We start from the raw sequence: 114692 nt of genomic DNA, 5'->3' as shown, positions 1-114692 counted from the left end.
TCTGCGCGGCTTCGGTGAGACGCCGGTGGATCAGCAGGTTCGCCCGATCATCGGTCAGCCATCGGTGCAGCCGCGGCCAGGCCCGGATGAGCGCCTCATGGGCCACCTGCACGGTGCCGTCGCCCATGACCACCAGACGGGATTCGGCCAGCTGGTCCAGAACTCGGGCGGTGACCGCCTCATCGGCGATGCCGTCGAGCTCGGTACGCATGATGGGCCGCCGGGTGTCCTCGGTACCGTCGCCCAATGCGGTGAGCCGCAGGAAGACCCGGCGAGCGGCTTGTCGCTCGGCTGCCCCGAAGTCGCCATAGGCCCGCTCGGCGGTCTGGGCGATCGCCCCGCGCACGCCGCCGCTCGCCTGATAGGCCGACAGAGTGAGGGTTTCCCCGCTTCGTCGTTGCCACGTCTCGAGGAGCGCATGCGAGACGAGCGGCAGAGCGCCCGGCTCGTCGGCGGCATCGGCGAGCACCGTACTGACCAGGTCGGCTTCGACGCCCATGCCGACCTGGGCGGCGGGCCGAATGATGATCTCCCGCAGGTCGGTGGCGCTCACCGGCCGCACCAGGAGGTGCGCCTCGTCCTCCAGCGCGACGGCCAGGTCCGGATATTGCATGAGGTGGGCGAGGAAGTCGGCGCGTACCCCGAGTACCACAGTCGTGCGGCGATCGGCCCCCTGCGCGGCGTCCAGCAGCGCCTCGATGAACCGGCGGCGTTCCGCCTTGTCGGGGCAGAGCGTGAACACCTCCTCGAACTGATCCACCACCAGCAGCGCGCGGGTCTGCGGGGGGCCGCCTGCCAGTGCGCTCCGCACCGCGATGTCGAGCGCGGCGGCATCCGCCGCCAGCTCCTTCCGGATCTCTGGGGCGTCCTGGCCGGTCAACTTCGCGATCTCGGCGGCCAACGCCTCCAGCGGGTGTTCGGTCGGCGTCAACAACATCGTCCGCCACCGCTGGGCGAGCCCACGGTCGGCGGTGATGGCTCCCAGCAGACCGGCCCGCAGCAACGAGGACTTGCCGCTTCCGGAAGACCCGACGACCGCGGTCAGGCACCGCCGATCGGCCCGTGCCAGCAGCCGTTCGACCAGCTCCGTACGGCCGAAGAACAGCTCCGCCTGCTCGGGCTGGAACGCCGTCAGCCCCTGATACGGGCAGCGTTGCGCGATGGTCTCGGCGGTGCTGGAGGGGACCGCCGCTTCGGCGATGGCCGACCACCGTGCCCGCCATTCGGCCGGGTCGCCGCCGCAGGCCTGAACGTACGCGAGCGTCACCTCCAGCGTCGGCAGCCGGTCACCCTTCGCCGCGTCCGCCAACGTGCTTGCCGAGTAGTGCGCGCGCCGAGCCAGGAGCCGATAGCTCGGGTTGCCCGCGTGCTCCCGCAACTGTCGTAGCTGCCACGCCAACCGTTGCACCGGGCCCGCCGCCGGGTCCACTGGCTTCTCCGGACGGCCCAATACCCACCTCCGCATACTGGGCCGCAACTCTGGCCGCGCGACCATGGCGAGCTTCGGCACGGGCGCCCATCGGATCGGGCCAGAAGAAGTATCCAGTTGTGGCGATGCGGTTGCGGCCCGGGGCTCGGTCCGCGCCGCCAGGCAGCAGGTAACGACTGTCCCAATGGAGCGGGGGGACACGCGGTTGGGCTTGGCGTTGCGCTACCGTCAAGGCGCGCGCCCCGGCGTCGATCAGTCCGCGTCCGCCGGCCGTCGGCCGTCGATGGCCCGCAGGACCCCACCAATCCAAGGAGACCCGATGCCGGAGCCTGAGCCCGCCCAGGACGCCGACGCGGCGGCAGCCGACACCTCAACAACGGCCGAGACCGAGGGTGAGACCGATCCGCCTGCCGTTCCCGCGAATCGGGCTGCCCGACGCGCGAAGGGCAAGGTCGCCTCACCCCAACCGTTCGGAAAGGGTCAGAACCCCACCGGCCGGGGCTCGGTCCAGAACCCTCGCCAGTGGGGTAACCGCCGTAGCGGTTGATCCGCGACAGGCGCTCTGTCACCGCACACATGATCAGCGCGGTGGTCGGCATCACGCCGATGCCGGTCGTGAGCGCCGTGGGGCGTCCCCGCCACGGCGCTCACGACCTTGCGCGCATCCGGGTGCTCGCCCCGGCATCGGCGCGGGCGGCGATCGCTTCGACCCGTCCGCGCCTCCGCGCCGGTCCAGGACCGGTGTCGCTCGTGGTGCGGGCCAAGCCGACCGAGCAGAGTGGAATCCGGCAGCCGGCGTACGTCGGCTTTGTCGGCGACCACGGGTACGGTTTCGGTGCTCGGCACGTTTGGGCATCGGCGACCCGTCGTCGGGGCGGTAGCGGCCAGCCCGGTGGCGACGGACCGTGGGAGGGAGCGACGGTGGCGCAGCGGAGAGCACTGGTGGTTCGGGGCGGTTGGGAGGGGCACCAGCCGGTCAAGGCGACGGAGTTGTTCCTCCCCTTCCTCGAACGAAGCGGCTATGCCGTACGGGTCGAGGAGTCGACGGAGATCTACGCCGACACCGCCGAAATGGCCGAGACCGACCTCGTCGTGCAGTGCATGACGATGTCGCAGATCACGGCGGACCAGGTGGCGGGCCTCAGCGCGGCGGTCATCGCCGGCACGGGCTTCACCGGCTGGCACGGCGGCATCGTCGACTCGTTCCGCGCGTCAGCCGAATATCTGCACCTGGTGGGCGGCCAGTTCGCGACCCACCCGGGCCTCGAGCCGTGTGAGCGTCACGGTGGCCCGGAGGACAACTTCCTGCCGCACACGGTGCGCGTCACCGACCTCGGCCGGGAGCACCCGATCACTGCGGGCATCGAGGACTTCGACCTGGTCACCGAACAGTACTGGGTGCTGCACGATGACCTGATCGACGTACTGGCCGTGACCACCCACCCGACGCAGGCGTGGCATCCGTGGCATCGGCCGGTCACCTCACCGGCGATCTGGACCCGGCAGTGGGGTGCCGGGCGCGTCGTCGTGACGACCCCCGGGCACAGCCTCGACGTGCTGGAGCACGCGGATGTCCGTACCGTGATCGAGAGGGGGATGGTGTGGGCGACCCGCACCGCGTCGGCGTCATAGGTCTCGGGGTCATCTCCCGCGCATACCTGGACACTCTCGCGGACCATCCCGAGATCGACATCGTCGCGGTGGCCGACCTCGACGCCTCCCGGTCGGCCGAGGTCGCGGCCACGATTCCTGGAGCCGAGGCGATGAGCGTCGAGCGGCTGCTCGCCCGCCCGGACGTGCAGACCGTGCTCAACCTGACCATCCCCGCAGCCCATGCCGACATCTCGCTGGACACGATCGACGCCGGCAAGAACGTCTATGTGGAGAAGCCGCTCGCCGTGACGTTCCCGGACGGCCGCTCGATCATCGAACGGGCCGCTTCGGCCGGCGTCCGCGTCGGGTGCGCGCCGGACACCGTCCTGGGTACGGGCACGCAGACGGCGCGGGCGGCGATCGACGGCGGGCTCATCGGCCGCCCGATGTCCGCGTCGGCCGTCATGGTCACGCCGGGGCACGAACGCTGGCATCCCAATCCCGACTTCTACTACGCCCCGGGCGGCGGCCCGATGCTGGACATGGGGCCGTACTACATCTCGGCGCTCATCCATCTGCTCGGGCCGGTCCGGTCGGTGACCGGCGCCGCCAGCCGCCTGCGCGCCGAGCGCGTCATCGGCTCGGGCCCCCGCACCGGCCAGCGGATTCCGGTGGGGGTGGACACCCACCTCACCGGCGTGCTCGAGCACGCCAACGGTGCGCTCTCTACCATCACGACGAGCTTCGACGGCGTCCGGACGACGGCCGCACCGATCGAGGTGCACGGCGAGGCCGGCACGCTCGCCGTGCCCGACCCGAACTACTTCGACGGTGAGGTCCGCCTCTTCGCGCTCGGCGACACCGACTGGCGCGCTCTCGAACCGCAGGCCGGTTACGCCAAGGCTTCCCGGGGCATCGGCCTGATCGACCTGGTCAGGGCCGACGATCAGCGTGCCCCGCGCGCTGACGGCGAGGTCGCACTGCACGTACTCGAAACCATGACCAGCCTGCTCCGGTCGGCGACCGAAGGCCAGCGGATCGAGCTGACGACGACGGCACAGCGGCCCGTGCCGGTTCCGCTCACTCCGCTCGAGGACTGGAAGGCGTACGACGCAGAGACACGCTGAAGAGAGCCGGCCCGAAATGGGTTCGTGGTCATCGTGGAAGGCCGAAGTAATGGGCGAGCGAGGCGCGCAGCGTGGCGGCGTCCCCGGCGGACCAGGCGATGAAGCAGTCGGGGCGTACGAGCAACGCGGCCGCTGTCGTGCCCTCCAGTGGGCCGGTGACCACGTCGACCCGGTCTCGCCATGGTGCGGCGATCCCGGCGTAGGCACCCGTGGAGTCCAGCAGCAGCGGCCGGGCGGTGCGGGTCAGCTCGGCGAGGCGTGTCGCACCGTGCTCGGTGTGCACGACCACGTCGGGCGCGCAGCGGCCGGCCAGAGGGTCGGCGGGATCGGCGGGGTAGCGGGTGTCCGCGCCGGACATCAGCGCCGCGATGTGCCCGGTCACCTGCGGCTTGCGCAGCAGTTCGGCGAAGAGTTCCCGCAAGCCGCTGATCTCGTCGCCAGGGCCGATGAGCGCCGACTGCGCCTGGGTGGACATGACGACCCGTTCGGCGACGGGGCGACGCTCGCTTTCGTAGGTGTCGAGCAGGCCCTTCGGTGCCCAGCCGCGCACCGTGGCGGCGAGCTTCCAACCCAGGTTGACCGCGTCCTGTAGGCCCAGGTTGAGGCCGGGGCCGCCCATCGCGGGGTGCACGTGCGCGGCGTCGCCGACCAGCAGCACCCGGTCGGCGCGGTAGCGGGCGGCGATGCGGGTGTTGCGGCCGGTCAAGCGCCGCAGCAGGCCGGGGCCGTCAGGCGCGCCGAAGGGGATGTCGGCACCGAGCACCCGGGCGACGCTGGCGCGGAGTTCCGCCAGGCTCATCGGGGTTTCGTCGTTCGTTGGCAGGTCGGGCCACTCCGTCGTGCTCAGGATCGCCGGGCGGCCGGGGAACGGGGCCCAGGCGATCAGGCCACGCGCAGTGCGGGTGTGCTGGAACGGCGGGACGACACCGTAACCGGGGACGCGCAGGCCGCCCGTCTCACTGTCGAGGGACGACGCAGGCACTGTCACCGTCGCGGTGCGGGAGATCGACCGGTCGTTGGTGACACCGGGGAAGTCGATACCGGCGAGGCGGCGCACCACGCTGCGGCCGCCGTCGGCACCAACGACGAAGCGACTGGTGAGCTGCGTACCGTCGGCGAGGTGGACCTCGACCGCGTCGAGGCGTTGGCGGAGGTCGACGACCTCGTGGCCGCGGCGCAGGTCGACTCCGAGCTCGGCGGCTCGGACGGCGAGACCGGCCTCGAGCTGGGCCTGCGGCACTCCGAGCACGTAGTGCGGGTTCTCCGCGAGCGTTGTGAGATCCAGCGGGAACGCGCCGAAGGTGAAGGCCGGTTGAGGGGCCGGCGGGGTGCTATCACCGCTGAGCCGCGCGTAGAGGCCCCGTCGGTCGAGCAGGCGGACGACCTGTCCCACGAGGCCGTTGGCTCGGGGCTCGCCGGTGGGCGCGGGGTGGCGTTCGAGGACGACGGGGTGCACGCCGGCGAGGGCCAGTTCGCAGGCGAGCATGAGGCCGTTTGGGCCGGCTCCGACGATGGCGACATCGATCATGGTCGTGATCCCTTCGGGGTGTGCGTCATCGCCACGGCAGGCGCGGCACGTGGCCGGCCCGCCGCGGGACTGTGCTGCGGCTGGAGAGGTGGGTGAGGTGGTGCCTGCGTGAGGGCGGAGCTTCAGCGGGGTGGGGCCGGGAGGCCGGCGGCGACCTGGGTGAAGGCGTCGGTGATGAGGCGTTCGATCGGGGCGGGTGGGTCGGCGCTGTCGAGATAGTGCTGCATGGCGACGACGACGGCGGCGCTGGCGGCGGCCGCGACGAGCCTCGGATACATGTCGGAGGCGAGGTCGGTGCCGGTGCGCTCGGCGACCGCCGCGGCAAGCTCGGCCTCGGCGAGGGCGGTGGCGCGCAGCCGCTCGCCCTGTAGCGCGGGCTCGGCGAGCATGGTGCGTACGCCGGCCACCCACCGGGCGTGGTCGGGGGAGGGCATCGCCTCGACCTCGGGGCCGCGCGTGAACTGATCCAGCGCGGCCTGGGTGAGCGCCACCCAGAGCGGCTCGTCGGCGGGACGTTCGCGCAGCGCGGCGGCGGTGCGCAGGCTGCGGTCGAGGTGGCGGGAGGCGATCGCCTCGGCCTTGCTGGAGAAGTAGTTGTTGAAGGTACGCGGGGAGACGCCGGCAGCCTCGGCGATGTCCTCGACGCGGACGTTGTCGTAGCCACGCTCCGCGGTGAGGTGGATCGCAGCCCAACCAAGCGCCGCCCGCGTCTCGGCCTTCTTGCGCTCCCGCAGCCCCGTCATGCCGCCACGCTAGCACTAATTGCGTGACACGCAAATATGCGTGCCACGCAAAAAGTTACTGACTGTGGGTTCGGCCGCGTGAGGCGATCGCGTCGGCAGGCGGGAGGGCCGGCCTGCGCCGACAATGGGGGAGTGGCACCCGCCTTCGTCCTGCACCACCACCGCAAACCACGACCGCACTTCGACCTGCGGCTTGAGGAGGATGGTGTGCTGCGCTCGTGGGCGGTGCCTCGCGGTCTACCGGACAGCCCCAGCGACAACCGGCTCGCGATCGCCGTGCCCGACCACGACCTCGCTCACCTCACCTACGAGGACGTCGACAAGTCGATCGCCGACATCGGCACCTGGGAAGAGCATGATCGCACCGACCGCCGGATGCTGTTCACGTTGCACGGCCGCACCGGTCGCCGGCGATACGCGCTCATCCGCACCGGCGAGGGGTGGCTGCTCCACCTGACGAAGGAGCAACTCCCGGACGATCGCGGACGGTAGTGCGGTAGGCGGCTACGACGGTCAGCGAGACGTGGGCACAGGCCCTAGCATCGCGGCATGGCGACGCGGCTTGTGCAGATCAACATGAAGGCTCGGAACGACTCCGCGCTGGGCGGTTTCTGGGCGCAGGCGCTCGGTTGGGAAATCTCCAGTGAGGGACCCGGCGTGACCAACCTCGAACCCGAGGGCTTCGTCTACCCGGACCCGGTCGCTGTCTGTATCGACCTCATCGTCTCGTCTGAGCCCAAGACGGTGAAGAACCGCGTGCACGTGGACCTCGCCACCACCTCGGCGGCCCACCAGGAGCAGGTGGTGGCCCGTCTGACGGAGCTCGGCGCGACCGCCGCCGACGTGGGCCAGGGTGACGTGCCGTGGACGGTCATGGCCGACCCGGAGGGCAACGAGTTCTGCGTGCTGGAGCCCAGGGCGGTCTACCGGGACACGGGACCGATCGCCGCCGTGGTGGTCGACTGCGCCGACCCGCGAGCCATGGCCCGGTTCTGGAGCGAGGCCACGGACTGGACCCTGCACGAGGTGAACGATCAGGGTGCGAGACTGCGCTCCGCCAAGGGCGTCGGCCCCTACCTGGAGTTCGTCCGAACCCCAGACGTGAAGAGCGGGTGGAACCGCGTCCACCTCGACGTCCGTCCGTACCCCGGTGACGACCCGGAGGTCGAGGCGGCCCGGCTGCGGAGTCTCGGCGCGACCCCCATCGAGCTGGGGCAGGACGTCCCGTGGCGGGTGCTCGCCGACCCTGAGGGCAACGAGTTCTGCCTCCTCACCCCGAGCTGACAACCGGTCAACAGTGAGCATCATTGAACGTTGGCATTAGGGCAACGCCACTCTATGGTTGGGGCATGCCGCCGGTGACCTTCCGCTCGCCCGCCGCCACCGAGGTGGCGGTGGGCGGTGCTGTGCGGGTGCCGACGGCCACACGCCCCGAGGCCGACATGCGGGTGCCGGTTGTCCGCGCGCCGCACACCGTGTCCGCGCACACACCGTCGTGCCCGATGCGAACCGGCCGAGGCCCACCTGCGGAGTCGTTTCATACCCAGAACGACCGCCAGGGCGAAGCTATCCAAGCTTCGGCCCTTTTTGTTTTTCCCACCCGTTTTTTCTGAAAGGCGGATCATGAGCGTCGATCATCGTCCTACTCTCGACCAGAGTTGGCTGGCTGACCTACGAGCGTCCCTGGCGGACGACTTCGCCACCCAGACGGCTCGGCTGCGGGAGTTGACCGAGCTCAACGCGGACACCGGCGACCCCGGCGAGGCCCACAACCAGGCCGCGCTGCTGGTGGCCACCCGCCAGAACATCGAGCAGATCACCGGTGCGCTGAACCGGATCAGCGACGGCACCTACGGCGCCTGCCAGAGGTGCGGCCGGAGCATCCCGGCCGAGCGGCTCGAAATCCTCCCGCACGCCCGCTTCTGCGTGCCGTGCCAGGAGAAGCAGAGCAGGTGACGCCCGGGTGTGGCTGCCGTGCCGCCGGTACGGCAGCCACACCCCTCAGGCGCGAGTGTCGACCTTTCACTCAGTGAAAGCTCTGGTTCCTGGGAGGAGACTCCGCACGGGACGATCCGGATCCATCGACGTCCGTCTGCGTGGAGGTCCGGTCGCATGGTGTTCGCGCGTAACCAGTGGTATGTGGCGGCCTACGGCAGTGAGGTGGGGCGGAACCTGCTCGCCCGCACGGTGCTCGGTGAGCCGATGGTGCTGTACCGCACCGGTGCCGGGAAGGCGGTGGCGCTCGCCGACCGGTGCGTGCACCGGCGCTTCCCACTGTCGGAGAGCCGGCTCGACGGCGACACCATCGTCTGCGGTTATCACGGCTTCACCTACGACCCGACCGGCGCGTGCGTCTTCGTACCCGGTCAACAGCGCATCCCGCGAACCGCGCGGGTGGTCTCGTTCCCGGTGGTGGAACAGGACTCCTTCATCTGGGTCTGGATCGGCGACCCGGACCGGGTCGACCCGGCCGCGATTCCCCGCGCGCCGTGGCTCGCCGACCCGCGCTACGCGGTGGTGCGGGGCATGGCGCCGCTGAACGCGCGGTACGGCCTGCTGGTGGACAACCTCCTGGACCTGTCCCACGAGACCTACCTGCATGGCGGTTACATCGGCACTCCGGAGGTGGCGAACACCCCGATCACCACCGAGGTGGACGAGGACCGGGGGATCGTCTACGTCAGCCGGCACATGGACGACGCCGAGTGCCCGCCGTTCTACGCGCGCTCGACCGGGATCCAGGGCCGGATCACCCGGTGGCAGGACATCGAGTACCACCCGCCCTGCCTCTACCTCCTGCACAGCCGGATCGCGCCGCAGGGTGTCTATCCGCCCGCCGAGGGCGAGGACCACGAAGCGTTCCACGCCGAGATCGTGTACGCCATCACCCCGTCGACCGAGCACGCCACCTACGACTTCTGGGCCGTGGCGCGCGACTTCGCGATCGACGACGAGTCGGTCAGCGAGTACCTGCACCACAGCAACCACACAGTGGTCATGCAGGACGTGAAAGCGCTCAACATCCTGGAGCAGGTGATCGCGACCGAGCCCGACCGGTATCAGGAGCTGAGCATCAACATCGACACCGGCGGCCTGGCCGCCCGGCGGCTGCTGGCCCGGATGGTCGGGTCGGGGACGGTGGGAGCGGCGCGGTGAGTTCCCGAGCAGGCACCCTCAGCGGGGACCGGGTCTACCGGATCCACTGGGTGCCGGGCACCGACACGCTGCGCGGGATCTGTCACTGTGGGGCCGAGCGTCTCGCCGAGGAGCCGGTCGAGTTGTGGGACTGGCTGCTCGCCCACCCGCAGGGGCACCAGGGCGTCGCCGTGCCGGTGCCCGGGCAGCCGAGACGGCTGGCGATGCGCGAGTGACAGGGGACGTTCTGACCGGTGCGGAGCTGGTGGTTGCCGCCCGGGAACAGGTGGCCGCCGAGGTCGTGGCCATCTGTCTGCGCCGCGCGGACGGCGGTGACCTGCCCGGTTGGACGCCGGGCGCGCACATCGACCTGGAGTTGAGCGCCGGGCTGGCCCGCCAGTACTCCCTCTGCGGCGACCCGGCTAACCGCTCCGTACTGCGGATCGCGGTGCGGCGCGAACCCAACGGACGTGGCGGCTCACGACTGGTGCACGAGCGGCTCACCGTCGGCGCGACCGTCCGGGTGAGCGGACCGCGCAACACCTTCCCGTTGGTCGCGGCGCGGCGCTACCTCTTCATTGCCGGTGGCATCGGTATCACCCCCATCGCACCGATGGTCGCCGCCGCCGACGCCGCGGGCGCCGACTGGCTGCTGGTGTACGGGGGCCGCAGCCGTGCCAGCATGGCCTTCGCCACCACCCTGCGGGAGAGGTACGGCGACCGGGTCAGCCTGCACCCGCAGGACGAGACCGGGTTGCTCGACCTGGTCGGTCTGCTGGGCCACCCCGGCACCGGACTCGTCTACTGCTGCGGCCCGGAAGCGCTGATCAGCGCGGTGGAGGAGCACTGCCGGGGCTGGCCACCCGGCTGCCTGCACGTCGAGCGTTTCACCTCCCTGGGCGACACCGGGGCGCCGGAGACGACGATCGAGGTCGAACTCGCGATCTCCGGGCGGACGGTGACCGTCCCGCCGGGCACGCCGATCCTGCAGGCGGTGGAGGAAGCCGGCGTGCCGGTTCTCTCGTCCTGCCGGGAGGGCACCTGCGGCACCTGCGAGACCCCGGTGCTCGACGGCGTGCCGGAGCATCGCGACAGCCTGCTCACCGAGCAGGAGCGGGCCGCCGGGGACACCATGATGATCTGTGTCTCCCGGGCCCGTACGCCCCGACTCGTGCTGGAGCTGTGACCGTCCGGCGCGGGCGGGGATGATGACGGGGTGCGCGCAGAGCCGGGACGGTCGGTGACGAGCAAGGTGCTGGCGCTGCTCGACGCGTTCAGCCCGGCCACCCCGGCGTTGACATTGAGCGAGATGGCCCGCCGCACCGGGCTGCCCCTGCCCACCGTGCACCGTCGGGCCGCCGAACTTCTCGCGTGGGGGGCGCTGGAACGTGGCGACGACGGGCGGTACCGGATCGGTCTGCGGCTGTGGGAGGTGGGCTCGCTCGCCCCGAGGGGCCTGGGGTTGCGGGAGCTGGCCCTGCCGGTCATGGAGGACCTGTACGAGGTGACCCACGAGAACGTCCAACTCGCCGTCCGGCAGGACCTCGAACTCGTCTTCATCGAACGGATCGCCGGGCGTCACGCGGTGCCGGTGCTCACCCGGGTGGGGGGTCGTTTCGCGCTGCACGCCACCGGCGTCGGGCTGGTCCTGCTCGCCCATGCGCCCGCCGAGGTTCAGGAGCAGGTGCTGGCCGCGCCGCTGGAGCGGTACACCGACATGACCATCACCGACCCGAGACGGCTGCGTAGCTGCCTCGCGGAGGTGCGCCGGATCGGGTACGCGGTCAGCGACCGCCAGGTCACGATGGACGCCCTCTCGGTGGCCGCACCGATCCGCGTACCGGAGGGTGTGGTGGCGGCGATCTCGCTGGTGGTCGCCCAGGACCGGGCGGACCCGGTGGCGTTGGCCCCGCTGGTCCAGGCCGCCGGCCGGGTGGTCTCCCGGGCGCTGAACAACTCCGTCTGATGTAGACATACTGCAAATCGTTGACGCCCGATCAAAATCTGCATTACGTTGCCCGTGCGCGTGTCACTCCCCACCTTCGTGCGCGGATCGGCATCGACGAAAGCGAGCACCCATGTCACTGGACAGCAAGGTTGCCATCGTCACCGGAGCCGGGCGGGGCCTCGGCCTGGCCTACGCCCAGGAGCTGGCGCGGCGGGGCGCCTCGATAGTGGTCAACGACGTCGACGCCGGAGCTGCCGCCGACGCGGTGGCGGCGATCCAGTCATCCGGCGGTCGGGCCGTCGCGGTGGTGGCACCGGTCGGTCCGACCGAGACCGCCAAGGAGCTCGTCAGCACGGCGGTCGAGCACTTCGGACGGCTGGACATCCTCGTCACCAACGCCGGCGTCCTGCGCGACACGGTGCTGTGGAAGATGAGCGACGACGACTTCGACACCGTCATCAACGTGCACCTGCGCGGCACGTTCACCACGGTGCGCGAGGCGGTGCAGCACATGCGGCAGGCCGGCGAGGGCGGCCGGATCATCTGCGTCGGGTCACCCACCGGACAGCGGGGTACCTTCGGCCAGACCAACTACGCGGCCGCCAAGGCGGGCATCGTCGGCATGGTCCGTACCTGGGCGCTCGAGCTCAAGCGGGCCGGCATCACCGCCAACACCGTTGTTCCGGTCGCCGCGACCGCGATGACCGCCACCGTCCCCTACTTCGCCGCGGCGGTACGGGCCGAGGCGAACGGCGAGCCGATGCCCGCGTTCTTCCGACACGGCCTGGGGTTCGGCACGGCGGACGACGCGGCCGGGCTCGTCGCGTTCCTCGGCTCCGACGCGGCGGCCTCGGTGACCGGGCAGGTGATCGGTGTGGGAGGGGACCGCCTCCAGATCTGGACCCATCCGGAGGCGGCGCTGACCGCCCACCGCGAGGGCGGCTGGACGTACGAGGCGCTCGTGGACGCCTGGCCGACGACGTTCGTCGGCGCCGAGCAGAGCGTCGGCGAACGCTTCCCGGAACTCCCCGAGGAGTTCGAGCCAGCGACGTCCTGACCCGCCCCGACGAAGGTTGGCCCCATGTACCAGCCCGCGATCGACCTCGACACCGTCACGGCGATCGACATGCACGTGCACATCGAGGTCGACGACCACTGTCACACCTCACTACCCGAACCGCTGGTGGCGGCGGCGTCGGCGTACTTCAAGACGGACGGCCCACGGCCGGCGGTCGGCGCGGTGGCCCAGTACTACCGCGAGCGGAGCATGGCGGCCGTCGTCTTCACTGTGGACGCGCGTACCCAACTGAAGCACCAGCCACTGTCGAGCGCCGACATCGCCCGTGCGGCGGCAGAGCACGCCGACGTGCTGATCCCGTTCGGGTCTGTCGACCCGCGCACAGGCCCGGCCGCCCTCGACCTCGCCGCCCGACTGATCGAGGAGGAAGGCGTACGAGGCTTCAAGTTCCACCCCACAGTGCAGGGCTTCGACCCCAGCCACGACGAGTACGCGCCGATGTGGGGCCTGCTTGAGCGGGCCGGCGTCCCGGCGCTCTTCCACACCGGGCAGACCGGCATCGGCGCCGGCACCCCGGGCGGTTACGGCCTGCGGCTCGGCCTGTCGAATCCGATCCTGCTCGACCCGATCGCGGCCGACTTCCCCGACCTTCAGATCATCATGGCCCACCCGTCGGTGCCCTGGCAGGACGAGGCGTTGTCGGTGGCCACGCACAAGCACAACACCTGGATCGACCTGTCCGGCTGGAGCCCGAAGTACTTCCCGGCCGAGTTGGTGCGTCACGCCAACTCGGTGCTGAAGCGACGGGTGCTCTTCGGCACCGACTACCCCCTGCTCACCCCCGACCGGTGGCTGCGCGACGTGCAAGCGACCGATCTCAAGCCGGACGTGCTCCCGGGCATCCTCAAGGACAACGCGGCCCGCCTGCTGGGCCTTGCCCGGTGACGACGAGAGGAAGCGCCATGACGACGACCATCACCTACGAGCGGCTGGGCGACCTCGCCGGCACCGATCTCGGCTACACCGGGTACCGCACTGTCACCCAGGACCAGGTCGACCTGTTCGCGGACGCGACGGACGACCACCAGTGGATCCACGTCGACCCCGAACGGGCGAGGACCGGGCCGTTCGGCGCGCCGATCGCGCACGGCTTCCTCACCCTCTCCCTGGCCGTTCCGTTCTGGACCGAGCTGCTTGAGGTCAAGGGTGTGACCACGAAGGTCAACTACGGCCTCGACAAGGTGCGCTTCCCCGCGCCGGTCGTGGTCGGGGCGCGGGTACGCATGCGGGCCACAGTCGTCGAGGTCGTCGAGGTGCGCGGCGGCTACCAGATCGCCGTCGACCAGACGATCGAGATCGAGGGCGGCGCCAAGCCGGCGGTCGTCGCGCGAGGGTTGTACCGCTTCTACGCCTGAGGCCCGGGGGCATCCGACGAGCCGGGCGAGCACACCACCTCCACCCCCCGGGAGAATGATGATGCAGCAGCACGGAATTGGCGCCTGGGTGACCAAGCGCCGGCTGAAGTCCCCGGACCAGGTCGCGATCATCCACGGCGACCGGCCGCCCATGACGTACGGACAGTTCGCCGACGCCGCGGACCGGATCGCGGCGGTGCTGCGGGAGCGAGGCGTCGGTAGGGGTGAGTGCGTCGCCTACCTGGGCGAGAACAGCCCCGAGCTCCTCCTGGTGATGTTCGGGGCGGCGCAGGTCGGGGCCGTCTTCGTGCCGATCAACACCCGGCTCGCCGCACCCGAGATCGTGGCCGTCCTCGCCGACTGCGGCGCGCGGGTGCTGATCCACGACCCGGACTTCGCGGCGCTGGTGGCCTCCGCCGCGCCGACCGCCCGGACCCCGTACGTCATCGTCAACGGTGAGGGCACCGCGGACCGGCACGGGCTTGCCCGCCTGGCGCGGGCCGCCGTCTCCCCGTTCACCGGCCGGGTCGACACCGCCCACGAGGACCCGGCGGCGATCGTCTACACCTCGGGCACGACCGGCCGGGCCAAGGGTGCCGTGCTGACCCACGGCAACCTCACCTGGGTGGCGCTCAACTGTGTGGTCGACTACGACGTCGTCTCCACTGACGTCGCGCTCATGATCTCGCCGCTGTTCCACGTCGCGTCGCTCGGGATGGGTGCCCTGCCCGTCATCCTCAAGGGCGCCACGATGGTGATCGAGAAGGGCTTCGAGCCGGGCCGCGCGCTCGCGCAGATCGAGCGGCACGGGGTGACCATGCTCAGCGGCGTGCCGACCACGTACCAGCTCATGGCCGACCATCCCGCCTGGGCGTCGACCGACCTGTCCACGCTGACGAAGCTCACCTGCGGAGGTTCGGCGGTGCCGGCCCGCATCCTCAACGCGTACGAGGCGCGGGGCCTGTCGTTCTCGCAGGGTTACGGCATGACCGAGGCCGCGCCGGGCGCGACCGCGTTGCCGCCGACGATGACCCGCGTCAAGCAGGGCAGTGTCGGTCTGCCGCACTTCTTCACCGATGTGCGGATCACCGATGCGGCCGGTGCGGTGGTGCCCACCGGCGCTGTCGGTGAGATCGAGGTGGCCGGGCCCAACGTCTTCCCCGGCTATCACGGCCTTGCGCAGGCGACCGCCGAGGCGTTCACGGCCGACGGGTGGTTCCGCTCCGGCGACCTCGGACACCTGGACGCCGACGGCTACCTCTACATCTCCGGCCGACTCAAGGACATGATCATCTCGGGGGGCGAGAACATCTACCCGCTCGAACTCGAACAGCTGCTCACCGAGGTCGACGGGGTGACCTCGGCGGCGGTCATCGGCGTGCCGGACGAGCGTTGGGGTGAGGTGCCGTGGGCGATCGTGACCGTACGGGAGGGGGCGTCGGTGGACACCGCCACCGTCCGGGCGTGCCTGGACGGCAGGATCGCCCGCTACAAGCTCCCGAAGAACGTGGTCATCGTGGATGAGCTGCCGCGGACGGCGTCGGGGAAGGTGCGGAAGGCCGATCTGAGGACCCGATTCGGCTCCTAGCGGCGGGCCGGGCCGCGACGAGTTCGGCGAACTCCGCCGCTGACGCCTCGGCCAGCTTCTCGTGCGTCCGGCGGTAGGTTTCCACCGATCTCGTGGCGGGCCATTCGTCGTCCATGAACTCGGCCGGCAGCCTCGGGTCGGTGCGCAGCAGCGCGAGCCAGTCCGCCACCAGCATCGTCCGTACGGTGAGGGCGCTCGGTGCCATCGCCGTCGCGGACGGGGCGTCCCACACGTCGATGAAGGCCAGGTGGGCGCGCCGGATCGCCTCGATGTCCCACGCGGCGCGTACGCTCTCGCCGATCGGGAACCCGGCGAGTTCGCGGGCGTGAAAGGCGACCACGGTATTGGGCGCGAGGTCCTGCCGCAGCGGCTCCAACGAGCCGGCGAGGTCGACCTCGCCAGGCGCGAGCCAGAGCCCGTCCCGGATCGGCGCGAAGCCCTCCCAGATGAGGGTTGAGCGCAGTCGGTGCCGCAGCATCCGCTGGCCCTCCGGGATCGAGAAGGTGACAAGGGTCCACCCGTTGCCCTGTGGGTCGAACGGCCGCGGCCCGCGAACGCGGTACGTCGCCTCGCGCAACACCGCGACCCCGTGCTCGGTCAGCGAGAACAGCGTCTCCCGGCCGCTCCTGCTGCGGGCGAGGATGCCGCTGTGCACGAGTCGGTCCAGGGTCGCGCGGGTGGCCGGCGCGGCGACGTCGGCGCCCTCCAGCACGTTGATCAGGACGCTCGCCCGGATCGGTCCCGTGTCACCGTCGACGACGTGCTCCCCGAAGAACGCGAGCAACAACTGCTTCGGCTGACGACTACCCACAGCCCTTCCCTTCGGCGAACTCGTTGGTTGGCCGCCGATCACCGCGCGGATCGCGGGGCCACTGCCTGCCCGCGCTTGGCCCGCTGGATCTGGTCGTAGACGTGCGTCCGCAGTTCCGTGAAACGGGGCAGAGCGCGGGTCGTGATCTGATCGCGCTCCGGCGGCAGGTCGATCGCGAGGTCCTCCTGGACCCAGGTCGGCGACGTGGACAATACTAGAACCCGCTGACCGAGATACACCGACTCGTCGATGTCGTGGGTGACGAAGACAACCGAGATGGTCCGGCTGGCGTGCAGCTCGCGGACCAGGTCCTCCAGGTCGGCCCGGGTCTGCGCGTCCACGGCGGCGAACGGTTCGTCCATGATCAGGACGTCGGGCTGGTAGGCGATGGCCCGCGCGATCGCCACGCGCTGTTGCATCCCCCCGGAGAGCTGCCACGGGTGGCTCAGCGCGGCGTGCCCGAGACCCACCGCCTCAAGAGCGTCGACGACCAGCTTGTTTCGGGCATCGCGGTTGAGCCTCTTGTGCCGCAGTGGAAGCTCGACGTTTCCGCGCACCGTCAGCCAGGGGTAGAGGCTGCGACCGTACTCCTGGAACACGACCGCCATGGCCGGGCTGGGCCCGGTCACCGCAGAGCCGTCCATCTCGACCAGGCCGCTGGTGGGCCGCAGCAGGCCGGCGAGGCATTTCAGCAGGGTGGTCTTGCCGCAACCGGACGGCCCGACGATGCAGACGAGCTCACCGGCGTCCATCGTGAAGCTGATGTCCCCGATCGCCTCGACGTTGCCCGTGGTGGACTCGTAGACCTTCCGCAGGTGCTCCACCAGCAGCAGACTGCTCCGATCAGGCACGGTTGACCTCCCTGACTCCGTGGTACCAGCGCAGAACGCGCTGTTCGACGAGACCGAAAGCTACGGCGAGGAGAACGCCGACGAGACCGAGGAGGAGGATGCCGCTCCACATCTCGGCGATCAGGTAGTTGCGCTGGAAGTAGGCGATCCGGTAGCCGAGGCCGGAGGAGGAGGCGAACATCTCGGAGATGACCATCAGGATCAGCGCGACCGAGAGGGCCTGACGAACCCCGGCCATGATCCGTGGGCTGGCAGCTGGGAGTACGAGGAACCAGAGCCGCTCCCACCAGGAGACCTGGAACGACTCCGCGGTCTCCTTCATGACGCTGTCGGTTCCCCGGACACCCTCGATCGTGTTCAACAGGATCGGCCAGACCGCGCCGGAGACGATCACGACCACCTTCATGGTGTCGGTGATTCCGAGCAGGAGCATCACCACCGGAATCAGCACCGGCGGCGGGATGGCCCGGAGGAACTCCAGTAGCGGTTCGAGGAGTTCCCGCAACCAGGGGGTCAGCCCGATGACGGTGCCGGCGCCGATGCCGAGCACTATCGACGCGGCGACACCGAGGCCGAGGCGGGCGAGGCTCGGCAGGACGTCCTCGACGAAGGCCGGACCGACCCAGGTCTCCCGAAAGGCTCTGGCGATCGCCAACGGGTCGGGGAAGAACCGGTTCGTCGCCCTCGTCGCCGCCAGGCCCCAGACCACCAGCAGCATCGTCGGCAGGCCCAGTGGGTAGAGGATGCTCGCCGCGATCCGGGTTCCGACCGTCCGGCTGCGTGCCGTGGTGGCGATCCGCCCGGGGTACGTGGTCACAGCGCCTCCTCTCCTCGTACGGACTGGTGCCAGGACAGCACCCGACGCTCGATGAACCGGAAGACGATGTTCACCATGAGCCCGAGCAGGCCGGTGACCACGACCAGCGCGTACAGGCCGGCGGCGTCTCCGGCGGACCGGGACAGCTCGATCATGCGCCCGAGACCGGGGTTGCCGATCACCATCTCCGCGGTGATGGCGAGGATGAGCGCGACCGCCGCCGCGAGCCGCAGGCCGGTCATGAGGTACGGCAGGGTGGTCGGCAGGACGAGGTGCGACAACTGTTCCCGCCGACTCAGACCGAAACTGCGGGCGGTGTCGCGAGCCACCGAGTCGACGTCGGCGACGCCGTAGATGACCTGCACGAACACCTGCCAGAACGACGCGTAGATGATGATGACGAGGGCGGCCTGCCGCTGGATGCCGAACATCAGCACGGCGAGCGGGATGAGGGCGACCGACGGGATCGGTCGCAGGAACTCGACCATGGTGTGGGTCGCGCGCCGTAGGAACGGCACCAGCCCGACGACCGTGCCGAGGACGACGGCGGCGACCGTCGCCACCGTCAGGCCGATCGCCCAGGACGTCATGGTGCTGCCCAGCCGCCGCCAGAACGCGAGGTCGACGAGTTGCTCGACAAGCCGCGCCAGCACGTCGGTCACGTACGGCAGGTAGAGCGGGTTGATCAGGCCCAGCGTCGGGATCAGCTGCCAGACGACGAGGAACGCGGTCAGGCCGACGACGCCCAGCATCGCTTTGCGTAACGCGCGTAGGCGTCGGGTGGGAAACACGCGCATGTCACTCCCGTCGTCAGGCGGGCGACGAGGCCCTCCCCGCTGGGGCCAGGGAGGGCGGGATCGCGCCGGCTACTGCTGCTGGATGAGACGGTCGAGGTTGGGTTGCCTGTCGAGCACCTTGTACTTCTGCGCGAGCTCGGCGAGCGTCTGGAGGCTCGACCGGTCGACCTCCCAACCGAAGGCCGGTAGCCGCACCGACTCGGCCACCGGTGGGGGCAGCTGAAGGTTGTCCTTGATGGCCTGCCGAAGCGCCGCCTCGTTGGCGGGGGCCTTGGCCCACTCCAACGTCTTCTTCATCGCCGCCGTGAAGTCCTCGACCAGCTTGGCGTCCTTCTCCGTGCGTTCCCTGGTGGTGATGGTGGTGAGCGTGGTCAGGCCGGGCACCACCGCCTGGTAGGGGGCGACGATGAAGGTGTCGCCGCGGGTCTTCAACTGGGTGACGAAGGGCTCCGGCACCCAGGCGGCGTCGATGTTGCCGGATTCGAGTTGGGCCGGGGCGTCCGGAAAGGCGACCTCGACGAACTTGATTCTCGACGGGTCGCCACCGTCCTTCTCGACCGCCGCCATGATCGTCACATCGCCGGCGGCGCCCAGGCTGTTGACCGAGACCCGCTTGCCCGCGAGGTCGGCCGGCCGCTTGATGCCTGACTTCGCCGAGGCCACCACGGCGTTGATGTCGTCGCCGTCGGCGTACGAGGAGGCGTAGTTGCCGATGATGACGACGCCGAGATCCCGCAGGTCGGCCCGGAACGGCCCGAAGGGCTGGCCGATGGCGAAGTCGATGTCGCCGTTCAGGAGCGCGGGAATGGCCTGCGCGCCGCCCTGGGCGGGCAGCACCTCGACCTGGAGGCCGCGCTCGGCGAAGACGCCGGCCTTGATGCCGCCCCACAGCGCGGCGGTCTCGGTGATGGGCAGCGCCGCGACCCGGACCTTGCGCAGGTCGCCCGAGGTCTGTTCGGACGGGTTGGAGGCGTCGGAGTCGGTGCATCCGGTGAGGGCGATCGCGGTGACGGCGATCAGCCCGAGAGCCATGACCTTCTTCATGGACGAGGCCCTTCCTGGGCGGGGGTGGTGGGTGCCTCGGATTTTCAGGTGACCAACGGCGGCGCGGGGGCGCACTTCGCTGTGTTGGCCATGGTCAGTCACCCCGGCATTGAAAGTCAATAATTTCTGACGCCCGTCAGAAATAAGTTGAACAACGCTCTGCTGTGGTGACGTCTCGCACGCTCGCGTTCAGACCTCGGGCAGGCCCACGTAGTTCTCGGACAGGCTCGCGGCGTACGTCTCAGAGGTGGCGACGTACCTCAGCGTGGCGGTCTGGAGCTTCGTCTCGTACGGGTCGTCGCGCTCCAGCCGGTGCAGCATTGAGGTCATCCACCAGGAGAAGTGCTGGGCCCGCCAGACCCGACGTAACGCCGTGGCCGAGTAGGCCTCCAGCAGATCTGTGCTGCCCCTGTCGTACCAGGCGGCGAAGGCATCCCCCAGCAGCGCGACGTCAGCGAGGGCGAGGTTCATCCCCTTCGCGCCGGTCGGTGGGACGATGTGCACGGCGTCCCCGGCCAGGAACAGCCGCTCCCACTGCATCGGCTCGACAACGAAACTGCGCATCGGGGTGATGGACTTCTCCAGGATCGGTCCCTCGTTGAGCGACCATCCCGGCACCGTCTCCAACCGTGCCCGCAGCTCCGTCCAGATCCGCTCGTCCGGCCATGCGGCGATGTCCTCGTCGGGCGCGACCTGTAGGTACAGCCGAGAGATCTCGGGGGAGCGCATGCTGTAGAGGGCGAAGCCACGCTCGTGGTTGGCGTAGATGAGTTCGTCCACCGCCGGCGGTGCGGCGGCGAGGACGCCCAACCAGGCAAACGGGTACACCCGCTCGTAGGTGGTCAGCACCCCTTCGGGCACCGCGCCGCGGCTCACCCCGTGGAACCCGTCGCAGCCCGCCACGAAGTCGCAGCGCAGCTCCTGGACCTTCCCGTCGCGTCGAAAGTGGACAACCGGGGAGTCCGAGTCCAGCCGGTCCAGGCGTACCGCCTCGGTCTCGAAGAGGATCGAGCCACCGGCCGCGAGCCGGGCGGCGATCAGGTCCTTGACCACCTCCTGCTGTCCGTAGACGGTGATCGCCCGCCCGGTCAGGTCTGCCATCGGCACCCGGTGCGACTCCCCGGCGAAGCGCAGCTCGATGCCCTCGTGGCGCAGTCCCTCCCGTTGCAGCCGCTCGCCGACGCCGTTGCGGCAGAGCAGGTCGACCGAGCCCTGTTCGAGGACGCCCGCCCGGAGCCGGTGCTCGACGTGGTCGCGGCTGCGGCTCTCCAGCACCACGGACTCGATTCCGCGCAGGTGCAACAGGTGCGACAGCATGAGCCCCGCCGGCCCGGCGCCGACGATGCCGACCTGGGTACACAATCCCGGCATGCCCGATCCTCCCGGTGTCAGAACGGGTACCGCGTGATGGCGCCGCGCACGGTGAGCCACTGGGTCTCGGTGAACGCCTCGACGTTCGCCGCGGGCCCGCCGAACCGGGAGCCGGTACCGGACGCTCCCACCCCACCGAACGGCGCCACCGCCTCGTCGTTCACCGTCTGGTCGTTGATGTGCACGATGCCGCTGGGGATCCGGTCGGCGAGGGCCATCGCCCTCATCACGTCTCGGCTCAAGATGCCCAGCGACAGGCCGTACTCGGTCTGGCGGGCCAACTCGACGGCCTCGTCCTGGTCGGCAAAGGTGATCACCGGGGCGACCGGGCCGAAGACCTCCTGGGCGTACGCCGGGGTCGCGGGGGTGACGTCAGTGAGCACCGTCGGCCGGTAGAACAGTCCCTCGTACGTGCCCCCGGCGGCCAGCCGGGCACCGGCGTCGACGCTCGCGGTGACCAGTGCGTGGATCTTGTCGCGCTGGTGCTCGTCGATGATCGGCCCGAGCGCCACCTGCTCCTTCGCCGGGTCGCCGACCGGCAGGTGGTTCGCCTTCTCCGCCAGCCGCTCGACGTAGCGCTCGGACAGACTCTCGTGGACCAGGTGTCGGCCGGTGGTCATGCAGATCTGACCCTGGTGCAGGAAGGACCCCCACGCGCCGGCGGAGACAGCGAGGTCCAGGTCGGCGTCGTCGAGGACGATCAGCGCCGAGTTGCCACCGAGTTCGAGGTGCGAACGTTTGAGGTGGCGTGCCGCCGCCTCACCGACCTTGCGGCCGGCAGCGGTCGAGCCGGTGAAGCTGATCACCCGTACGTTCGGGTCGGCCACCAGCGCCTCGCCGGCCTCCACCCCGCCGGGAAGGACGTGCAGCAACCCTTCGGGCAGGCCGGCCTCCTCGAAGACCCGGGCGATCGCGACGCCACCGCAGACTGCGGTGCGCGGGTCGGGCTTGAGCACCACGGCGTTGCCCAGCGCCAGGGCCGGGGCCACTGAACGGGTGGCCAGGATGAGCGGGAAGTTGAACGGCGCGATGACCCCGACGACGCCGACGGGCAACCGGCGGGCCAGGCTGAGCCGCGGTTGCGCGCTCGGGATGATCTCGCCCAGCGGGTGCGAGGCCAGCGCCGACGCCTCGTAGCATTCCTGCGCGGCGGCGGCGATCTCGACGCGGGCCTTGGATGGGATGGACCCGGACTCCCGCACGATCCAGTCGGCGATCTCGGTGGCGTGCCGCTCGAACAGTTGCCCGGCCCGGCGCAGCACCGCGGCCCGCACGGCGTAGCCGGTGGCGGCCCAGGCGCGTTGGGCGGTGGCGGCGCGGGCGCAGGCGCGCGTCACGTCCTCGGCGTTCGCCACGCCGACCTGGCCGATCTCCTCCCCGGTGGCGGGGGATCGCACGGGCGCCGTGCCGCCGGCGGGTTTCACCCAGCCGTCGCTGTGCAGGGTGCCCTGCCAGGTCGTGGCGTCCAGCAGTGTCATGGCGGTCCTCCTCGGAGGCGTTCGCGTACCGAACGGCCGTTCTCTGCTTGAACGTTGGCACGTGGCCCGGCTCGCGTCAACGCATCGGCCGACGTGACTGCCGAACACAGTGGACGGCCCCGGTCGTGCCCGGCCAACCTGTCGTTGACGGATGTCGTCCTCCGTCGTACGTTCGATATGAGTACGGCAGTCCGCATGGCGAACAGCTGGCGGCAGCGCGGATGTCGCAGGATGCGGGGAGGCCCATGGCGAAGCTCGTCTCGCTTGCCGACGGCGTGGCGCACCTGGTCCGCGACGGTGACGTGGTGGCCCTGGAAGGGTTCACGCACCTCATCCCGTTCGCCGCGGGTCACGAGATGATCCGCCAGGGACGGCAGGAGCTGACCCTCGTGCGGATGACCCCCGACGTCATCTACGACCAGCTCATCGGCGCGGGTTGCGCCCGCCGCCTGGTCTTCTCCTGGGGCGGCAACCCGGGCGTCGGGTCGCTGCACCGCTTCCGGGACGCCGTGCAGCACGCCTGGCCGCGTCCGCTCGAGCTGGAGGAGCACAGCCACGCGGGCATGGCGAACCGGTACGTCGCCGGGGCGTCCGGGCTGCCGTTCGCCGTCCTGCGCGGCTACACAGGCACCGACCTGCCCGGGCACACGACGAACATCAGGCCCATCACCTGCCCCTTCACCGGCGAGACGCTCACCGCCGTCCCCGCCCTGCGTCCCGACGTGACTGTGGTGCACGCCCAGCGCGCCGACCGTGACGGCAACGTGCAGATGTGGGGCATCACCGGGGTGCAGAAGGAAGCCGTGCTCGCCGCCCACCGGTCCCTGGTCACCGTCGAGGAGATCGTGGACGAGTTGGAACCCGTACCCGGGCAGGTGGTCCTGCCTGGTTGGGCGGTCACCGCGGTGGCCGAGGTGCCCGGCGGCGCGCACCCCTCCTACGCCCACGGCTACTCGGTACGGGACAACGACTTCTACCGGGACTGGGACGCCGTCAGCCGGCACCGCGACACCTTCCGCGCCTGGCTGGACGAGCACGTGCACACGGCCGGGGCGGCGGCATGAGTCAGCGCGGCGAGCGGGGGGAACGCGATGGCTGACTGGACCGCCGACGAGATGATGATTGTCGCCGCCGCCCGCCAACTGCGCGACGGCACCGCCTGCTTCGTGGGGATCGGGTTGCCCAGCACCGCGGCGAATCTCGCCCGGGTGACCCACGCCCCGAACCTGGTGCTCATCTACGAATCGGGGTGCCTCGGCGCGAAGCCAGACCGGCTACCGCTCTCCATCGGGGACGCGGTCCTCGCCGAATCGGCTGACGCTGTGGTGTCGGTGCCCGAGGTGTTCAACTACTGGCTCCAGCCGGGCCGGATCGACGTGGGCTTCCTCGGGGCGGCGCAGCTCGACCGGTACGGCAACATCAACACCACTGTCGTCGGCGGTGACTACGCCGCCCCGAAGGTCCGGCTGCCCGGCGCCGGTGGCGCCCCGGAGATCGCCGCCTCCTGCGGGGAGGTCGTGGTGATCGTCCGGCAGGACCTCCGGACGTTCACCGAACGGGTCGACTTCGTCACCTCGGTCGGCTACGGAACCGGCCCGGGCGACCGGGAGCGACTCGGCCTGCGTGGCGCCGGCCCCCGCGTGGTGATCACCGATCTCGGCGTCCTCGAACCCGACCCGGTGACCTGCGAGCTCACGCTGACCCGCCTGCACCCCGGCGTGACCCGGGAGCAGGCGCGGGCGGCCACCGGCTGGGACCTCGCCGTCGCCGACGGGCTGACCACCGGTGAACCCCCGACGGCGCGGGAGCTCGTGGCGCTGCGGGCACTGGAGGCGACGAAGTCCGACGGGAGACGACGATGACCACACAGGACGCCGGGGCAGACAGGCGCCTCGTGCTACCGCGGTACCGGCGCGACGACGTCGACGTCCACCCACCACTGCTCAGCCCCGGCTACGGGTCGACAGTGACGCGGGCGCCGCGACACCCGCTGATCCACCTGCCGCAGCGGCTGACCGAGGTCACCGGACCGCTACTGGGGGAGGGACGGCTCGGGGCGCTCGACCACGACCTGACCCGCCAGCACGACGGCGAGCCGCAGGGACAACGGATCATCGTGCACGGGCGTGTTCGTGACGGTGACGGTCGACCCGTGCCGCGCACGCTTGTCGAGATCTGGCAGGCCAACGCCGCCGGCCGGTACCGCGACGCCCGGGACACCTGGCCGGCCCCGCTCGACCCGTACTTCGAGGGGGTGGGCCGGGCGCTCACCGACGACCAGGGGCGGTACCGGTTCATCACAGTGCGGCCCGGCGCCTACCCCTGGCGCAACCACGACAACGCCTGGCGGCCGGCGCACATCCACTTCTCCCTCTTCGGCCGCGCGTTCACCCAGCGGCTGGTCACGCAGATGTACTTCCCGGGCGACCCGCTCTTCTTCCAGGACCCGATCTTCAACTCGGTCCCTGACCCGAAGGCACGGGAACGGATGATCGCCCGGTACGACCACGCGACCACCGCACCGGAGTGGGCACTGGCGTACGAGTTCGACATCGTGCTGCGCGGTCGGGAAGGCACCCCCTTCGAGGACGAGGACGACGATGACTGAGCAGTTGGGCGTCATGCCCGCGCAGACCGTCGGGCCGTACCTGCACATCGGCCTCCGCTGGCCCGACGGCCCGTACGTCGTACCCGAGGGCACGCCGGGCGCGTTCTGGATCAGGGGGCGGGTCTTCGACGGCACCGGAACGCCGGTGGTCGACGCGATGGTGGAGAGCTGGCAGGCCGACCCGGACGGCTGGTTCGACCATCCGGACGACCCACGGGGTGCCCGGCCGCCCGCGCTCCCGGGCTTCCGCGGATTCGGTCGGAGCGAGACCGACGGGCAGGGGTGGTACCGGCTGTTGACCGTCAAGCCGGGTTCGCTGCCCGAGCCGGACGGCGGCACCGAGGCCCCCCACCTGACCCTGTCGGTCTTCGGGCGTGGGCTGCTGCACCGCCTCGTCACGCGGCTCTACTTCCCCGACGAGCCGGCGGCGAACGCCGCCGACCCCGTGCTGCGCATCGTCGACGCCGACCGCCTCGACACCCTGCTGGCGAGTCCCGCCCCGGACGGGTTCCGGTTCGACATCCACCTGCAGGGCGACCATGAGACCGTCTTCTTCGCCGTCTGACGGTCTGCTCGGCGGCCTCTCCGGCGTTCCGGACGTCGACGCGGAACTCAGCGACCCGTCAGTGCTTCAGGCGATGCTCGACGTGGAGGCTGCACTCGCCCGGGCTGCGGCGGACGCCGGCATCCTGCCCCCGCCGGCGGCCACGGCGATCGTCGAGCAGTGCCGCGCCGAGCGGTACGACCCGGGAGCGCTCGGCCGGGCGGCCGACGCCACGGGCAACCCGGTCGTCCCACTGGTGGGTGAGCTGACCGCCGCCGTGCCGAAGGAGGCCCGAGCCTGGGTGCACTTCGGAGCGACCAGCCAGGATGTCCTGGACACCGCGCTGGTCCTGGTGGCCGTGCGGGCGCTCGGGCCGCTGCTGCGTCACCTCGACGCCGCCGTGGACGCCGCCGCCCAGCTGGCCGACGCGCACCGGGACACCGTTATGGTCGCCCGGACCCTCGGGCAGCAGGCGGCGCCCACCACGTTCGGGCTCAAGGCCGCCGGCTGGTTGACCGGGCTGGTCGAGACCCGGGACCGACTGCGTCAGACCCGCACCGCACAGCCTGCGCAACTTGGTGGCGCGGTCGGCACCCTGGCCGCGTACGGGCCGGCCGGCGCCGAGGTCGCCGAGCGGTTCGCGGCGCACCTGGGCCTCCCACCGAGCCCGCTGCCCTGGCACACCCGTCGCCAGCCCTGGCTCGACCTGGCCGCCGCCCTCGGCGGGTTGCTCGTCGCCGCCGGTAAGGTCGCCCTCGACGTCGGGTTGCTTGCCCAGAACGAGGTGGGCGAGGTCGCCGAAGGCGGTGCCGGACGCGGCGGTTCCTCGGCAATGCCGCACAAGCGCAACCCCGTGGACTCGGTGCTCCTCACCGCCGCGGCGCGACGCGGCCCGGGTCTCGTCGCCACCCTGTTCGCCACGGCGGTGCAGGAGCACGAGCGGGCCGCGGGCGCGTGGCACGCCGAGTGGGAGCCCCTGCTGGAGCTGCTGCACGTGGCCGGCGGTGCCTCCGCCCGGTGCGCCCGGACGCTGCACGGCCTACAGGTCCGTCCGAACAGGATGCGGGAGAACCTCGACGCTACCGGCGGCCTGCTGCTCGCCGAGGCCGTGGCCGCGCGACTGGCGCCCGCTGTCGGTCGCGGCGTCGCACACGACCTCGTGGCCCGCGCTGCCTCCAAGCCCTCGTTCCGCGCCGCGCTGCTCGCCGACCCCGAGGTGCGCGCCCACCTGTCCGACACGGAGATAGCCGAGGCGCTCGACCCGCGCCGCTGGCTCGGCTCGGCTGGCCGGTTCGTCGACAATGCGCTGGCCGCCGCCCGAGGAGTGGGCCGATGACGTCCCGATTGCATCTCACAGTCGACGGCCCGGCCGCCGCGCCGGTGCTGCTGCTCGGCAGTTCCCTGGGCACCGCCGCCGCCCTGTGGGAACCCCAGGTCCCGGCGCTCGCCCAACGGTTCCGAGTCATCCGGTACGACCACCTCGGCCACGGGCGTTCCGCCGTGCCGCCCGGGCCGTACACGCTGGACCTGCTGGGCCGGGAACTGCTGCGGACGCTGGACGACCTCGACGTGCAGTGGGTCCACTACGCGGGGCTGTCCCTCGGCGGCATGGTGGGCATGTGGCTCGCCGCGTACGCGCCGGACCGGGTGCGGCGGCTGGCGCTGCTCTGCACGTCGGCGTCGCTCGGCCCACCGGAGCAGTGGCGGGAGCGAGCCGCCACGGTACTCACCGGCGGGATGTCGGCGATCGCCGACGCGGTGGTGGCCCGCTGGTTCACCCCGGCCTTCGCCACGGCCCGGCCGGAGGTGGTCGCCACCCACCGCGCCATGCTGACCGCGAACGCGCCGACCGGATACGCCGCCTGCTGCGAGGCGATCGCCAGCATGGACCTCCGACCTGACCTCGGCCGGGTCGTCGCGCCGACGCTCGTCATCGCGGGAGCGGACGACACGGCCACCCCGGTGGCGCACGCCCGCGAGATCGTCGAGCGCATCCCGCGGGCCCGGCTGGCCGTGGTCGACGCGGCGGCGCACCTGGCCAACGTCGAGCAACCCGAGCAGGTGTGCCGACTCCTGTTGGAACACTTCCACGAGGGACGGGGTGACGGGTGAACGACCACGAGCGGCACCAGGCGGGCATGGCGGTGCGACGACAGGTGCTGGGTGACGCACACGTGGACCGCGCGGTCGCCGGCACCGACAAGTTCACCGCCGACTTCCAGGACTTCATCACCCGCTACGCCTGGGGCGAGGTGTGGAGCAGGCCGGGCCTCGACCGGCGAACCCGTAGCTGCATCACCCTCGCCGTGCTCGCCACCCTGCACCACGACGAGGAGTTGGCGATGCATGTCCGGGCCGCGTTGCGCAACGGACTCAGCCCGGAGGAGGTGGCGGAGGTCCTGCTCCAGGTCGGCGTCTACGCTGGTGTACCGGCGGCGAACCGGGCGTTCAAGGTGGCCCGGGAGACCCTGCGGCAGGAGGCCGGGTGAGCGTGAGCGAGGAGGCGACGAGGTCGCCGGAGTTCGTTCAGTCGCTGGAGCGCGGCCTCGCGGTGATCCGGGCGTTCGACGCCGACCACCCGCAGCTCACGCTCAGCGACGTGGCCAGACGCACCGGGCTGACCCGGGCCGCGGCGCGCCGGTTCCTGCTCACCCTTGTCGAGCTGGGGTACGTGCACACCGACGGTCGGCTCTTCTCGCTGCGGGCACGGATCCTCGAACTCGGCTACGCGTACCTGTCGAGCCTGAGCCTGCCCGAGCTCGCCCAGCGGCACATGGAGGCGCTCGTCGCGCTGGTGCACGAGTCCTGTTCGGTGTCGGTGCTCGACGGCGACGAGGTGGTCTACGTCGCCCGCGTGCCCACCAAGCGGATCATGACGGTGGGGATCAGCGTCGGGACGCGCTTCCCCGCGTACGCCACCTCCATGGGTCGGGTGCTGCTCGCCGCGCAACCGGCGGACTGGCTGGACGACTACCTCGCCACCGCGCAGCTGCGTCCGCTGACCCGGCGCACCGTCACCGACCCGGCGAAGCTGCGCACCGTCCTGACGAAGATCGCCGCTCAGGGGTACGCCATCGTGGACCAGGAGCTGGAGGAGGGCCTGCGCTCCGTGGCCGCGCCGATCCACGGCGAGAACGGGTCGGTGATCGCCGCGGTGAACGTCTCCGCGCACGCCACCCGGGGGTCCTTCGAGATGATCCGTCGGGAGCTGCTCCCGCCGCTGCTGGCCGCCGCGAAGCGGATCGAGGAGGACATCCGGGGCGGCTTGAGCCGGTCACCGACGGCCGGCGGGCTCAGCTCAGCTTGAGGGCCGGCGCGGTGACGACCCGCGCCGGACGGCGCAGGTACCACTCAGCCACCGCAAGGTTGATCACCCAACCGGCGACCACAAGGCCGGCCCGCAGGTTCCCGTCGGGCTGTTCCCCGGTCGCGATCAGGTACGGCGCGTGGGTGAACGCCTGCGTGCCTGCGCCGAGGCCGATCGCGTAGCCGCGCACCATCCACCTGCGGTGTAGGGCGATGTCCCGGCGCAGCGCGGCGGCGAGACCGAGCAGGATCGAGCCGGCCATGGCCGAGCCGAAGACGAGCCGCATACCGGCGAGCACGTCGTTGTCGTGGGCCGGCAGGTCGTACGCGACGGCCATCCACAGGCCGGTGAACGCCACCGCCAGCCCGCAGGGGACGAGCACCCGGCCGGCACGGCGGTGCCAGGAGTGGCGGCGCAGCCGGGGCACGAACTGGAACGCGCCGAGGATCGTGTAGACCACCGCGCCGACGATGTGCAGCACCACCGGCAGCGGATCGGCGACGAAGCGGGCGTTGGCCGGGGTGACCTCCGGTCCGCTGCCCAACTCGGTGAGCCGTCCCGCGCCAGCGAGCATCGGTATCAGGCCCAGCAGGATCAACGCGGCCGGTAGCCGCCACTCGCGGATCGTCATGCCACCGATGGTGGACGCCGTACCCGCCCCCGCTCATCGGCACAAGGGCCGCGATCGGGTCGGCCCATGGTCGGACGCCGTCGTCGTACTTCCGTCGCTCACCAGTGCCGTCGGCTGCGGTTGGTCTCGTACGCCCACATCGCCACCTCGACCCGGTTACGCACCCCCAGCTTGGTCATCAGGCTGGTGACGTGCGACTTGACGGTGCTCAACGTGATGTAGAGCTCGTCGGCGATCTCCTTGTTGGTGCGCCCCCGCGCGACGGCCACCAGGACCTGTTCCTCCCGGTCGGTGAGCGCCTCGACGGGCTGCGTGCGCGGCGCGGCCGGATCCGCCTCGGCGAACGCCTTCAACAGCCGCGTGGTGACGCTCGGCGCGATCAGCGCGTCCCCGTTCGCGGCGGCGTGCACCGCCTGGCTCAGCAGGGCGGGACCGGCCTCCTTGAGCAGGAAGCCGCGGGCGCCGGCCCGTAATGCCGCGTACACGTACTCGTCGAGGTCGAAGGTCGTGATGACGACCACCGCGAGCGGGTCCGGGACCGTTGGCCCGGCGAGCGCCCGGGTGGCCTCGATGCCGTCCATGTCCGGCATCCGAATGTCGAACAGACACACGTCGGGGCGGAGCCGCCGGGCGAGCGCGACCGCCTGCCGGCCGTCACAGGCCCCAGCGATGACCTCGATGCCGGGCTGTGTGTTCAGGATGATGGTGAGCCCGGTACGGACGATCTCCTGGTCGTCCGCCACGAGCACGCGAACCGTCACCTGCCGACCCCCTCGCGCGGCAGCACTGCCGTGACGGTCCACCCACGGCCCGGGTTGGGGCCGGCCTCGCAGGTGCCGCCGAGCAGATCGGCACGCTCCATCATGCCCACCAGGCCGAAACCGGGTGAGCCGGCCGGACGGGAGGTGCCGGCCTCACCGTCGTCGCTGACCCGTAGGCGCACGGACGTGTCGTCGGCAGCGACGCTGACCTCGATGCGGGTGGCGTGGCGGGCGTGGCGTCGGGCGTTGGTGACCGACTCCTGGGCGAGGCGGTAGAGCGCGGAGCCCACAGTGGGCGGAATATCGCCGAGGTCGCCGTACAGTTCCACGTCGACGGTCGGCCCGGTGCGGAACTGCCCGGCGAGCCGCCCGATGTCGGCGACCTGCGGGTTGGGCCCCAGGTCGGCCGGCTCGTCGCGCCGCAGGACGCGAACCATCGACCGCATCTCGGCAAGCGCACGGGACGCCTCGGCCTCGATGGTGTGCAGCGCCTCGACGGCGGCACCCGGCTGGCCCGCCGACGCGGCGATGCCGGCCTGGGCGCGGATCGCCATCGCCGACACGTGGTGCGCCACAGTGTCGTGCAGGTCACGGGCGAGCCGCTCCCGCTCCAACAGCTTCACCTGATCGAGTTCGCGCAGCCGGGCGGCGGCGCGGAAGCGGATCGCGACACCCAGCGTGGCGGCGGCGAACATCACCGCGAAGCCGGCGACCAGCTCGCCACCGTCGACCGACCCGACCAGACCGGCGGTGGTCACCTTGGCCACCACGAAGAACGAGCCGAGCACGGCATCCCGGCCGGAACCCCAGCGGAACAGCGCGTGGACCAGGACGACCAGGAAGCTCGCCGTGAACAGTTGGCACGGATCGCCGGGCAGCACGAACGGGGCGACGGTCGTGCAGCCGAACGCGATCACCACCATCGCGAGCGGCGCGGTGCGCCGCCACAGGAGCGTGGGCAGCAGCGCGAGCGCGACGACGGCGCAGCCCACCCGCCAGGGCAGATCAGGTCGGAAGACTGCTTCCACCACGATCGCCGGCCCGAGGACGGCGACCACCGCCCAGTCGCGCCACACCCGGGACGGGGCGGGGGAGACACGCGGCTCGGCCAACACCGCGTGCAGGCGAGGGTGCATGGGACTCATCGTACGAACGGTGGTGCGACTTCAGATCGTCCCAAAGTACGACTCGGGTGGCCTTGTTGCTGGTGGATCAGGCGGGGTGGAGTCCAGTGCCCGCACCGGTTGCCAGCTGATCTCCACCGAGTTACGTTGAGATGTCATCGACGCTCGTCTAATTTGTGAGGTACGGGGGCCGCATGTCCACGCCTGTCACTCGTCGCACCGTTCTGGCCGGAGGGGCCGGTGCCGCCATCGGCCTGGCTCTGCCCGGCGTCGCCGCCCACGCCGGTGGCCAGCATCCCACCAGCGTGAGCTTCACCCTCGACGCGAGAACGCTCGACGGTGGTGAGCAGGTCACCTCGGTCACCCTCGACACCGCCCGGCTCGGGCCGATCGATCCGGCCGGGCTGACTCCCGGCACGTTCAGCGTGCATGCCAAGGCCACCAGCCCGATCCCGATCGCCCCCGGCGACCTGATCTTCAGCGAGTACGACCTGGACCGCACGGTGACCGCCGCCCGGCTCGACCGGCACGGCAACATCGTGCTGGAGCTGAGCCACGCCGAGGGTCAACCCGGCGGTGGCACCCTCGGCTACATCCTGAGCAGGGGCCGCAACGTCCGGCTGGACCTCGTCTACACCATCACCCAGAACACCCCGATCGTCCGACGCCACGGCTCGCCGCTCACCATCACGCGCTTCGTGCAGGGGCGGCTGTCCAACCCCGAGGTCGACGCCTTCAGCCACCACGTCTCGGGTTCGGGTATGAAGTACCGGCTCTACTCTCCCGACCACTCGCCCCGGCACGGTAGGCGGCCGCTGATCCTCTGGCTGCACGGTGGCGGCGAGGGCGCCTCGCTGCCGGACGGCTACTACGACAACGAGACCACGCTGCGCGCCAACCGGGGCGCACTCGGCTTCGCCACCCCGCAGGCCCAGCGGATCTTCTCCGGCGCGTACGTCGTCGCTCCGCAGAGCACCTCCTACTGGATGGAGGACGGCCCCCGCTTCGCCCCGCTGATCCGCGAGATCGTCCAGGACCTCGTCCGCCGCAAGCATGTTGATCCGGACCGGATCTACGTGGTCGGGTGCAGCAACGGTGGCTACATGTCACTGGAGATGACAGTCGCCTACCCCGACCTGTTCGCCGCGTCGGTGCCGATCTGCGGCATCGTCGAGCCGCTCAGCGGGGAGGGCCCGCCGCTGATCACCGACGCGGAGCTGGCGCAGATCCAGACTCCGACCTGGCTGGTCACCTCGCTCGACGACGACACGGTGCCGCCCGAGACCAACACGATCCACGCCCACGACCTCATCCCGGGATCACTGGTCAGCCTGTACGACCACGTCGTCTGGAACGGCTACCAGTTCCCCGGCCACTGGTCCTGGATCTACGTGGCCCGCAACGACCCGAGCCTCAACGGCACCCACATCTGGCAGTGGATGGCCCGTCGTCGTCGGTGATCTGCCGTCCAGGGTCGTGCCAGCCGGTGCCGGTGGCACCGGCTGGCGTCGATCACCGGTTGCGGCGTAGTTCGCGCAACACGCCGTGCCGGCGCAGGGCCCAGGCGAGGCGCCGGACGCTCGGGTGCCGCACGAACAGCACCGCCGCCCGGCGGACCAGACCGAACCGCTCCTCGCTCAGCTGGTTCTCGATCGCCTGCCAGATCAGCTCGCGCACCTTGGCGCTGGCCAGCACCGCCCGCACCTCACGCCGCACCGCAGGATCCTCGGCCGCCGAGGCGATGGCGGCAGCCTGACCCGGCCGGTCCGCCAGCGGCTCCACCGCCGCCGCGACGAGCGGCCTGCGCACGTCGTCCTGCTCCAGCAGCAGCAACACCGCTTCGCGAATCTCGACAGTGTCCAGGGCGGAGCGCAGCAGGCTCAGCAGGCTGCGTTCCACCTCGTGGTCATGGTCCGGAACGGACAGCGTGGCCAGCAGCACCGCGATCTCATCGAGATCGACGACGTGTCGCACCCCGGTGCGGAACTCCGGCAACTCCCACGCGACCTGCAGAGCCTTGACGAGATTGCGGTTCATGGGCCATCGCTACCCGCAAGCGCCAGCGGGCGAAACCCCGCCACCGGCCCGGGCCGGCGCACCGACCACGATCTGGCTCGGAGCGGCCGCCCCGATCCGGGCGGCCACTCCGCACCGGGTCAACACCAGGTCAGCGTCGAGTTCACCCGGGTGACGTTGCTGATCGTGTTGTTCGCCCCGCCGCAGGGGCTCTGGGTGATGTTGGTGCCGCTGACTGTCAGATTCTGGAACCGGATGCCAGAGGAGATCGGGAATTCGCTCCGGGCCGCGATCCGTACCTCGCCGCCGCCCGTCACCGTCCCGGAAACCCCGGCGATGACGACGTTGTAGCAGTTCTCCACCAGGATCGCGTTGTTCCCCGTGTTGGAGATCGTCACCCGGTCGATGACAGCGCCACCGGACTCGGACACGCAGAAGATCCCCCGGCCACCACCGGACGCGAGCACGGTCCCGACCCGGATGTTGGTCGGATACGAGTTGCCCACCCGGCCGTTGCGGTTGGCCATTCGGAACGCCGCGTACCCGGTTCCGGCCCCGGCGCCCTGCGCGTCGACAGTGCCCACCGTGGCGTTGATCGTGTCATTGAGCAGCAGACCGGAATCCCGGGTGTTCCTCGCGGTGACAGTGCCGATCGTCAGACCGTCCACGCCGTACGTCTCCACCCCGTGGGTGCCGGTCCCCGACACGTACACGGTGTCGATGCGGATGTTGCGCACCTTGACCGCTCGATCTCCCCCGTGGTTGTCGATGCGTACGCCCAGACCGCCGGAGAGCCGCATGTCGATCTGCCCGAGGGTCAGGTTGTTCACGTTGCGCATGAAGATTCCGTACAACGGCGAACCGGTCAGCGTGAGGTTCTGCACCTCGACGTCGGTGGTTCCCCGCGAGTACACCGGTGCCTGGTCACCCGAGCCCGACCCGGTCACGTTGATCGTGCCGCACACGGCCAGGGTCGTGTACGACGGCAGCGACAACCGCGAGCCCGCACTCATCGAGCCGGAGCCGCGAACCACCACCCGCTGCTTCGACGGACGACCCGCCGAGAGCGAGTTGACCGCCGCCTGCATCGCCGACAGCATGTCCGAACCCGAGTAGACCGTCGACGAGCCGTTGCGGGCCGTCCAGGTGCTCCCACTCAGTACGGCCTCGGCGTTCGTCGACCCGCTGCCACAGCCGGTGGTCGGCGGCGTGCTGACACCTCCCACCGCGACCAGCTGCCACTGCTGATTAGTCCCGTTCAGATCGGCGTACTGGCTGATCCGACCGCCGTCGGCGGTGGACCGCTCCCAGACCTCAAGCGCCTTCGCCGAGTGGCGGTTGATCAGCCGGACGTGGCCGCCGTCGGAGTCGAGAACCTGGAACTGCTGGTTGGTGCCGTTGACATCGGACCACTGGCGGTACTCGGCGCCGTCGGCGGTGTTCCACTCCCAGAGGTCGACGACCTTGCCGCTGTGCCGGGCCTTGAGGCGGTAGTAGCCGCTGCCGGAGGAGACGAACTGGAACTGTTGCCACGCGCCGTCGTTACGGGACCACTGCTGGATCACCGCGCCGTCCGCCGTCGAGGTGTCCCGGACGTCGAGGACCTTGCCGCTGTTCCGGTTGACCAGGACGTAGTAGGCGTTGGTGTCGATGTTCGCCGCCGCTGCCGGCGGTGCGCCGACCAGAACGGCACCGGCGGCGCCGACCAGCGTGGTGATCATGGCGAGCACCAGGCCCGTACGCCGGCCGCGACGGAACGACCCACCGCCGGACGGTCTTCTCGTGCTGCTGAAGGGCATCGCTCCTCCTGGCTGGAATGGGCTCCGGGCGAACCGGAACGGGTGTCGACGACCGTGGGCACCTCGACCTGTGAGCGGTTACTCAAGGTGGAAGGTGGCCGAGGCGCGTTCGGCGCTCGAACCGACGGCCTCGATGTAGAGCAGTCCGTCGCGGTGGCGCACGTGGCGGCCCGGGAAGTTCTGCGACTCCAGGGAGATCCCGGCGCTGTCGGCGAGGCCGGCTTGACGGCGGAAGCTCGCGTCGCCGCCGAACAGCGCGGAGCCGTCGCTCTTCTCCACGTACAGGGCGTAGCCCCGGTGGCGTAGGTAGTAACCGGGAAAGTTGGTCGACTCCAGCGACACCGAACCGCCGCCGGCGAGACCGCTGACGATGCGGAACTGAGAGTCGGCCAGGTTTGTCACGTTCGGCTCGACCCGCGCCCGGTAGTCGTAGTGCCGGATGTAGCTGCTGGCCTGGTCGTGTGACCGCAGCCGCACCGGCGTGGCCCCGTCGGGCACCGGGATGCCGAAGTTCGGGGTGCCGTCGGCGTTCCAGTACACCTTTTGTAGCCGGGTACGTCGGTTCGGGTCGTTGAGCGGATCGCCGGTGATGTCGCGGTAGTTCCGGTCGTGGTAGACGAGGATGTCGCTCTGTCCGTCCTCGGAGACGGTGAACGAGTTGTGGCCGGGGCCGTACTGGCTGGTGGCCGTGTTGCTGGCGAACACCGGGCTGGGGCTCTTGCTCCAGGAGGCGGCGTCGAGCAGGTTCGCGCTGGCGGAGGCGCTCAGCATCCCGAGGCAGTAGTTGGCGTCCGTGGCGCTGGCCGAGTAGGTCAGGAAGATCCGGCCGTTCCGTTGGATCACCGCCGGTCCCTCGGCAACCCGGTAGCCGCGGGTCTCCCAGTCGTACGTCGGGACGACGAGCCGGGTCACGGTGCCGGTGATCTGCCACGGGTTGGCGCCCATCCGGGCGAGGTAGACGTTGGAGTTGTTTCCGATGGCCGGCTCCTGCTGGGCCCAGGTCAGATAGCGCACCCCGTTGGCGACGAAGGTCGAGGCGTCCAGGCTGAAGGTGTCCCAGGGTGTGGTGATCCGGCCGCGTTCGGTCCACGAACCGGTCAACGGATTGGCGTTGGCGTTCTCCAACACGTACATCCGGATCCGCCACACGTCGTCGGTCCGGCCCGCGGCGAAGTAGACGTACCACCGGTTGTTGATGAAGTGGATCTCTGGCGCCCAGATGTGGGCGCCCATCTCTCCGCTGGTGTGGCGGCTCCAGATCGTCGTCTCCGCCGCCGTTGCCAACCCTTGCAGGGTGGTGGCCCGGCGCAGCACGATCCGGTCGTACTGTGGCACCGTCGCGGTCAGGTAGTAGTAGCCGTCGGTGTGCCGGAAGATGTGCGGGTCGGCCCGCTGGTTCACCAGCGGGTTGGTGTAGTTGACGGCGGGCGCGGCGTGCGCGGGCGCGGCCGCGGGCAGGCCGGCCGACACGGACAGCACCACCAGGACCGCGGCCAGCAGCGACCGCACCCGCCGAGGGACGCCGTGGCCGGCAGGCCCCCGGTGGACGGCCTGACGGGTGTTCGGGTCGGTTCGACGGGACGGCAGCGGCATCTGTCCTCCGCGAGCTTGGGATGGCCATTCACCAGCACCTTCAGCACCGCGGCGATGCCGTAGCCGATCCGGCCGACGCCGAGCGGTGACGTCGGACAGGACCGGGGGAGAGGCACGAAGGGCTGGGAATGTGACGGTGGCGTTGCTACCAGGTGGCGGAGTTCATGTTGGCGTTAACATCGATGCCTGTCAAGGTATGCCAGCCGCCCACCTGGCCGGAACAGCGGCCATCCGCGTACCTGGAGGTAGGGTCCTCGGCGTGCTGCGACGGTGGATTCTGGCGATCCTGATGGCGACCTGCGGTGTGCTGGTGGCGGTGACGCAACTGGCCGACGGTCTGCCCGTCGTCGGTGGCGTCGAGTTGTTGGTCTTCCTGGCGTTGGCGCTGCTGCTGTCGCCGTGGGCCTTTCCCCGCTCGGTGGACGCCGCCGAGGCGCAACGGGCCAGCGCCGTCGACGGCCGGCCGATCGTCTACTGGCGTCCCGGCTGTCACTACTGCCTGCGGCTCCGGTTCTCTCTCGGCGGGCTCGCCCGGCGGGCGCACTGGGTGGACATCTGGCGTGACCCGGCCGCTGCCGCCGCCGTTCGGGCGGTAGCTGGCGGCAACGAGACAGTGCCCACCGTCGTGCTCGGTGATCAGGCCGTCGTGAACCCCGACCGGGCCTGGTTCCGCGGGCAGCTCCGCGCATCCTGACCCTTCATCTCACCGGCAGACCGGCGCGGTACACCGCGAGCGGGCGGCGCAGCACAGTGATGTCGCTCGTGGGATCACCGTCCACGATCAGCAGGTCGGCCTCGAATCCGGCGCGGATCCGGCCCTTGCGCCGCCCCAGACCACACACCTCCGCGCCGACCGAGGTCGCCGCGGTGAGGGCAGCGGTGGCGGGAATACCGCAGGCCACGTACTCGACAAGCGTCTCGGGCAGGACCCCGTGCGGCTTGGCGGGGCCGAGGCCCGCGTCCGAACCGGCCACCAGGCGGACCCCGGCCCGGTGCAGAGTGGCAACGCCGTCGCGCAGCGCGGCTTCGCTGAGCCCGGCCCGCGCCGCCATGTCCACCACCTCCGGTGGCGTGACCACGGCCGGGTCGGTGCCGAGCGTGGCACAGACCGCCACCCCGGACGCGGCCAGTCGGTCCGCGAGCTCCACGGGAACCCGGGCGCCGGCCGAGGTCACGCAGGTGCAGTGCTCGATGCCGTCCACACCGACGCGCAGCGCCTGCTCGACCGCGCTGAGCGCGTGCGCGTGCGCGGTCACCGGCAGGCCCAGATCATGGGCCTGCGTCAACGCGCCGGTCAGCTCCTCGTCGGTGAACTGAGGCCTCGTGGTGTCGGTGCCCGGGGTGAACACCCCACCGCTGGCCATGACCTTCACCAGATCGGCACCGGACGCCGCCCGCAGACGTACGGCCTCGCGGACCTCGTCGACACCGCTCGCCTCACCCCCCAACGACCAGCAGTGCCCGCCGACGCTGGTGAGCGGCGCGCCGGACCCCACCACCGTTGGCAGGTCGCCCCGCACCCGCCGATCCCGCCAACGGAGCACCGCGCCACGCCGGTCGCCCAGGTCCCGAACAGTCGTGACGCCAGCCGTCAGGTGCGTTCGCAGTGACGCCTCGACGACTTCGTCGAGGTCCGACTCGGGACGCTCCACGAGCCGGCCGAGCGCGTCGGGCCCAGCGTCGGCGCAGAGGTGTACGTGCGCGTCCACCAAGCCGGGTAGCAGAGTGCCGTTCGGCTCCTCGCGCACCGGCCAGCCTTCCGGCGCCTCGGCGTCACCCAGGTGCACCTCGGCGATGCGCCCCTCGTCGAGCAGGACCAGCACCCCACCGTCCACGAGCCGTTCGCCGTCGAACATCCGAGCCACCCGGACCGCATGTTTCGTCATCGTCATCCCAGCCCACCCCGCTCGGCGCAGTTACCACCGGTCATGGCCTGACCATCGCACCGCCGAGCGCGCGCAGCATCCCTCGCCAGAGCGATGCCTCGTCCCCCAGCCGAGTTAGCGGCCCGCCGCATGGTGTTCCGCGCCGGGAATCCGCCCTTTGCTCTGCACCCGCCCACGCACCGGGCACGGTCCGTAACTGGCGCATGGGCGGGTGCAGAGCAAAGGTGGGGTGTCTCCGGTGTGGATCGTGCTGGCCCATGGATCATCAGGGGCAGTTTGGTCGTGCTGCGCGGGATTTGAGCATCCGCCACGACGACCTCGCCGCCGGTCGGCTGGACGAGACGCTCTCGGTGACCGAGTTCAGTGATTAGAACAGGGGCGGCACCGCACCCGCGCTGCCTGAGGTCATCGTCCGTCGATCAAGCGGCAGACTACCCTGACCTGCGGTGCCTCGGTACCGCGTGACCAGAGGAGTCGAGGCTGACATGACGTCAGGGCGACCGATGCCGACCCAGGACGAAGTGCTCGGGTACTTCGACACGCTGTCGAACTGGGGGCGATGGGGTGACGACGACGAACTCGGCACGCTCAACCACATCACCGACGACGTCCGGCTCGCCGCGGCGCGGGCTGTGCGGCACGGCAGGAGCGTGTCCTGCGCCTGGGAGGTCACCGCACCGGGAGACATGGAACGGTCGACGACGACGTGCCCGTGCACCGCCGACATGCCGGGTGCGGAGAACATGCCGCCCGCCTTCCACGCCGACCGGCGCTGGGGCTTCTCGTCCGAGCGGCTCGGCATCTCGTTCCACGGCAACACCCTCACCCACCTCGACTCGCCGTGCCACATCTACTGGGACGGCACCATGTACAACGGACGGTCGCACTCGTTCGTCGACCCCGCGACGGGCTCGGCGTGGGCGGCCGTCACGGCGGCCGCGAACGGAATCCTCACGCGTGGTGTCCTGCTCGACGTTGCGGCTGCCCACGGTGTGCCGTGGTTGGAGTCGGGCCAGGGAGTGTTCCCCGACGACCTCGAAGAGGCCGAGCGCAGCCAGGGCGTACGGGTACGACCCGGCGACGCGGTACTCCTGCGGACCGGCTACGGGCGCTTCCGGCACGAGAACGGTGCGGCCAGCGGCTTCACCCAGGCCGGCTGGCACGCGTCCTGCCTGCCGTGGCTGCACGAACGGGGGGTGGCGCTGATCGGCGCCGACACCCCACAGGACGTTCAACCGTCGGGGTACGACGACGTGTTGATGCCGGTCCACGCCGTGAGCCTCGTCGCGATGGGTCTGTGGATGCTCGACAACTGTGACCTGGAGCCCTGCGCGACGACGGCTGCCGAGCTTGGCCAGTGGGACTTCCAGTTGGCGGTCGCACCGGTTCGCTTCGCCGGCACGTCCGGCAGCCCGGTCAACCCGATCGCCACGTTCTGACCGCTGCGGCACACCCGACGCGACGAGGGCTCGCCACGACGCTGCGCAAGAATAGGACCGGACGTTCCGCTCCCGAAGGCGCGGAAACGTCACGACCCGAACGCGTAACCGCCAGGTCGGACCGGGTAGCGGGAGAGGCTGTACGGGGCGGTGTCGATGCAGTACCGCTTGGCGGGCCTCGTTGGATCGCCGCCGGCCTGGAGCGTCTCGATCTGGTCGGCCCGCCCCGGACCACCTTCGATGATCTTGACAACGAAGACGTGGTTGACCATCGGGCTTCCGCCCTCCGGCACGACCGCGGTCACCAGTGCGGTGTTGCCCACCACGCTGATGCACGTCACCTCGGCCTGCCCCTCGCTCGCCACGGCCCCGGCGAGCATCGTGACGAGCATCCTGCGGATTCCCATGCCTTCTCCATTCTTCGAATCATGGCTGCGCGCCGGCGGTAGCCGGCGGCCACGGATATGACGAGCGGGCCCCACGCGAGCATGGGCGCGTAGTAGCGGAGCACCTCCCAACCGGGAGGCGGGTGCACCGGTTCGTCGTCGCCGATGCCCACCCAGCCGCTCTGCACCAGGTGGAACCTCTGGTTCAGGAGGAAGTAGACGCAGATGGCGACGAGCGACCAGCCACCAGCCATGGACCAACGATCGCCGGCTGCGGACCAGGTCTCCTCCCCGACGGAAGGGGAGGCGCTCCCTCCGCCGGGGGACAGGCTGCCGGGGGTACGGACGTGGCGGCGCGGGACGCCCATCGACTGTCGCCTCAAGGAATGCTCAAATTCGATCGACGTGATCCATTGAAGCCGCACACCCGCATACGCTCACCGGACCGGTCCGCCGGCAATCACCCGTCGTAGGCAGAAGGAGGGGGAATGCGGCGATCACAACGGCGCATCGCGCTACTCGCGCTGTCCACCCTGGTGGGTAGCATCCTCGTGACGACCGGCCCTGCGGGCGCCGATCCCACGGGGCTCGCAGCCGCCGCCAGCCGATCCCAGCCTGAGGATCGTGCAGCGGTACGCCTCGTGCACGTCAGGTTGACCGGTGCCGACATGCTGGACAAGGTGTCCGCGGCCGGCATCGACCTCGAACACGGCCTCCGGCGCGTGCCTGACGGCATCGAGGGCGAAGTGGTGGTGACCGCCGAGCAGGTCACCGAACTCACGGCGATGGGCGTCGAGGTGCTCGGCGACGACGCGGGCTTCGCGTGGAGCGACGAGGCCGACGGTGGCCTTGGCATCGACGCGGCGAGCGCGCGGGCCCTCCAGCCGGCGAACCACGACGCGACGGTACGCGTCGTCCGCGCCGACTGGTTCACCACGAAGGGTCAGGGCTTCCTCTACGTCGAGGCGCGCACCACCGAGGGGCAGCAGGAGGACCCGATCGTCGGGATGCAGCTGGAGAACGACTCGGGGAAGGGCACGCCGTTCGGCTTCGCCCGGACGATGAGCCGGTTCGTCGACTCGGGGCAGTACATGTTCCACCGGAACCTGTTCAAGCTCGACGTACGCCCCAACAAGATCAAGCTGACGAGTTCCACCGGTGGTGTCGCGACCGGCGTCGTCTCCAACTGGCTGGAGGGCGCCCCGCCGCCGCTGACGGCGAACCCGTCCTACAAGTCGGACTTCGTGGACGGCTACCGGCACCCGCAGCAGCTCTACAGCCGGGCCAAGGAGATCGCCCGGCAGTACCCGGACATCGCCGAAATCGTCTACCTGCCGAACCAGACGAACGGGTACCAACGCAAGGCGCAGGCCCAGATCGGCGGTACGGGGCAGTCGGCGGTCGTCGTCTCCTCGGCCGCGTGGGGTCACCAGGGCGGTAACGACATCACAGTGGACTTCGTGGACCGGCCGGACCCGGATCTCCCGCTGGCGGTGGAGGTCACCGGCACGGCGGTCCGTGTCCTGCTCGCCACGGACGCCTCTGGTGCACCGACAAGCACGGCAGTCGAGGTGGCCGAGGCGCTGCGGACCCGCTCTGCGGGGCTCATCGACCGGGCGCACCCGTACCGCGCCAACGAGGGCACCGGCATCGTCGCTCCGACGGCCGGCCCGGTCGCGCTGACCGACTTCCTCGACCAGAAGCGCGTCGGAGCACCGGAGGGCGAGGTGCCGCGCGGGCCGGCGACGATCCCGGTCCTGCGGATCGGCAAGCACCGTGACGGTAAGAAGCCCGGTGTCCTCATCCAGGCGCAGGACCATGCCCGCGAGTGGGTGCCGGCGACGACCAGCCTGGAGTCGGCCGAACGTCTGGTGCACAACTACCGCTCCGACCGGGAGACGAAGAAGATCGTCGAGAACACCGACGTCTTCTTCATCCTGTCCAACAACCCCGACGGGGCGAACTACAGCTTCTACAACTTCGCCTCCCAGCGTAAGAACATGACGAACCACTGCCCGGACGCGAGCGCCGATCCGGGGCAGCGGAACTCCTGGGGCGTCGACCTGAACCGGAACTACCGGGTCGGGTCGGGCCACGACGGCTACGCGGGAGGGTCGACCAACTGCGTCAGTGGCACCTACCAGGGGCCGGAGGAGCTGTCCGAGCCCGAGTCGAAGAACATCATCTGGCTGGTCGAGAAGTACAAGAACATCAAGTTCATGATGTCGGTGCACTCCAACGGCGGCCAGCTCTTCTGGCAGCCCGGCGCCTACATCGCGGACGGCCGGATCACCACGCCGCGCCCGCCGCTGGGTGACGAGGCGTTCTACTGGCAGTCCGCGGCCCGGATCCTGTCCCAGGTCAAGGCCCACCGGGAAACCGTCGTCACGCCGGAGAACGTCGGCGGCTCGTCCGACGTCCTGTACTCCTCGGCGGGCAACGTACGCGAGGACCTGTACCACACCTACGGGATCTACGCGTTCGGCTGGGAGGTCGGGGGCTCCGTCTACAACCCGGCCACCGGCGACTGGCAGGGCGGTTCGTTCCAGCCGGAGTGGGACGGGAACCCCGAGCTGGCCAGTGGCCACGCCGAGACCATGGAGTACGCCAACGGGATCATGGAGATGTTCCGGGTCGCGGCGGACTGGGGCAGGGACAACAAGAACCCCACGTCCCAGCTGGTCCCCGGCGCGGGGCGTTACTCCGGGCCTGTCGACGTGCGTTTCGAGACCAGCGAGCCGGCCACCATCTACTACACGACCGACGGCAGCCGGCCCACGCTCGAGTCGCCCCGCTACGCGGCGACCGAGTTCCGTGAGCCGGGGCAGGTGTTCCACGTGACCGAGACGACGACGTTCCGCTGGTTCTCGGTCGACAGCGCCGGCAACATCGAGAAGAACTACGACCCGACGAAGAACGACAAGCGCAACAACTACCGCACCGCGACGATCAAAATCGCCAAGAGGTAGCGTCCCGCGAGAATCGTTGCCCCGTCGGTGCGGACCGCTCGCGCCGACGGGGCAACTTCTGCACGAACACGTCAGGGCGCTCAGCCGTGCCGACCTGCCCACAACGAGCTGTCCACGTAGTGGTTGTCGTAACGGTCCTGGGTCTCGCCGACGTCCTGCCAGGTGGCTTCGCCCAGGTGCACCTTGTCGAGCAGTCGGTAGTAGTCGAACCGGGGCTTGCCGGGCGTGATCACGACGAGGAAGTCGGCGTCCTGGCCGTCAGCGGGGGCGAAGGCGTGCGGGGTGTTCGGCGGGACGAAGAGCGCGTCTCCCTTGTGCAGGGTGCGCAGTTCGTAGTCGACGAGCATCTCAAGGGCGCCGTCGAGAATGAAGAACAGCTCACCGGATTGGGTGTGCAGGTGCGGCGGCGCACCGTCGGTGCCGTGCTTGAGCAGGGTGCGGTTGCTGGTCAGGGCACCGCCGGTGTGCTCGGGGTCGAGGAGCAGCGTGATCACGCTGGCCGGGTCGCTGTCGAGAACCTCGGCCTGGGCCGCGCGTACCAAAGTCATTGTCGACTCCTTCGTCGTTCGTCGATTCCTAGACATTAGGTGTCCAGAATACGTCAGCGCCAGTGATCATGGCCTGCGTCACAAATTCTGGACAGGTAGAGTCCAGGATCATGCGGATGAGTCAGGGCGTCGAATGGGCCCTCCACACGTGCCTCAACCTGAGCTGGCTGGACGCTCCGGTGCCGACCAGCACCCTTGCCGCGTTCTACGAGCTGCCGCCGGCGTACCTGAACAAGCAGCTCCAGGCCCTGGCCCGGGCCGGGATCCTCACGTCGACCTCGGGGCCGCGCGGCGGCTTCCAACTGGCCCGGCCCCCGACGGCGATCTCTCTGCTGGACATCGTGGCCGCGATCGAGGGCCCGGAGGAGCTGTTCCAGTGCGACCAGATCCTTGGCAAGGGGCCGGGCGAGCACGCAGGCGTCGACTATCGACAGTCATGCGCGTTCGCCCAGGCCATGCGCGGCGCCGACCTGGCCTGGCGGCGGGAGCTGGCCGGCAGGACCGTGGCCGACGTCCGGGCCGACGTCGAGCGCGGGCACCCCGAAGCCCCAGCCAACACCCGCGCCAGGATCGTGGAACTGCGCTAGGGCGGGTGCCGGCCTGCGGTCAGCGGCCGTACACCTCCAGCTCCCACAGCGAATAGCCGTACGCGGGCTGAGCCCGCTGGGTGCCCTGGACACGCAGGTAGCGACCGGTCGCCGAGACGGCGATGTCGTCCACACCGCCGTCGCCCGTGGTCGTGGTGTGCACCGGTGACCAGGTGACGTTGTCCGGGGAGACCTGAAGCTGGTATGCCCGTGCGTACGCCGCCTCCCAGGTCAGCCGGACCCGGTCGAGGGCGCGGGACGCGCCGAGGTCCACCGAGATCCACTGCGGGTCGGCGTACGCGCTGCCCCAGCGGGTGGTCGTGATGCCGTCCACGGCGTTGCCCGCCACGTGCGTGCTTCCCGGCTCCACGCTGGACGTAGTGACCGGCTTGCCCCGGGAGAGCAGCGTGCTGCCGACGGCGGTGCCGTAGACGTTGAGGTCCCACAGCGAGTAGCCCCACTGCGTGGCGCGTTGGGTGCCGTACACCCGCAGGTAGCGGCCGGTGCCGGTGACGGTGAGGTCGTCGACGCCGCCGTCGCCGGTGGTCGTCGTGTACACCGGCGACCAGGTGGCGTTGTCCGGCGAAACCTGGACCTGGTACGCCCTCGCGTGGGCCGTCTCCCAGGCCAGCCGAACCCGGTTGATCGCGTACGAGGCTCCCAGATCGACGGTGATCCACTGCGGGTCGGCGTACGCGCTGCCCCAGCGGGTGGTCGTGTTGCCGTCCACGGCGTTGGCCGCCGCGTGCGCGCTGCCCGGCTCGACGCTGGACGCCGTCACCGGCCGGCCCTGGGCCAGGTCGGTGGCGGGCGGCTCACTCGGGCCGTCGGTCCTGATCCGCACGTTGCGATAGTTGATGTCCATTCCGGCGCCGTCGTTCTGCAACCCGATGTAGCCGTTGGCGATGGCCCGGCTGCTGACGTAATCGTTGATCTTGACGCCGTTGAGCCAGATCTCGACCCGCTGGCCGTGAACGCCGATCTCGTAGGTGTTCCAGGAGCCGGGTGGGTTGAGCGCCGCCGCGCGAGCGGCCTGGTTGGGTGCCTGGAAGCCGTAGACGCTGCCGGTGGTGCGCGTCGGGTCGCCGTCGGTGGCGTCGATCTGGATCTCGTGACCGGCGGCGACCGGGCCCCACGGGTCGCCCTGCGGATCGGGGAACCCGATGAAGACCCCACCGTTGTCGTCGCCCGGCATCATCCAGTCGACCTTGAGCGAGTAGTTGGCGAAGGTACGCACCGGGTACCAGAGCAACCCCATGCCACCGTTCGACGTGAGGGTGCCGTCGGCCAGGGTGAAGCCGCCCGGCCCCGCCTGCCGCCACTGCCCGAGGCTGGCCTGGGTGCCGTCGAACAGCGGGGTGTAGCCGGGCTCCGGCCGGCAGTCGGCCGCCACCGCGCCCCCCGCCACCTGGATGCCGCCCAGCAGCATCCGGGTGAAGTTCGGGTCGGTGTAGCTCTGCTCGGTGTGGCCGAGGCCGGTGTACCAGGAGCGTCCGCCGCCGTAACTGTGGCACCAGGTGATCGGGTGATCACCACCCATCGACCCACCGGTGTACGACGACTCGTCGAGGCTGGCCAGCACCCTTACCGCCGAGCGGGGGTTGGCCCGGTAGTTGTACCACTCGTCGGTGCGGGTCCAGGTCGACGGCAGGTGCGCGGTCGAGGCGTTGGCCCGGTCCTCGACCCGCACTGTCGCCTGCTGGGTGGCCGGGTGCGAGGCGAAGTACCCGCCGACCAGCCCGCCGTACCACTGCCAGTCGTACTCGGTGTCCGCGGCGGCGTGCACTCCGACGAAACCCCCGCCGGCGCCCATGTACGCCTCGAAGGCGCCCTGCTGGCCCGCGTTGAGCACGTCCCCGGTGGTGCTGAGGAAGACCACCGCCTGGTACTGGGCGAGGTTGGCAGTGGTGAAGGTCGCCGCGTCCTCGGTGGCGGTGACTGTGAAGCCGTTCGCCGCTCCGAGCTGCTGGATGGCGGCGATGCCGTTGGGGATGGAGGAGTGCCGGAAGCCGGCGGTCTTGGAGAAGACCAGGACCTTGCCCAACGGTGCGGCCTCGGCAGGGGCCGAGGTCGCCGTCGCCGCACCGGCGGCGAGGGTGAGTGTGACGACGGCGGCGGCGAGCGGAGTCAACTTCATCGACACGATCTCCTCTGGATCGTCGTGCGGATGCAGGTCTCGCACCCCGGGAAGTGCCCCGGTGTGCCCGCGTCCGCCGAAACGAGGGCGATGTCGAAACAACGCGGAGCGGCGTCACCGTGCCGGGTTGGCGGCATCCGGATGAACATCGATCCACATCGTTGATGTGCAGTTAACAACGGGCGCCACTGAGGGTCAATCCCCTGGGACGGCCCGGGTTTCCTCAGGAGCGGTGAGCGGCCACGTTGATGACGTTGCCGTCCGGAGCGCGGACGAAGAACCTGCGCACGCCCCACGGCTCGGTGGTCAGCGGGTGCACGATCTCGTAGCCGAGCCGCTGTGCCTCCGCGTACGCGCCGTCCACGTCATCCACCTGCACACTGATGACCGAGTCTTCGGGTGCGGTCGCGTCGCCGGAGACGAGCTGCACGGCGGCGGACCCGACGCCATTGTCGGCGTCGGGCGAGGTGTAGCGGGCCACCCAGCCGAGGCTGAACTCCTCGGTGTCGAGGCCGAGGAAGTCGGTGTAGAAACCCTTCGCGGCGCCGATGTCAGCCACCGGAAGGTTGGGGAGAATACGGATCACGCGCACGCGAACCTCCAGCTCAGACGTCTCGGCCCGCCCGATTATCCGCCTGACCTGACCCTGACCGCGCACTTCGGTCTCGGGTGGCGACGGCTGGTCCTGGCCTCCTAGTCTGATGACCATGAAGACGCGCAGGCCGGTGCTGGTGGTCGCCTCCGTCACGGTTGCCACGATGGTGCTGGTGGCCGGCGGGTGCGTCGCGGCCGGAATCCTGGCCGTCCGAGATGATCCTGCCGACATGCGTTCGTGCCAGAAGTCGTTGCAGGTCGCCGAGGCGAAAGTTCGGACCGACCGCTGGGATCCGCCAGAGGAGATGCCGGACCTCGGCGATTACCTCGAGATCCACTGGCAGGTTCGTGCTGGCGGCAATCCGTGTTCCAGAGCGCCCGGCCCGACGGACTGGGAGTACCAGGGTGTGATCAAGCTGCGGCCGGAAGACACCAGAGCGTTGGCAGAGCGGTACGAATTTCGGCCCTGGTCCTCCGTCGACCTGGATGAACTGTCCCACTCCAGTAAGCCCACGGACGCGTGGTCGGCCCTCGTGCCCTTCCTGCCGACCTCGCCGACCTGGCTGCACAGCACGTTGTACAACGAGTCGAATCCGTCGACACGATGGCGTGTCGGATTCCTCGACGTCGAGCATCAGACGCTCTTCTTCATGCTGAACGACCACTAGGTCAGCTCAGCGCGGCCGCCTTACGCAGCAGCACCGAGCGTTCGCGCTGATTGGCGCAGCGCCGGGCGGCCAGCTCCAGCTCGGCGCGCGCCTCCGGAAGCCGTCCGAGGCGGGTCAGCAGCTCGCCGCGCACGGTCGGGACGAGGTGTGACCCGGAGAGCCGGTTGGCGGCGATCAGCGCGTCCACGATGGCCAGGGCTGGCGCCGGACCCGAGGCCATGGCGACGGCGACGGCCCGGTTGAGTTCGACCACCGGCGAGGGCGCGACTCTGCCGAGTGTCTCGTAGAGCCGGACGATCCGGGCCCAGTCGGTCTCCTCGACCGAGGGCGCCGACGCGTGCGTGGCCGCGATCGCGGCCTGTAGACCGTAGGGGCCGAGGCCGCGCTGCGCTGCCCTGGCCAGCGCGGCCAGCCCACGGCGGATCGCCGGGAAGTCCCACAGCCGGCGGTCCTGGTCCGCAAGAAGGATCGGGGTGCCGTCCGGGTCGGTACGGGCCGGGAAACGCGCGGCCGTCAGCTCGCACAGGGCGAGCAGGCCGTGCACCTCCGGCTCGTCCGGCTGGAGCGCGGCAAGTGTGCGGGCCAGCCGGATCGCCTCGTACGCCACGTCGGGGCGAAGCAGGTGGTCGCCCGACGTGGCAGTCGACCCCTCCGTGAAGATCACGTAGAGGACGTTGAGCACACCGCCCAGCCGTTCGCGGCGCTCACCGGCCGGCGGCAGCTCGAACGGCACCCCGGCCGCAGTGATCGCCTTCTTGCCCCGGGTGATGCGGGCCTGCACGGTCGGCACCGGCACCAGGAACGCACGGGCGACCTCCTCGGTGGACAGGCCGCCGACCACCCGCAGGGTCAGCGCCACCTGCGACTCGCGGGAGAGCACCGGGTGGCAGCTCACGAACATCAGCGCCAGCACATCGTCGTCGATTCGGTCGGCGTCGATGTCGATGTCCTGATCGAGCGCGGGATCGGCCGCCAACAGGGCGTACCGCTCGTGGAGGGCGACCCGGCGGCGGATCGCGTCGATCGCCCGCCGCCGGGCCGTGGCCATCAGCCACCCGGCCGGGTTGGCCGGAGAGGCGCGCGGCCAGGACACCAGCGCCTCGGCCACCGCCTCCTGGGCCGCGTCCTCTGCCAGCCCGAAGTCACCGGTGAACCGGGTCAGCGCGGCCACGATCCGCGCCGACTCGATCCGCCAGACGGCCTCGACGTCGGCCGTACCCATCAGACCTGGCCGTTGCTCTCGCCGCCCTGCGGGACCTCGTCGGCCTCGGCCACCCGCCGAACCTCGATCTTGGAACCGCGGACCGCCGGGACCCGCCTGGCCCACTCGACCGCCTCCTGTTTCGTGGCGACATCGAGCAGGAAGTAGCCGCCGAACAACTCCCTGGTCTCGCCGTACGGACCGTCGGTGACCACCGGTGCCTCGCCACCAAAGTCGACCACGACGCCCTGGCGCGGATCGTCCAGCCCTTCCGCCGCGACGAGAACGTCGGCCTTCATCATGTCCTCGATGAATCGGCCGGTCGCGGCCATCGCCTCGTCGATCGAAGCCATCATGGCCGCGTTCGTCTCGTCGGTGCCCCGCATGATCAACATGTACTTCGACATCGTGTTCTCCTCATCCGACGGGGCCGCCTCTCGACCCTCGCACGCACTCGTCGAATGAGCGGCCCGCGAATCGACATCGCCCGAGGATTCTCTCGTCGCGACGCGACCGATTCCCCGAACTGCGCCTTCGCCCGTCACACCGCGCCAGGAGGCGACGAGTCATGACCGCGTTCTCGGTTGGGCGAGGAATCGCAGGTACTCCGTCCGGTCGAACGGGTTGCCGTCGGTGCGGGGCCGGCCCGGCGGGTCGCCGGACACCGGGCGGTCGCCGCCGGCGACCGACGACCACAACCCCTCTCCGCTGGACAGGTCCGGTAGTCGCCGCTGCGCCTCCGGTTCGACCCGCACGGGTAGCAGCCCACCGATCCGCCAGCCGGCCGCGATCGGGTCGGTGCCGTCGATCCGGGCCCCGAGCCGGACCAGGTATGAGGTGACCGGGCCGAGCCGGTCGGTCGGCACCTCGGCCTCGAACCGGCGGCACGGCTCGAACACCCGGGTGCCGGCCTCCGCGAGCGCCTGCATGAGGACGTACGGGGCCAGATCCCGGAAGTGCCCTGCGGTGGTGATTGGTGACCAGTAGCCGCTGTGGGTGAGGGTGACCCGGATGTCGGTGACCGGCCAGCCGTGCCGTCCCTGGTCGAGCGCGGCCCGGGTGGCCTCCTCGATGGCCTTGTGGAACGACAGCGGCAGCGAGCCGAGCTCGACCTCGAGCCGGTAGTCCACACCGGTGCCGGGCTCGACCCGAAAGCCGACGGTGCCGAAGAAACCCTGCCCGATGATCTCCAGTGCCGCGCCGACACCGGTCGGCCGCTCGACGTGCATGAGTCGACCCGGACCACACTCCGTCTCGATCCCGTACGCCTCGGCCAGCGTGGCGGTCAGCACCTCGCGCTGCACCTCGCCGTAGAGCAGCACGCTCGTGCCGCCGTCCGGGGCCACCCGGGTCCGAAGGAACGGGTCGGCGTCCGCGATGGCCAGCAGCGCGGCGTGCAGCGCCAGCGTCCGCGCCGGGTCGCGGGGCCGGACCACCACCTCCAGGGTCGGCGCCGGAAAGTACGACCGTCCGTCGAGGCCGGCCGGGCTGCCGAGCTGGTCGCCGAGGCGTACCCCGGTCAGCCCGGCGACCCGGGCGATGTGCCCGGCGGTCAGCGCGGTCGGCCCGTGCCCCCGCCCGGGTGGCTCGGCCCGGTCGATGGTCGCGCCGACCCGGTCGAGCCGGGTGATCCGGGCGCGGGTCGCGGTGATCCGACCGTCCGGCTCCCGGCGGTACGCCACGACCCGCTGCCGCGCCCGGAACTGCCCGCCGTAGGCGCGCAGGTACGCGACCCGCTCGCCGGCGGCGTCGCGTTCGATGGCGAAGACCCGGGCCCGTGGCTCGGGCTCCGCTGGTGGCGACGCCGGCAGTAGGGCCGCGATGCCCTGCAGCAGCTCGGCTACGCCCGCCCCGGACAGCGCCGAGCCGAACAGCAGCGGGTGGATCTGGCCGGCGGCGGCCTGCGCACGTAGTGCCTCGTCCAGTTGGCTCGGATCGGGTGGCAGGTCGTCGACCACTGCGGCCAGCAACCGGTCGTCGTGCTCGGCGAGGGCTTCGGCGAGCCGGTGTGCCTCGCCGTCGGACCGTGGGTCGTAGAGCCGGAAGGCGGCCTCGGGAGTGCCGGGCGCGTGAACCGTGCCCAGCGGGGCGACGGCCGGGGTCAGGAGCCGGCGCACGTCCGCGACCAGTTCGTCGGTGCGGGCGCCCACCCGGTCGATCTTGTTCACGAAGATCAGCGTGGGTAGCCGGAGCGACCGGAGAATTCGCATGATCCGCCGACTGTGCGGTTGGACCCCCTCGACGGCCGACAGCACCAGGATCGCCGCGTCGAGAACCCCGAGCGCGCGTTCGACCTCGGCCACGAAGTCGCTGTGCCCCGGGGTGTCGAGCAGGTTGACCTGGCGGTCACGGACCGCGAATGAGGTGACTGCGCTGCGGATGGTGATGCCCCGGCGGCGCTCGATCTCGCCGGTGTCGGTCTGGGTGGTGCCCGCGTCGACGCTGCCGAGCTGGTCGATGACGCCGGTGCTGTGCAGCAGGCGCTCGGTCAGGCTGGTCTTACCGGCGTCGACATGGGCGAGAATGCCAAGATTGACGGTCTGCATGGGCTGACGGGTCCTCGAAAGCTCGCGTCCGGATGGGCGGGAAGGTGTCGAGGCCTCGCATCGCTGTGCTCCCGTCGGGTCGGTCCCGTCATGACACCGGGCCGTTCGTGGCCCGGGCCGTCTTCGGGCCAGCCTGGCACAGGCGGGACCGGCCCTGCCATCGAATAAGCCGCCCCGCCGGTCGTCACCTGCCTCCACCCGACGCTTGATTAGATAGTCGTGTATCAATAGATTGAGGATGGGCGCCGCCGAGGCCCGGGGGACCGGGCCGTCGGCGGCTGACAGGTCCACCCCGAGCCGGGCACTTCGGTCGTACGCGCGACCGGTCGCTGTGGCGCACCGCCGCGCCGCATCCAGGGCACGTTGTCGCGCCGCATCCGTCCAGGACGCGCCGCCGTGCCGCCTCCGCTCAGCTCGATGGCAGAAGGACCCTTCATGACGATTTTCCGTGCCCGCCCCGCCGCGACCCTGGTGGTCGCCGCCGCGCTGGCCGCCGCCGCGACCACCACCGGAGCGGCAGTGCTCACCGGCCCGGCCGCCGCCGCCCAGGGCTGCCGGGTCGGCTACACACCCAACCAGTGGCCCGGCGGGTTCACCGCCACCGTCAAGGTCTCCCCGGGGGACGTCGCCGTCTCTGGTTGGACCGTCACCTGGAGGTACGCCGGAGACGAGCGGGTCACCAGCGGCTGGAACGCCACTGTCAGCCAGTCCGGATCGACGGTGACCGCCCGCAACGCGTCGTACAACGGCAGCATCCCGGCCGGCGGCTCCACCGAGTTCGGGTTGCAGGGCACGTACGGCACCAGCGGTGGCGCCCCGACCGGGTTCAGCCTGAACGGCGTGCTGTGCAACGGCGCCACGCCGCCGACCACCCCGCCGCCGACGACGCCTCCACCCACCACCCCGCCGCCCACCACGCCTCCGCCGACCACGCCTCCGCCCACCACCGAGCCGCCGGCCGGGTGTGCCGGCGCGGTGCTCTGCGACGGCTTCGAGGGCCAGACCGGTTCGACGCCATCCGGTGACTGGACCGTGGTGAGCCCGGACTGTTCCGGCGCGGGTACCGCCACCATCGACACGGCGACCGCACGCAGCGGCAGCCGGTCGGTCCGGATCAACGGCGCAGCCGGGTACTGCAACCACGTCTTCATCAGATCCACGAAGAACCTCGGCAGCGTGGGCAACGTCCGGTACGGCCGGATCTGGGTGCGGCACACCACCGCCCAACCCACCGAACACACCACGATGATGGCGATGGCCGACGCGGCCGACGGCAACAAGGATCTGCGGTTGGGTGGCCAGAACGGCGCCCTGCAGTGGAACCGCGCCTCCGACGACGCGACTCTGCCCGAGCAGAGCCCGGCCGGGGTGGCGCAGAGCCTGCCACTGCCCACCAACCGGTGGACCTGCGTGGAGTTCATGGTGGATGGCGCGGCCGGTCAGCTGCGCACCTGGGTGGACGGGACCGCCATTCCCGGTCTGACGGCGGACGGCTCACCGACGCACGACATCGACGGCCAGTGGTACAACCGCACCTGGCGGCCGCAGCTCACCGACCTGAAGCTGGGCTGGGAGAGCTACGGCGGCGGAGCCGACACCCTCTGGTACGACGACGTCGCGCTGGGGTCGAGCCGGATCGGCTGCTGACCCTTCGGGGTAGCGGGCGGGGCCGTCGGCGGCGCCCGTCAAGATCATCGAATGTGTCAAGGGTGTGATCCGGAGGCCGGGTCACACCCTTGATCGTCATTGATCTTGATCACATCACGGCGGGCCCCACAGCTGCTCACCTCGCGCGGCAGGATGTCTCAAGACTGTTTGGTCGCGCGGTGACAAGGGGCGGGACGCGCATCGCCGCGTCCGCCCTCGGCAGCCGCGCGGTCGGGGGACCGAGGAGAGGGCGACAATGGCCAGCACGTTGACCGACATCCTGGACGCGGCGGCGCACGGGCACTTCCCGCCACCGGACGGTGGAACCACGGTGGTGCCACAGCCAAGCCGCCGTGACGCAGGAGTCATCGCCTTCACCGGACACTCGGTGGTGTTCACCGACGAGGACCCCCAGTGGGTACGCCGTACGTTGGCGACTGTCGAGTGCGACCCACTGGCGGCCACGATGAATCCGCGTTTCCTGGGTGCGCTGCTCGACCAAACCCGGCGCTCCATGGACACGATCGATCTGCTGACCGTGGCGAGCAGCCTTGACGGGCCACCTCCACTGCCGCTGACCGAGCTGGCCGGCGCGGGTCATCCTCGCGAGGTCAGGGCACGTCGACGTCGTGACGACATAGGTGTCTGGGCCGCCGATGGTGGGGTGGTCGTGCTCGGCCGCGGGGTGGCCGGCCGATGGGAGGCTGCGACAGAGGTCGACGACGAGCGTCGTCACCGGGGTCTGGGAAGGGCGCTGGCGACGGCCGCCCGACACCTGGTGCCCGACGGTCAGCCGGTCTGGGCCCAGCAGGCCGTCGGCAACGCGCGCAGCGTGCGCGCGTTCCAGGCGGCGGGTTTTCGTCCGGTGGGCGCCGAGGCGCTGCTGCGCGCGACGTAGACACCGCGGACGCACCACTGTGGGCCGAACCGTGATCAGCAGGAGGTTTTCCGAGATCACGCAGGGGGGTATCCCGGCGGTTGAAGGCAGCCGCCCGCTACCCCTGATTGAGGAGAGCACCATGTCGGTCCAGGCATTTCTCTACGTTGTCGCCGTCATCCTGATCGTGCTCGCTGCTCTGCCGCTCCCCACGAGGGGTGTCTCGCTCGCGCTTCTGGGCGCCGCCTGCGCCCTGCTGGCCTACGCCTGGCCGGTGATCACCGACTGACCTTCTTCTGAGGCGTCGTCGCGCGGCCGGTGGCCGGCAGCCAGGGTGTGTGGGCTGCCGGCCACCGGCCTGTGTCGGGCGAGGTCACGGGCGGACACATCGATGCTTGCTGAGTTTCTTTCACAAGCGTAGGAAGGACACCACCCGTCGATCCGCCGTCCAGCGTCGAAGGAGATGCGTGTGACCACCTCCAGAGGGCTCCGTCTCGCCGTGTCCGTGCTGGTGACGGCTGGTGCCGTCCTGCTCGGCACGGCGGCCCCCGCCGCACCGCCAAGGACACCCTCACCGGCCGGGCACCCGTCCTGCGACCCGATCGACCCGGCGGCCTGCCTGCTGCCGTTCCCGAACGACTACTTCACCGTGGCGGACCGGAGCAGCCCCACCGGCAAGCGGGTGCGGTTCGCCACCGCCGCGATGCCCGCCAACGTGCAGGGAACCCCGATCGACCCGACGGAGTGGAACCGGCAGGACGGGTTCAGCCCTGGCTCACCGATCCTGGTGCGCGTACCCGGTCTCGACGCCGCGGCCAGCGGGATCGCGCCGGTCACCGACATCGGCCGCTCGCTGGCGCCGAACGCGCCGATCGTGCTGCTCAACACCCGGACCGGTGAGCGCACGCCGTACTGGGCCGAGTTGGACGCGCACGCCACCGGCCAGCCCGACCGGCAACTGCTGATCATCCGGCCGGCGGTGGCGCTGACCGAGGGCACCCGCTACGTCGTCGGGTTGCGCGGCCTGCGGGACGGTGACGGGGCGTCGATTCCGGCGCCGAAGACGTTCACGGCGTACCTGTCCGGTGCCGGCCTCAAGCAGCGGGACGCGCGGGGGCCGCAACTGAGGCGGATCGTCGCCGAGCTGAGCCGGGCCGGCGTCAAGCGGCACAGCCTCTACCTGGCCTGGGACTTCACGGTGGCCAGTCGGCAGGGGCTGACCGGGCGGATGTTGGCGGTCCGGGACGACGCGTTCGCCGACCTCGGCCGGGCCGCGCCGCCGGTCACCGTCACCCAGGTGACCGACTATTCATCGGAGCAGGATCCGCTGATCGCCCGGCAGGTGACCGGCACCGTCGGCGTACCGTCCTATCTGACCGGCGATGGCGGGCCCGGCTCCCGCCTGCACTACGGGCCCGCCGGCGGCGCCGGGACGCCACCTACGCCGAACGCCCTGCCCACACCGTCCGGCGCGACGGTGGCGGCCGACTTCGTCTGCAACATCCCGCGCAGCGCCTCGGCTGCGCGGCCGGCCCACCTCTCGCTCTACGGCCACGGACTGCTCGGCCGACCGACCGAGATCAACGCCGGCAACGTCAGGACGATGTCGAACACCCACAACTTCACCTTCTGCGCGACCAGTTGGATCGGCATGGCCGCCGCCGACGTTCCCTTCGTGGCCAACGCCTTCACCGACCTCAGCGCCTTCCCCGCGGTGGCGGACCGGTTGCAGCAGAGCTTCCTGAACTTCCTCTTCCTGGGTCGCGCGATGATCCACCCGGCTGGGTTCGCCGCCCACCCGGCGTTTCGGGACGCCACCGCCCGGCCGCTGATCGATCGCGTCGGCGGGCTGCACTACGACGGCAACAGCCAGGGCGGCATCAACGGAGGTGCCCTCACCGCCATCGCCCAGGACTGGACCCGGTCGGTGCTCGGCGTACCGGCGATGAACTACTCCACGCTGCTGCAACGCAGCGTGGACTTCGCACCGTTCCAGAGCGTGCTGGACGGCTACTACCCGGACAGGGTCGACCAACAACTGGTCCTCGCGCTGCTGCAGATGTTGTGGGACCGGTCCGAGGCCAACGGGTACGCCCAGCACATGACCGATCGGCCGCTGCCGCGTACACCGGCGCACCAGGTGCTGATGCACGTGGCCTTCGCCGACCAACAGGTCTCGCCCGCCGCGGCGGAGGTGCAGGCGCGCACCATCGGCGCGCGCCTGCACACCCCCGCGCTCGCCGACGGCTGGTCACTGGACGTGCGACCGTACTGGGGCATCACGCCGATCCGCCGCTACCCGTACACCGGCTCGGCGATCGTGATCTGGAACAGCGGCGCGGCGTACGCGCCGCCACCGACCAACCTCGCCCCGGCGGGGCCGGAGTACGGCGACGATCCGCACGAGTTCCCCCGCGCCCAGGCCGGAGCCCAGAAACAGAAGGCGGTCTTCCTGCTCACCGGCAAGGTCATCGACGTCTGCGCGCGGACACCCTGCCCGTGACGCCCGGCCCGCCGGGACCACCACCCCGGCGGGCCGGCGCGGCGCTAGGTCCGTGGCGTCATCCCCACGAGCAGAGCAGTGAGTACGCGATCGACGTACTCGTGGGTCAGCGGCTCCTGCGTGATGAGGAGCTGGAAGTAGAGCGGGCCGGACAGGATCGACATGGCCACGGCCAGGTCGAAGTCGGGTGAGATCTGCCCCCGCTGCTGTGCGCTCCGCAGCCGGGCGACGGTCCGGTCGGCCTGCGGGCGGATGAAGCGTTCGTTGAGCGCGGCGGCGACCATCGGATCATGCTGGGCCTCGCCGATCAGGGCCCGGTAGAGGGGGCCCAGTGGCGGCTGACCCAGGAGGTCGACCGCGGCGTGGATCTGTTGGCGCAGGTCGGCCACGATGTCGCCGGTGTCGGGATAGTCGAGTGCGGGTTCGCCCGAGGTGAGCACCGCGTCCAGGAACAGGGTGCCCTTGGAGGGCCAGCGCCGGTAGATCGTGTGCTTGCCGACGCCGGATCGGGCCGCGACCCCTTCGATGCTGAGTTTGGCGTAACCAATTTCCTGCGCCAACTCCAGCGTCGTTCGCATGATCGCGCTGGTCCGGTCGGCGGCCCTGGTGCGGCGGTCGTCGGTCATGCCGCCACTGTAGCGGCACGGCACGTGCCGTTGACAATTCGCTGGGTGCGTAGCCAGACTGAGCGCGGCCCACGAGCGGCACGGCACGTTCCGTGCCGATGCCCGATCGACTGAAGGGAAGCACCATGACCGAGACGCTGAGCCGGAACGCCGACAGCGGCCCGCACCCCCCGTCTGTACGGAGGTCGAGCACCAGTCGATTCGATGTCGACGGCTGGCAGCGGCGATTCGACGAGCTGCGCCACACGCACCACGTCCCCGGCGCGAGCCTGGCCGTGCTGCTGGACGGGCAGATCCACGAGCTGGCGAGTGGTGTGCTGCACCGGGACACCGGCGTGGCGGTCACCCCGGACTCGGTGTTCCTGTCCGGCTCGATCGCGAAGGTCTACACCGCAACGCTCATCATGCGGCTCGCCGACGAGGGAAAGCTGGACCTGCACGCTCCGGTCGTGGACGTGCTGCCGGAGTTCGCCACCCCGGATCCGGAGGCGACGAGGACGATCACCATTCGGCAATTGCTGTCCCACACCGGCGGCGTGACGAATGACTTCAACTTCGACGGTGGCCGGGGTGACGACTGCCTCGCCCGATACGTCAGCGCCGCCCGACGAGTGGCGCTGGACTGCCCGCCCGGCACCGCCATCTCGTACGGTGGGCTCGGTTACATCGTCCTGGGTCGCGTGGTTGAAAAGCTCACCGGTCTGACCTGGGACCAGGCCCTCAAGAGCCTGCTGTTCGAGCCGCTCGGCCTGGAACGCTCGATGACGCTGCCGGAGGAGGCCCTGCGCTTCCGCGTCGCCATGAGCCACCTGGGCGAATCCGGCGGCTATCCCGACCCGGCCCCGTCCTGGGACCTGATGCCCCGCTCTATCGGTCCGGCGGGCAGGGTCATCGTCTCTGCCGCCGACATGGCCCGCTTCGCCCGGATGCACCTCGACGGCGGCCTCGCGCCCGACGGCACGCGGGTGCTGTCCACCGATGCTGTCGCCGCCATGCGACACCGAGCGGTCGACGTACCCGACAAGTGGACGGTGAGCGCCGACGGGTGGGGCCTGGGTTGGACGCTCTACGACTGGGACGGCATCCCCGGCTACGGCCACGACGGCGCGGCCATCGGCCAGTACGCGTACCTGCGTGTCGTCCCGTACGCGAACCTAGCGCTGGTCCTGATGACCAACGGCGGGGCGGCCCGCCTGCTCTACGCCGACCTGTTCCGCGACCTGCTGGCCGAACTCGCCGACGTCACAATGCCCGCGCCGTTCGCCCCAGCCCCCGTGCCACAGTCGATCGACCTAGAACCGCTGCTCGGCACGTACCGGCGCGAGGGCGTCGTCCTCACCGTCTCCCTCACCGACGACGGCTCGCCCCACCTGCGGTACGAATTCGTCGACGACATGGCGGACATGTCCCCACCCCTGGAGATGGACCTGGAACCGGTCACCGCAACCGTCTTCGCCGCCTCCGGCGCGGGACCGTCCTTCAGCGAGGACTACATGCCTGTGGTCTTCTCCACCCTCACCAACGGCACCCAGGTCTGCTACGTGGGAATGCGCGCCACGCCCAAGGTCGCCTGAACAGCCCGGCGGGGCGTCGGCTGTGCCAGCGCCCGCCGGGGGAGGCATCGACCTCGCCCGGTCAGCAGCGCACCTCGGTCGATGCACCACATTGATGGCGGCCTTGTCCGGATCGGTACCCTCTGGCACGCTCTGACAACGCCGGACGACGTCGTCTGACATGGGGGAGTGATGAAGGACCAGCGTGCCGCCACCCAGTCGCTTCAGGACAGACAGGCCGCCGAGAGGTTCGCCGAGCAGCTTCGGACCTTGCGGACCAGCGTGGGTGACCCGTCGTTCCGGAAGATGGCCGGGCGCTCGGGCCGGATCTCGCACACCACGCTGCACGAGGCCGCCGCCGGCACCAGGTTCCCCTCCTGGGAGACGGTCCGGGAGTTCGTCCGCGCCTGCGAGGCGGATGAGGCCCAGTGGCGGCGTCGCTGGGAGGACGCGCAGCGTCCCGCGTCCGTTCACGGCTCAGCGGACGGCGATACCGCCCCGGAGACGACCTGGCCCGTCGCGTCTGTCGTACCCGTGCCGTCGCCGGAGCGGCAGAACCCGCTGCGGGGCACCGACTATCCGCCGACCGACCAGGACGCCGCGAGGGGACGGCGGCACCGCCTGCCGTGGCTCGCCGCCGCCGCTGTGGTCCTGGTGATGGCGATGGTCGTCGTGTTGGGCGTCGTCGTCCGCGGCCGGTCGTCCCGGGACACCCCCGGCACCGTGACGGCGTCGTCCACACCGACCGTGTCGCCGTCGGCGTTCTCGGACTCGCTGATCCCCGGCGACTCGAGCAAGTTCGTCGCCGACGTCACCATTCCCGACGGCACCCGGGTGCGGGTGAACTCCCAGTTCGTCAAGGTGTGGGCGCTCAAGAACGTGGGGAAGGTGGCCTGGCACAACCGTTTCCTGGCGCGGACCAACCCGACCGCCGATGCCGACGGTTGCCAGGTGCCGGATCGGGTGGCGATCGGTGACACACCACCTGACGAGCAGGTGATGATCAGTGTCGAGGTCACCGCGCCCAGCCGCCCCGGAAAGTGCTGGGTGAGCTGGAAGATGGTCGACGAGAACGGACAGGAGTACTTTCCCACCCGCCGGCCGGTGTACTTCATGGTCACCGTCACCACCTGAACGCGCTCTCGGCCGCTGCCGGAGTGCGATCGCCCGATGTCAGCCCGGACGCCACCGAATCTGACAACACCACATCCATCGAGGTCGGCGAGGGCCTGACGGATCTGACAGCACAACAGGGGTACCGAACAGCAGGCCGCTTCTCGCATGGTGATGTCCGTTCCGAACGACTCACCAATTGCGAGGAGGATCGACAGTGCGCCGTCCCTGGTTGTCCGTCGGGCTCGCCGCGCTCTGCGTGGCCGTCGGCGTCCCGGCCCACGCCGGAGCCGCAACATCCGGCGCCACAGCGCAGCAGCCCGTCACCACGGCCGCGCGGCCGGTCGTGGACATGGAGGCCACCGTCCTGGCGGCCCAGATCGACCCCCGCCGTGCCGACAACACACTGACCCCGGGCGCGAAGAACTCCGTGCTCGCCGTCGAGCAGGCACTCCAGGCGCGGGGCCTGCTGAACGCACAGTGGGTCGACGGCTACTTCGGGACCGTCACCGTCTCGGCGTACGCGGCGTACCAACGCTCACTCGGCTACACCGGGCTGGCCGCCAACGGGCTACCCGGCACGACGTCGCTGACGAAGCTCGGGCTGAACCGTTACACAGTCGGCAACACGATCGGCCCGGGCGCGAAGGTCCCGCGTGACGGCTACGTCGTCAACGCCCGCACCCAGGCCATGCTGGCCGAGGCGCAGCGTCTGCTCGGCTACTCGCTGGTGCTCGAGCAGGGCTCCTACAACCCCGGGGGCGACAGCACCTCGGCCGGTACGCACGACGGCGGGGGTGTGGTGGACATCGCGGTCACCGGCATGACCGCGGCCAGGCGCACCGCCGTCGCCAGGGCCCTGCGTCAGGTCGGCTTCGCCGCCTGGGTCCGTAGCCCGAGTCAGGGCGACTGGCCGTGGCACATCCACGCCACCGCGATCAGCGACACGGACCTGTCCAGCCAGGCACAGCACCAGGTCGGCGACTACTACCTGGGCATGAACGGCCTTGCCAACCAGGGACCGGACGACGGCCCCCGGGTCCCGATCACGACCTGGGAGCAGTACCAGCGCGGGCAGTGACCCGCACCCTCTCACCGTTCCGGAAAGGACACCATGAACATCCGTAAGAGCCTCGCCGCCGTCGGCGTCGCGCTGGCCGCGACCACCTCGATCCTCAGCGTCGCATCGCCCGCGTCGGCGGCGGCCCGAGACGGGGTCTGCGACAGTGGCGAGTTCTGCTACTACTACAACAGCGACAACGCGGGATCGATCTCTGACTTCACCGGGTCGCTCGACGACTACGGCACCGAGCAGCCGTCGTGCTACGACTTCAAGGGCGCTGGCGCCGGAAAGGGGCTGTGCATCAAGAACGAGGCCGCCTCGGTCTGGAACCGCAGCACCAAGACCGTGCGCGTCTACTACAACAGCGGCTACGCCGGTTCCTACCAGGACTTCGCGGCCGGCGCGAAGGGAAACCTCAACGCCACGCTGAAGAACAACAACGCCTCGCACCAGTTCTCGCCGTCGGCGCGCACGAACCTGTCGTACGGCCTCTACCAGGCCAGCGGCGGCACTGTCACGTGCGGCTTCGACGGATACACCACCACGCCCGGGCGGCACGAGGGCATCGACATCGCCCGCAGCGTCGGCTCGGACGTGCGGGCCCTGGTCTCCGGAACGGTCATCTACGTCGCGCGGGGCAACACCGGCAGCGGCGGCCTGTCCACGATCTCCGTCTACAACTCCTCGCTCAACAAGACGGTGATCTACCTGCACACCGCGCCGAAGTCCGGGGTGAGCGTGGGCGACGCCATCAGCAAGGGCGAGATCATCGCCGATGAGTCGTGGCACGGGGTGTCGTCGAGCTCGGGCGCGCACACCCACGTCGAGGTCCGGGCCGGCCGGCAGACCCACGCGGCCGTCAGCGTCGGCGACCCCACCCTGGACAACGCCGACCCGACCTCGTTCTGGAACTCCCAGGGCTACAACGAGAAGTAGGACGCGATGAATTTCCGCAAGGGCCTCGCCGTCGTCGGTGCCGTCCTCGCCATGTCCACCTCCATCCTGAGTGTCGCGTCGCCGGCAGCGGCGGCCACACGGGACGGAACCTGCGACAGCGGTGAGTTCTGCTACTACTACAACAGCAACCAGGCCGGCTCGGTCTCCGACTTCACCGACTCACTGGACGACTACGGCACGACCCAGCCGACCTGCTACGACTTCAAGGGTTCAGGCAGCGGCAAGGGCCTGTGCGTGAAGAACAACGCCGCGTCGGTGTGGAACCGCACCGGCAAGACCGTGCGGGTCTGGTTCAACAGCAACTTCGCCGGTGCGAGCCAGGACTTCACGTCCGGCACGAAGGGCAACCTCAACGCCACGCTGAAGAACAACAACGCCTCGCACGAGTTGCTGAGCGGGCCGACGGGCTGTAGCACCGACGGCACCAACAGCAAGCTGCCGAGCACCATCCTCGTCTACCGGGTCGGTCTCGGCCGGGTCGACCGGGTCGACTTCAAGACGTACGTCAAGAACGTCCTCCCGAACGAGTGGGTGACGAGTTGGCCGTCCGCCTCGCTGGACGCCGGTGCGATGGCCGTCAAGAGCTACGGCTGGTACTGGGCGCTGCACTCGACCCGGAAGACGTCCGGCGGGCAGTGCTACGACGTTCGTGACGACACCGGTGACCAGGTCTACCGGCCGTCGTCGGCACAGACGTCGACGTCCGCCGCGGTGGACCGGACCTGGTCGGCCCGGATGACCCGGAGCGGCAACATCCTGCGGGCGCACTACTGTGCGACGACGACCGCATGCGGTGGCTGGGTGGACGGGGACTGGCTGTCGCAGTACGGCTCGCGTGACCTCGCCAACGAGGGCAAGAGCTACCAGGCGATCCTGCGCTACTACTACCGCGACATCGCCCTCTCCTGAGGGTTCCACGCACCGAACGCGCCGCCCGCCGCAGATCCGTGGCGGGCGGCGCGCTCATGGGCACGGCGCCGGTTACGCCAGCGGCTCGATCGCCTCGACGAGCACCTCGAGCACATGCCGGTACGGCTGGCCGGTGGCCCGGCTCATGCCCATCTCGCAGGTGCGGTTGCAGGATGCGTACGCGTCGTGGTCGCGCTCATTGATCTCGGCGGCCTGCGCCGCCGTGGCCCCGGCCGTGACTTCGGGGTGCAGCAGCCCCCGGTCACCGGCGAAGGCGCAGCACCCCCAACTGTCCGGCACGGAGACGGTGTCGGCGACCGCCCCGGCCACGGCGCGCAGGTCGTCGATGCCGCCCAGGTGCACAGTGGAGCACGTGGGGTGCAGCGCCAGCGAGCCCAGTCGCCGGGGCTGCGGCAGCGCCGGCAGGAGGTGTTCGGCGGTGAAGGTCACGCTGTCGACGAAGCGCAGCGCGCCGTAGCGTGCCTGATCCTCCTCGGCCAGCGCGGCCGTCAGCTGCGTCAACCCGTGCGTGCACGATGACGCGTCGCACACGACAGGCAGGCGACCCTCGTCACTGGCCGTCCAGAGCGCTTCCAGGGTCCGCTGCGCCATCTCGCGGTGGCCGGCGGGGTAACCCTTGGACTGCCACGGGGTTCCGCAGCACAGCCCCGCCGTGCCGGTCGGTACGACGAGCGGCACCCCCGCCAGTTCGCAGAGGCGCAGAAACGCCGCCGCCGAACCGCCAGACGAGCCGTCCTCGGGAGCGAAGAGACTGCCGACGCAGGCCGCGAAGAACACCGCCTGGGCGTCCGGCGCGCTGCGCGGGGTGGGGCGGGGCGCGCCGGCACGCGGCATGTCGTCGGTCCACAGTGGCACCAGCTCGGCCGCGCCGAGCCCACGGATCATCCCGGTGGCGGCGCGGGTGACCGGTGTCGGCACTGCGTGCGCGGCGGTCAGCCCCACCCGGACGCCCGTCACGGCGGCCTGCCAGTGCTTCGCGGCGGTGCGGGCGGTGCGCTGGGCGCGAGGGCTGTGCCGCTCGGCGCGCAGCCGTTTCATCGCCGCCCCGGTGTCGATGCCGACCGGGCAGGCGGTGACGCAGAGGCTGTCCGCGGCGCAGCTGTCCACTGCGGCGTACTCGTAGTCGGCGGTCAGCTCCCGGCGGCGCTCCTCGTCGCCGGCGGCGGCGGCGAGGGCGATCTGCCGTTGCAGGACGATGCGCTGCCGGGGTGTGGTGGTGACGTCGGCGGTGGGGCAGACCGGCTCGCAGTAGCCACACTCGACGCAGGCGTCCAGCTCGGGGTCGACCATCGGGACGGCCTTGAGCTGCCGTAGGTGCACGGTCGGGTCGCCGTTGAGCAGCACACCGGGGTTGAGTAGGCCGCTCGGGTCGCACAACCGCTTGAGTTCACGCATCACGTCGTACAGTTCGTCGCCGTACTGCCGGCGGACGAAGGGCGCCATGGCCCGACCGGTGCCGTGCTCCGCCTTGAGTGTCCCGCCCTCGGCGAGCACCAGGTCGACCATGTCGTCGGTGAACCGGGCGTAGCGCTCGATCTCGGCGGGGGTGTCGAAGGACTGGGTCAGCATGAAGTGCAGGTTGCCGTCCCGGGCGTGTCCGAAGATCACCGCATCCGGGTAGCCGTGCCTGTCGAACAGGCGGATCAGCCCGTCGCAGGTGCCGGTCAGGCGTGGCATCGGCACCGCGACGTCCTCCAGCAGGGCCGTGGTGCCGGGCGGGCGGGCCCCGGCGACGGCGGTGTAGAGGCCCTTACGCAGGTGCCAGAGGTTGGCCCGTTCGCGTGGGTCGCGGGTCAGCTCGGTGCCGGTGACGGCCGGCAGCCGGTCGAGTACGGGCCGGGCGTCAGCCAACGTCGCGGCCAACTGCTCCGCGCTGTCCTCGGCGAACTCCACCAGCAGCGCGGCGTGCCCGGTGACCGTCAGCCCGCGCAGGGCCGTGCTGGCACCCGGGTCGCGCTGGCTGACCCGCAGCGCGGCCGCGTCGAGCAGCTCGGCGGTACGGGCGCCGGCGGCGAGCAGCGCCGGCAGCGCGTCGGTGGCGTCGGTGAGACCGGGCAGGATCAGCAGGCCGGTGGCGGCGTGGCCGTGGATCTCGACGGTACGGAAGACGGCCTCGGCCACGAAGCCGAGCGTGCCCTCGCTGCCGATCATCAGGTGGGCGAGCATCTCGACCGGGGTGCTGTGGTCGAGCAGGGAGTTCAGCCCGTACCCCATGGTGTTCTTCATGGCGAACAGCCGCTCGATGGTGGCGCGCGACCCCGGCGTCGAGCGCACCCGGTCGCGCAGGCGCAGTAGCCCGGCGTGCAGCTCGGGCTCGTCGGCCCGCAGCCGGTCGTCGGCGTCGCGGGCGCCGGAGTCGACGACGGTGCCGGACGGGAGCACGAAGCGCAGCGACTCCATGGTGCGGTACGCGTTGTCGGTGGTGCCGCAGGTCATCCCGCTGGAATTGTTGGCGACCATGCCGCCCACAGTGCAGGCGGCCTCGCTGGCCGGGTCCGGGCCGAGTCGGCGTCGGTAGCGGGCCAACCGGGCGTTGGCCTGCCGGATCGTCAGGCCCGGCTGGAGCCGGATGCGGCGGCCGTCGTCGAGGACCTCGGCGTGACGCCAGTCGGTGCGGACGTCGACCAGCACGCCCGCGCCGCCGGCCTGCCCGGCCAGGCTGGTGCCGCCGCCGCGCAGGGTCAGCGGCACGCCGGCCTCGCGGGCGCCGGCCATCAGCGCCCCCACCTCGGCGGCCGAGGAGGCGCGGACCACGGCCTGCGGCTCGAACAGGTACGGCGAGGCGTCGTGTGCCGCCGCCAGCCTCCGGGGCAGCTCGGCGCTGGCCCGGTTCGGATCGTCGAGACGCGAGCGCAGCAGGTCGGCGACCTCGCGGGCGCGAGCGCCGGCAGCGCTCGGCGGCGGCACGGGTACGACGGTGCTCATGGGCGGATCCTCCGAGAAGGGATGGTCAGTCGGCCACCGGAGACGCGACGACAAGCAACCGGGCGGGGGCGGTGCTGGCCGGAGCCGGCAGCCGCAGCGGCTGCCGGCCAGGGGTGATGCTGCCGAGCACCGAGGCGTGCCGCGCGCCGGTGCCCGAGGGCAGGGCGCCGGGCAGCCCGTGCACGGTCAGGTAGCCCAGCAGCGCGAAGGCCAGCGCCTCCTTGGCGTCCGACGCGATGCCCAGGTCGTCGCTGGAGGACAGCTGGACGCCGGGCAGCTCGTCGGCGAGCATGCGCATCAGGGTCGGGTTGTGTGCGCCGCCGCCGGAGACGACGAGCCGGGTGACGCCGTGGTCGCGGCAGGCGCCGGCCACAGTGACCGCCGTCAGCCGGGTGAGCGTGGCCAGCACGTCCTGCGGGTCCGGTGTGGGCGCGTCGGCGAGGGCGGCGAGCAGGTAGGGCAGATGGAACAGCTCTTTCCCGGTGCTCTTCGGGCCGGGCAGCCGGTAGTACGGCTCGTCGAGCAGCCGCCGCAGCAGGTCGGGGTTCACCTGCCCGGCGGCCGCCCCGCGCCCGTCCCGGTCGTACTCCTCGGTGCCACCGCTGAAGTGGCGGGCGGCGGCGTCGAGGAGCGCGTTGGCCGGGCCGGTGTCGAACGCGAGCGGGTCCGCGTCCGGCGCGACGACTGTGATGTTGGCGATGCCGCCCAGGTTCAGCGCGGCCGGGACACCGGGCAGGCCACCCAGCAGCAGTGCGTCGAAGAGGGCGACCAGGGGAGCGCCCTGACCGCCGGCGGCGACGTCGCGACTGCGCAGGTCGGACACGACCGGAAGGCCGGTGGCCTCCGCGATCCAGGCGGGCTGGCCCAGTTGGAGCGTGCCCCGAACCGTGCCAGCCTCGACCCAGTGGTGCATGGTCTGCCCGTGCGAGACGACCAGGTCGGCTTTGCCGTCGCACAGCTGGGCGAGGGCCCGCACGCCGGCCTCGGCGAAGGACTGGCCGATGCCGGTGTCCAGCACGCAGATCGCCTCGGTGGTGGTCGGCGCCGGCGGCAGGGCGGCGGCGATCTGCGTGCGCAGCTCGTCGGAGTACGGATGGCTGAGCCGCCCCAGCGGTCGCATCCGCACTGTGTCGCCGCTGAGGTCGAACTCGGCGGCGGCGGCTTCGATGCCGTCGTAGGAGGTTCCGGACATCAGGCCGATCACGCGCATCAGATCCTCCTTCAGGCCCGGCCGGCGGCTGCCGCCGCGTCGTCGACCTCGTCGGTGCGTCCATGGTCGTACGGCGTCTCCGGTGCCGGGTGGAACCGGCTGGATACCGCGCCGACGACCAGGGTGATCAGGACGCCGATCGGGACCAGCCACTGCGCGGCGATGGCGGTGGCGGTGGTGGTCCCGGCCGTCGTCACGTCGATCTTGACGTACCGGACGATGTAGGTCATCACCGCCACGGTGACGAGGAAGGCGATCACCGCGTCGACCTGGTTGGCCCGCTTGACGAGACGGCCGAGCAGGAAGGCACCGAGCAGCGCCCCGTAGGTGTAGCCGGCGATGGTCAGACCGGTCAGGTAGACGTTTCCGGTGCTGGAGCTGAACGCGCAGGCGAAGATCGCCATCAGCACCGCCCAGACCAGGGTCATCACCCGGGCGAGCCGGAGCATCGCGTCGTCGGACGGGACCGTGCGGAAGAAGCTGTGGATGAAGTCGGCGACCGTGGAGTTCGACATCGAGTTCAACGCCGAGGACAGCGAACCCATCGCGGCGCCGAGGATGCCGGCCACCAGCAGACCCGAGATGCCCACCGGCAGGGCGTGCAGGATGAAGCTCGGGTAGAGGTTGTCGCTGCTGGCCAGGCCGAGCTCCTTGAAGGTCTGACCCTTGTTGTACGACCACAGCAGCGCCCCGACCAGGGAGAACGCCGCGAACTGGATCACCACGAAGATGCCCGAGGAGATCATCGCCTTCTGTCCCTCACGCAGTGTGCGGGTGGACAGGATGCGCTGCACGATCAGCTGGTCCGAGCCGTGGCTGGCCATCGCGAAGATCGCGCCACCGATGATGGCGGTCGGCAGGGCGAACGGGCTGGTGAGCACGTGCGCGAGGTTGAAGTTGGTGTCGAAGAGCTGGAACTTGCCGGCGTCCAGCGCCTGCGAGTAGCCGTCGAAGCCGACGGCGTGGCTGAGCACCGCGATGGCCAGGATCGCCCCGCCCAGGTACAGCCCCATCTGGATGGCGTCGGTCCAGATGACCGCCTTGATGCCACCGAGGTAGGTGTAGACCACAGTGATGAGCGTCAGGACGATGATGATGGCCTGGTAGCCGACATTCAGCCCGAACTCGTCGAGAAGAAGCTTGATGGGGATGGCCGAGGCGAACAGCCGTACACCCTCGGCGAGCAGGCGGGTGAAGACGAAGGTCACCGACGCCAGCCCTTGAAGTTTCAGGCCAAACCGCTCACCGAGGTACTGGTAGGCGCTGACGAACCCACCCCGCTTGTAGAGCGGGATGAGCACCGCGGCCACCACGACCCGACCGATGACGTAACCCAGGGCCAGCTCGACGTTGCCGAAGCCCTGACCGCTGTAGGCGCCGCCGGGAACACTGATCACGGTCAGAACGCTGGTCTCGGTGGCCACCACCGAGAACGAGACGGTCCACCAGGGCAGCCGACCCTCGCCCACGAAGTAGTCCTTGGCGGACTTCTGTTTACCGGACAGGCGTAGTCCGACGAAGGCGATCACCACGAGGTACAGCACGATCACGACGAGGTCGAGTTGACGCACGGCTCGCTCCCAACCAGCGGTTGTCAATAAGTGACGTTGAGCCAGCCTAACTCGAAACTTTTTGCCACCGCCGGTCCGGGCTGGTTACGCTGTGGTTTCAGCCTGCTGATACGGGGACTGTTCGCAGCTGCGCCCTCGGCCTGGCCGCGGCGGCGGGTCGCGAGACGCGCTCGACGACGAGCCGCCACCGGGCGACCGGAGACCTCTCCCCGCCGGCCGGCGACTGCACACCAGCGAGAGGAACGAGCACCCCGTGGACCTCAGCACCCTCGGTACCGAGACCCGTAACGACAAGACCGGCGACCTCGACCGGATGTCTCCCACCGAGTTGCTTCTCGCGATGAACGACGAGGACCAGACCGTCGCCGCCGCCGTCCGCCGAGCCGTGCCGGACATCGCCGCCGCCGTCGACGTCATCGTGGCCTCGCTCCGTCAGGGCGGACGGCTGATCTACCTCGGCGCGGGCACCAGCGGCCGGATCGGCATGCTCGACGCCGTCGAGATCCCACCCACCTTCGGTACGACGCCCGAGCGGGTCGTCGGTCTGCTCGCCGGCGGGGCACGAGCCTTCGGTGTCGCCGTCGAGGGCGCTGAGGACGACCCGACCCGCGCCGTCTCCGACCTCGACGCCGTTGGCCTGACCGCCCGCGACACTGTGGTCGGGCTCGCTGCCAGCGGCCGTACCCCGTACGTGGTCGGTGGGTTGGATCATGCCCGCGCGCTTGGCGCGGCGACCGTCTCGGTGGCCTGCAACACCGACGCGGTGACCAGCCGCCACGCCGACGTCGCCATCGAGGTGCCCACCGGCCCCGAGGTGCTGACCGGCTCCACCCGGCTCAAGGCCGGCACCGCCGAGAAGCTGGTCTGCAACATGCTCTCGACGGCCACGATGGCCCGGCTCGGCAAGGTCTACGGGAATCTGATGGTGGACATGAACGCCACCAACGAGAAGCTCGTCGACCGGGCGCGTCGGATCGTCGCCAACGCCGCCGAGACCGATCTCGACACGGCCGCGAGGGCGCTCGCAGCGGCGCACGGACACGCCAAGACGGCCATCGTGCTGCTGCTGGCGAACTGCACCGCCGAAGAGGCCGCCGCTCGGCTGCGCGCCGCCGACGACGACGTACGGGCGGCCGTCGCGGCCTGATCCTCGGGTTCGCGGTGAGACCCTGATCCGGTCAGGTGCTCGTCACCCGGTCGGACGTCAGGTCTCCAGGTCGAACGCGAACGTGCCCGCCTCGATGCGGTCGATGAGCTGACGGACATCGTCGGCCAGCTGGACGGCGTCCTCCCAACCGCCGCTGGTGATGTCGACCAGCAGCACCGGGGCGGGGTCACTGCGCAGGTCGAGGACGAGCTGTTCTCGGGAGCCGTCACCGCCGATGATGGCGATGCCAGGATGCGCGACGGTGGCCTCGTCCCACGCCTCATGCAGCTCCAGCATCTCGCGGGGGGAGTTGAGCCACACGTAGGCGTCGGTGGTCATCCAGCCGCGCCGGAACCGCGACTCACCCTGCAGGTAGGTGCGCCAGGCGTCCGGCAGCGCCCGGCCCAGGGTCCTCTCCGCGTCGGCGAACTCCTCGTCGTCAACCGGGCCCCGGTACTCGGCCTCCGCGATGATCGCGCCGACGATGTGGGCGTTGAGGTCGTCGAGCTTCTCGGCGGGAATCCAGTACTCCAGCACGTCGCGGCCACCGGCCTGCTGGACCTCGTAGTGGTCGAGGTGCGACCGTTGCACGTCGAACCGGGTGACGTAACCGACGCCGTTGGCGGGGACGTTCCACTCGCGGGCGATCTTCGTGGCATACCAGCGGTTGAGCACCGGGTAGAAGATCGGCTGGTCCGGCAGTCGTGGAGGCCAGGCCCGCCAGCCGGCCGCCGCCACGAGGTCGAGTTCGGCCTGCCCGGTGGGCCGCCACAGAGTGATCGCGTCGGAGTTGCCGATGGGTCTGCTCCCTACCGGTTGCGGTGTTGGCGCCAGGACGCCGTCGCCCGACATTCTGACCGAACCGTGCGACGAATTCGGACCTGGCCGGCGCCTTCGTCTTTCCCGGCCACGCGATCTCGTCAGGTCGACGAAGCGCCCCGTCCGCAGCGGACGGGGCGCTTCGTGGTGTCAGTTGAGCGGTGAATCCGGAACCGTTCGGTCCTCGTCGACGTCGGGCGCGCTGGCCAGCTCGATCCGGGGGGACCGGTCCGGCGGGAGGTGGGCGAAGTCGGCGATGACGACGACATCCACCTCTCCGTCGATCATCGACTGCTCGATGGTCTCCCAGGGGGCCCGCATGACTCCTGCGAATCGGTAGGAGTTTCGGCGGAGGTGGCTGAGACACCTCGCGACGACGGGCTCCGACGGCTCGATGTCGGCGGGGATCCAGATAACGGCGATTTCCATGAACCTCTCCTGATCAACGTCGTGGACGCGAGTGGGTGATCAGGAGTTGTCGGGGCGGGGGAGGGCCCCGCTCGACGGGTCGGCTGGTAGCGCGCATGTCGACGGCGGTGACGGTGAGCCCTGCGCGCAGAGGCGAGGTGTGCGGCGGAGCTTCGGCCGTTGAGGTGGGTGGATCGGCGCCGCCGGCACCGACGCCGGTCGGTGCGGACGCGAGCGCCAGTACGAACGCCGGTGGCCCCGGTGCGGGCCGGGCGGGCGGGTTGGGCCGCTGTCCGGTGACAGCGGCCACCGTCTTCCTCGCCTGCCTCGACGCCTCGCCGTCGGACGTGCCGTCCGCGCCGCCCCGGGACACCGTCGCCGGCACGCGCGTCTGCGGTTTCTGCGGTGTCGGCGGTGGCTGCGAGTCGGCCCGTGCCTCCGGGGACTCCGAGGTGGAGGGTGCCGGTGTGGCCTTGGGCGACGACGAGGGGGTCCCAGCCGGCCGACTCGGCCGGGCGGTGGAGGGCTTGGCTGACGGCGTCGGCACCGTGACTGGAACCGCCGACGGCAGGGGCAGCGGGTCCGTCGACGGTAGAGGCACGGGCACGGAAGCGACAGCGGTCGGCAGGGGCAGGGGGACGGTCAGATCCACCTCGACCACGTCGGCCACCGAAACCTTGATGGCCTCCGGCGAGGTGGCGACCTCCACCAGTGGGAGCCGCGACGGCGACGGGGTGTCGGCGTGGGCGGGGTCGGCACCCAGAGCCGCGCCGAGCGCCACCGCGCCGAGCGCCACCGGGGGGAGGCTGTGCCTCAGCCGCATCAGCCGCAGACTGCCGTCAGTGGGATCGCCAGTCCTACCTGGCCCGGGTCACCGGTTCGGTGCTGCTGGCCGTGCGGATGCCCCGCGCACCCTGCCGTTCCCTCCATGGGCGGGTTCTTGCCCCAGGGGACTGAGGGCTACACCTCCTGTCGATATCCGGTGAGCGTTGTGGGCAGATCGGGAGCGCATCCGGCTGGTTCACACCCGTGCCTCGGCGGGTGTCGGCGTGGCGTCGAGCGGCAGGTCACGCATCCGGCGGATCGGCGTCGACAGGTAGATGATCGGGGACAGCACGGTGAGCGCCCCGAAGATCAGCAGGGTGGTACGGGCGCCGAGTGGCCCGGCCAGGATGCCGGCGAGCAGGCCGCCGACCGGGATGGCACCCCAGGAGACGAACTTGACCGTGGCGATCACCCGGGACAGCAGTTCCGGTGGGCTGGCGATCATCCGGTAGGTGCGGGTGGTCACGCTGAGCACCACGTTGGAACTCGCGAAGATGAGGTTTCCGACGGCGAAGGCCAGGAACGCGGCGGTGCCGGTGCCCAGCGGGATGATGAGCGCGCCGGCCACACCGACGAAGGCCGCGATGATGAGGCCGCGGGCGGTGCCGAAACGGTTGGTGAACCGGGTCGTCAACGCCGCGCCGATGAGCGCGCCGAGGCCGTCGGCGGCGATCAACAGCCCGACCATGAGTGGCGGTGCGTGCAGCTCACGCACCAGGTAGAACGGGAACAGGGCGAGCATGCCACCGTTGACGAAGTTCGTCGCGGTGGCGTCCCACATGGCCGGTCTGATGATCGGGTGCCGGATCACGAAGTGCCAGCCCTCGCGGATCATCGTGGTCATCGGCGGCCGCTCGGCCGGTCGCTGCACCCGCCGGGCGGGCAGGGTGCGCAGCAGCGTGGCGGAGAGCAGGTAGCTGACGGCGTCCACGAACAGCGTCGGCACGGCGCCCAGCAACTGCACCGCGAGACCGCCCAGGGACGGCCCGCCCAGCGAGGTGGCCGCGTGCGTGCCGGAGGTGAGGCTGTTGCGAGCCTGCAACTGCGCGGCCGGCACGATCTCCGGCAGGAAGGTCTGGTTCGCCACGTCGAACAGCACGTTGGCGAAGCTCACCACCAGGGCGACAGCGATCAGCTGGGCCACCGTCAGCATGTCGAACCACCAGGCCAGCGGGACCGACGCGATGGCGAGGGCCCGGACCAGATCCAGGGCGACCTGCATGCCGCGCAGCGGCAGACGCTGCACGATCACGCCCGCCGGCAGGCTGATCAGGAGGTACGCCAGATAGCCCGCCGCCGTGATCAGACCCATCTCGAAGGCCGACGCGTGGAGCACGGTCAACGCGGTCAGCGGTAGGGCCAGCGCGCCGACCGCCGAGCCGAGTTGACTGGTCGTGCCGGCTACCCACCACCGCCAGAATGCAGTAAGTCTCATAATGGAACTCACTATAGGGTCCGGCGCGCGGGCAGGCGACCCCGTGTTTCCGGGTGGTCATTGGCGGGCGGTAGGGGTCATCGGCGAGCCGGTCGAACCCGACGTTTCACACTCGCGTGACGGGTATCCAGGCGTACCAGTGCGACCTGCGGTAACAGCTTCACGGAGTGAGGGGGCACCTGTCATGCCTGATCCACAGCCCACGCTCGTGCTCGTGCACGGCGCATTCGCCGAGTCGGCGAGCTGGAACGGTGTGCTCGAGCGGCTGGGAGCCGGGTACGACTCGGTGGCCGTCGCGAACCCGCTGCGCAGCGTGGCGGGCGACGCCGCGTACGTGCAGGATGTCGTGCGGGGGATCGGCGGTCCGGTCGTCCTCGTCGGCCACTCGTACGGCGGCATGGTGATCACGCAGGCGGCAGCCGGCGACACCTCGGTGCGGGCTCTCGTGTACGTCAATGCCTTCGCCCCGGACACCGGTGAGTCGGCGTTGGCGCTGTCCTCGAAGTTTCCCGGCAGCACTCTCGCCGACACGCTGGTGCAGTACCCGGTGTCGACCGGTGGGAACGAGGTGGCGATCGGCCAGGAGCAGTACCACGCCCAGTTCTGCGCGGACGCGTCGGACGACATGGCCGCGCTGATGGCCCGGACCCAGCGGCCGATCACCGAACAGGGTCTGGGCGACAAGCTCACCGGCGACCCCGCCTGGCGATCGTTGCCCAGTTGGTTCGTGTTCGGTGACGCTGACAAGAACATCCCCGCCGAGGCGCACCGGTTCATGGCGGAGCGGGCCAACCCCCGGGGGCAGCGCGAGGTCGTCGGCGGGTCGCACGCGATGGCGGTGGCCCGGCCGAGCGAGGTCGCCGAGACGATCATCGAGGCGGTTCGGGGCGTGAGCTGACGGTTCGGACGGACAGCCGGTGGTGGGCCGACGACGAGAGGTCGCCGGCCCACCCCTGCCTGCTTGCCTAGCGGACCCGCAGCTGCTGGTGGACCGCAGCGGTGGGGGCGTGGGCCGCGTCACCGGAGTACGCGACGTGCACCGGGTGCACCCCTGCGGGCAGCCCAGCGGTCGGCAGCTCGACGACGGCCGTGCCACCGCGGAGGGCAACCACCCGGGTGGTGCCGCCGAAGGTGACGGCTACCTCGCCGGTCACCTTCGGAGCCTTCGGGCGCGGCGACTGGGCCCGGACGTCGACGGTCAGCGTGAACGTGCCACCGCGGACGACCGAGGCCGGCGTGGCCTTCGCCTTGACCGCGACGTGTCCCGGGCCCGGAGGCGTCAGGGTGACCTGGGCCGAGCGCGACTTGGACGGGTCGGCCACCGACGTCGCCACGACGGTCAGCGACGACGCGGTCTCCGCTGCGGCGACCGACAGCAGACCCTCAGCGGAGATGCTGGTGTCGGTGGAGGTCGCTCCCTGCACCGACCACGTCACCGCCGGGCTCACACCCTCGTTGGTCGTCACCTGGGCGGTGAACTGCCTTTCCCAGCTCCAGCCCTTCGTCAGGTTCACCGTCGCGGGCGTCACCGACACGGTGTCGACCCCCGACCACAGGTGATCCCTGGCGAAGATCGTGAACAGCTGGCCCGCCGTCATCCCGTCGTGCGCGCCGGGGACCTGGGCCGTCGCGGCGGTGTATCCCCGCGCCCGGAAGTTGTCCGCGATGGCGTTCTGGGCGTTGAGGTTGCCCTCGAAGACGCCATTGCCGAGGAAGACCGAGAGATCGTCGTCCCCGACCGCGTTCGCGATGGTGTCGTAGTCCTGGGTGGTGAGCGACGGGTTACCCGAGAAGTGTCCGTAGAACGCGAAGGTGGTCGGGTAGTTCTTCATGACGACGCCGCCCGTCATCCCGCCGTACGAGAATCCCGCGTAGGCACGCCCGGAGCGCTCGGTCGAGACGTTGTAGCTGCTCTCGACGAGGGGCAGGATCGTCTGGACCAGGTTGTTGGCCGCGTTGGTCTGGTTGTAGGACGCGAAGCCGAGGCTGGTGCCCGTGAAGTGGTTGCCCATGGTGACGACCACGGTCGGCTCGATCTCGCCCCTGGCCGTCATGTTGTCCAGGATGTTCGGGACGTTCGCGGGCACCATGAAATCGGTCTCGTCGCCGAAGATGCCGTGGGCGAGGTACGCGACCTTGTACGGCTCCGCGCGGTTGGCGTCGTAGTTGGCCGGCAGGTAGACGCCGAGGTAGTGGCCACTGTCGCCAAGGATCGTGGTGTACGGGACGTACCTGACGGTTCCCCGCTTCGCGCGGTCGGCAACCGGCAACTCGTAGTCCGCACGCGCCTTCAGCACCGGGTCGTTCTGCTTCTTGGCGTACGGCACGTGGACGGCATCGAGGACGTCGTTGTTCCTGACCCGGAACGAGGACTCGCCCGGCGGCCGAGGGTTCGTCGAGGCGGGGTCCCAGATGCGCTTGTTCTCCCAGCCCTGCGTCGGATCCCAGACGCGGTACCAGTAGCTGAGACCGCCGGCGTGCAGCGGGACCGAGACCGACCAGTTCCCCTTCGGGTCCCTGGTCATGTCCCGGAGGAACTCGGTGCCGCCCGCGTGATAGCGCCCCGGCTGCCACTCTTCCGGCTGGTAGCGGGTGGTGCCGGTGCCGACGTCGAGCACTGTCAGATCCCCGGCGAGGCGGACCTGGGTGGCCTGCGGATTGCGGTAGACGAACGTGACGGTGTATCCGGTCGGTGAGTTGCGGTCCGCCTTGACGGTCGCACCCGGCACGGGCGCGGGCTTGCCGGCGGCAGCAGCCGGCGCGGGGACGACGGCCCCCGCAGAGAGCGCTGTGAACGCGAGAATCGAGATCGCAAGCCGGAGCCTGCGTCTTCCGGTCGTTTCCCTCATGCGCGAAGACTCCTTTGTGGTGGTCGCTCGTCGCGGTCTGGTCCGGTGTGGGGAGTTGAGGGCTTCGGTGGTCGCTAAATCGAATTAGCATCGGGAGTGTGACATGGGTACCCCTTTCGATGTCAAGGGTGCCCAGGTTCGGGGCCCGCGCCCGCCGCGACAGGTCCACCACCCCCGACCTGCGGGTTCTTCCGAGCGTCGCTGCCCTGCCGAGCGGGCGGCGACGCCCCAGCACCACCTACCGTGAGCTGGAGCGTCGCCGTGACACCGCCGGCGCGTCAGACCGGGGCGGCCGGGCAGCTCGCACCGACCGGCGGCGTGGTTCTGGTGATGAGGTATCGCTCCACCTGACGGCGGGTGCACTCGGTCCTCGGGTAGCTGGCATGGCCCGACCCCTCGTAGGTGAGGAGGTGGCCCCGGCTGCCGAGCTGGCGCACCACCCGCTGGGCCCCGTCGTACGGGGTGGCCGGGTCGTACCGCCCGTTGAGCACCAGCAGCGGCGCGCTCGTCCGGACCTGCAGTCGATGTTGTGGGTTGGTCGCCGTCCAGCCCAGGCACACAGCGGCGAAGCGGACGGCCAACGGGGAGGCTCGCAGGTGCGGTGCCGTGGCGCGGGACAGGTCGAGATACCGGTTCCAGTCGGCGAACCCGTCGATCGGCAGCGACCAGTCCTGGCAGAACGCCGGTAGCGCGTACTCGGTCAGGTCCTCGTCGCCGTCGACCGGCACCATCGGGGACGCGAGTGAGGCCGGCTCGCCCCGCTCCAGCGCGAGCAGCATGGTCGCGAGATCGGCCCAGGTCGCGTCGAAGAAGTTGACGAACGTCGCGAACCCAAGCTCGAACCAGCTCAGCGGGGTGCCGGTGGCCGCGTCGACGAGTGTGCCGGCATCGGCACGGCGCATCAGCCGGTCGTAGAGCGCCGGCACGTCACGTCCGTGCAGCGCGCAGCCAGGGTTTCGCTCGCACCAGGTCACGAACTCGTGGAACAGCGCCTCGTTACTGGCCGCGCCGCCGCGGAAGTATTCCCGTACCCCCTGGCTGTGGTCCATCACGCTGTCCATGACCAGGGCGCGGACACGGTCGGGGAACAGCTCGGCGTAGGACTGCCCGATCAGGGTGCCGTAGGACCACTGGTAGAGGCTCAGCTGCCGCTCACCGAGTGCGGCCCGGACGGCGTCCGTGTCGCGCGCGACGCTCACACTGTCCAGGTGGTCGAACAGTGGGCCACTGTTGGCACGGCAGTCGTCTCGCAACTGCCGGTTGTAGGTGCGGAGCCGCTCGAACTCCGCGGCGTTCGCGGGTGTCAGGGAGGGCTGCTGACCCAGCAGCGCCGATGAGCAGCGCACCGGTGCGCTACGGACCGTGCCCCGGGGGTCGAAGCCGACGATGTCGAAGCGGCGCAGCACGTCCGGCCCGAGCTGGCTGGCAGCCGTCAACGCCACGTCCACCCCGGACAGGCCGGGACCGCCGGGGTTGAAGACCAGGACACCGATGCGGGCGGCCGGGTCGGTGGCGGGACGCCGGGCCAGCGCCAGAGGGAAGGTCTCCCCTCCCGGTCGGGCCCAGTCGACCGGCAGGCGCAGGGTGCCGCACCGCGTGCCCGGATCGTCGGGCTGTTCCGGGCACGCCTGCCAGTCGATGCGAGCGTTCCCACCGCCGGTGACGTCCACGGTGACCGGCCTGGCACCGCCGCTCGTCGGCGTGGTGCCCGCGAGCGACGGTGGGGCGTTGAGCGACAGGGTGACGAGGGCCGCGACGACGACCGAGAGGCTGCCGAGGAGCCGCCGTCGTCGACGGTCGACCCCGCGCGGATGCCGGGTGGTGGTTCTCTTCGTGGTCAACATTCGTCCAGCCTGCCGACGCCCGGTCCACGTCGGATCCATGCCGGTCCGGGGACGGCCGGCGCAGGACGTTCACTGGTACGCGGCCAGCCGTTCGGCCAGCAACGCGGCCTGTGGATGACCGACCCGGTCGAGGATCGCCAACGCCTGCCGCCACAGGTCGACCGAGGTGTCGTGGTCGCCCAACACCTGATGGGTGTCGCCGAGGCGGACGAGCGTGTCCGCCCTCCCGCACGGGTCCTGGACCTCGGAGTAGAGCGTGAGCGCGCGCCGGTAGCAGTCCGCCGCGCTCGGGTGTTTTCCAAGACCGTGATAGGCGAATCCGAGACTGTCCCAGGTGTGGGCCGTGCCGAGCCGATCCTCGGCCTCCTCGTAGAGCGCGAGAGCCCGCTCGCAGTAGGCGATGGCGCGGGCGTGCTCGTCCAGCCGCGCATGGCTCCAGCCGAGCGCGTTGAGCGCCGCCGCCTCGCCGAGCCGGTCGCCGATGTGGCTGGCCAGTGCCAGCGCCTGCCTGGCGTGCGGCAGCGCCGCCCCTGCGTCTCCCTCGATGTCGGACAGCCAGGCGAGGTGCAGATGGGCGCTGACCTGACCCGGGCGGTCGCCGGCCTGGTCGTACCGTGCCATGGCGCGCCGGAGGTGGTGGTGGGCCGCACCGAACCGGCGGTTCTGGATATGGGCCAGCGCGAGGTCCCGGTGGGCCAGCGCCTCGGCCTGTGGGTCACCGCGGCGGCGCGCGACCGCGACCGCGATGGTCTGCACGGTGGCCAGGTCGTGCCACTGCGAAAGCCGCCCGAGCAGGGGAGTGAGGGCCTGGGCGAGCTGCCCGGCGTGGGCGTCGAAGCCGTGCGCGACCGCGTCGGCGACCGCGGCCAGCAGCACCCGCTGTTCGATGGTGAACCAGGCCAGCGCGGCCCGGTGGTCGGCGAACGCCGACGGTGACGCGTCGGTGGGCAGGGGCGGCGGGTCGAGCGGCTGCCAGCCGGGGTCGACAAGCCTCGCCGCGTCACGAGCGACACGCAGGTAGTGGTCGAGCACGCGCCTGCGGACGGCGCCACGGTCGGCCGGAGGGTCGAGAGCGCGCGTCAGTTCCTCCCCGTACGCGCGGAGCAGATCGTGACAGCGGAAGCGGTTGGGGGACTGCTCGGCCAGCAGGTTCGCCCGGGCCAACTCGTCGAGCGCCGGCCGGATCAGGTGCGATGGCGCACCGGCGAGGCTGGCCGCCGCCGCCGCGCTGACGTCCGGGGCGGGATGCAGGCTGATCTGCCGGAACAGCCGGGCCGCGTCCGCGCTGAGCAGTCGGTACGACCAGGAGAGCACCGTGCGCACGTCGGTGGCGGCATCGTCGGTGGCCAGGGCCGTGAGCCCGCCCCGGCTCGCCGCCAGGTCGTCGGCGATGGCCTGGAGCGGAAATGTGGGCCGGGCGGCGGCTCGCGCGGCCACGATGGACAGCGCCAGGGGCAACCGCGCGGTACGTCCGATCAGCTCGTCGACCGCTGCCGGCTGGGCGATGACCCGCTGCGCGCCCAGTCGGCGGACGAGCAGTTGGCGCGCCTCGTCGTCGCTGGGCAGGTCCAGCGCGAGGAGATGGGCGCCATCGGTGGTGACCAGGCCGGGCAGGGTGTGGCGACTCGTCACGAGCACACCGCAGCGGGTCGACCCTGGAAGCAGGGGCCGCACCTGTTCCGCGTCGCGGGCGTTGTCGAGCAGCACGAGCAGCCGTCGGGCTGCGGTCAGGCTGCGGTACAGGGCGAACTGGGCCGCCGGCTCCGCGGGGATCTCCAGGAGCTTCACACCCAGGGCGGGCAACAGCGAGCGTACGACGGCCGAGGGTGACGCCTCCTGCGTCGCGGTGCCGAATCCGGCCAGGTCGACGTGGAGGTGCCCGTCGGGGAAGTGATGCCGGTTGTCGTGCGCCCAGCGCAGCGCCAGCCAGCTCTTCCCGACGCCGCCCGTACCGGTGATGACGACGGTGCTGGCCGAGCGGGGGTCATCGAGCAGCAGCGAGGTGAGCCGGGCCAGCTCCCCGGCCCGGCCGGTGAACAACGTCGGTGGGGCCGGCAGCTGCCGGGGGACGAAACGCGGCGGGGTTCCTTCCGAGGGCCGCGGATCGGATGCCAACGGCTCCCGTTCCGCCCGCAGGATGCGGGTGTGCAGCTGCTGGAGATCGGGACCGGGCTCGACTCCCACCTCCTCGGCGAGGAGGCGGCGAAGCTGCCGGTACGTCGCCAGCGCGTCGGCACGCCGGCCGGTCCGCGCCAGGGCCACCATCAGTTGCCCCCATGGGCGCTCGCGCAGCGGGTCGTCGTCGACCTGGCTCCGCAGCGGTTCGATCAGCTCGTGATGCTGTCCGGCGCGCAGTTTGAGGTCGACGACCTCCTCCACCAGGCTGGACCGCTGTTCTTCGAGGCGCGCTCGGACTGAGCGCAACACCCCCCAGCCGGGGAGGCCCGCGAACGGTTCCCCACGCCAGAGCGCCAACGCGGCCTCGAACGTCTCCTGGGCGGCTGACCAGTGACCCTGCCGCAGCGCGGAATACCCGCGCTGGGCCAGGTCGTCGAAGGCCACGCTGTCCACCGCCAGCCCGTCCAGGGCAAGACGGTAGCCGGTGGGCCCGGCGACGATGGCGGGGTCGGGGAAGCCCGGGGAGCGCAGCGCCCGGCGCAGCGCCCAGACATAGGTCTTCACGTTGCCGGCTGCCGTCTTCGGCGGGCGCCCCTGCCACAGCTCGTCGACGAGTTGGTCGATGGACCACCCGGTGCCCGGCTGCGACATCAACACGGCCAGGAGGCGCACCTGCATCGGCGTGCCGAGGGCCAGCGGTTCCCCGCAGGCCGACCGCGCCTCGACCGGCCCGAGCAGGTGGTACCGCGCCGCCGGTGGCGTCCCCGCGGGGTCCATCACCTCATCGTAGGGGCGCGCACATTCCGCCTCATCGGCTGGACGGCTGCGGCCCGCGCCCGTCTCCTGGTGTGCTCCGTCACGCCGGTGAGCATGGTCAGGAGGTTGGGACACCGCGAGGCGGCTGCTAATGTCGAGATTGTTGCGGCCGCAAATTTATCAGCGGCAACTACTTTCCTGGGAAGGATGCCTCCGATGACCAAGCTCTCCGTCATCTACTACTCGTCCACCGGCACTCTGCACGCCATGGCCAAGCGCCTCGCCGAGGCTGGCGAGAAGGCTGGCGCCGAGGTGCGTCTGCGTCAGGTTCCGGAGCTCGCCCCGGCCGAGGCCATCGCCTCCAACGCCGCCTGGAGCCAGCACTTCGACGCTACCAAGGACGAGGCGAAGGCGACCGCCGACGACGTCGTCTGGGCGGACGCGGTGCTGTTCGGCACGCCCACCCGCTACGGCAACGTCGCCAGCCAGCTCAAGCAGTTCCTCGACACCCTCGGTCCGCAGTGGGCGCAGGGCCAGCTCGCCAACAAGGTGTACGCCGGCTTCACCGCCTCCATGACCGCGCACGGCGGCCAGGAGTCGACCCTTCTCGCGCTCTACAACACCATCCACCACTTCGGGGGTCTGGTCGTCGCCCCGGGTTACACCGACCCGCTGAAGTTCGCGGACGGCAACCCGTACGGCGTCTCGCACGTCACCGGGGGCAGCAACGACGCCCCGCTGGGCGACGCCCAGTTCGCCGCGCTCGACCACATGGCCGAGCGGGTCGTCACGATCGCCGGGAAGCTCAACGCCTGAGTGCTGACGCCCGCCCGGACGCGGGTGCTCAGCTGGGCGAGGGCCGGTCTCCCAGGACGGGAGGCCGGCCCTCGGCGTCCTCACACCGCGATCGCCGCGATGGCGGCAAGCGGCCGATGCTCGTCGGTGGCGGACCGCCGGAGGCGTTCCACCTCGCGGAAACCGGCCCGGCCGAGTCGTTCGGAGATCTCGTCGACCGGCCAGCGGTAGGCGGTCAGGACCTTGTGGTCGAAGGCGCCGACCTCCTCGGCGTCGAAGACGCCCAGGACCAACCGCCCGGCCGGGACCAGCACCCTTCGGAACTCCTTGAGCATGCCGTCCAACTCGGGCGGCGGAAGATGAATCAACGAGTACCAGGCCAGGATGCCGTCGACGGAGTCTTCGGCGATATCGAGGCGTTCCATCGAGCCGAGGTGGAACTCGACGCCCGGGTGGGCCGCCCGCGCATGGGCGATGAACTCGGGGACCAGGTCGATCCCTGCTGCGTCGACGCCCAGCTCGCGAAGGTATCCGGTGAGGTGGCCAGGCCCGCACCCCAGATCGAGCACCCGGCCGGGCCGGCTGCCCAGGTGTCGCCGGATGAGGGCGAGGTCGTCGGCGTCCACCTGCTGGCCCGTGCCGAACAGCTCGATGTAGAGCTCCGCGACGGACGTGTAAGCCTGTCGCACCGTGTCCGTTTCCATCGCCGAACTATATGGGTCACCGGGCCTTGCCAGGTCGGCCTACCGTGACGGGCATGACACGTCGAGCCACACTGGCCGGCATTTCTGCGGGCCTGCTCATGCTGGGTTGCTCGGTTGGCGCATCGAAGGACAGTGCACCCAAGCCTCGATCCGCCCCGGCTTCGACGGCCAGCGCCGATGCCACAATGACGGCCGAGGCGATCGGTCTGCTGCGGACGGGCACGGCGTTCGTCGATCGGACGAGTTTTCGCAGCGACGTCGATATCGCCAGTCAGATCGCGGCGCTGTCGCGCAGCGACAACGTCCGCAAGCGCTCGATCGCCACCATCTCGGCGCCGGGTGGGGTCATCGAGATCCGGATGATCGACGACGAGGTCTACATGAAGGCCGGCGCACTCCTTCGCGGTGTCGGCGACGGTTGGATGGTCCTCGACCCGGCCCGGTTGCCGCCGGACTTCGCCCTGAGCTTCGCGCCGTGCAGAAACGACTTCGGCGGCTCCGGCCGCCTCATCGACGCGATCGTCACCGCACGGGTGAACGGCACCCAGATCACCGGGACGATCGACGTGACCCGGGTTGCCGCCGGCAACGGGATCAGCTTCCGCCCCCCTCCCGGTGGTGTCTTCCCGGACGGCGCGCGCAGCCACGCTTTCCGGGCGACGCTGGACACCGAGGGTCGGCTGGTCAGCTTCCTGATCCCGGAGGCCAACGGGTTGCCGAACGCGTCCCTGCGCTACAGCGACTTCGGTACGACAGTCACTGTCGCTCGGCCGACCGGGGCGGCCGCCGCCCCCGATGCCCTCTATCCCCAGCTCGGCATGGGTGGAGGGAAGTAGCGGCGACCGGTACTTGCCCATCGCGGCTAATTCGGTTAGCCTCTAGCTAATCACATTAGCTTGCTGGAGGACGTCATGACCGAATACCTGAACATCGCCGGCAACACCCTCGCGTACGAGGTGACCGGCCATGGCCCGCTTGTCGTCCTGGCGCACGGCATGGGCGACAGCCGGCACTCCTACCGGTTCGTCGCCCCGGCCCTCGCCGCGGCCGGATACCGGGTCGCCAACGTCGACATCCGTGGCTGCGGCGACTCCAGTCTCGGCTGGGACGGCTACAGCCGCACCGACATCGCGAGTGATCTGGTCGCCGTCGTGCGCCACCTCGGAGGCCCCGCCGTGATCATCGGCCAGTCGATCAGCGGCGGCGCCGCGACCATCGCGGCCGCCACCGCCCCCGAGCTGATCAGCGGCGTCATCGAGCTGGCGCCGTTCACCCGCGCGCAGTCCTTCGACCTGGGTGGGCTGGTGCGGGTGAAGCGCTTCCGCGCCGGCTACCTCCAACTGGCGCAGGTGCTCGTCCGGGGCAGCGTGGCGAACTGGCGCAGGTACCTCGACGTGGCGATCCCCACCAAGCCCGCCGACTGGCACGGTGAGCTGGCGCGCATCGAGGCCAAGATGAGTGAGCCCGGCCGGATGAAGGCCCTCCAGTCCATGGCCAAGAGCAGCCCGGCCGACGCCGGTCGGCAACTGCCGAATGTCACCTGCCCGGTCCTGGTGATCCAGGGCAGCGTCGACCCGGACTGGGCCGACCCACGGGCCGAGGGTGAGCGCATCCTCGCCGACCTGCCGCGAGGGCTCGGCGAGCTGGCTGTCATCGAGGGCGCGGGCCACTACCCGCACGTCCAGACGCCCGACGAGGTCCTCGCGCTGGCCCTGCCCTTCCTCGCCCGGACGCTGACCAGTGCCTAAGGCGCGGCTCACCCCGGCATCGGTCACCGAAGCCGCCGCCGCGCTGGTCGACGAGGTCGGCTTCGACAACCTCAGCATGGGTCTGCTCGCCGAACGGCTGGGAATCAAGACCCCCTCGCTCTACAAGCACGTCGCCAGCCAGGCCGACCTGGCACACCGGATCGCCATCCTGGGGATGACCCAGGCCGGCGACGCCCTCCGTGACGCCATTCAGGGCCGCTCCGGCAGTGAAGCCCTCGCCGCCGGAGCGCAGGCGATGCGGACGTTCGTGCGGGAACACCCCGGCCGGTACGCGGCCAGCAACGCCGCCCGCCCGACCGGCCCGGACGACCCGTTCATCCCGGCCAGCGAGCGGGTGCTCGCCTCATGGGCGGCCATGCTGGGCGGGTACGACCTCGAACCCGGCCAGGTGATCCACGCCATGCGGACGCTTCGTAGCGTCCTGCACGGGTTCGCCACCCTTGAGGTGGCCGGTGGGTTCCAGATCGACGCGTCCGTCGACGAGAGCTTCAGCTGGCTGGTCAGCTTCATCGATGAGGGCCTTCGCGCCGGCGCCGTCAGTGGCAGCGACGTCGCGAACTGACACCGGGTCGCCTGCATGCGTACGGACTGCCTCGCCGGGCGGTGCCTACCCCTGGCAGGGAGTGGTTGGGGCCGGCAGGGCTCGCAATACTTCGAGTCATGAACGCGAGAGGACAGCTCGGCGACTTCCTCCAGGCCCGGCGCTCCCAGCTGCGGCCGGAGGACACCGGCGTGGCGACGTACGGTGAGCGGCGCCGGGTTCGAGGGCTGCGGCGGGAAGAGTTGGCCCTGCTGGCCGGGGTCAGCGTCTCCTACTACACCCGGTTGGAGCAGGGACAGGCCGTGAACGCCTCACCCGAGGTGCTCGACGCGCTTGCCCGGGCACTGCTACTCGACGACGCGGAACGCCGCCATCTGGGCGAGCTGGCGGCCGGAACCCGCCGCCGGCCTGCCGTACGTCGCCCGGCCCCGGAACGAGTGAGCCCGGCGCTACGCCAGCTCGTGGCGACGCTTGGTGACGTACCTGTGGTGGTGCTCGGTCGCCGCGCCGACGTGCTGGCCTGGAACACCGCCGGTCACGCCCTCTTCGCCGGTCACCTGAACCCGGAGATCCCGGAGTGGCCGAACCAACGGCCGAACATGGCACGGCTGGTGTTCCTGGACGCGCACACGCGTGACCTGTACGCGGACTGGCCCGCCAAGGCCCGCGCGGTGGTGGCGACACTGCGGATGGCTTCCGGGCAGCACCCGGACGACCCGCTGATGGCCGCGCTGGTCGGTGAGTTGACCGTGCGGAGTCCGCAGTTCGCCGCCATGTGGGCCGACCACCGGGTGAAGGCCGGCGGCGACACCGTCTACCAGATGTGTCACCCGCTGGTCGGTGCGATGGACGTGACACAGCAGACCCTGCGCACCGAGACCGGCCAGACCGTCATCGCCGCCACCACCGAACCCGGCTCGGCATCCCACGCCGCGATGACGTTGCTCGCGCACAGCGCCGTCACCACCCGTGCCGGTGCTTCGCAGCCGCTCGTCAGGCGCGAATAGCGCCGTCCCCATCGGCTCGACACGAGGTGCTCCGCAAGGAGCGCCGGACCCGTCGCGCCCTGCTCAAGCCCACCAACAACACCGTGAGTAAGGACAGAAATGCGCAAGAGAACAATGACCCTCGCAGTCGCTGTCGCAGCAGCCGGGTTCGGTGTCGTGACGGTCGTGCCGTCGAGCGCCGCACCGGCCGCGACCACCCGGGCGCTCACCGTCGGGCCGAGTCGAGCGTCGGCCGCGCCGGTGCCCGCGCGGATCGCGGTCCACTTCGACCTGGCGAAGGGCCAGTTGCCGGAGAACGTCGCGCTCGGCCCGGACGGGACCGCCTACGTCACCTTCGCGGCGGCCCGACAGGTCGCCGCGGTCACCCCGTCCGGCGGGACGCGGGTTCTGGCAACCCTGCCGGCCCCGGCCGACGGCGGCGTCAACACGCCGGTGCTCGGGTTCGCGCTGACCACGGGCATCGTTCGAATGGCTGACAGCACCATCTATTTCCTCTACGCGAGCGGCGACGCCGCCACCACGGGGCTGTACCGGCTTCGTCCCGGCCGGTCCCCGTACCGCATCGCGGCCCTGCCGGCCGACGGGCTCCCCAACGGCCTGACGTTCGACGCGGGGACGAAGAGGTTCTACCTCACGGACTCGGTGCTCGGCACGATCTCGACGGTTCCCCTGCAAGGCGGTCGCGCCGAGGTGTGGTCCTCGGCACCCGAGCTCGCCCCGGCGGGCTTCCTCGGTGCCAACGGCATCAAGGTCCGAGCCGGCGCGGTCTGGGCGACCAACCTCGACCAGGGCACGCTGCTGCGCATTCCGCTGCGGCACGGCCGACCCGGGCCGGTCCGGGTGGTGGCGACCGGTCTGGTCGGTATCGACGACTTCGCCTTCGTCGATGCCGGTGACGACACGGTCATCGCCACGCTGAACGGGCCGAACACCGTGGTGAGCATCGACGCGGCCGGCCGTTCCCGAACGGTGATGACTGCGGCCGACGGGTTGCAGAACCCGACCTCGGTGGCCGTGCGCGGTCGCACCGTCTACGTGCTCAGTGCCGCGTACACCACCGGCGTCGACCCCAACCTGGCGCTGGCCACCCTGCCACTTCGCTGATCCGTCACGCGCCAGGACAGTTACCGAGTGCTCGGATCGCCCGCCACCGTCGGATGACGGCGACGGGCGATCCGGCGCTTCCGCTCGCGGGGGGAGAATTGGATCGGTCACGGCGCGGCCCGGGAGGACGTCCGCTCGTTCGACGAGCCGTCTGGTCCGCTCGGACGCCGCCTGCCGAGGTGGAGGGCAGCTGCCGTAGCCAGCGCGGCCACGACGATCAGCGCGGCGAAGACCGGGTGCATGTCCTTGGACAGGCTCGGGGCGCGGTCAGGCCCGATGGCCCAGAGGATCAGCGGAGTGGCGTAGGCGGCGGCGAGAGCGATGGTCCAGCGGCGTAGTCGGCGTAGGTGGGCGTGCCGCAGGCTGACGGTCAGCGCGAGGACGACCGGGACGATGGCCAGCATGGCGAACTGTCCGACGACCAGGACCGGGACCGCCCAGATCGAGATGGTGACGGTCCGGTCGACGCGGCGGAAAGGCGAGGTGGAGGGCATTGTCGTCTCCGTCATCGGGTCGGGTTGGTGGTCGCGGGACGCCACGCCAACCAGCCGCGGCACAGCACGTACGCGGCCGCGACGACGGCGACGAGCCCGAAGTCGATGACGGCCGACAGGCGGGCCTCCGGAACGTCTCCGATCAGCGCGCCGAACACGACGAGAGCGGCCTTGCCGGCGAGCACGATCTCCCAGACGCCGGCCGCCTGGCGCGGCCTGACCGCCAGCAGGGCGAAGAGCGCGGCGAAGATGCCGAAGCTGGAGACCCGCCAGCCCTCGATGAACAGGCGCTCGTCGCTGGCGTTGATGGTCAGTAGTACGCCGTTGACGAACGCGACGCCGGTGGCGAGGGACGCGAGGGCCGCCAGCGCACGGCCGGCAAGGTCGGCGCGGTGGGTGGGGGCGGCGGTGTCGATTCGGGTAGCGGTCGCTGTGGTCATGAGAGGCTCCTTCTTGAGGAAACGTACGTCAACTTACAGTCGTTAACTTACGCGCTCGCCTAACGTCTGTAAAGTCAAGGAGTGACCACACCGAGAACACGGGCCCGTAACAAGCGCGGCGAAGGTGCCCAACTGCGCGACGAGATCGTCGACGCCGCGATGACGCTCCTTGAGGACGGAGCGCCGCAGGGCGTGACCCTGCGCGGGATCGCCCGGCAGGCCGGCATCTCCGCGCCGTCGATCTATCCGCACTTTCCGGACCTGGACTCGATCCTGCTCGCGGTCGCGCAACGCGCGTTCGACATCCTGGAGCAGGAACTGGGCACACCAGAGGACGCGGATCCGGTCGAGCGGCTACGCGCGACCTGCGCGGCCTACCTGGCCTTCGCCGAACGCCGGCCCCACCAGTACCGGGTGATGTTCGGCGCCGTCTGGGACGCCGGGCAGGCCCTTGAGCGGGCGCCCGGCATGGCGGACGAGCTCGCCGTGCTCGGCATGGGGGCCTTCGAGGTCCTGCGGCGTACGCTCGCGGACTGTGTCGCGGCGGGACGGTCGACCAGCGCCGACCCCTTCGGCGACGCGGCAGCGCTCTGGGTCGGGCTGCACGGATTTGCCCAGCTCCGCGTGGCAGCGCCGCTGTTTCCCTGGCCGCCGGAGTTGCGCGACTCCATCATCGACCGGATGGCGCTGCTGCGCTGAGCGGGCGGCTCAGGCGTACGCCAGCAGGAAGTCGACGGTGCCCGTACCCCCGGGTTGACCGGCCGGGACGGGCAGGCCCGGCTCGCTGTTCAGGACGTAGAACCCGCCGCCGCCGATCAGGCGGGGCGTCACGGCCAGCATCTGCGCGGCCATCGCCGCTCCGGTCGGCCGCACGACGCTGTCCAGCAGGAGCCGGAAGAGGTTCCCGTTCAGGTTCGCGACGTGCAGAACCCGGTATGAGCGCGGGGCGGGCAGGCCGGTGCTCGTCAGGCCCCAGATCGGCACGATCTGGTTGCGCCACCGGTTCGGGTCGTTGCTGATCGCGCTGTCGTGGTTGTTCAGCTGCGTCTGGATCCCCGAGTGGATCCCGGCGAGGTGGATGTGGAGCTGGTCCTGCTGACGGATCGTCGGGTCGGCCGAGTTGACGCCCAGCCCGAGGTGGGGATAGACGACGTGCCCCGGCTGCCCCGGCTGGGCGTTGTCCCAGGCGTCCAGCCAGTAGTTCGGCGCGCTGGCGGTGGTGATGAACGGGCACTCGATGCCGCTGATCCGGCAACTGGGCACGAGCAGGAAGTCGTGGTTCGAGCCCGACCCTCCATTGAGGACGACGTACGTGGGAGTGGTCCGCAGGCACTGGGGGAATGGCGGCCCGGTCTTCGTGCCCTCGCAGACCTGGACCCGGTCCCACAGGTCGTACCTGCCACCGGTGTCGGCGGGGTAGCCGCACAGGGCCGAGGGTGTGGGGCAGGCCGCCGCGCCGGGGCCGCCGGGTGTCGAGGGCGACGGCGCGGGGGTCGGGCCCCCGTCGGCCAACGCCCGGTCCGCGCCGACCAGTCCCAGCAGTCCGGTGGCGCCGGCGGTTCCGGAGAGTCTGACGAACTGACGCCGTGGCATTCCGCCCATCGTCACCCTCCGTGGTTGCCGTGCCGAGGCGAACATGAACGTGTCGAGATTAGGGTGATAGCCGGCATTCGACGCGTCGGCCGGCGAACGGGTCCCCTGATCGTGTCGCTGTCGTGCGACGATTTCCGGCGTGGCAGAGACCGCGACGACGTTGACAGCGATCCGCGCTCGGATCGACGAGCTGGATCGGGACCTGGTCGGGCTGCTTGCCCGTCGGGAGGAGCTGGTCCGGCAGGCCGCCCCGCTCAAGAGCGACGGTCAGGCCGTCCGTGCGCCGGACCGGGTGGCGCAGGTGGTGGCCCGGGTCCGCACGTTGGCCAGCGAGGCCGGTGCCGACCCGGATCTGATCGAACGGATCTACCGGGGCATGATCCAGGCCTTCATCGACATGGAGACCGACGAGCACCACCGCATCACCGGCGGGTCGGCGCCGAGAACGCGGTGATCGCCCGGGGCGTGCGCGGTCAGGTCGCCGAGAGGATCTCGCCGTCCGGGCTGGCCACGGTGGGCGGCGGCGCGTAGCCGAGCTCGTACGAAATCTTGTTGGCGGTCTCCAGGAGCAGCGGAAGGTTGCTCTTGAGCTGGTCGAGGCTCGCGATGACCTCGATCGCCGTGATCGAGGCAGCGGCGATGACCTGCCCCCGTGAATCCCTGATCGGCGCGGCCACGCACATCACGTAGGCGTCGTGCTCGCCGTTGTCCATGGCCCAGCCGCAGTCGTGGATGCGGGCAAGTTCGGCTTCCAGGGAGTCGTGGTCGGCGAACGTGGTGTCGGTGAACTTCTCGAAGACGACGTGGGAGAGAAGCCTGTCGCGTTCCTGCCGGGGGAGGTAGGCGAGGATGGTCTTGCCCACGGCGCTCGCGTAGATCGACACCGCGCGTCCCACCCGCGACGGCAGCTTGACGGCGTCGAACGCCGGGCTGTCGACCTTGTCGATATAGATGATCTCGTCGCCGGTCAGTTGCGCCAGGTGTACGGTGTGGCCGGTCTCGCGTTGCAGCGCACGCAGGTGTGCGGCGGCGGGCTGGCGAAGGTCCATCGAGCCGAGCGCGAGCTCGGACAACTCGATCAGGCCGCTGCCGAGCACGTAGGTGCCCGCGCCCGTCCGGCGGACGAAGCGCGCGGACTCCAGTGTTTGCAGTATGCGGAGCGCTGTGGACTTGTGGACGCCGAGCACGTCCGCAGCCTCCGTAAGGGACAGCGGGTGCTCCGCGGATCGACGGATGAGGTCGATCGCGCGGCGAATCGATTGCGCCAAGGCTGTGTCTCCCCTCGCGCGACGGTAGCGCCGTCGCTGTCATTGCATATTGTGCAATATAGATGACGCGATGCGCAATCGCCACTTGACACCGTTGCACATGACGCTACGATCGTTGCAATTTCATCGGCTTGACGTCATCTCGTAACAGTGGAGTAACGATGGGTAATAAGCGCGCTTATTTCGGCATCGCCAGGGCGACATGTGCCCTCGGCCTTGCCGCCACGCTCCTGACCGGTTGCGGCTCCGACGGCGGCTCCGGCGACGGCGTCACCAAACTGACCTTCGCGGCCTCGACCTTCGGCGACCCGGGCCGCGGGCCCCTGTTGACGAAGTGGCTCGACGAGTTCAACCAGAGCCAGACCAAGGTCCAGGTCTCCGCCGCCGCGGTGCCGTACCCGACCTTCGGTCAGACCGTGCTCACGCAGATGGGCAGCGGCAAGGGTCCCGACCTGGTCCGCTTCGACATGCCCGAGTTCGAGGCGGCCTCGGACGCCGGTCTCGTCGCACCGCTGGACAAGGTGATCGACGCCAGCAAGTACGACCTGCTCAAGCAGCCGGACCAGTTCATGGTCCACGACGGTGTCCGGCACGGCGTCATCTTCGAAGCGTCGAACTACGCGATGTTCTACAACGCGGACCTGATCCCGACGCCGCCGACCAGCTACGAGCAGTTCACCTCCACCGCCAAGTCGCTGACCAAGGGCGACGTCTTCGGCCTGGCGTTCCGCCAGACGGAGGCCGAGGAGGCCGGTGTCTGGCAGGACATCTTCAACTACGTCTACGGCTTCGGCGGCGCGTGGTCCGACGGAAAGAACCTGACGATCAACTCGCCGGAGAACCTCAAGGGCCTCCAGGCGTTCAAGGACCTGTACGACGCGAACGTGATCCCGCGCGGCGCGGACGCTGCCACGTTTCGGCGGATGTTCGCCGAGGGCAAGGTCGGGATGGAGCTCAACAACGGCGGTTACGTGACCGCCACGCGTGGCCAGAACGCCAAGCTGAACTTCAACGTCGCTCCCATCCCGTTCCCGGTCCGCAAGCAGGGCGCGATCCTCGCACCAATCGTGATCAACGAGGCCAGCGAGGGCAAGGACGAGGCCGCCACCTTCATCAAGTGGGCGCTGGAGCCGCAGAACCAGGTGAAGCTCCAGGAGATCCTCGGCGCGAGCAGCGTCGCCACCACCACGCAGCGCAGCGCGGAAGCGCTCAAGGCCACGCCGTTCCTCCCCGTCTTCGACGGGCTCACCGAGACCAGCCTGCCGCAGATCGTGCTGGGGTTCGAGGCCAAGACGCCGGACATCCGCAAGGTGGTCGTGCAGAACGTGGTCGCGGCACTGCAGGGCAAGGCCGACCTCAAGTCGGCACTCGACCGCGCCCAGCAGCAGGCGACCGAACTGGTCCGCTGACCGCTCGACACGGCGACGCCGCCGACGCAAGGATTCGTGCGTCGGCGGCGTCCTTCCCCCAGAAGGACCGATCCGATGACTGTGGTCGAGCAGACCGGAGTACCGAAGACAACACCCTCAGGCCGGCCCCGGCGTCGGCCCAGCCCGCTGGGCAGCAGGTGGACGCCGTACCTGTTCCTGGCACCCGCCGCACTGTTCATCCTCGTCTTCCAGGCGGTACCCCTCGTCCAGGAGGTGTACCTCAGCTTCACCAGGACGAGGCTGCTCAACCCCACCCGCAGTGAGTGGGTCGGGCTCGACAACTTCAACCGGATCTTCGGGGACCCCGAGTTCCATCGCACCCTGCTGATCACAGTCGTCTACGTGATCACCTGCGTGGTCGTCGCGATCGGCGCCGGGCTCGCCGTCGCGCTCCTGCTCAACAGGAAGTTCCGCGGCCGTGGCGTGGCACGGGCGCTGGTGACCGTCCCCTGGGCGGCTCCGGGCATCGCGGTGGCGCTCATCGCCACCTGGATGCTCAACGCGCAGTACGGCATCGTGAACCGACTCCTCGACGCGGTCGGGCTCGGCGTCCCGGGTGGCGCCATCCTCGACAGCCCGCGCTACGCGCTTCCGGCGGTGCTCGCCACGACCATCTGGCAGCTGTTCCCCTTCACCTCCGTGGTGCTGCTCTCCGCCCTGCAGTCCGTACCGCAGGATCTCAACGAGGCCGCCACCGTGGATGGTGCCGGACGGTGGGCGACCTTCCGGGCCGTCACCTGGCAGGTCATCAAGCCGACGGTGGGTCTGTTGGCCCTGCTGATGACGATCTGGTCGCTGCGGCGGTTCGAGCTGATCTGGCTGATGACCAAGGGCGGGCCGGTCGGTGCCACCGAGACGCTCGTCATCGACCTCTATTCGCAGGCCTTCGACTCGAAGGAACTCGGTTCGGCGGCGGCCATCGGGATGGTCGGCGTCGTCATCTCGCTCATCGTCGTCATCGGCAGCCGCCTGGTCGCCCGCGCTGTGGAGAAGGGGGACGTCCGATGAGGCGCTTCCGTTTCGGTGTCACCGCACGGATCGTCGCCGTGCTCGTCGTGCTCGGTGTCGCGGTGTTCCCGCTGTACTGGATGTTCGTCACCGCGCTGTCCAGCAACAGCGACCTCTTCGCCGATCAGCCCCGGCTCACGCCGGACCTCGGCCAGTTCGGGGTCTTCGTGGATGCGCTCGCCGAGGGCAAGGCCGCCGGTTGGCTGCTCAACAGCCTGATCATCGCCGTCGGCACGATGGTGCTCTCCGTCGGCCTGGGCATCCCGCTCGGCTACGCGTTGTCCCGGTTCTCGTTCTGGGGCAAGGCCGTGCTGACAGTCGTTCTGCTGTTCACGCAGATGCTTCCCGAGGCGCTCATGGTCGTCCCGCTGTTCGCGCTGTTCCGCCGCTTCGAACTGCTCGACTCGCTGACCGGCCTCATCCTGGTGAACTCCGCCTTCGTCCTGCCGATCGTCGCGCTGATCCTCAAGGGCGCCATCGACGGCATCCCGAAGGAGTTGGAGGAGGCCGCGCGTGCCGACGGCGCCCGGCCCTTCACCACCCTGACCCGCATCAACGTGCCGCTCATCGCCCCGTCGATCGCGGCCACCGCTGTCATCGCGTTCTTCCACGCCTGGAACGAGTACGTGTTCGCAGTGACGTTCATCTTCAACCCGGACCTGCAACCCGCCTCTGTCGGCATCGCCAACTTCATCGGCGAGCTGGGTACACCGATCCAGACGGTGATGGCCGTCGCCTTCCTGTTCACGCTGCCGGCCGTCGCCTTCTACCTGTTGGTGCAGAAGTACGTGGTGTCCGGCATGACCGCCGGCGCGGTGAAGGGTTGAGCCGAAAGATGAAGATCGTCTCTGTCGACACACTCGTCGTCGACTTCTACCGCACGAACCTCGTCATCGTGCGGGTCCACACCGACGAGGGAATCGTCGGGCTCGGCGAGGCCACCCTGGAGGGCAAGGAACGTGCCGTCCAGGGCGCCATCGCCGAGCTGGCCGAGGCGGTGGTGGGCCTGGATCCCACAAACATCTCGAAGATCCTCTACGAGACCGCGCGGGACTGGTACTGGCGCGGCGGCCCGGTGATCATGACGGCGTTGAGCTCGCTGGAGATGGCCCTCTGGGACATCTCGGCGCGTGAGCTCGGCGTACCGGTCTCCCGGCTTCTCGGCGGCGCGACCCGCGACCGGGTCCGCGCGTACGCGAACGGTTGGTTCTCAGGTGCCGTCACGCCGGAGGACTACGCGGCCGCCGCGCGCCGGACCGTGGAATCGGGCTTCCGGGGCCTCAAGTGGGACCCGTTCGAGAACTACGACCTGACCATCACCACCGCCCAGTTGGACCGGGTCCTGGCCCAGATCGACGCGGTCCGTGGCGCGGTGGGCCGCGAGGTGGAGCTGTTCGTCGAGGGGCACGGGCGCTTCGACGTCCGCCACGCCATCAAGGTGGCGAAGGAGATCGCCCAGTTCGACCCGGTGTGGTTCGAGGAGCCCTGCCCACCGGACAACCTCGACGCGCTCGTCGACATCCGTCGCGCGTCGCCGGTGCCGATCGCCGCGGGGGAGCGGTGGTACGGGCGGCAGGGCTTCGCGCCGGCGCTGGCCCGCCAGGCGGTCGACTTCGTCCAGCCCGACGTGACGCACGCCGGCGGGATCGCCGAGCTGGCCTTCATCTCCACGCTCGCGGCGACCAGCTACGTGGGCTTCGCGCCGCACAACCCGAGTGGTCCACTCAGCACCGCGGCGACGCTGCAACTTGGGGCCACGTTGCCCAACTTCCGGTACCTGGAGATCATGGCGACCGACGTGCCCTGGCGCCCCGAGATCACCAACGAGCGGCTGGTGTTGACCGATGACGGCGACATCCTCATCCCGACCGGGATCGGCCTGGGCATCGAGGTGGACCTCACAGCGATCGAGCAGCATCCGTTCACACCGCACCCGCTGCGGATGTTCCAGGACGCCGTCTTCGACATCCGTCCCCGCGACGAGCGGTCCTTCTTCAACCTGGAGAGCGACTCATGACGCTGCCACGGCCCCGAGGGTCGGCCGCGGACTGGGTCGGTACCGCCGCCGAAGCGTTGCCGGACGATGCCGACAGCGTCCTCATCGGCCGGATCTGGGACCCGTCCAGCGACGGACCCTCACCGGTGACCGTCCGCGACGGCGAGGTCATCGACATCAGCCGCCGGTTCCCGACCGTCCGCGACATCTGTGAGCTGCCCGATCCCGCCGCGACAGTGGCTGGGCTCGACGGGCCGAGGGTTGGCGACTTCGCCGAGATACTGGCCAACACGGGGGCCGCGACCCGCGACCGCAGCCGGCCCTGGTTGCTCGCCCCGGTCGACCTCCAGGCGCTCAAGGCCGCCGGGGTCACCTTCCCGATTTCGATGATCGAGCGCGTGATCGAGGAGCGGGCGCGGGGAGACCTGGCACTGGCGGCGGACCTCCGGCACCGCATGCTCGCCGACGTCGGTGTCGACCTGCACAGCCTGGAGGCGGGCTCACCGGAGGCGGATCGGCTCAAGAGTCTGCTGATCGCCGAGGGCATGTGGAGCCAGTACCTGGAGGTCGGCATCGGCCCGGACGCCGAGATCTTCACCAAGGGGCAGATCCTCTCCGCTGTCGGCACCGCCGTTCCGGTCGGCGTGCTCGCCGCCTCGACCTGGAACAACCCGGAACCCGAGGTCACGCTCATCGTCCAATCCAGTGGCCGGATCGTGGGCGCCACCCTCGGCAACGACGTGAACCTGCGCGACATCGAGGGTCGCTCGGCGCTCCTGCTTCCCCTGGCCAAGGACAACAACGCCTCCTGCGCCCTCGGCCCCCTGATCCGGCTCTTCGACGACCGGTTCGGCATGGATCGGGTACGCGAACTCGAGGTGCGCCTGGAGGTTCGAGGCGTGGACGGCTTCCACCTGGAGGCGGTCTCGGAGATGACCCAGATGTCGCGTGACCCCGAGGAACTGGTCCGGCAGCTGATCGGGCCGCACCACCACTATCCCGACGGCGCCGCCCTGATGCTCGGCACCATGTTCGCGCCCATCCAGGACCGGGACCGCCCTGGTGAGGGCTTCACCCACAAGGTCGACGACGTGGTACGGATCAGCTGCCCAGCGCTCGGGACCCTGGTCAACCGGGTGCGGCACGCGGAGGAGTGCGAGCCCTGGCACTTCGGCGTCCGCGATCTCATGGGCAATCTGGTGAGGAGAGGACTGCTGTGAACGTGGTCAACACTGTCGATCCGCGCGACGGTAAGAGTCGCGCGACGGATCTCACCGAGACCGACGAGTCTCGGCTGGAGGTGATCGCCGGTCAGACGTCGGCGGCGGCGCAGTGGTTGGCCGCCCGTGGGAGGCTCGGCCGCGCGGAGCTGCTGGACGCGATCGCCGCGTCGCTGGAATCCCGCCGGGAGGTTCTGGTCGCTGCCGCGGAGGCGGAGACCGGGCTGAGCCACGCGCGCCTCAACGGGGAACTCAGCCGGGCGGCGCTCCAGTTCCGGATGTTCGGCGAGGTGCTGCGCGACGGAGCGTACGTCGAGGCCGCCATCGACCACGCCGCCGACACACCACTCGGACCGGGTCCGGACCTGCGGCGGATGCTCGTGCCCCTCGGGCCGGTCGCCGTCTTCGGCGCCAGCAACTTCCCGTTCGCCTTCTCGGTCGCCGGCGGTGACACGGCCGCCGCGCTCGCCGCCGGGTGTCCGACGATCCTGAAGGCCCACCCGTCCCACCCCCTGACCTCGCACGCCTCCGCCGCCGCTATCGAGTCGGCCGTCCGCGACCTCGGCGGACCCGAGGGTGTCGTCGCGACCGTGTACGGGGAGCAGGCCGGCCGCTCACTGGTGCGTCACCCGGCCATCCGCGCGGCCGCCCTGACCGGCTCGGTCAACGCCGCCCGCGCCATCCAGGCGGCCATCGACGAACGACCCGACCCGATTCCCCTGTACGCCGAACTGAGCAGCGTGAACCCGATCGTCGTCCTGCCCGACGCGGCCGCCGTTCGGGCAGACCAGATCGCCGAGGGCCTCTTCGGCTCCTTCACGAACTCGGGCGGCCAACTGTGCACCAAGCCCGGCCTGGCGTTCGTTCCGTCGGATCCAGGTGGTGACGGCCTGGTCAAGACGCTGCGGGCGAAGGTCGACGCGTCGGGCGGCACGGTCCTGCTCAACGAGCGCATCCGGGACGCGTACGAGAACCGGTCCACGGAGTTCGAGCGGGCCGGCGCCCGGGTGTCGGCGCGGCCCACTGTCGAACCCGGGGCGGGCTTCACAGTGGCGCCGACCCTCCTGGAGGTCGGCCTCGCCGGGCTGAGCGCCGAGATCGCCGACGAGTGCTTCGGCCCGCTCCTGATCGTGGTCCGCTACGACGACGCCGCCGACCTCGACGCCGCGCTGGCCGCCGTCCCGCCGTCGCTGACCGGTTCGCTGCACCGCGGACCGGGCGACGACGCCGAGGTCGTACGTCGACTGGTCGACGTGCTCGCCGCCCGCGCGGGTCGCATCGTGTTCGACGGATACCCCACCGGTGTCCGGGTGTCGTGGGCCCAGCACCACGGTGGACCGTGGCCGTCGACGAACGCCGTGCACACGTCGGTGGGCGCCACGTCGATCCGACGGTTCCTGCGCCCGCTGGCGTGGCAGGACGCCCCGGCCTGGATCCTGCCCGAGGAGTTGCGCGACGAGTACACCGCCATCTCCCGGCGGGTCGACGGGAGGTTGCAGCCAGCGGTCGAATAACCGCGTCCGTTGGCTTTTCCCGGGCGCGTTCCGGGCCACCTGTGACTGGCGCGCGAATTCCTTGAAGAATCAATCCGACAGAGAATTTGCGCGCCAGTTGCCCCGGTGTTGCTGAAGCGCGCCCGAATGGTGGGGATGCGATTTTCCGATCCAATTTCCGCCTTGACCGTCAATGCAATTCATGGTTGTGTTTTCGACAGGGAACGATGTTAGCGCTCGCATCGCTGCATCGCTCGTTACTGGTATCCCTTCACCTCACCATCGAATGGTCGGTCGACCGCTCGGTGCGGTCTGACCACACGCCGAAGAGGGAGCAGGAACATGCCCGTCGCACCTCCCGTCCCCCGACGCCGGCACCGACACGCCGGCTGCTGCTCGCGCTGCTCGCCGCCGTCACAGTGACGGCCGCAACGGTCGCCGCTCCGGCGGCCTCGGCCGCACCGCCGGCGCCGCTGGGCCCGACCGTCACCCGCACCGACAAGCCCCCGACCGGCTACACAGTCACCTTCCGGTACCGGGCGCCCGAGGACGTCGGGCAGGTCCACGTCTACGGCGACTGGTTCTACTCCCGACCGGAGAACATCGCCTGCCAGGACTGCGGTGACGCGCGACCGCCCGCCGATTGGCAACCCGGCGACGTCGCGGCCACCCCGTGGCACACCCAGGCGATGCGGAAGGGCCCGGACGGGGTCTGGACCTTCACCACTCCGCTGCCGGCGGGCACCTTCCGCTACGCGTTCACCCACGACTGCGTCAACGAGCTCGCCACCGGCTGCGCCCTGCACGACGACCCCGCCAACCGCTGGCAGATCCAGCCGCAGTACCCGGGAGCGCCCGGCGCGCTACGCAGCACGATCTACGTCCCGACCAGCAAGAAGTTCCCGACGTACGACACCGGTTACCAGGCTCCGGTCGCCAGGGTCGGCCGGCTGGAGTCCCGGCGGTACACCTCGCCGCTGTCGACCAACCCGGCGGGTGTCCACGACATCGTCGTCTACCTGCCACACGGCTACGACCCCAACCGGGCCACGCCGTACCCGACCCTCTACCTGAGCCATGGCAGCGGCGACCACTCGACCGCCTGGACGATGCAGGGCGTTGCCCACCTCATCCTGGAGAACGCGATCAAGGAACGTGCGGCGCAGCCCATGGTGATCGTGTCCACCGACTTCAACGGCCTCCCCGGTGGCAACGAGGGCTACGTCAACGAACTACGGAACAACATCTTCCCGTTCGTCGAGCAGAACTACCGCGTCTCGACCCGGGCGCAGGACCGCGCGTTCGCCGGCTTCTCCGCCGGTGGCAGCCGGGCGTACACCATCATGTACAACCACACCGACCTGTTCGGCTACCACGCGGCCTGGAGTGCGGGCGGCCCGGCCGCCACCCAGGCCCAGGTCGACAGCATGAAGGCGGTGGCCGGCGGCATCATGATCGGCACCGGGTTGCAGGACCGGCTGGGCAACATCGCCGAGAACTCGCAGCGCAACGCCGCTGCCCTGCGCGCCGCCGGCGTCGAGCTGGACGAGTACAACGTGCCGGGCGTGCACACCTGGCACGTGTGGCGTCCGCTGCTGAACCACTACCTGCGTACGCTGACGTTCCGGGCCACCACCACCGACCTCGTCGTCACCACGTCACCGGTGGGCGGCTCGCAGCACACGAAGGTCACCGCCACCGCGACGGTCGGCACGGTCAGCACCAGCACGTCTGCGCCCTCCGGCACTGTCGACTTCTACGCGGGTGACACGCACCTCGGGTCGGCCCCGGTGCACCACGGCGTCGCCCGGCTGAAGAAGACCGTCCATGGTGAGCTGAATGCGCCGGTGGTCGCCCGCTACCAGGGCGACAGGCTCTTCAACGACTCCCAGAGCACCCCTGTCGACGTCCGGTAACAGCCGGCTCGACGCCGTACTCCCTGTGGTGGGGAAGCCCCGGCCGCGCGGCCCCTGGTGAAGCCAGGGTGTGCGCGGCCGGGGCACGTCCCGGTCCGTTCGTCAGCCGGTCACGGGGTCGTGTCGGTGGCGCGGAGTCGCAGCATGGTCCAGGACGCGGGCGGGAGAGTCAGCTGGACGCTGGCGTCGGCGCCGCGTGCCGTGCCGTTGGAGCGCGGCGCGGCGTGGTCCGGACCGTCGGCCGTGTTCTTGGCGTGCAGGTCGGTGCCGCCGACGGTGACGCATTCGACGATGTCGCCGACCTGCGCGCCGGCGACGTCGATGGTCACCTCGGCCGGGGTGTCGAGGGCGCGGTTGACGAGGAAGACTGTCATCTCCCCGGTGGTGTCGTCCCAGGTGGAGACCGCGTCGACAGCGTCGATCTCACCGTAGCGGTCGGTGGTCGTCGTGCTGCCCTCGCGCAGCACGTCCAACACGGTGCCCTGGGCGTGCCGGGCGGTGCGGGCGAAGGGGTGGAAGATGGTCTGCCGCCAGGCCGGGCCGCCCGTCTCGGTCATGATCGGCGCGATGACGTTGACCAGTTGGGCCTGGCAGGCCGCGCTCACCCGGTCGCTGTGCCGGAGCAGGCTGATGAGCAGGCCGCCGACGACGACAGCGTCGGCAACGCTGTAGTGGTCCTCCAGCAGGGGCGGCGCGACCGGCCAGTCCTCGCCGCTCGGGGGCGTGGACGGGGCGGCGGACTGGTACCAGACGTTCCACTCGTCGAACGCGATCATGATCTTCTTGGTCGACCGACGGATCGCTCCGACCGAGTCGGCGATGGCGGTGACGGCGTCGATGTACCTGTCCATGTCCTCGGCCGAGGCGAGGAAGCTGGCCAGGTCGTCGTCGACCGGCTGGTAGTACGCGTGCAGCGAGATCAGGTCGACGTCGTCGTACGCCTCGGTCAGCACGTCGCGTTCCCAGCTGCCGAAGGTCGGCATACCGAGGTGTGAGGAGCCGCAGGCGACGAGTTCGAGATCGGGATCGAAGCGTCGCATGGCCTTGGCGGTCTGCGCAGCGAGTCGCCCGTACTCGGTCGCGCTGCGCTGACCCACCTGCCACGGGCCGTCCATCTCGTTGCCCAGACACCACAGCTTGATGCCGTACGGGTCGACAGCGCCGTTGTCGCGGCGCTGGTCGGCGAGGTGGCTCCCACCGCGGTGATTGGCGTACTCGAGCAGGTCGACGGCCTCGGCGGTGCCACGGGTGCCGAGGTTGACCGCCATGATCGGATCCACACCGGCCTTGCCGACCCACCGCATGAACTCGTCGAGCCCGAACGCGTTGGTCTCCAGGCTGTGCCAGGCGAGGTCGAGTCTCGCCGGGCGTCTGTCGACCGGACCGACGCCGTCCTCCCAGCGGTAGGAGGAGACGAAGTTGCCGCCGGGATAGCGGACGGTGGTGACGCCCAACTCGCGCACCAGCGCGAGGACGTCGCCCCGAAAGCCGTCGGCATCGGCCGTCGGGTGCCCCGGCTCGTAGATTCCGTTGTAGACGCAGCGCCCCAGGTGCTCGACGAACGAGCCGAAGAGTCGACGTGGCACCGGTGCGACGCGTCGGCGGGGGTCCAGGGTCAGGCGGGCCGTGTGCACGCCGTTGTCCGGCGCGCTGTCGAGGTGGGTGTTCAGGGCTGGCTCCCTTCGTGCGGGTCCGACGCGACAGCACTGCTCGAACGCCGGGACCGAGGGGTGGTGGAGGCGGTGTGAGCTCTGGACAACGTGATCGTCTTCGATTACGTTCTCGATCTATGTAAACGTTACCGATTACGTTTACGTAAGGGAACATGGCACCTGGATCAATGTCCGGCCGGCACGCCCTCCGGGGCCGAACGACCAGCTTGTCGCGGTGATTGGGGTGACCGGGTGACCACTGTTGAGCCGGAGATCAAGGCGACCTACGCGGATGCGACAGCGTCTGTCGAGGATCGGGTGTCCGACCTGCTGGCCCGGATGACCCGCGAGGAAAAGCTCGCGCAGCTGGGCAGCACGTGGGCGTTCGCCCTTCTGGAGGGCGGTCGGTTCGCGGCGGAGCGGGCCCGACCGATCCTTCGACACGGCCTGGGGCACGTGACCCGCGTCGCGGGCGCGACCAGCCTGAAGGCGGCGCAGGTGGCGCGGGCCGCCAATGCGATCCAGCGCTTCCTGGTGACCGAGACCCGGCTGGGGATCCCGGCGATCGTGCACGAGGAGGTCTGCTCGGGGGTCATGGCCCGCGAGGCGACCATCTTCCCGCAGGCGATCGGCGTGGCGAGCACGTGGGCGCCGGAGCTCAACCGGCAGCTGGCCGACGCCGTTCGCGCACAGATGCGCGCCATGGGAAGCCACCAGGGGCTCTCGCCGGTGCTGGACGTCGTGCGCGACCCGCGGTGGGGCCGGACGGAGGAGACCTACGGCGAAGACCCGTACCTGGTGTCCCGGATGGGGGTGGCGTTCGTTCGGGGCCTGCAGGGCGCCGACCTGACCGACGGCGTCCTCGCCACCGCCAAGCACTTCGTCGGCTACGGGGCGTCCGAGGGTGGGCTGAACTGGGCGCCGGCCCACCTGCCGCCGCGTCTGCTGCGCGAGGTGTACCTGTATCCGTTCGAGGCGGCGGTCCGCGACGGCGGGCTCCAGTCGGTGATGGCGGGCTACCACGAGCTCGACGGCGTCCCGTGCCATGCCAACCAGGAACTCCTCGCCGACGTCCTGCGGGGGCAGTGGGGGTTCACCGGCAGCGTGGTCTCCGACTACTTCGCCGTCAACGACCTCCACTCGTACCACCACTTCGCGCAGGACAAGCGGCAGGCCGCGACGGTGGGCCTCGGCGCGGGCGTCGACGTCGAGCTTCCGGCGACGGACGCGTACGCGGACGCCCTCACCCATGCCCTGGACGCTGGCGAGGTCAGCGAGGCCCGGCTCGACGAGTCGGTCGCACGAGTCCTCCGGCACAAGATCGAACTCGGGCTCTTCGAGAACCCGTACGTCGACGAGGACGCTGCCTCGACGTCGGCCAACGCCGAGCGGCACCGGGACGTCGCGCTGGAGATCGCCCGCCGCAGCCTCGTCCTGCTCAAGAACGACGGCGTCCTGCCGCTGCTCGGGGGCACCGGAACTGTCGCGCTCATCGGCCCCAACGCCGACGACGCCCGGCACCTGCTCGGTGACTACTCGTTCGCGGCGCACATCGAGGCGTTGGTCGAGGCGCGCAAGCGGCGCGGTCTGCTCGGCGAGATGATGACGATCCCGGACGATCTGGAGATCGATGAGAGCACCGGCGGTGTGCCCACGGTGCGCGACGAACTCGTGGCACGGCTGGGTGACCGGCTGCGCTTTGCGCCGGGCTGCGACGTGCTCGACCCGTCGACCGAGGGGTTCACCGAGGCGGTCGCTGCCGCCGCGGCGGCCGATGTCGCGGTGCTGGTACTGGGTGACCGCTCGGGGCTGACGCCCGGGGCCACCACCGGCGAGTCGCGGGACCGGTCCAGTCTGGACCTGCCAGGCGTGCAGGAGGAGCTGGTCCGTGCCGTCGTCGCCACCGGCACACCCGTCGTGGCGGTGCTCGTCGCCGGCCGACCGGTGGGCAGTGACTTCCTGCACGAGGAGTGCGCCGCCGTGCTGATGGCCTGGCTGCCGGGGGAGACCGGGGCGCAGGCGATCGCCGAGGTGCTGCTCGGTGAGGTCAACCCGAGCGGGAAGCTGCCGATCTCGTACCCCCGAAGCGTTGGTCAGATCCCCGTGTTCTACGGCCACAAGGTGTCCGGCGGGCGGTCACACTGGCACGGCGACTACGTGGACTCGCCAGTCTCCCCGCGCTACGCCTTCGGCCACGGCCTCGGGTACACCTCGTTCGTGATCGAGGACGCCGTCGTGGACAGCGCCGAGGTCCGCGCCGGGGACAGCGTCGGTGTCGAGGTCACTGTCGCGAACACCGGACACCGGGCGGGGGAGCAGGTAGTGCAGCTCTACGTCCGCGACCCACAGGCCACTGTCACCCGGCCGGTGCTGGAGCTGAAGTCCTTCGCCCGCGTCGAGGCCGCCGCCGGCCAGCGGGTGGCGGTGCGGTTCGCGCTCCCCACCGGCCAGCTCGGTTTCTACGACCGGAGCATGGCCTACGCGGTGGAGGCCGGGCAGATCGAGGTGTACGTGGGCTTCTCGGCTGCCGACCACACCCATGCCGGCACTTTCGTCATCGGTGCCGACTCGGACCGGTCGACGTCGAAGGTCTTTACCGGGACCGTTGAAGTTCGGCAGCTGTGATCGTTCACCCGGGTCGGAGAATGGTTCTTGACGGAGCGTGCCGTCCTGTTGTCGACGGGTAGTACCGACGCGGAATCGGCCCCCACTTCGACCCCTGGCAGACGATGCCGATTGCGTTATCCGCAACGGCATCCGAGGATCACCGGCATCCTCGCCGAGCTCCACTTAGGACAGCCCATTCGAAGGGGTCGGGTAAGGGTGAAGAGGTCTTGTGTTCGTAATAGTTCTCAGTTACCTTGGCAACATCCTGGAAACGTAACCGATAACGATTGCAGTCCAGAGAGAGCGGCATGATTGAAGTCAATGCGCCGGTGACAATGAGTGATGTCGCCCGAGCTGCTGGCGTTTCCACCGCCACCGTCTCGCGTGTCGTCAACGGGCATTACGGCGTCAGCGCTCGCACTGTCGCTCAGGTGCGCTCCGCCATCGAGCAGCTCGGCTACGAGTCGAGTCTGGTGGCGACCAGCCTTCGGCGTAGCCGCACCAACGTCCTGGGCCTCGTGGCGCACAGCTTTCAGTCGTACACGGCGGAAGTGCTCAAGGGCGTGATGAAGGCGCTGAGCCGCTCGGGCTTCGATCTGATCATCTACGCCAACAGCGACCTCTACGGTTCGTATTCGGAGGGTTGGGAGCAGCGGCACCTGACCCGCCTGTCGGGCACTCTCACCGACGGGTGCATCGTCGTGACGCCCTGGGGTGACATCCGGAGCCGGACGCCGGTCGTGGCCATCGACCCGGTGCGGGGCTCGACGGCGCCCTCGGTGATGGCCGACAACCTCGCGGGCGCCACCACCGCGGTCGAGCACCTGGTCGACCTGGGTCATCGGCGCATCGGGTTCATCGCCGGCCGCGACAGCCTGGCCTCGGCCTGGTCGCGGGAGGAGGGATACCGCGCCGCGCTGACCAACGCCGGCATCCCGGTCGACCCGACGCTCATCGGTCGAGGGGACTTCAACCCCGAGTCGGCGACTCCGTTGGCGCGTGACCTGCTGCGACGAACGGAGCCGCCGTCGGCGATCTTCGCGGCGAGCGACGGGATGGCCCTCAAGGTTCTGGAGGTCGCCCGGGAGCTGGGGTTCTCGGTGCCGGGGGACCTGTCCGTCGTCGGCTTCGACAACATCCCCGAGGCGGCGTCGACCCAACCGGGTTTGACCACAGTGGACCAGTCGATGTATCAGCTCGGGTACGAAGCCGCGCGGATGCTCAAGTCGCTGGTGACCGGTGAGTGGGACGAGCCGAGCCAGATCGTGCTTCCGACAAGCCTCGTCGTGCGCGACTCGACCGCACCACCCAGGAGCGCGGCACGGCCATGACCTCAGCCCACTGGTGCGCGAGCCTGATCGCTCCCGATACAGCGATCACGGCAGGTGTGCCCGTGGCGGCAGCCTGAAGGAGGTGTACGCAGCACGCACGGCCAGATCCACCGTTGAGTTGAGCCGGTCAGACGGGTCGCATCCGCTGCCGGCGCATGAAGGGAGTGGAGTGTGGTTACCGGACAGTATCACGGGCGTTTACGCCAGCTAGGCGTACGCCGTCGACTCTCGGCAGCGTTCACCGCCGGGGTCATCGCCGCCGCGGCGGTGCTCCTCGCGCCGCAACCAGCTGCGGCGGACACGCCGTGGCTGAACGTCTCCGCGGACCGCTACGCCACGTTCGCCGTCCCGGCGGCGTACGTCCAGGAGCACCTGGGCACCGTCTCGCAGGTCGTCGTCGAGGGAAACTTCGGCCCGTCGGCCAGCTGGGCGGAGTTCGGTCTGACCCGTCGGGGTGACGTGTGGTCGGGTGTTCTCGGCGCGTTGGAGCCGGGGCTCTACAACTACCAGCTCACCGCCGACGACACCTTGACCATCAAGGACCCGACGAACAGCACCAGTGTCGCGTCCAACCCGCTCCTGAGCACCTTCCTCGTCGCGGGTGACTCGGCACGATGGCTGCTCGACGCGCCGGCCGGCACCGGCGGCAAGATCGAGACGCTGACCTATCGGGCCGGGAACGCGCAGCGCTCCGCCCTGGTCTGGACGCCACCGGGTTACGCGGCCAAGAGCCCGAAGGGTTACCCGGCGCTCTTCCTCCAGTCGGGGGACGGCGTGGCCGCCACCGACTGGCTCGACCTCGGTCGAGCCAAGCAGATCCTCGACAACCTCTCGGCCGCGGGCGCCATCCGTCCGATGGTGGTGGTGATCAACGATGTCGACGGCTCCGATGACAAGGGGTTGAAGGACCTCGGGAAGTCGGTCACCGACAGGTACCGGGTCCTTCGCGACCCGGCGCACCAGGCCATCGCGGGCGTGTCCGACGGTGCGACGGACGCGGTGCGGGCCGCGCTCACCAAGCCGGGTCAGTTCGGTCACGTGGGTTGGTTCTCGGGCACGTCGGCGCCGGAGATCGACCGGAAGGACGCCAAGGCGATCAACCGCGGTGTCAAGCTGCTCCGCCTCTACACGGGCAACGTCACCGATCCCGCGTACAACACCACCTACCGGCTGACGAAGGCGTTGGAACGGGCCGACGTCCGGTTCGAGTTCGACGGGGTCAACCCGGACGGCGGCGCGACCTGGACCACCTGGCAGGAGAACCTCGTCGACTTCCTGCCGCGACTGTTCGGTCACGTGCGGGACCACGGGCCGAGCCCCGGTCACCAGCCGCTCAAGCGGGAGTTCACCCCGCCGCCGGCCGGCACCACCCCGACGCCCTTCGTCACCGAGGACGGGTTCGTCACCTTCGAGACGACCACTGACTTCGCTGACGCTCAGCACGTCACGGTCTGGGCGAACGTCGCACCGGGCGGCAGTTGGCTGCGACTGCCACTGACCCGCGACGGTGACCGGTGGCGGGCCACGGTGGGCCCGTTGAAGCCCTGGTTCTACTACTACCGGCTGATCGTGGACCGGGTCGCGGTCAAGGACACCTCCAACCCGACGACTGTCACCACCGAGCCGATGTGGAGCACCTTCTTCATCCCCGGGCCGGGTGCCCGACTGCTGTCGGACGTACCCGCCGGTCGTGGCGGGAAGGTCGAGAGCATGACCTACCCCAGCACGGTGGCCGGCCAGGACCGCACCGCGCTGGTGTGGACCCCACCCGGGTACGACCCGAACCGTACGCAGCCGTACCCGGTCCTCTACCTCCAGCACGGCGGCGGCCAGAACTACACGGACTGGGTGGAGATGGGCCGCGCCAAGCAGATCCTCGACAATCAGTTTCTCGACGGCGACCTGACGCCGATGGTCGTCGTGATGGGCAACGGCAACTCGTCGAACTTCAACCGGGAACTGCGGGAGAACATCGTTCCGACGGCCCGTGACCGCTACAACATCTCCAGCGATCCGTCGCAGCAGGCCCTCGCCGGTCTGTCGATGGGCGGCGGGCAGGCGTTCGGAGTGCTGCGGGCCTACCCGGGTGAGTTCGCCTACGTCGCCGCGTTCTCGGCCGGTTTCGGCAGCGGCACCGGCGTCGACGTGGCGGCGATCAACAACGGCACCAGGATGCTGCGCCTCTACGTCGGTGACCAGACCGACTTCGTGTACCCGAGCTTCATGGCGTCGCTGACCACGTTGGACAACCTCGGTATCCGCTACGAGTTCGACGGGGTCACCCCCGGGCCGCACGGCTGGGACGTGTGGCAGAAGAACCTCATCGACCTGGCGCCCCGTCTGTTCAAGCGCTAGGAGCCGTCGCTGGCGACGCCACCGGGAGCAGGGCTTCCTGCCCCCGGTGGCGCCCGCCAGCGCATGGATGCAGTGCACCGCCATCGCCGAAGGGAACCATCTCAATGAAGAGAAGACGAATATTCGCCACGGTAGCCATGCTCGCGGCGGGGACCGGCCTCGTCGCCTGCTCCTCCGACGAGGGCGGCAGCAACGCGAGCAGTTGCACGAACACCATCACCAAGCAGAACGTGCCGGTCGTGACGATGTGGGGCTGGTACCCCAACACCCAGCTCGTCGTCGACAACTTCAACAAGCAGCACGACGATGTGCAGGTCTGCTGGACCAACGTCGGCCAGGGCAGTGACGAGTACGACAAGTTCCAGACCGCCATCTCGGCGGGCACCGGCGCACCAGACGTGATCATGGTCGAGGCGGACCGGATCCCGACGTTCCAGATCCAGGGCGCGCTCGTCGACATCAAGCAGTACGGCTTCGACGCGGTCAAGGCCAACTACGGCGAGGGCGCCTGGAAGGACGTGTCGGTCGGCGACAAGGTCTACGGCGTCCCGGTCGACGGCGGCCCGGTGGCGATGATCTACCGGAAGGACATCTTCGACAAGTACAAGATCACGCCGCCGAAGACCTGGGCCGAGTACGAGCAGGCCGCCCAGAAGGTCAAGGACGCCGGCGGCCCGCTCTTCGGTGACCTCGGCGCGAACGTCTCGGCGCTCACCATGGCGCTGCAGATCCAGAAGGGCGCTGCTCCCTTCACCTACGATCCGGCGCAGCCGAAGGCGATCGGGGTGAAGCTCAACGACCAGGCGTCCAAGGACGTGCTGGACTACTGGGGCGGCCTCGCCAAGAAGGGCCTGGTCGGTACGCAGGACCAGTTCACCCCGGAATACATCTCCGGCGTCATCAACGGCAACTACGCGACGTACATCTCGGCGGCCTGGGCGCCCGGCTATCTCACCGGCGCGGGTGTCGGTAAGGGGCAGGACACCGGCAAGTTCGCGGTGGCGCCGCTGCCGCAGTGGGACTCGGCCAACCCGGTGCAGGTCAACTGGGGTGGGTCGGCCTTCTCGGTGACCAAGCAGGCCAAGAAGCCGGAGCTGGCCGCGAAGGTCGCCTACGGCCTCTACGCCGACAAGGAGTCACTCACCGACGGCTGGACCAACCAGATCATCTTCCCGCTGAACCTCACGGCGCTCAAGGACCCCGCGTTCGTCGACCTGAAGGTGGCGTTCTTCGACGGCCAGCAGGCGAACAAGGAGGTCTACCTTCCCGCCGCGGACGCCTACAAGGGCGTCGCGTACGCCCCGTTCGGTCAGTACTACCTCGACGCCATGACGAAGCAGGTCAGCGAGATCATCAAGGGCTCCGTCACCGGTTCGCAGGCTGCCGACCGGCTCCAGGAGGACGTGGCGAAGTACGCCAAGGAACAAGGCTTCACCGTTCAGTGACCGGATGGGTGGGCCGCGCCGCACTGAGCGGCCGGCCCACCCTCCACCCTCACCGTCCACGTCCCGGAGACCAAGATGACACTCCTGACCGAGAAGCGCGCACCGCGTCCTCAACCTGAGACGCGCAAGATCCGTGGCAAGGTGCACCTCCGCGAACACCTGATGGGGTGGCTCTTCGTCGGGCCGTTCGGGATCGTGTTCCTGGCGTTCCTCATCGCGCCGCTGGCCTACGCGCTGTACCTCAGTCTCTTCCAGAAGAAGCTGATCGGCGGCACCAGCTTCGTTCTCTTCGACAACTACGTGAAGGCGTTCACCGACCCGAGCTTCCTGTCCGGGGCGTGGTTCGTCATCCGCTTCTCGCTGGTCTCGATCCCGCTGCAGATCGTCATCGCGCTCGCGCTGGCCCTCATCCTGGACTCGGTGACCACAGTGTTCGCCCGTTTCTCCCGCCTCATGATCTTCCTGCCGTACGCGATCCCCACAGTCATCGGGGCCGTGATGTGGGGGTTCCTCTACAGCAGGGGCTTCGGCCCGCTCACCGACATCTTCGGGCTGTTCGGCGCCACCGCACCCGACTTCCTGAGCAGCGACCTGATCTTTTATGGGCTGCTCAACGTCGTCACCTGGCAGTGGGCCGGCTACTACATGATCATCCTGTACGCGGCGTTGCAGGGCGTCGACCCGACGCTCTACGAGGCGGCCCGGATGGACGGCGCCGGGCGGTGGCAGATCGCGACCCGGATCAAGATCCCGCTGATCGCGCCCGCCCTGATCCTCATCCTGGTCTTCTCGCTCATCGGCACCCTGCAGTTCTTCAACGAACCGCAGATCCTGCGATACCTCGCCGCGGGCACCATCGGCTCGGACTTCACCCCGAACATGTACGCGTACCAACAGGCGTTCTCGCTCGCCAACTTCAACTACGGGTCGGCGATCTCCTTCGCCCTCGGCGGGCTCGTGTTCATCTGCGTGTACGCCTTCCTGTTCTTCACCCGCAAGCGGAGGAGCTTCCTCTGATGACCAACCACACCAGCGTCCGCGCCGGCGCCCGCCGACCGCAGCGCTATCTCCCCCTGCAGATCCTCCTCGGCTTCCTGGTGATCTACTTCCTCGTACCGTTCTGGTGGGTCATCGTCAACAGTTCCAAGGACGCACCCGGGCTGTTCGGCGGCGGCAACACCCTCTGGTTCACCGACCAGGTCGACTACCTCGGGAACCTGCGGCAGCTCTTCACCTACGACGGTGGCATCTACCTGCGGTGGATGCTCAACTCCACGCTCTACGCCATCGCCGGCGGGGTCGGCGCCACCGTCCTGGCGGTCATGGCCGGTTACGGGTTCGCCAAGTACCGGTTCGCCGCCCGACGCTTCAGCTTCGCCATCGTGCTCGGCGCGCTGATGGTGCCCGCCACCGCTCTGGTCATCCCGACCTTCATCATGTTCTCCCGGCTCGGCCTCACGAACACGGTCTGGGCGGTGATCCTCCCGTCGCTGCTCAACCCGTTCGGCGTCTACCTGATGCACGTGTACGCGCGCGACGCGGTGCCCGACGAGCTCCTGGACGCGGCGCGGGTCGACGGCGCGGGAGAGATACGGACCTTCATCCAGATCGCCCTTCCGCTGATGCGTCCCGCTGTGGTCACCGTGCTGCTCCTGTCGGCCGTGGCGTCCTGGAACAACTACTTCCTGCCGCTGGCCATGCTCTCCGACAACCGGCTCTTCCCGGTCACCGTCGGCCTTGGCCTCTGGCAGGGAATCGCGTCCGCGAACAACGCGGGAACCACCTCGCTGTGGAGCCTCATCATCCTGGGCTCCCTGGTGTCCGTGATTCCGCTGATCATCGCGTTCTTCAGCCTGCAACGACACTGGCGCGGCGGCCTCTCCGTCGGAGGTCTCCGGTAGGCCGCGCGGCGCCACCAGCCAATCCACCACACGCGCATTGATCGCCGCGCAGGACGCGGCCGGACGGATGACAGAGAGGTGTGCTGATGTCGACGACGAATCGACCGCTGCGCAGCGGGGAGTGGTTCGGTGCGGAAGGCCGCAACGGGTTCATCCATCGGTCCTGGATGCGCAACCAGGGGTTCGCGGACGACGTCTTCGACGGTCGCCCGGTGATCGGCATCGCCACCACCTGGTCGGAGCTGACACCCTGCAACGCCCACCTGCGCGACCTGGCCGAGTCGGTGAAGCGGGGCGTGTGGGAGAGCGGGGGCCTGCCGCTGGAGTTCCCGGCGATGAGCCTGGGCGAGCCGCTGATGCGACCCACGACCATGCTCTACCGCAACCTGCTGGCGATGGAGCTGGAGGAGTCGGTCCGCGCCAACCCGCTCGACGGGGTGGTCCTGCTCTCCGGCTGTGACAAGACCACCCCCGGCCTGCTGATGGGAGCGGCGAGCGTCGACCTGCCGACACTGATGTTGACCGGTGGCCCGATGCTCAACGGCAAGTTCCGCGGCCAGGACATCGGCTCCGGCACCGTCGTCTGGCGCTTCACCGAGGAGATGCGGGCCGGTCGGATGACGGCGGCCGACTGCTCCGAGGCGGAGGTCGGCATGTCCCGCAGCCGGGGCCACTGCATGACAATGGGTACCGCCTCCACGATGGCCTGTGTGACCGAGGCGCTGGGTGTGCAGCTACCGGGGGCGGCCGCGGTGCCGGCGGTCGACTCCCGGCGGTACGCGCTCGCGCAAGCCGCCGGACGCCGGATCGTCGCCATGGTCGAACAGGACCAACGGTTGTCCTCGGTGCTCACCAGGCAGGCGTTCGAGAACGCCGTCCGGGTCAACGCCGCCATCGGCGGCTCCACCAACGCTGTCGTACACCTGCTCGCGATCGCCGGACGCCTCGGCGTTCCCCTGTCGTTGGAGGACTTCGACACCCTCACCGCCGACGTGCCCATGCTCGTCAACCTCATGCCGTCCGGGACGTACCTGATGGAGGACTTCGCCTACGCGGGCGGCCTCCCGGTGGTGATGAAGGAACTCGCCCCGCTGCTGCACATGGACCACATCACCGTCAGCGGCAGGAGCGTGGCGGAGAACGTCGACGGCGCCCAGTGCTGGAACCGGGACGTCATCGCCACCATGGAGGAGCCGTTCCAGCCCGCCGGGTCGGGCACCGTGGTGCTGCGCGGCTCGCTCGCGCCGTCCGGGGCGGTGTTGAAGGTCTCCGCCGCCTCCGCCCACCTCCTCACGCACACCGGCCCGGCGCTCGTCTTCGACCGGATCGAGGAGTACGTCGTCGCCGCCGACGATCCGGACCTCGACGTCACCCCCGACACGGTGATCGTCGTCCGCAACGCCGGCCCCCGGGGCTACCCCGGCTTCCCGGAGGTGGGCAACGTGCCCATGCCACGACGGTTGCTCGCCGACGGCATCACGGACATGGTGCGGATCTCCGACGCCCGAATGAGCGGCACCGGCTACGGCACCTGCGTCCTGCACGTGGCACCGGAGGCGTCAGTGGGCGGTCCGCTCGCGCTGGTACGCAGCGGCGACCTGATCTCCGTCGACGTCGCGACGCGCCGCCTCGACCTTCTGGTCGACGACGCGGAGCTCGCCGTACGCCGCGCCGCCTGGCAGCCTCCGAAGCCGGTGGCCGACCGGGGATGGGTACGGCTCTACAGCGAACACGTTCAGCAGGCAGACAGCGGCGCGGACCTCGACTTCCTCGTCGGTGGCAGCGGCAGCGCGGTGCCCCGTCACTCACACTGACGGCCACGAACGGACGAGGCCCACGAGGAACTGACTCCATGGAAGAACGGATGGCCCGCCAGTGCGAGTTCACACAAAGGCCGCTGTGACGGCGGCCGACCGGCCACCGGTCATGGCTGACGTCGCTCGTCTGGCGGGCGTGTCACACCAGACGGTGTCCCGGGTCATCAACGGCGCGCCCAGCATCAGGCGCGAGACCCGGGAACGGGTCCTCGAAGCGATCCGACGGCTCGACTACCGCCCCAACACCGCGGCCCGCGCGTTGGTTCGCGGACGGTCCGGGATGATCGGCATCATCGGCACGGCCAGGACACTGTTTGGTCCGACCAGCATCCATCGCAGCGTCGAGGACGCGGCCCGGGCGGCCGGCTACTTCGCCACCTCGGTGAGCCTGTCCGAGGTGACGGTACGGGCGCTCAGCGACGCCACCGAACACCTCATGCGCGTCGGCGTGGAGGGCGTCGTGATGATCGCCGGCAACGACGAGGCCCTCGAGGTGGTGCGGATGACGCGATCGAGCGTCCCGTTCGTCGTCGTGGAGGGCGACGTGTCCCGGGCCAGCGTGACAGTCGGCGTCGACCAGGTGCTCGGCGCCCGGATGGCCACCGACCACCTCCTCGACCTCGGGCACCGGGAGATCGTGCACGTGAGCGGCCCGCTCAACTGGGCGGAGGCCCGTGCCCGACTCGAAGGCTGGCGTCAGGCGATGAGTGCGGCGGGTCTACGCCCGCCGGAGCCGGTCGAGGGCGACTGGAGAGCGCACAGCGGCTACCTCGCCGGGCTGCGGGTCGACGAGATGCCCGGGGCCACGGCGGTGTTCGCCGCCAACGACCAGATGGCCATCGGTGTGCTGCGCGCGCTGCACGAGCGTGGACGGCGGGTGCCGCACGAGATCTCCGTCGTCGGATTCGACGACGTCCCCGAGGCGCCCTACCTCATCCCACCCCTGACCACGATCCAGCAGGACTTCGACGCGGTCGGGCGGCGGGCCATCACCGCTGTCACCCAGGCCATCGACGACACGGTGCCGCACCGCCTGCCGCTGGTCGTCCCCAAGCTCGTGGTGCGGCAGAGCACGGCGTCGCCGACAGCCACCTGACCAGCCGACGATCCGAACCCCGTCGACGGGCGGGAGCCCCGGCGTATGGCCGGGGCTCCCGCGACGTACGTGGTGACCGAGGTGTTCAGAGGGTGAACACGAGGGTGGAGATGCTGCGGGCGCCGACGTTGATGGTGGCCTGACCGCCGTTGACGCTGGTGGGCTGGCTGGCCGCGTTGGCGTTCTGCGAGGTGAGGTAGTGCTCGGCCCGGGTGACGTTCTGCGGGGCCTGGATCACGGCGTTGTTGACCGCGCTGTTGGAGCGGTTGAGGATCACCAGGGTGATCTTCCCGTCGCCCTGGTAGGCGGTCACCTCCAGCGGGGAGGCTTTCGAGCTCTTCGTCAGGGCGACCCGCTGGTAGCCGGGGCGCACGTACTTCGCGTACTGCGAGAAGGCGTACCCGCGCTTGAGGGGTGCGCCCGCGACGGTGCCGAACGCCGATTCGCCGTCACCGATGAAGGAGTAGTAGCGCTTGCCGTACCACCAGATGTAGGCG

General features: G+C 70.1%; 104 protein-coding genes and 1 pseudogene (2 of these 105 running past the window's edge). 63 read left to right on the top strand and 42 right to left on the bottom strand.

The genetic code is table 11. The features are described 5' to 3' along the window. Positions 1-1429, bottom strand: the beginning of a protein-coding gene (locus ABZU43_RS11045) for a helix-turn-helix domain-containing protein (protein WP_355006340.1). Its footprint begins 2315 nt before the window's first position; only the first 1429 of its 3744 coding nucleotides appear in the window; its start codon is at positions 1427-1429; the stop codon falls past the left edge of the window. 319 nt (positions 1430-1748) lie between these two features. On the opposite strand from ABZU43_RS11045, the gene ABZU43_RS11040 reads away from it, so the two are divergent. From ABZU43_RS11040 to ABZU43_RS11030, 3 genes are all read left to right on the top strand, one after another. Further along, on the top strand, positions 1749-1976 hold the full coding sequence (locus ABZU43_RS11040; RefSeq protein ID WP_355006339.1) for a hypothetical protein: 228 nt from the start codon (positions 1749-1751) through the stop codon (positions 1974-1976). 374 nt (positions 1977-2350) lie between these two features. Further along, positions 2351-3061, top strand: a complete 711-nt coding sequence (locus ABZU43_RS11035) for a ThuA domain-containing protein (protein WP_355006338.1) — start codon at positions 2351-2353, stop codon at positions 3059-3061. Beyond that, complete coding sequence (locus ABZU43_RS11030; RefSeq protein ID WP_355006337.1) at positions 3031-4149, top strand: Gfo/Idh/MocA family oxidoreductase; 1119 nt, start codon at positions 3031-3033, stop codon at positions 4147-4149. The genes ABZU43_RS11035 and ABZU43_RS11030 overlap by 31 nt, the downstream gene beginning before the upstream one ends. A gap of 28 nt (positions 4150-4177) precedes the next feature. Here ABZU43_RS11030 and ABZU43_RS11025 read toward each other — a convergent pair whose 3' ends face one another. Beyond that, a complete protein-coding gene (locus tag ABZU43_RS11025; RefSeq protein ID WP_355006336.1) occupies positions 4178-5677 on the bottom strand; it encodes an FAD-dependent monooxygenase in 1500 nt (499 codons plus the stop codon). 122 nt (positions 5678-5799) lie between these two features. Beyond that, the gene (locus ABZU43_RS11020) at positions 5800-6420 is read right to left on the bottom strand and encodes a helix-turn-helix domain-containing protein (protein WP_355006335.1); all 621 of its coding nucleotides are present in this window, start codon (positions 6418-6420) and stop codon (positions 5800-5802) included. A 132-nt stretch (positions 6421-6552) separates the two neighbouring features. Here ABZU43_RS11020 and ABZU43_RS11015 point away from each other — a divergent pair, with 132 nt between their 5' ends. From ABZU43_RS11015 to ABZU43_RS10960, 12 genes are all read left to right on the top strand, one after another. Beyond that, positions 6553-6912 carry a DNA polymerase ligase N-terminal domain-containing protein gene (locus ABZU43_RS11015; RefSeq protein WP_124860959.1) on the top strand — a complete coding sequence of 120 codons (360 nt, stop codon included), beginning with the start codon at positions 6553-6555 and terminating at the stop codon, positions 6910-6912. Between the two features lie 57 nt (positions 6913-6969). Continuing rightward, positions 6970-7704, top strand: coding sequence for a VOC family protein (locus tag ABZU43_RS11010; RefSeq protein ID WP_355006334.1), 735 nt, complete (start codon positions 6970-6972; stop codon positions 7702-7704). A 65-nt stretch (positions 7705-7769) separates the two neighbouring features. Beyond that, positions 7770-8033, top strand: coding sequence for a hypothetical protein (locus ABZU43_RS11005; RefSeq protein WP_355006333.1), 264 nt, complete (start codon positions 7770-7772; stop codon positions 8031-8033). A gap of 10 nt (positions 8034-8043) precedes the next feature. After that, positions 8044-8376: a TraR/DksA C4-type zinc finger protein gene (locus ABZU43_RS11000; RefSeq protein WP_355006332.1), complete on the top strand. Its 333-nt coding sequence runs from the start codon at positions 8044-8046 to the stop codon at positions 8374-8376. A 156-nt stretch (positions 8377-8532) separates the two neighbouring features. Beyond that, entirely contained in the window at positions 8533-9576 is a 1044-nt protein-coding gene (locus tag ABZU43_RS10995) for an aromatic ring-hydroxylating dioxygenase subunit alpha (RefSeq protein WP_355006331.1), read from the top strand. Next, complete coding sequence (locus ABZU43_RS10990) at positions 9573-9791, top strand: hypothetical protein (RefSeq protein WP_355006330.1); 219 nt, start codon at positions 9573-9575, stop codon at positions 9789-9791. Before ABZU43_RS10995 ends, ABZU43_RS10990 begins: the two co-directional genes overlap by 4 nt. Further along, a complete protein-coding gene (locus ABZU43_RS10985) occupies positions 9788-10741 on the top strand; it encodes a PDR/VanB family oxidoreductase (RefSeq protein ID WP_355006329.1) in 954 nt (317 codons plus the stop codon). The genes ABZU43_RS10990 and ABZU43_RS10985 overlap by 4 nt, the downstream gene beginning before the upstream one ends. A gap of 30 nt (positions 10742-10771) precedes the next feature. Continuing rightward, a complete protein-coding gene (locus ABZU43_RS10980) occupies positions 10772-11521 on the top strand; it encodes an IclR family transcriptional regulator (RefSeq protein WP_355006328.1) in 750 nt (249 codons plus the stop codon). 112 nt (positions 11522-11633) lie between these two features. Next, positions 11634-12560, top strand: a complete 927-nt coding sequence (locus tag ABZU43_RS10975; RefSeq protein WP_355006327.1) for an SDR family NAD(P)-dependent oxidoreductase — start codon at positions 11634-11636, stop codon at positions 12558-12560. 24 nt (positions 12561-12584) lie between these two features. After that, the gene (locus ABZU43_RS10970; protein ID WP_355006326.1) at positions 12585-13466 is read left to right on the top strand and encodes an amidohydrolase family protein; all 882 of its coding nucleotides are present in this window, start codon (positions 12585-12587) and stop codon (positions 13464-13466) included. A 17-nt stretch (positions 13467-13483) separates the two neighbouring features. Further along, a complete protein-coding gene (locus ABZU43_RS10965) occupies positions 13484-13936 on the top strand; it encodes a MaoC family dehydratase (protein WP_355006325.1) in 453 nt (150 codons plus the stop codon). Between the two features lie 61 nt (positions 13937-13997). Next, entirely contained in the window at positions 13998-15524 is a 1527-nt protein-coding gene (locus ABZU43_RS10960; protein WP_355006324.1) for a long-chain fatty acid--CoA ligase, read from the top strand. Here ABZU43_RS10960 and ABZU43_RS10955 read toward each other — a convergent pair. The 7 genes from ABZU43_RS10955 to ABZU43_RS10925 all read right to left on the bottom strand — a co-directional run bounded on the left by ABZU43_RS10955 (position 15448) and on the right by ABZU43_RS10925 (position 22693). Continuing rightward, positions 15448-16335 (bottom strand): PaaX family transcriptional regulator C-terminal domain-containing protein, encoded by an 888-nt coding sequence (locus tag ABZU43_RS10955; RefSeq protein ID WP_355006323.1) that lies wholly within the window; start codon positions 16333-16335, stop codon positions 15448-15450. The two genes, ABZU43_RS10960 and ABZU43_RS10955, sit on opposite strands and share 77 nt — an antisense overlap. A gap of 38 nt (positions 16336-16373) precedes the next feature. Further along, positions 16374-17186: an ABC transporter ATP-binding protein gene (locus tag ABZU43_RS10950; RefSeq protein WP_355006322.1), complete on the bottom strand. Its 813-nt coding sequence runs from the start codon at positions 17184-17186 to the stop codon at positions 16374-16376. Beyond that, the gene (locus ABZU43_RS10945) at positions 17179-18003 is read right to left on the bottom strand and encodes an ABC transporter permease (RefSeq protein ID WP_355006321.1); all 825 of its coding nucleotides are present in this window, start codon (positions 18001-18003) and stop codon (positions 17179-17181) included. Before ABZU43_RS10945 ends, ABZU43_RS10950 begins: the two co-directional genes overlap by 8 nt. Beyond that, positions 18000-18800, bottom strand: a complete 801-nt coding sequence (locus ABZU43_RS10940) for an ABC transporter permease (RefSeq protein WP_355006320.1) — start codon at positions 18798-18800, stop codon at positions 18000-18002. Before ABZU43_RS10940 ends, ABZU43_RS10945 begins: the two co-directional genes overlap by 4 nt. Positions 18801-18869: 69 nt before the next feature. Continuing rightward, on the bottom strand, positions 18870-19844 hold the full coding sequence (locus ABZU43_RS10935; protein ID WP_355006319.1) for an ABC transporter substrate-binding protein: 975 nt from the start codon (positions 19842-19844) through the stop codon (positions 18870-18872). A 189-nt stretch (positions 19845-20033) separates the two neighbouring features. After that, positions 20034-21215: a 4-hydroxybenzoate 3-monooxygenase gene (pobA, locus tag ABZU43_RS10930; protein ID WP_355006318.1), complete on the bottom strand. Its 1182-nt coding sequence runs from the start codon at positions 21213-21215 to the stop codon at positions 20034-20036. A 17-nt stretch (positions 21216-21232) separates the two neighbouring features. Then, positions 21233-22693: a benzaldehyde dehydrogenase gene (locus ABZU43_RS10925; protein WP_355006317.1), complete on the bottom strand. Its 1461-nt coding sequence runs from the start codon at positions 22691-22693 to the stop codon at positions 21233-21235. 245 nt (positions 22694-22938) lie between these two features. Here ABZU43_RS10925 and ABZU43_RS10920 point away from each other — a divergent pair, with 245 nt between their 5' ends. Genes ABZU43_RS10920 through ABZU43_RS10885 form a run of 8 tightly spaced genes read left to right on the top strand, consistent with a single transcriptional unit; the run spans position 22939 to position 29152 of the window. After that, the gene (locus tag ABZU43_RS10920; protein ID WP_355006316.1) at positions 22939-23757 is read left to right on the top strand and encodes a CoA-transferase; all 819 of its coding nucleotides are present in this window, start codon (positions 22939-22941) and stop codon (positions 23755-23757) included. A 27-nt stretch (positions 23758-23784) separates the two neighbouring features. Further along, positions 23785-24555, top strand: coding sequence for a CoA-transferase (locus tag ABZU43_RS10915; protein WP_355006315.1), 771 nt, complete (start codon positions 23785-23787; stop codon positions 24553-24555). Next, a complete protein-coding gene (pcaH, locus tag ABZU43_RS10910) occupies positions 24552-25301 on the top strand; it encodes a protocatechuate 3,4-dioxygenase subunit beta (RefSeq protein ID WP_355006314.1) in 750 nt (249 codons plus the stop codon). Before ABZU43_RS10915 ends, pcaH begins: the two co-directional genes overlap by 4 nt. Continuing rightward, positions 25294-25866, top strand: coding sequence for a protocatechuate 3,4-dioxygenase subunit alpha (gene pcaG / locus ABZU43_RS10905; RefSeq protein ID WP_355006313.1), 573 nt, complete (start codon positions 25294-25296; stop codon positions 25864-25866). Before pcaH ends, pcaG begins: the two co-directional genes overlap by 8 nt. Beyond that, entirely contained in the window at positions 25841-27181 is a 1341-nt protein-coding gene (gene pcaB, locus ABZU43_RS10900) for a 3-carboxy-cis,cis-muconate cycloisomerase (RefSeq protein ID WP_355006312.1), read from the top strand. Before pcaG ends, pcaB begins: the two co-directional genes overlap by 26 nt. After that, the gene (gene pcaD, locus ABZU43_RS10895; RefSeq protein WP_355006311.1) at positions 27178-27957 is read left to right on the top strand and encodes a 3-oxoadipate enol-lactonase; all 780 of its coding nucleotides are present in this window, start codon (positions 27178-27180) and stop codon (positions 27955-27957) included. The genes pcaB and pcaD overlap by 4 nt, the downstream gene beginning before the upstream one ends. Beyond that, positions 27954-28334, top strand: coding sequence for a 4-carboxymuconolactone decarboxylase (pcaC, locus tag ABZU43_RS10890; protein WP_355006310.1), 381 nt, complete (start codon positions 27954-27956; stop codon positions 28332-28334). Before pcaD ends, pcaC begins: the two co-directional genes overlap by 4 nt. Continuing rightward, positions 28331-29152 (top strand): IclR family transcriptional regulator, encoded by an 822-nt coding sequence (locus tag ABZU43_RS10885; RefSeq protein ID WP_355006309.1) that lies wholly within the window; start codon positions 28331-28333, stop codon positions 29150-29152. The genes pcaC and ABZU43_RS10885 overlap by 4 nt, the downstream gene beginning before the upstream one ends. Here ABZU43_RS10885 and ABZU43_RS10880 read toward each other — a convergent pair. The 3 genes from ABZU43_RS10880 to ABZU43_RS10870 form a co-directional block, all read right to left on the bottom strand. Then, the gene (locus tag ABZU43_RS10880; RefSeq protein ID WP_355006308.1) at positions 29139-29783 is read right to left on the bottom strand and encodes a DUF2306 domain-containing protein; all 645 of its coding nucleotides are present in this window, start codon (positions 29781-29783) and stop codon (positions 29139-29141) included. The two genes, ABZU43_RS10885 and ABZU43_RS10880, sit on opposite strands and share 14 nt — an antisense overlap. A 98-nt stretch (positions 29784-29881) precedes the next feature. Next, positions 29882-30544 (bottom strand): response regulator transcription factor, encoded by a 663-nt coding sequence (locus tag ABZU43_RS10875; RefSeq protein ID WP_355006307.1) that lies wholly within the window; start codon positions 30542-30544, stop codon positions 29882-29884. Then, positions 30541-31689, bottom strand: coding sequence for a sensor histidine kinase (locus ABZU43_RS10870; protein WP_355006306.1), 1149 nt, complete (start codon positions 31687-31689; stop codon positions 30541-30543). Before ABZU43_RS10870 ends, ABZU43_RS10875 begins: the two co-directional genes overlap by 4 nt. 173 nt (positions 31690-31862) lie before the next feature. Here ABZU43_RS10870 and ABZU43_RS10865 point away from each other — a divergent pair, with 173 nt between their 5' ends. Continuing rightward, entirely contained in the window at positions 31863-33128 is a 1266-nt protein-coding gene (locus tag ABZU43_RS10865) for a prolyl oligopeptidase family serine peptidase (protein WP_355006305.1), read from the top strand. Between the two features lie 52 nt (positions 33129-33180). Here the strand turns inward: ABZU43_RS10865 and ABZU43_RS10860 are convergent, their stop codons facing one another. The 3 genes from ABZU43_RS10860 to ABZU43_RS10850 form a co-directional block, all read right to left on the bottom strand. Further along, complete coding sequence (locus tag ABZU43_RS10860; protein ID WP_355006304.1) at positions 33181-33705, bottom strand: hypothetical protein; 525 nt, start codon at positions 33703-33705, stop codon at positions 33181-33183. 119 nt (positions 33706-33824) lie between these two features. Further along, entirely contained in the window at positions 33825-35405 is a 1581-nt protein-coding gene (locus ABZU43_RS10855; RefSeq protein WP_355006463.1) for an RICIN domain-containing protein, read from the bottom strand. Between the two features lie 156 nt (positions 35406-35561). Then, a complete protein-coding gene (locus tag ABZU43_RS10850) occupies positions 35562-37076 on the bottom strand; it encodes a family 43 glycosylhydrolase (protein ID WP_355006303.1) in 1515 nt (504 codons plus the stop codon). 259 nt (positions 37077-37335) lie between these two features. On the opposite strand from ABZU43_RS10850, the gene ABZU43_RS10845 reads away from it, so the two are divergent. Next, the gene (locus tag ABZU43_RS10845) at positions 37336-37770 is read left to right on the top strand and encodes a glutaredoxin domain-containing protein (protein ID WP_355006302.1); all 435 of its coding nucleotides are present in this window, start codon (positions 37336-37338) and stop codon (positions 37768-37770) included. Positions 37771-37774: 4 nt separating this feature from the next. Here the strand turns inward: ABZU43_RS10845 and ABZU43_RS10840 are convergent, their stop codons facing one another. After that, complete coding sequence (locus tag ABZU43_RS10840; RefSeq protein WP_355006301.1) at positions 37775-38962, bottom strand: amidohydrolase family protein; 1188 nt, start codon at positions 38960-38962, stop codon at positions 37775-37777. Between the two features lie 485 nt (positions 38963-39447). Here ABZU43_RS10840 and ABZU43_RS10835 point away from each other — a divergent pair, with 485 nt between their 5' ends. Beyond that, positions 39448-40401: a cyclase family protein gene (locus ABZU43_RS10835; RefSeq protein WP_355006300.1), complete on the top strand. Its 954-nt coding sequence runs from the start codon at positions 39448-39450 to the stop codon at positions 40399-40401. 89 nt (positions 40402-40490) lie between these two features. On the opposite strand, the gene ABZU43_RS10830 is transcribed toward ABZU43_RS10835, so the two are convergent. After that, positions 40491-40808 carry a hypothetical protein gene (locus ABZU43_RS10830; protein WP_355006299.1) on the bottom strand — a complete coding sequence of 106 codons (318 nt, stop codon included), beginning with the start codon at positions 40806-40808 and terminating at the stop codon, positions 40491-40493. A gap of 467 nt (positions 40809-41275) precedes the next feature. Here ABZU43_RS10830 and ABZU43_RS10825 point away from each other — a divergent pair, with 467 nt between their 5' ends. Next, positions 41276-43756 carry a M14 family zinc carboxypeptidase gene (locus ABZU43_RS10825; protein WP_355006298.1) on the top strand — a complete coding sequence of 827 codons (2481 nt, stop codon included), beginning with the start codon at positions 41276-41278 and terminating at the stop codon, positions 43754-43756. An 80-nt stretch (positions 43757-43836) separates the two neighbouring features. Here ABZU43_RS10825 and ABZU43_RS10820 read toward each other — a convergent pair whose 3' ends face one another. Then, positions 43837-44304, bottom strand: coding sequence for a cupin domain-containing protein (locus ABZU43_RS10820; RefSeq protein ID WP_355006297.1), 468 nt, complete (start codon positions 44302-44304; stop codon positions 43837-43839). 110 nt (positions 44305-44414) lie between these two features. On the opposite strand from ABZU43_RS10820, the gene ABZU43_RS10815 reads away from it, so the two are divergent. Then, on the top strand, positions 44415-44891 hold the full coding sequence (locus ABZU43_RS10815) for an Rrf2 family transcriptional regulator (protein WP_355006296.1): 477 nt from the start codon (positions 44415-44417) through the stop codon (positions 44889-44891). A 19-nt stretch (positions 44892-44910) separates the two neighbouring features. On the opposite strand, the gene ABZU43_RS10810 is transcribed toward ABZU43_RS10815, so the two are convergent. Then, positions 44911-47028 carry a ThuA domain-containing protein gene (locus ABZU43_RS10810; RefSeq protein WP_355006295.1) on the bottom strand — a complete coding sequence of 706 codons (2118 nt, stop codon included), beginning with the start codon at positions 47026-47028 and terminating at the stop codon, positions 44911-44913. Between the two features lie 223 nt (positions 47029-47251). Then, the gene (locus ABZU43_RS10805; RefSeq protein WP_355006294.1) at positions 47252-47614 is read right to left on the bottom strand and encodes a VOC family protein; all 363 of its coding nucleotides are present in this window, start codon (positions 47612-47614) and stop codon (positions 47252-47254) included. A gap of 115 nt (positions 47615-47729) precedes the next feature. Here ABZU43_RS10805 and ABZU43_RS10800 point away from each other — a divergent pair, with 115 nt between their 5' ends. Next, positions 47730-48290 carry a hypothetical protein gene (locus ABZU43_RS10800; RefSeq protein WP_355006293.1) on the top strand — a complete coding sequence of 187 codons (561 nt, stop codon included), beginning with the start codon at positions 47730-47732 and terminating at the stop codon, positions 48288-48290. A 1-nt stretch (position 48291) separates the two neighbouring features. On the opposite strand, the gene ABZU43_RS10795 is transcribed toward ABZU43_RS10800, so the two are convergent. The 3 genes from ABZU43_RS10795 to ABZU43_RS10785 form a co-directional block, all read right to left on the bottom strand. Further along, positions 48292-49512 (bottom strand): DUF6596 domain-containing protein, encoded by a 1221-nt coding sequence (locus tag ABZU43_RS10795; protein ID WP_355006292.1) that lies wholly within the window; start codon positions 49510-49512, stop codon positions 48292-48294. Continuing rightward, positions 49512-49898, bottom strand: a complete 387-nt coding sequence (locus ABZU43_RS10790; RefSeq protein ID WP_355006291.1) for a YciI family protein — start codon at positions 49896-49898, stop codon at positions 49512-49514. Before ABZU43_RS10790 ends, ABZU43_RS10795 begins: the two co-directional genes overlap by 1 nt. Positions 49899-50057: 159 nt before the next feature. Continuing rightward, positions 50058-52037, bottom strand: a complete 1980-nt coding sequence (locus ABZU43_RS10785) for a translation factor GTPase family protein (RefSeq protein ID WP_355006290.1) — start codon at positions 52035-52037, stop codon at positions 50058-50060. Between the two features lie 435 nt (positions 52038-52472). On the opposite strand from ABZU43_RS10785, the gene ABZU43_RS10780 reads away from it, so the two are divergent. The 4 genes from ABZU43_RS10780 to ABZU43_RS10765 all read left to right on the top strand — a co-directional run bounded on the left by ABZU43_RS10780 (position 52473) and on the right by ABZU43_RS10765 (position 57064). Further along, a complete protein-coding gene (locus ABZU43_RS10780; protein ID WP_355006289.1) occupies positions 52473-53684 on the top strand; it encodes a cellulose-binding domain-containing protein in 1212 nt (403 codons plus the stop codon). Between the two features lie 256 nt (positions 53685-53940). After that, on the top strand, positions 53941-54582 hold the full coding sequence (locus tag ABZU43_RS10775; RefSeq protein ID WP_355006288.1) for a GNAT family N-acetyltransferase: 642 nt from the start codon (positions 53941-53943) through the stop codon (positions 54580-54582). A gap of 121 nt (positions 54583-54703) precedes the next feature. Beyond that, the gene (locus ABZU43_RS10770) at positions 54704-54850 is read left to right on the top strand and encodes a hypothetical protein (protein ID WP_167337290.1); all 147 of its coding nucleotides are present in this window, start codon (positions 54704-54706) and stop codon (positions 54848-54850) included. Between the two features lie 180 nt (positions 54851-55030). After that, positions 55031-57064 carry a hypothetical protein gene (locus ABZU43_RS10765; RefSeq protein WP_355006287.1) on the top strand — a complete coding sequence of 678 codons (2034 nt, stop codon included), beginning with the start codon at positions 55031-55033 and terminating at the stop codon, positions 57062-57064. A 44-nt stretch (positions 57065-57108) separates the two neighbouring features. Here the strand turns inward: ABZU43_RS10765 and ABZU43_RS10760 are convergent, their stop codons facing one another. Further along, positions 57109-57690, bottom strand: a complete 582-nt coding sequence (locus tag ABZU43_RS10760; RefSeq protein WP_355006286.1) for a TetR/AcrR family transcriptional regulator — start codon at positions 57688-57690, stop codon at positions 57109-57111. 125 nt (positions 57691-57815) lie between these two features. Between ABZU43_RS10760 and ABZU43_RS10755 the strand changes: the two genes are divergently transcribed. The 5 genes from ABZU43_RS10755 (at position 57816) to ABZU43_RS10735 (ending at position 63285) form a co-directional block, all read left to right on the top strand. Continuing rightward, on the top strand, positions 57816-59264 hold the full coding sequence (locus ABZU43_RS10755) for a serine hydrolase domain-containing protein (RefSeq protein WP_355006285.1): 1449 nt from the start codon (positions 57816-57818) through the stop codon (positions 59262-59264). 171 nt (positions 59265-59435) lie between these two features. Continuing rightward, positions 59436-60377, top strand: coding sequence for an NBR1-Ig-like domain-containing protein (locus tag ABZU43_RS10750; protein WP_355006284.1), 942 nt, complete (start codon positions 59436-59438; stop codon positions 60375-60377). A gap of 196 nt (positions 60378-60573) precedes the next feature. After that, complete coding sequence (locus ABZU43_RS10745) at positions 60574-61437, top strand: peptidoglycan-binding domain-containing protein (RefSeq protein WP_355006283.1); 864 nt, start codon at positions 60574-60576, stop codon at positions 61435-61437. Positions 61438-61470: 33 nt separating this feature from the next. Next, a complete protein-coding gene (locus ABZU43_RS10740; protein ID WP_355006282.1) occupies positions 61471-62355 on the top strand; it encodes a peptidase inhibitor family I36 protein in 885 nt (294 codons plus the stop codon). Positions 62356-62361: 6 nt separating this feature from the next. Next, complete coding sequence (locus tag ABZU43_RS10735) at positions 62362-63285, top strand: SpoIID/LytB domain-containing protein (protein WP_355006281.1); 924 nt, start codon at positions 62362-62364, stop codon at positions 63283-63285. A 72-nt stretch (positions 63286-63357) separates the two neighbouring features. Here the strand turns inward: ABZU43_RS10735 and ABZU43_RS10730 are convergent, their stop codons facing one another. Genes ABZU43_RS10730 through ABZU43_RS10720 form a run of 3 tightly spaced genes read right to left on the bottom strand, consistent with a single transcriptional unit; the run spans position 63358 to position 69012 of the window. Further along, positions 63358-66231, bottom strand: a complete 2874-nt coding sequence (locus ABZU43_RS10730) for an FAD-binding and (Fe-S)-binding domain-containing protein (RefSeq protein ID WP_355006280.1) — start codon at positions 66229-66231, stop codon at positions 63358-63360. A 25-nt stretch (positions 66232-66256) separates the two neighbouring features. Beyond that, positions 66257-67441, bottom strand: a complete 1185-nt coding sequence (locus ABZU43_RS10725; RefSeq protein ID WP_355006279.1) for an anhydro-N-acetylmuramic acid kinase — start codon at positions 67439-67441, stop codon at positions 66257-66259. A gap of 11 nt (positions 67442-67452) precedes the next feature. Further along, positions 67453-69012, bottom strand: coding sequence for a sodium:solute symporter (locus tag ABZU43_RS10720; RefSeq protein WP_355006278.1), 1560 nt, complete (start codon positions 69010-69012; stop codon positions 67453-67455). A 253-nt stretch (positions 69013-69265) separates the two neighbouring features. On the opposite strand from ABZU43_RS10720, the gene murQ reads away from it, so the two are divergent. Beyond that, on the top strand, positions 69266-70159 hold the full coding sequence (gene murQ / locus ABZU43_RS10715; RefSeq protein WP_355006277.1) for an N-acetylmuramic acid 6-phosphate etherase: 894 nt from the start codon (positions 69266-69268) through the stop codon (positions 70157-70159). Positions 70160-70630: 471 nt separating this feature from the next. Here the strand turns inward: murQ and ABZU43_RS10710 are convergent. The 4 genes and pseudogenes from ABZU43_RS10710 to ABZU43_RS10695 all read right to left on the bottom strand — a co-directional run. Further along, a pseudogene (locus ABZU43_RS10710) lies at positions 70631-70939 on the bottom strand (ADP-ribosylation/crystallin J1); the annotation flags it as partial. A gap of 189 nt (positions 70940-71128) precedes the next feature. After that, on the bottom strand, positions 71129-71407 hold the full coding sequence (locus tag ABZU43_RS10705; RefSeq protein ID WP_355006276.1) for a hypothetical protein: 279 nt from the start codon (positions 71405-71407) through the stop codon (positions 71129-71131). A gap of 13 nt (positions 71408-71420) precedes the next feature. Continuing rightward, on the bottom strand, positions 71421-72209 hold the full coding sequence (locus tag ABZU43_RS10700; RefSeq protein WP_355006275.1) for a hypothetical protein: 789 nt from the start codon (positions 72207-72209) through the stop codon (positions 71421-71423). Between the two features lie 198 nt (positions 72210-72407). Beyond that, positions 72408-73646, bottom strand: a complete 1239-nt coding sequence (locus tag ABZU43_RS10695) for an MFS transporter (RefSeq protein WP_355006274.1) — start codon at positions 73644-73646, stop codon at positions 72408-72410. 184 nt (positions 73647-73830) lie between these two features. Between ABZU43_RS10695 and ABZU43_RS10690 the strand changes: the two genes are divergently transcribed. Continuing rightward, the gene (locus tag ABZU43_RS10690) at positions 73831-74544 is read left to right on the top strand and encodes an alpha/beta hydrolase (protein WP_355006273.1); all 714 of its coding nucleotides are present in this window, start codon (positions 73831-73833) and stop codon (positions 74542-74544) included. 67 nt (positions 74545-74611) lie between these two features. Here the strand turns inward: ABZU43_RS10690 and ABZU43_RS10685 are convergent, their stop codons facing one another. The 3 genes from ABZU43_RS10685 to ABZU43_RS10675 all read right to left on the bottom strand — a co-directional run bounded on the left by ABZU43_RS10685 (position 74612) and on the right by ABZU43_RS10675 (position 81234). After that, positions 74612-76375 (bottom strand): alpha/beta hydrolase-fold protein, encoded by a 1764-nt coding sequence (locus ABZU43_RS10685; protein ID WP_355006272.1) that lies wholly within the window; start codon positions 76373-76375, stop codon positions 74612-74614. A gap of 398 nt (positions 76376-76773) precedes the next feature. After that, positions 76774-78339 (bottom strand): alpha/beta hydrolase, encoded by a 1566-nt coding sequence (locus ABZU43_RS10680; protein WP_355006271.1) that lies wholly within the window; start codon positions 78337-78339, stop codon positions 76774-76776. Positions 78340-78408: 69 nt separating this feature from the next. Beyond that, entirely contained in the window at positions 78409-81234 is a 2826-nt protein-coding gene (locus ABZU43_RS10675) for a BTAD domain-containing putative transcriptional regulator (protein ID WP_355006270.1), read from the bottom strand. Positions 81235-81429: 195 nt separating this feature from the next. On the opposite strand from ABZU43_RS10675, the gene wrbA reads away from it, so the two are divergent. Further along, the gene (gene wrbA / locus ABZU43_RS10670) at positions 81430-82029 is read left to right on the top strand and encodes an NAD(P)H:quinone oxidoreductase (protein WP_355006269.1); all 600 of its coding nucleotides are present in this window, start codon (positions 81430-81432) and stop codon (positions 82027-82029) included. 80 nt (positions 82030-82109) lie between these two features. Here the strand turns inward: wrbA and ABZU43_RS10665 are convergent, their stop codons facing one another. Beyond that, positions 82110-82712 (bottom strand): class I SAM-dependent methyltransferase, encoded by a 603-nt coding sequence (locus ABZU43_RS10665; protein WP_355006268.1) that lies wholly within the window; start codon positions 82710-82712, stop codon positions 82110-82112. A gap of 185 nt (positions 82713-82897) precedes the next feature. Here ABZU43_RS10665 and ABZU43_RS10660 point away from each other — a divergent pair, with 185 nt between their 5' ends. From ABZU43_RS10660 to ABZU43_RS10640, 5 genes are all read left to right on the top strand, one after another. After that, positions 82898-83548, top strand: a complete 651-nt coding sequence (locus tag ABZU43_RS10660) for a hypothetical protein (protein WP_355006267.1) — start codon at positions 82898-82900, stop codon at positions 83546-83548. A gap of 75 nt (positions 83549-83623) precedes the next feature. Further along, positions 83624-84460 carry an alpha/beta hydrolase gene (locus ABZU43_RS10655; protein WP_355006266.1) on the top strand — a complete coding sequence of 279 codons (837 nt, stop codon included), beginning with the start codon at positions 83624-83626 and terminating at the stop codon, positions 84458-84460. After that, positions 84453-85043, top strand: coding sequence for a WHG domain-containing protein (locus ABZU43_RS10650; protein WP_355006265.1), 591 nt, complete (start codon positions 84453-84455; stop codon positions 85041-85043). The genes ABZU43_RS10655 and ABZU43_RS10650 overlap by 8 nt, the downstream gene beginning before the upstream one ends. Positions 85044-85141: 98 nt before the next feature. Beyond that, entirely contained in the window at positions 85142-86029 is an 888-nt protein-coding gene (locus ABZU43_RS10645) for a helix-turn-helix domain-containing protein (RefSeq protein WP_355006264.1), read from the top strand. Between the two features lie 99 nt (positions 86030-86128). Next, positions 86129-87133: a hypothetical protein gene (locus ABZU43_RS10640; RefSeq protein ID WP_355006263.1), complete on the top strand. Its 1005-nt coding sequence runs from the start codon at positions 86129-86131 to the stop codon at positions 87131-87133. A gap of 107 nt (positions 87134-87240) precedes the next feature. Here ABZU43_RS10640 and ABZU43_RS10635 read toward each other — a convergent pair whose 3' ends face one another. Further along, a complete protein-coding gene (locus ABZU43_RS10635; protein ID WP_355006262.1) occupies positions 87241-87627 on the bottom strand; it encodes a hypothetical protein in 387 nt (128 codons plus the stop codon). 11 nt (positions 87628-87638) lie between these two features. After that, complete coding sequence (locus ABZU43_RS10630; protein WP_355006261.1) at positions 87639-88067, bottom strand: hypothetical protein; 429 nt, start codon at positions 88065-88067, stop codon at positions 87639-87641. Positions 88068-88148: 81 nt separating this feature from the next. On the opposite strand from ABZU43_RS10630, the gene ABZU43_RS10625 reads away from it, so the two are divergent. Continuing rightward, the gene (locus ABZU43_RS10625) at positions 88149-88766 is read left to right on the top strand and encodes a TetR/AcrR family transcriptional regulator (protein ID WP_355006260.1); all 618 of its coding nucleotides are present in this window, start codon (positions 88149-88151) and stop codon (positions 88764-88766) included. A 9-nt stretch (positions 88767-88775) separates the two neighbouring features. Here the strand turns inward: ABZU43_RS10625 and ABZU43_RS10620 are convergent, their stop codons facing one another. Then, a complete protein-coding gene (locus tag ABZU43_RS10620) occupies positions 88776-89660 on the bottom strand; it encodes a CDP-diacylglycerol diphosphatase (protein ID WP_355006259.1) in 885 nt (294 codons plus the stop codon). Between the two features lie 139 nt (positions 89661-89799). Here ABZU43_RS10620 and ABZU43_RS10615 point away from each other — a divergent pair, with 139 nt between their 5' ends. After that, positions 89800-90114, top strand: coding sequence for a chorismate mutase (locus ABZU43_RS10615; protein ID WP_355006258.1), 315 nt, complete (start codon positions 89800-89802; stop codon positions 90112-90114). A gap of 19 nt (positions 90115-90133) precedes the next feature. On the opposite strand, the gene ABZU43_RS10610 is transcribed toward ABZU43_RS10615, so the two are convergent. Beyond that, on the bottom strand, positions 90134-90928 hold the full coding sequence (locus ABZU43_RS10610) for an IclR family transcriptional regulator (protein WP_355006257.1): 795 nt from the start codon (positions 90926-90928) through the stop codon (positions 90134-90136). A 161-nt stretch (positions 90929-91089) separates the two neighbouring features. On the opposite strand from ABZU43_RS10610, the gene ABZU43_RS10605 reads away from it, so the two are divergent. From ABZU43_RS10605 to ABZU43_RS10575, 7 genes are all read left to right on the top strand, one after another. Then, entirely contained in the window at positions 91090-92337 is a 1248-nt protein-coding gene (locus ABZU43_RS10605; RefSeq protein WP_355006256.1) for a sugar ABC transporter substrate-binding protein, read from the top strand. A gap of 75 nt (positions 92338-92412) precedes the next feature. Then, on the top strand, positions 92413-93366 hold the full coding sequence (locus ABZU43_RS10600; protein WP_355006255.1) for a sugar ABC transporter permease: 954 nt from the start codon (positions 92413-92415) through the stop codon (positions 93364-93366). After that, positions 93363-94193, top strand: coding sequence for a carbohydrate ABC transporter permease (locus ABZU43_RS10595; protein ID WP_196926036.1), 831 nt, complete (start codon positions 93363-93365; stop codon positions 94191-94193). The genes ABZU43_RS10600 and ABZU43_RS10595 overlap by 4 nt, the downstream gene beginning before the upstream one ends. 8 nt (positions 94194-94201) lie before the next feature. Next, on the top strand, positions 94202-95383 hold the full coding sequence (locus ABZU43_RS10590; protein ID WP_355006254.1) for a mandelate racemase/muconate lactonizing enzyme family protein: 1182 nt from the start codon (positions 94202-94204) through the stop codon (positions 95381-95383). After that, the gene (locus tag ABZU43_RS10585) at positions 95380-96582 is read left to right on the top strand and encodes a fumarylacetoacetate hydrolase family protein (RefSeq protein ID WP_355006253.1); all 1203 of its coding nucleotides are present in this window, start codon (positions 95380-95382) and stop codon (positions 96580-96582) included. Before ABZU43_RS10590 ends, ABZU43_RS10585 begins: the two co-directional genes overlap by 4 nt. Further along, positions 96579-98096, top strand: coding sequence for an aldehyde dehydrogenase family protein (locus tag ABZU43_RS10580; RefSeq protein WP_355006252.1), 1518 nt, complete (start codon positions 96579-96581; stop codon positions 98094-98096). The genes ABZU43_RS10585 and ABZU43_RS10580 overlap by 4 nt, the downstream gene beginning before the upstream one ends. Positions 98097-98380: 284 nt before the next feature. Further along, the gene (locus tag ABZU43_RS10575) at positions 98381-99991 is read left to right on the top strand and encodes an alpha/beta hydrolase-fold protein (RefSeq protein ID WP_355006251.1); all 1611 of its coding nucleotides are present in this window, start codon (positions 98381-98383) and stop codon (positions 99989-99991) included. A 110-nt stretch (positions 99992-100101) separates the two neighbouring features. Here the strand turns inward: ABZU43_RS10575 and ABZU43_RS10570 are convergent, their stop codons facing one another. Further along, a complete protein-coding gene (locus tag ABZU43_RS10570) occupies positions 100102-101625 on the bottom strand; it encodes an alpha-N-arabinofuranosidase (protein ID WP_355006250.1) in 1524 nt (507 codons plus the stop codon). Positions 101626-101895: 270 nt separating this feature from the next. Between ABZU43_RS10570 and ABZU43_RS10565 the strand changes: the two genes are divergently transcribed. The 8 genes from ABZU43_RS10565 to ABZU43_RS10530 all read left to right on the top strand — a co-directional run bounded on the left by ABZU43_RS10565 (position 101896) and on the right by ABZU43_RS10530 (position 114195). Next, positions 101896-104268 (top strand): glycoside hydrolase family 3 N-terminal domain-containing protein, encoded by a 2373-nt coding sequence (locus ABZU43_RS10565; protein ID WP_355006249.1) that lies wholly within the window; start codon positions 101896-101898, stop codon positions 104266-104268. Positions 104269-104558: 290 nt separating this feature from the next. Then, positions 104559-105581 (top strand): LacI family DNA-binding transcriptional regulator, encoded by a 1023-nt coding sequence (locus ABZU43_RS10560; RefSeq protein WP_355006248.1) that lies wholly within the window; start codon positions 104559-104561, stop codon positions 105579-105581. Between the two features lie 171 nt (positions 105582-105752). Continuing rightward, positions 105753-107936, top strand: coding sequence for an alpha/beta hydrolase-fold protein (locus ABZU43_RS10555; protein ID WP_355006247.1), 2184 nt, complete (start codon positions 105753-105755; stop codon positions 107934-107936). Between the two features lie 104 nt (positions 107937-108040). Continuing rightward, positions 108041-109381 (top strand): extracellular solute-binding protein, encoded by a 1341-nt coding sequence (locus tag ABZU43_RS10550; RefSeq protein WP_355006246.1) that lies wholly within the window; start codon positions 108041-108043, stop codon positions 109379-109381. Positions 109382-109456: 75 nt separating this feature from the next. After that, positions 109457-110398, top strand: coding sequence for a sugar ABC transporter permease (locus ABZU43_RS10545; protein ID WP_355006245.1), 942 nt, complete (start codon positions 109457-109459; stop codon positions 110396-110398). Then, complete coding sequence (locus ABZU43_RS10540; protein WP_355006244.1) at positions 110398-111282, top strand: carbohydrate ABC transporter permease; 885 nt, start codon at positions 110398-110400, stop codon at positions 111280-111282. Before ABZU43_RS10545 ends, ABZU43_RS10540 begins: the two co-directional genes overlap by 1 nt. A gap of 86 nt (positions 111283-111368) precedes the next feature. Then, complete coding sequence (locus ABZU43_RS10535) at positions 111369-113096, top strand: IlvD/Edd family dehydratase (RefSeq protein WP_355006243.1); 1728 nt, start codon at positions 111369-111371, stop codon at positions 113094-113096. Between the two features lie 112 nt (positions 113097-113208). After that, on the top strand, positions 113209-114195 hold the full coding sequence (locus tag ABZU43_RS10530) for a LacI family DNA-binding transcriptional regulator (protein WP_355006242.1): 987 nt from the start codon (positions 113209-113211) through the stop codon (positions 114193-114195). Positions 114196-114280: 85 nt separating this feature from the next. Here the strand turns inward: ABZU43_RS10530 and ABZU43_RS10525 are convergent, their stop codons facing one another. Further along, on the bottom strand, positions 114281-114692 hold the 3' portion of the coding sequence (locus ABZU43_RS10525; RefSeq protein ID WP_355006241.1) for a cellulose binding domain-containing protein. The gene runs 1298 nt beyond the window's last position; 412 of the gene's 1710 nt are visible here — the last part of the coding sequence; the start codon falls outside the window, past its right edge; the stop codon is at positions 114281-114283.

Source organism: Micromonospora sp. NPDC005205 (genome assembly GCF_040608275.1).
GTDB lineage: Bacteria > Actinomycetota > Actinomycetes > Mycobacteriales > Micromonosporaceae > Micromonospora.
The sequence above is the reverse complement of the archived record's forward strand: the minus strand, read 5'-3'. Positions and strand labels throughout refer to the sequence as shown.

Bases quoted from the DNA above. Each gene is read 5' to 3' on its own strand.
- ABZU43_RS10915 (WP_355006315.1), top strand. From the start codon at position 23,785: ATGGCTGACTGGACCGCCGACGAGATGATGATTGTCGCCGCCGCCCGC.
- ABZU43_RS10590 (WP_355006254.1), top strand. From the start codon at position 94,202: ATGAAGATCGTCTCTGTCGACACACTCGTCGTCGACTTCTACCGCACG.
- ABZU43_RS10995 (WP_355006331.1), top strand. From the start codon at position 8,533: ATGGTGTTCGCGCGTAACCAGTGGTATGTGGCGGCCTACGGCAGTGAG.
- ABZU43_RS10870 (WP_355006306.1), bottom strand. From the start codon at position 31,689: ATGAGTCCCATGCACCCTCGCCTGCACGCGGTGTTGGCCGAGCCGCGT.
- ABZU43_RS10540 (WP_355006244.1), top strand. From the start codon at position 110,398: ATGACCAACCACACCAGCGTCCGCGCCGGCGCCCGCCGACCGCAGCGC.
- ABZU43_RS10620 (WP_355006259.1), bottom strand. From the start codon at position 89,660: ATGCCACGGCGTCAGTTCGTCAGACTCTCCGGAACCGCCGGCGCCACC.
- pcaD (WP_355006311.1), top strand. From the start codon at position 27,178: ATGACGTCCCGATTGCATCTCACAGTCGACGGCCCGGCCGCCGCGCCG.
- ABZU43_RS10700 (WP_355006275.1), bottom strand. From the start codon at position 72,209: ATGCGGCTGAGGCACAGCCTCCCCCCGGTGGCGCTCGGCGCGGTGGCG.
- ABZU43_RS10535 (WP_355006243.1), top strand. From the start codon at position 111,369: ATGTCGACGACGAATCGACCGCTGCGCAGCGGGGAGTGGTTCGGTGCG.
- ABZU43_RS10940 (WP_355006320.1), bottom strand. From the start codon at position 18,800: ATGCGCGTGTTTCCCACCCGACGCCTACGCGCGTTACGCAAAGCGATG.
- ABZU43_RS10790 (WP_355006291.1), bottom strand. From the start codon at position 49,898: ATGTCGAAGTACATGTTGATCATGCGGGGCACCGACGAGACGAACGCG.
- ABZU43_RS10935 (WP_355006319.1), bottom strand. From the start codon at position 19,844: ATGAAGAAGGTCATGGCTCTCGGGCTGATCGCCGTCACCGCGATCGCC.
- pcaB (WP_355006312.1), top strand. From the start codon at position 25,841: ATGAGACCGTCTTCTTCGCCGTCTGACGGTCTGCTCGGCGGCCTCTCC.
- ABZU43_RS10660 (WP_355006267.1), top strand. From the start codon at position 82,898: ATGACGGCCGAGGCGATCGGTCTGCTGCGGACGGGCACGGCGTTCGTC.
- ABZU43_RS10825 (WP_355006298.1), top strand. From the start codon at position 41,276: ATGCGGCGATCACAACGGCGCATCGCGCTACTCGCGCTGTCCACCCTG.
- ABZU43_RS11000 (WP_355006332.1), top strand. From the start codon at position 8,044: ATGAGCGTCGATCATCGTCCTACTCTCGACCAGAGTTGGCTGGCTGAC.
- ABZU43_RS11025 (WP_355006336.1), bottom strand. From the start codon at position 5,677: ATGATCGATGTCGCCATCGTCGGAGCCGGCCCAAACGGCCTCATGCTC.
- ABZU43_RS10880 (WP_355006308.1), bottom strand. From the start codon at position 29,783: ATGACGATCCGCGAGTGGCGGCTACCGGCCGCGTTGATCCTGCTGGGC.
- ABZU43_RS10965 (WP_355006325.1), top strand. From the start codon at position 13,484: ATGACGACGACCATCACCTACGAGCGGCTGGGCGACCTCGCCGGCACC.
- ABZU43_RS10925 (WP_355006317.1), bottom strand. From the start codon at position 22,693: ATGACACTGCTGGACGCCACGACCTGGCAGGGCACCCTGCACAGCGAC.
- wrbA (WP_355006269.1), top strand. From the start codon at position 81,430: ATGACCAAGCTCTCCGTCATCTACTACTCGTCCACCGGCACTCTGCAC.
- ABZU43_RS10600 (WP_355006255.1), top strand. From the start codon at position 92,413: ATGACTGTGGTCGAGCAGACCGGAGTACCGAAGACAACACCCTCAGGC.
- ABZU43_RS11010 (WP_355006334.1), top strand. From the start codon at position 6,970: ATGGCGACGCGGCTTGTGCAGATCAACATGAAGGCTCGGAACGACTCC.
- ABZU43_RS11005 (WP_355006333.1), top strand. From the start codon at position 7,770: ATGCCGCCGGTGACCTTCCGCTCGCCCGCCGCCACCGAGGTGGCGGTG.
- ABZU43_RS10725 (WP_355006279.1), bottom strand. From the start codon at position 67,441: ATGCGCGTGATCGGCCTGATGTCCGGAACCTCCTACGACGGCATCGAA.
- ABZU43_RS10865 (WP_355006305.1), top strand. From the start codon at position 31,863: ATGTCCACGCCTGTCACTCGTCGCACCGTTCTGGCCGGAGGGGCCGGT.
- ABZU43_RS10560 (WP_355006248.1), top strand. From the start codon at position 104,559: ATGATTGAAGTCAATGCGCCGGTGACAATGAGTGATGTCGCCCGAGCT.
- ABZU43_RS10920 (WP_355006316.1), top strand. From the start codon at position 22,939: ATGGCGAAGCTCGTCTCGCTTGCCGACGGCGTGGCGCACCTGGTCCGC.
- ABZU43_RS10630 (WP_355006261.1), bottom strand. From the start codon at position 88,067: ATGACCACAGCGACCGCTACCCGAATCGACACCGCCGCCCCCACCCAC.
- ABZU43_RS10605 (WP_355006256.1), top strand. From the start codon at position 91,090: ATGGGTAATAAGCGCGCTTATTTCGGCATCGCCAGGGCGACATGTGCC.
- ABZU43_RS10795 (WP_355006292.1), bottom strand. From the start codon at position 49,512: ATGGGTACGGCCGACGTCGAGGCCGTCTGGCGGATCGAGTCGGCGCGG.
- ABZU43_RS10585 (WP_355006253.1), top strand. From the start codon at position 95,380: ATGACGCTGCCACGGCCCCGAGGGTCGGCCGCGGACTGGGTCGGTACC.
- ABZU43_RS10635 (WP_355006262.1), bottom strand. From the start codon at position 87,627: ATGCCCTCCACCTCGCCTTTCCGCCGCGTCGACCGGACCGTCACCATC.
- pcaH (WP_355006314.1), top strand. From the start codon at position 24,552: ATGACCACACAGGACGCCGGGGCAGACAGGCGCCTCGTGCTACCGCGG.
- ABZU43_RS10830 (WP_355006299.1), bottom strand. From the start codon at position 40,808: ATGGGAATCCGCAGGATGCTCGTCACGATGCTCGCCGGGGCCGTGGCG.
- ABZU43_RS10815 (WP_355006296.1), top strand. From the start codon at position 44,415: ATGCGGATGAGTCAGGGCGTCGAATGGGCCCTCCACACGTGCCTCAAC.
- ABZU43_RS10855 (WP_355006463.1), bottom strand. From the start codon at position 35,405: ATGATCACCACGCTGGTCGGCGCCGCCGGTGCCGTTCTGGTCGGCGCA.
- ABZU43_RS10860 (WP_355006304.1), bottom strand. From the start codon at position 33,705: ATGAACCGCAATCTCGTCAAGGCTCTGCAGGTCGCGTGGGAGTTGCCG.
- ABZU43_RS10770 (WP_167337290.1), top strand. From the start codon at position 54,704: ATGTCGGTCCAGGCATTTCTCTACGTTGTCGCCGTCATCCTGATCGTG.
- ABZU43_RS10690 (WP_355006273.1), top strand. From the start codon at position 73,831: ATGCCTGATCCACAGCCCACGCTCGTGCTCGTGCACGGCGCATTCGCC.
- pcaG (WP_355006313.1), top strand. From the start codon at position 25,294: ATGACTGAGCAGTTGGGCGTCATGCCCGCGCAGACCGTCGGGCCGTAC.
- ABZU43_RS10800 (WP_355006293.1), top strand. From the start codon at position 47,730: ATGACCATGAAGACGCGCAGGCCGGTGCTGGTGGTCGCCTCCGTCACG.
- ABZU43_RS10850 (WP_355006303.1), bottom strand. From the start codon at position 37,076: ATGCCGCTGCCGTCCCGTCGAACCGACCCGAACACCCGTCAGGCCGTC.
- ABZU43_RS10840 (WP_355006301.1), bottom strand. From the start codon at position 38,962: ATGACGAAACATGCGGTCCGGGTGGCTCGGATGTTCGACGGCGAACGG.
- ABZU43_RS10680 (WP_355006271.1), bottom strand. From the start codon at position 78,339: ATGTTGACCACGAAGAGAACCACCACCCGGCATCCGCGCGGGGTCGAC.
- ABZU43_RS10695 (WP_355006274.1), bottom strand. From the start codon at position 73,646: ATGAGACTTACTGCATTCTGGCGGTGGTGGGTAGCCGGCACGACCAGT.
- pobA (WP_355006318.1), bottom strand. From the start codon at position 21,215: ATGCCGGGATTGTGTACCCAGGTCGGCATCGTCGGCGCCGGGCCGGCG.
- ABZU43_RS10640 (WP_355006263.1), top strand. From the start codon at position 86,129: ATGCGCAAGAGAACAATGACCCTCGCAGTCGCTGTCGCAGCAGCCGGG.
- ABZU43_RS10760 (WP_355006286.1), bottom strand. From the start codon at position 57,690: ATGACCGACGACCGCCGCACCAGGGCCGCCGACCGGACCAGCGCGATC.
- ABZU43_RS11040 (WP_355006339.1), top strand. From the start codon at position 1,749: ATGCCGGAGCCTGAGCCCGCCCAGGACGCCGACGCGGCGGCAGCCGAC.
- ABZU43_RS10975 (WP_355006327.1), top strand. From the start codon at position 11,634: ATGTCACTGGACAGCAAGGTTGCCATCGTCACCGGAGCCGGGCGGGGC.
- ABZU43_RS10645 (WP_355006264.1), top strand. From the start codon at position 85,142: ATGAACGCGAGAGGACAGCTCGGCGACTTCCTCCAGGCCCGGCGCTCC.
- ABZU43_RS10835 (WP_355006300.1), top strand. From the start codon at position 39,448: ATGACGTCAGGGCGACCGATGCCGACCCAGGACGAAGTGCTCGGGTAC.
- ABZU43_RS10960 (WP_355006324.1), top strand. From the start codon at position 13,998: ATGCAGCAGCACGGAATTGGCGCCTGGGTGACCAAGCGCCGGCTGAAG.
- ABZU43_RS11020 (WP_355006335.1), bottom strand. From the start codon at position 6,420: ATGACGGGGCTGCGGGAGCGCAAGAAGGCCGAGACGCGGGCGGCGCTT.
- ABZU43_RS10550 (WP_355006246.1), top strand. From the start codon at position 108,041: ATGAAGAGAAGACGAATATTCGCCACGGTAGCCATGCTCGCGGCGGGG.
- ABZU43_RS10735 (WP_355006281.1), top strand. From the start codon at position 62,362: ATGAATTTCCGCAAGGGCCTCGCCGTCGTCGGTGCCGTCCTCGCCATG.
- ABZU43_RS10545 (WP_355006245.1), top strand. From the start codon at position 109,457: ATGACACTCCTGACCGAGAAGCGCGCACCGCGTCCTCAACCTGAGACG.
- ABZU43_RS10705 (WP_355006276.1), bottom strand. From the start codon at position 71,407: ATGGAAATCGCCGTTATCTGGATCCCCGCCGACATCGAGCCGTCGGAG.
- ABZU43_RS10785 (WP_355006290.1), bottom strand. From the start codon at position 52,037: ATGCAGACCGTCAATCTTGGCATTCTCGCCCATGTCGACGCCGGTAAG.
- ABZU43_RS10820 (WP_355006297.1), bottom strand. From the start codon at position 44,304: ATGACTTTGGTACGCGCGGCCCAGGCCGAGGTTCTCGACAGCGACCCG.
- ABZU43_RS10775 (WP_355006288.1), top strand. From the start codon at position 53,941: ATGGCCAGCACGTTGACCGACATCCTGGACGCGGCGGCGCACGGGCAC.
- ABZU43_RS10530 (WP_355006242.1), top strand. From the start codon at position 113,209: ATGGCTGACGTCGCTCGTCTGGCGGGCGTGTCACACCAGACGGTGTCC.
- ABZU43_RS10780 (WP_355006289.1), top strand. From the start codon at position 52,473: ATGACGATTTTCCGTGCCCGCCCCGCCGCGACCCTGGTGGTCGCCGCC.
- ABZU43_RS10595 (WP_196926036.1), top strand. From the start codon at position 93,363: ATGAGGCGCTTCCGTTTCGGTGTCACCGCACGGATCGTCGCCGTGCTC.
- ABZU43_RS10730 (WP_355006280.1), bottom strand. From the start codon at position 66,231: ATGAGCACCGTCGTACCCGTGCCGCCGCCGAGCGCTGCCGGCGCTCGC.
- ABZU43_RS10675 (WP_355006270.1), bottom strand. From the start codon at position 81,234: ATGGACCCCGCGGGGACGCCACCGGCGGCGCGGTACCACCTGCTCGGG.
- ABZU43_RS10810 (WP_355006295.1), bottom strand. From the start codon at position 47,028: ATGAAGTTGACTCCGCTCGCCGCCGCCGTCGTCACACTCACCCTCGCC.
- ABZU43_RS10755 (WP_355006285.1), top strand. From the start codon at position 57,816: ATGACCGAGACGCTGAGCCGGAACGCCGACAGCGGCCCGCACCCCCCG.
- ABZU43_RS10655 (WP_355006266.1), top strand. From the start codon at position 83,624: ATGACCGAATACCTGAACATCGCCGGCAACACCCTCGCGTACGAGGTG.
- ABZU43_RS10970 (WP_355006326.1), top strand. From the start codon at position 12,585: ATGTACCAGCCCGCGATCGACCTCGACACCGTCACGGCGATCGACATG.
- ABZU43_RS10750 (WP_355006284.1), top strand. From the start codon at position 59,436: ATGAAGGACCAGCGTGCCGCCACCCAGTCGCTTCAGGACAGACAGGCC.
- ABZU43_RS10740 (WP_355006282.1), top strand. From the start codon at position 61,471: ATGAACATCCGTAAGAGCCTCGCCGCCGTCGGCGTCGCGCTGGCCGCG.
- ABZU43_RS10665 (WP_355006268.1), bottom strand. From the start codon at position 82,712: ATGGAAACGGACACGGTGCGACAGGCTTACACGTCCGTCGCGGAGCTC.